The 111,419-nt window shown below is 71.7% G+C and carries 114 protein-coding genes (1 of these 114 running past the window's edge); 42 read left to right on the plus strand and 72 right to left on the minus strand.

Annotated features, from left to right (window positions below):
* The first annotated feature begins 288 nt into the window (after positions 1–288).
* From DEJ12_RS00005 to DEJ12_RS17875, 6 genes are all read left to right on the plus strand, one after another.
* Positions 289–2,745, plus strand: a complete 2,457-nt coding sequence (locus tag DEJ12_RS00005) for a phosphoketolase (protein ID WP_111028609.1) — start codon at positions 289–291, stop codon at positions 2,743–2,745.
* A 93-nt stretch (positions 2,746–2,838) separates the two neighbouring features.
* A complete protein-coding gene (locus tag DEJ12_RS17750) occupies positions 2,839–3,150 on the plus strand; it encodes a hypothetical protein (protein WP_146245618.1) in 312 nt (103 codons plus the stop codon).
* A complete protein-coding gene (locus DEJ12_RS00010; RefSeq protein WP_110893998.1) occupies positions 3,147–3,362 on the plus strand; it encodes a hypothetical protein in 216 nt (71 codons plus the stop codon). Before DEJ12_RS17750 ends, DEJ12_RS00010 begins: the two co-directional genes overlap by 4 nt.
* Positions 3,363–3,395: 33 nt before the next feature.
* Positions 3,396–4,079: a fumarylacetoacetate hydrolase family protein gene (locus tag DEJ12_RS00015; RefSeq protein WP_111028610.1), complete on the plus strand. Its 684-nt coding sequence runs from the start codon at positions 3,396–3,398 to the stop codon at positions 4,077–4,079.
* Between the two features lie 153 nt (positions 4,080–4,232).
* Positions 4,233–5,207 carry a sugar phosphate isomerase/epimerase gene (locus tag DEJ12_RS00020; protein WP_146248751.1) on the plus strand — a complete coding sequence of 325 codons (975 nt, stop codon included), beginning with the start codon at positions 4,233–4,235 and terminating at the stop codon, positions 5,205–5,207.
* A gap of 10 nt (positions 5,208–5,217) precedes the next feature.
* Positions 5,218–5,394: a hypothetical protein gene (locus DEJ12_RS17875; RefSeq protein WP_155896953.1), complete on the plus strand. Its 177-nt coding sequence runs from the start codon at positions 5,218–5,220 to the stop codon at positions 5,392–5,394.
* A 289-nt stretch (positions 5,395–5,683) separates the two neighbouring features.
* On the opposite strand, the gene DEJ12_RS17880 is transcribed toward DEJ12_RS17875, so the two are convergent.
* The 3 genes from DEJ12_RS17880 to DEJ12_RS00030 all read right to left on the minus strand — a co-directional run bounded on the left by DEJ12_RS17880 (position 5,684) and on the right by DEJ12_RS00030 (position 9,418).
* The gene (locus DEJ12_RS17880) at positions 5,684–5,839 is read right to left on the minus strand and encodes a hypothetical protein (RefSeq protein ID WP_163343166.1); all 156 of its coding nucleotides are present in this window, start codon (positions 5,837–5,839) and stop codon (positions 5,684–5,686) included.
* 157 nt (positions 5,840–5,996) lie between these two features.
* Positions 5,997–8,531, minus strand: a complete 2,535-nt coding sequence (locus tag DEJ12_RS00025; RefSeq protein WP_111028612.1) for an ATP-dependent DNA ligase — start codon at positions 8,529–8,531, stop codon at positions 5,997–5,999.
* Complete coding sequence (locus DEJ12_RS00030; RefSeq protein WP_111028613.1) at positions 8,528–9,418, minus strand: SDR family oxidoreductase; 891 nt, start codon at positions 9,416–9,418, stop codon at positions 8,528–8,530. The genes DEJ12_RS00025 and DEJ12_RS00030 overlap by 4 nt, the downstream gene beginning before the upstream one ends.
* Before the next feature lie 135 nt (positions 9,419–9,553).
* Between DEJ12_RS00030 and DEJ12_RS00035 the strand changes: the two genes are divergently transcribed.
* Entirely contained in the window at positions 9,554–10,579 is a 1,026-nt protein-coding gene (locus tag DEJ12_RS00035; RefSeq protein ID WP_111028614.1) for a Ku protein, read from the plus strand.
* Positions 10,580–10,583: 4 nt separating this feature from the next.
* On the opposite strand, the gene DEJ12_RS00040 is transcribed toward DEJ12_RS00035, so the two are convergent.
* Positions 10,584–11,393, minus strand: a complete 810-nt coding sequence (locus tag DEJ12_RS00040; protein WP_181433185.1) for a cupin domain-containing protein — start codon at positions 11,391–11,393, stop codon at positions 10,584–10,586.
* Positions 11,394–11,535: 142 nt separating this feature from the next.
* Here DEJ12_RS00040 and DEJ12_RS00045 point away from each other — a divergent pair, with 142 nt between their 5' ends.
* Positions 11,536–12,147, plus strand: a complete 612-nt coding sequence (locus tag DEJ12_RS00045; RefSeq protein WP_111028615.1) for an antibiotic biosynthesis monooxygenase — start codon at positions 11,536–11,538, stop codon at positions 12,145–12,147.
* On the opposite strand, the gene DEJ12_RS00050 is transcribed toward DEJ12_RS00045, so the two are convergent.
* The 6 genes from DEJ12_RS00050 to DEJ12_RS00075 are packed head-to-tail and all read right to left on the minus strand — an operon-like array spanning position 12,065 to position 17,805.
* The gene (locus DEJ12_RS00050) at positions 12,065–12,778 is read right to left on the minus strand and encodes a TetR/AcrR family transcriptional regulator (RefSeq protein ID WP_181433186.1); all 714 of its coding nucleotides are present in this window, start codon (positions 12,776–12,778) and stop codon (positions 12,065–12,067) included. The two genes, DEJ12_RS00045 and DEJ12_RS00050, sit on opposite strands and share 83 nt — an antisense overlap.
* Positions 12,775–13,485 (minus strand): DUF998 domain-containing protein, encoded by a 711-nt coding sequence (locus DEJ12_RS00055; protein ID WP_111028617.1) that lies wholly within the window; start codon positions 13,483–13,485, stop codon positions 12,775–12,777. The genes DEJ12_RS00050 and DEJ12_RS00055 overlap by 4 nt, the downstream gene beginning before the upstream one ends.
* Before the next feature lie 19 nt (positions 13,486–13,504).
* Positions 13,505–14,449, minus strand: coding sequence for a Ppx/GppA phosphatase family protein (locus tag DEJ12_RS00060; RefSeq protein WP_071404863.1), 945 nt, complete (start codon positions 14,447–14,449; stop codon positions 13,505–13,507).
* A gap of 31 nt (positions 14,450–14,480) precedes the next feature.
* Complete coding sequence (locus tag DEJ12_RS00065) at positions 14,481–15,341, minus strand: ribokinase (RefSeq protein ID WP_111028618.1); 861 nt, start codon at positions 15,339–15,341, stop codon at positions 14,481–14,483.
* Entirely contained in the window at positions 15,338–16,768 is a 1,431-nt protein-coding gene (locus DEJ12_RS00070) for an MFS transporter (RefSeq protein ID WP_111028619.1), read from the minus strand. The genes DEJ12_RS00065 and DEJ12_RS00070 overlap by 4 nt, the downstream gene beginning before the upstream one ends.
* A gap of 5 nt (positions 16,769–16,773) precedes the next feature.
* On the minus strand, positions 16,774–17,805 hold the full coding sequence (locus tag DEJ12_RS00075; protein ID WP_111028620.1) for a nucleoside hydrolase: 1,032 nt from the start codon (positions 17,803–17,805) through the stop codon (positions 16,774–16,776).
* Positions 17,806–17,967: 162 nt separating this feature from the next.
* Here DEJ12_RS00075 and DEJ12_RS00080 point away from each other — a divergent pair, with 162 nt between their 5' ends.
* Positions 17,968–18,966 (plus strand): LacI family DNA-binding transcriptional regulator, encoded by a 999-nt coding sequence (locus DEJ12_RS00080; RefSeq protein WP_258370648.1) that lies wholly within the window; start codon positions 17,968–17,970, stop codon positions 18,964–18,966.
* Positions 18,967–19,288: 322 nt separating this feature from the next.
* Here DEJ12_RS00080 and DEJ12_RS00085 read toward each other — a convergent pair whose 3' ends face one another.
* The 9 genes from DEJ12_RS00085 to DEJ12_RS17755 form a co-directional block, all read right to left on the minus strand.
* Positions 19,289–20,962 (minus strand): MDR family MFS transporter, encoded by a 1,674-nt coding sequence (locus DEJ12_RS00085; protein ID WP_111028621.1) that lies wholly within the window; start codon positions 20,960–20,962, stop codon positions 19,289–19,291.
* The gene (locus DEJ12_RS00090) at positions 20,959–21,579 is read right to left on the minus strand and encodes a TetR/AcrR family transcriptional regulator (protein ID WP_258367298.1); all 621 of its coding nucleotides are present in this window, start codon (positions 21,577–21,579) and stop codon (positions 20,959–20,961) included. Before DEJ12_RS00090 ends, DEJ12_RS00085 begins: the two co-directional genes overlap by 4 nt.
* 51 nt (positions 21,580–21,630) lie before the next feature.
* Positions 21,631–22,113, minus strand: coding sequence for a GNAT family N-acetyltransferase (locus DEJ12_RS00095; RefSeq protein ID WP_258367297.1), 483 nt, complete (start codon positions 22,111–22,113; stop codon positions 21,631–21,633).
* A gap of 120 nt (positions 22,114–22,233) precedes the next feature.
* Positions 22,234–22,923, minus strand: a complete 690-nt coding sequence (locus DEJ12_RS00100; RefSeq protein WP_071404856.1) for an HAD family hydrolase — start codon at positions 22,921–22,923, stop codon at positions 22,234–22,236.
* Positions 22,924–22,977: 54 nt separating this feature from the next.
* Entirely contained in the window at positions 22,978–23,619 is a 642-nt protein-coding gene (locus tag DEJ12_RS00105) for an MBL fold metallo-hydrolase (RefSeq protein WP_110865612.1), read from the minus strand.
* A gap of 58 nt (positions 23,620–23,677) precedes the next feature.
* The gene (locus DEJ12_RS00110) at positions 23,678–24,103 is read right to left on the minus strand and encodes a MarR family winged helix-turn-helix transcriptional regulator (RefSeq protein ID WP_071245883.1); all 426 of its coding nucleotides are present in this window, start codon (positions 24,101–24,103) and stop codon (positions 23,678–23,680) included.
* Positions 24,104–24,183: 80 nt separating this feature from the next.
* The gene (locus tag DEJ12_RS00115; protein ID WP_027467152.1) at positions 24,184–24,756 is read right to left on the minus strand and encodes a DUF3618 domain-containing protein; all 573 of its coding nucleotides are present in this window, start codon (positions 24,754–24,756) and stop codon (positions 24,184–24,186) included.
* Positions 24,753–25,196, minus strand: a complete 444-nt coding sequence (locus DEJ12_RS00120; protein WP_051597109.1) for a phage holin family protein — start codon at positions 25,194–25,196, stop codon at positions 24,753–24,755. The genes DEJ12_RS00115 and DEJ12_RS00120 overlap by 4 nt, the downstream gene beginning before the upstream one ends.
* Positions 25,193–26,014 (minus strand): hypothetical protein, encoded by an 822-nt coding sequence (locus DEJ12_RS17755; RefSeq protein ID WP_220034817.1) that lies wholly within the window; start codon positions 26,012–26,014, stop codon positions 25,193–25,195. Before DEJ12_RS17755 ends, DEJ12_RS00120 begins: the two co-directional genes overlap by 4 nt.
* Positions 26,015–26,160: 146 nt before the next feature.
* Between DEJ12_RS17755 and DEJ12_RS00130 the strand changes: the two genes are divergently transcribed.
* Both DEJ12_RS00130 and DEJ12_RS00135 read left to right on the plus strand, forming a co-directional pair.
* On the plus strand, positions 26,161–26,916 hold the full coding sequence (locus tag DEJ12_RS00130) for a glycosyltransferase family 2 protein (protein WP_220034818.1): 756 nt from the start codon (positions 26,161–26,163) through the stop codon (positions 26,914–26,916).
* A gap of 111 nt (positions 26,917–27,027) precedes the next feature.
* Complete coding sequence (locus tag DEJ12_RS00135) at positions 27,028–27,672, plus strand: hypothetical protein (RefSeq protein ID WP_111028624.1); 645 nt, start codon at positions 27,028–27,030, stop codon at positions 27,670–27,672.
* Between the two features lie 9 nt (positions 27,673–27,681).
* Here the strand turns inward: DEJ12_RS00135 and DEJ12_RS00140 are convergent, their stop codons facing one another.
* Positions 27,682–28,299, minus strand: coding sequence for a helix-turn-helix domain-containing protein (locus DEJ12_RS00140; RefSeq protein WP_111028625.1), 618 nt, complete (start codon positions 28,297–28,299; stop codon positions 27,682–27,684).
* 58 nt (positions 28,300–28,357) lie between these two features.
* On the opposite strand from DEJ12_RS00140, the gene DEJ12_RS00145 reads away from it, so the two are divergent.
* Positions 28,358–29,365: an NAD(P)/FAD-dependent oxidoreductase gene (locus DEJ12_RS00145; RefSeq protein ID WP_111028626.1), complete on the plus strand. Its 1,008-nt coding sequence runs from the start codon at positions 28,358–28,360 to the stop codon at positions 29,363–29,365.
* 60 nt (positions 29,366–29,425) lie between these two features.
* Here DEJ12_RS00145 and DEJ12_RS00150 read toward each other — a convergent pair whose 3' ends face one another.
* From DEJ12_RS00150 to DEJ12_RS18285, 13 genes are all read right to left on the minus strand, one after another.
* The gene (locus DEJ12_RS00150) at positions 29,426–30,091 is read right to left on the minus strand and encodes a pentapeptide repeat-containing protein (RefSeq protein ID WP_111028627.1); all 666 of its coding nucleotides are present in this window, start codon (positions 30,089–30,091) and stop codon (positions 29,426–29,428) included.
* Between the two features lie 34 nt (positions 30,092–30,125).
* Positions 30,126–30,536, minus strand: a complete 411-nt coding sequence (locus DEJ12_RS00155; protein ID WP_111028628.1) for a DUF6314 family protein — start codon at positions 30,534–30,536, stop codon at positions 30,126–30,128.
* Positions 30,537–30,545: 9 nt separating this feature from the next.
* Positions 30,546–30,782, minus strand: coding sequence for a hypothetical protein (locus tag DEJ12_RS00160; RefSeq protein ID WP_146237773.1), 237 nt, complete (start codon positions 30,780–30,782; stop codon positions 30,546–30,548).
* Positions 30,783–30,796: 14 nt separating this feature from the next.
* Entirely contained in the window at positions 30,797–31,153 is a 357-nt protein-coding gene (locus DEJ12_RS00165) for an SHOCT domain-containing protein (protein ID WP_111028629.1), read from the minus strand.
* 232 nt (positions 31,154–31,385) lie between these two features.
* Entirely contained in the window at positions 31,386–32,498 is a 1,113-nt protein-coding gene (locus DEJ12_RS00170; RefSeq protein ID WP_111028630.1) for an NAD-dependent epimerase/dehydratase family protein, read from the minus strand.
* A complete protein-coding gene (locus DEJ12_RS00175; RefSeq protein ID WP_111028631.1) occupies positions 32,498–33,691 on the minus strand; it encodes a zinc-dependent alcohol dehydrogenase in 1,194 nt (397 codons plus the stop codon). Before DEJ12_RS00175 ends, DEJ12_RS00170 begins: the two co-directional genes overlap by 1 nt.
* 145 nt (positions 33,692–33,836) lie before the next feature.
* A complete protein-coding gene (locus tag DEJ12_RS00180) occupies positions 33,837–34,748 on the minus strand; it encodes an aminoglycoside phosphotransferase family protein (protein ID WP_111028632.1) in 912 nt (303 codons plus the stop codon).
* A 98-nt stretch (positions 34,749–34,846) separates the two neighbouring features.
* Entirely contained in the window at positions 34,847–35,434 is a 588-nt protein-coding gene (locus DEJ12_RS00185) for a TetR/AcrR family transcriptional regulator (RefSeq protein ID WP_051597141.1), read from the minus strand.
* Positions 35,424–36,944: an MFS transporter gene (locus tag DEJ12_RS00190; RefSeq protein WP_111029077.1), complete on the minus strand. Its 1,521-nt coding sequence runs from the start codon at positions 36,942–36,944 to the stop codon at positions 35,424–35,426. The genes DEJ12_RS00185 and DEJ12_RS00190 overlap by 11 nt, the downstream gene beginning before the upstream one ends.
* Before the next feature lie 72 nt (positions 36,945–37,016).
* Positions 37,017–37,652 (minus strand): DNA alkylation repair protein, encoded by a 636-nt coding sequence (locus tag DEJ12_RS00195; protein WP_181433198.1) that lies wholly within the window; start codon positions 37,650–37,652, stop codon positions 37,017–37,019.
* A complete protein-coding gene (locus DEJ12_RS00200) occupies positions 37,649–38,452 on the minus strand; it encodes a sulfite exporter TauE/SafE family protein (protein ID WP_111028634.1) in 804 nt (267 codons plus the stop codon). The genes DEJ12_RS00195 and DEJ12_RS00200 overlap by 4 nt, the downstream gene beginning before the upstream one ends.
* Before the next feature lie 26 nt (positions 38,453–38,478).
* Entirely contained in the window at positions 38,479–38,718 is a 240-nt protein-coding gene (locus DEJ12_RS00205; protein WP_111028635.1) for a hypothetical protein, read from the minus strand.
* Positions 38,719–39,157: 439 nt separating this feature from the next.
* The gene (locus DEJ12_RS18285; protein ID WP_111028636.1) at positions 39,158–40,354 is read right to left on the minus strand and encodes a peptidoglycan DD-metalloendopeptidase family protein; all 1,197 of its coding nucleotides are present in this window, start codon (positions 40,352–40,354) and stop codon (positions 39,158–39,160) included.
* A gap of 159 nt (positions 40,355–40,513) precedes the next feature.
* Between DEJ12_RS18285 and DEJ12_RS00215 the strand changes: the two genes are divergently transcribed.
* The gene (locus DEJ12_RS00215; protein ID WP_111028637.1) at positions 40,514–42,394 is read left to right on the plus strand and encodes a gamma-glutamyltransferase family protein; all 1,881 of its coding nucleotides are present in this window, start codon (positions 40,514–40,516) and stop codon (positions 42,392–42,394) included.
* 143 nt (positions 42,395–42,537) lie between these two features.
* Here DEJ12_RS00215 and DEJ12_RS00220 read toward each other — a convergent pair whose 3' ends face one another.
* Complete coding sequence (locus DEJ12_RS00220) at positions 42,538–43,581, minus strand: NAD(P)-dependent alcohol dehydrogenase (protein ID WP_111024593.1); 1,044 nt, start codon at positions 43,579–43,581, stop codon at positions 42,538–42,540.
* A gap of 193 nt (positions 43,582–43,774) precedes the next feature.
* A complete protein-coding gene (locus tag DEJ12_RS00225; RefSeq protein ID WP_111028638.1) occupies positions 43,775–44,218 on the minus strand; it encodes a DUF805 domain-containing protein in 444 nt (147 codons plus the stop codon).
* Between the two features lie 123 nt (positions 44,219–44,341).
* Here DEJ12_RS00225 and DEJ12_RS00230 point away from each other — a divergent pair, with 123 nt between their 5' ends.
* From DEJ12_RS00230 to DEJ12_RS00240, 3 genes are all read left to right on the plus strand, one after another.
* Complete coding sequence (locus DEJ12_RS00230) at positions 44,342–44,782, plus strand: OsmC family peroxiredoxin (RefSeq protein WP_027467170.1); 441 nt, start codon at positions 44,342–44,344, stop codon at positions 44,780–44,782.
* A 113-nt stretch (positions 44,783–44,895) separates the two neighbouring features.
* The gene (locus DEJ12_RS00235; RefSeq protein ID WP_111028639.1) at positions 44,896–45,150 is read left to right on the plus strand and encodes a hypothetical protein; all 255 of its coding nucleotides are present in this window, start codon (positions 44,896–44,898) and stop codon (positions 45,148–45,150) included.
* Positions 45,151–45,208: 58 nt separating this feature from the next.
* Positions 45,209–46,726, plus strand: a complete 1,518-nt coding sequence (locus DEJ12_RS00240) for a threonine/serine exporter ThrE family protein (protein ID WP_111028640.1) — start codon at positions 45,209–45,211, stop codon at positions 46,724–46,726.
* A gap of 100 nt (positions 46,727–46,826) precedes the next feature.
* On the opposite strand, the gene DEJ12_RS00245 is transcribed toward DEJ12_RS00240, so the two are convergent.
* On the minus strand, positions 46,827–47,021 hold the full coding sequence (locus DEJ12_RS00245) for a DUF2795 domain-containing protein (RefSeq protein ID WP_111028641.1): 195 nt from the start codon (positions 47,019–47,021) through the stop codon (positions 46,827–46,829).
* A 91-nt stretch (positions 47,022–47,112) separates the two neighbouring features.
* Positions 47,113–47,796, minus strand: coding sequence for a TetR/AcrR family transcriptional regulator (locus tag DEJ12_RS00250; protein WP_027467173.1), 684 nt, complete (start codon positions 47,794–47,796; stop codon positions 47,113–47,115).
* Between the two features lie 169 nt (positions 47,797–47,965).
* Between DEJ12_RS00250 and DEJ12_RS00255 the strand changes: the two genes are divergently transcribed.
* Positions 47,966–48,283, plus strand: a complete 318-nt coding sequence (locus DEJ12_RS00255; protein ID WP_111024588.1) for a hypothetical protein — start codon at positions 47,966–47,968, stop codon at positions 48,281–48,283.
* 98 nt (positions 48,284–48,381) lie between these two features.
* Here the strand turns inward: DEJ12_RS00255 and DEJ12_RS00260 are convergent, their stop codons facing one another.
* Complete coding sequence (locus DEJ12_RS00260; RefSeq protein ID WP_110858602.1) at positions 48,382–49,308, minus strand: SDR family oxidoreductase; 927 nt, start codon at positions 49,306–49,308, stop codon at positions 48,382–48,384.
* Positions 49,309–49,506: 198 nt separating this feature from the next.
* On the opposite strand from DEJ12_RS00260, the gene DEJ12_RS00265 reads away from it, so the two are divergent.
* Complete coding sequence (locus DEJ12_RS00265; RefSeq protein WP_111028642.1) at positions 49,507–50,247, plus strand: hypothetical protein; 741 nt, start codon at positions 49,507–49,509, stop codon at positions 50,245–50,247.
* Positions 50,248–50,253: 6 nt separating this feature from the next.
* Here the strand turns inward: DEJ12_RS00265 and DEJ12_RS00270 are convergent, their stop codons facing one another.
* The 4 genes from DEJ12_RS00270 to DEJ12_RS00285 all read right to left on the minus strand — a co-directional run bounded on the left by DEJ12_RS00270 (position 50,254) and on the right by DEJ12_RS00285 (position 55,501).
* Positions 50,254–51,036, minus strand: coding sequence for an endonuclease/exonuclease/phosphatase family protein (locus DEJ12_RS00270; RefSeq protein ID WP_111028643.1), 783 nt, complete (start codon positions 51,034–51,036; stop codon positions 50,254–50,256).
* A gap of 38 nt (positions 51,037–51,074) precedes the next feature.
* Positions 51,075–52,577: an LCP family protein gene (locus DEJ12_RS00275; RefSeq protein ID WP_111028644.1), complete on the minus strand. Its 1,503-nt coding sequence runs from the start codon at positions 52,575–52,577 to the stop codon at positions 51,075–51,077.
* Between the two features lie 146 nt (positions 52,578–52,723).
* Positions 52,724–53,374: a GntR family transcriptional regulator gene (locus DEJ12_RS00280; RefSeq protein WP_111028645.1), complete on the minus strand. Its 651-nt coding sequence runs from the start codon at positions 53,372–53,374 to the stop codon at positions 52,724–52,726.
* Between the two features lie 12 nt (positions 53,375–53,386).
* Positions 53,387–55,501, minus strand: a complete 2,115-nt coding sequence (locus tag DEJ12_RS00285; RefSeq protein WP_111028646.1) for an efflux RND transporter permease subunit — start codon at positions 55,499–55,501, stop codon at positions 53,387–53,389.
* Positions 55,502–55,578: 77 nt separating this feature from the next.
* Between DEJ12_RS00285 and DEJ12_RS00290 the strand changes: the two genes are divergently transcribed.
* Together DEJ12_RS00290 and DEJ12_RS00295 are read left to right on the plus strand one after the other, a co-directional pair.
* On the plus strand, positions 55,579–55,986 hold the full coding sequence (locus DEJ12_RS00290) for a MarR family winged helix-turn-helix transcriptional regulator (protein ID WP_071404826.1): 408 nt from the start codon (positions 55,579–55,581) through the stop codon (positions 55,984–55,986).
* 75 nt (positions 55,987–56,061) lie between these two features.
* Entirely contained in the window at positions 56,062–57,099 is a 1,038-nt protein-coding gene (locus DEJ12_RS00295) for an LCP family protein (protein WP_111028647.1), read from the plus strand.
* Between the two features lie 74 nt (positions 57,100–57,173).
* Here the strand turns inward: DEJ12_RS00295 and DEJ12_RS18290 are convergent, their stop codons facing one another.
* From DEJ12_RS18290 to DEJ12_RS00325, 6 genes are all read right to left on the minus strand, one after another.
* Complete coding sequence (locus DEJ12_RS18290) at positions 57,174–57,878, minus strand: transglycosylase family protein (RefSeq protein WP_071404824.1); 705 nt, start codon at positions 57,876–57,878, stop codon at positions 57,174–57,176.
* A 302-nt stretch (positions 57,879–58,180) separates the two neighbouring features.
* Positions 58,181–59,332, minus strand: a complete 1,152-nt coding sequence (gene rlmC / locus DEJ12_RS00305) for a 23S rRNA (uracil(747)-C(5))-methyltransferase RlmC (RefSeq protein WP_111028648.1) — start codon at positions 59,330–59,332, stop codon at positions 58,181–58,183.
* Positions 59,333–59,339: 7 nt separating this feature from the next.
* Entirely contained in the window at positions 59,340–60,206 is an 867-nt protein-coding gene (locus DEJ12_RS00310; protein ID WP_375334585.1) for an SMP-30/gluconolactonase/LRE family protein, read from the minus strand.
* Positions 60,207–60,246: 40 nt separating this feature from the next.
* Positions 60,247–60,867, minus strand: coding sequence for a DedA family protein (locus tag DEJ12_RS00315; RefSeq protein WP_071404822.1), 621 nt, complete (start codon positions 60,865–60,867; stop codon positions 60,247–60,249).
* A 67-nt stretch (positions 60,868–60,934) separates the two neighbouring features.
* The gene (locus tag DEJ12_RS00320) at positions 60,935–61,594 is read right to left on the minus strand and encodes a FadR/GntR family transcriptional regulator (RefSeq protein ID WP_111028649.1); all 660 of its coding nucleotides are present in this window, start codon (positions 61,592–61,594) and stop codon (positions 60,935–60,937) included.
* Entirely contained in the window at positions 61,591–62,313 is a 723-nt protein-coding gene (locus DEJ12_RS00325; RefSeq protein ID WP_111028650.1) for an SDR family oxidoreductase, read from the minus strand. The genes DEJ12_RS00320 and DEJ12_RS00325 overlap by 4 nt, the downstream gene beginning before the upstream one ends.
* A gap of 45 nt (positions 62,314–62,358) precedes the next feature.
* Here DEJ12_RS00325 and DEJ12_RS00330 point away from each other — a divergent pair, with 45 nt between their 5' ends.
* The 7 genes from DEJ12_RS00330 (at position 62,359) to mnhG (ending at position 69,486) form a co-directional block, all read left to right on the plus strand.
* On the plus strand, positions 62,359–63,111 hold the full coding sequence (locus DEJ12_RS00330) for an SDR family NAD(P)-dependent oxidoreductase (RefSeq protein WP_111028651.1): 753 nt from the start codon (positions 62,359–62,361) through the stop codon (positions 63,109–63,111).
* Positions 63,112–63,212: 101 nt separating this feature from the next.
* Positions 63,213–66,125 carry a Na+/H+ antiporter subunit A gene (locus DEJ12_RS00335; RefSeq protein WP_111028652.1) on the plus strand — a complete coding sequence of 971 codons (2,913 nt, stop codon included), beginning with the start codon at positions 63,213–63,215 and terminating at the stop codon, positions 66,123–66,125.
* Complete coding sequence (locus DEJ12_RS00340) at positions 66,122–66,532, plus strand: Na(+)/H(+) antiporter subunit C (RefSeq protein ID WP_110865552.1); 411 nt, start codon at positions 66,122–66,124, stop codon at positions 66,530–66,532. Before DEJ12_RS00335 ends, DEJ12_RS00340 begins: the two co-directional genes overlap by 4 nt.
* Positions 66,529–68,220, plus strand: a complete 1,692-nt coding sequence (locus tag DEJ12_RS00345; protein ID WP_111028653.1) for a Na+/H+ antiporter subunit D — start codon at positions 66,529–66,531, stop codon at positions 68,218–68,220. The genes DEJ12_RS00340 and DEJ12_RS00345 overlap by 4 nt, the downstream gene beginning before the upstream one ends.
* Positions 68,217–68,798 (plus strand): Na+/H+ antiporter subunit E, encoded by a 582-nt coding sequence (locus DEJ12_RS00350; RefSeq protein WP_111028654.1) that lies wholly within the window; start codon positions 68,217–68,219, stop codon positions 68,796–68,798. Before DEJ12_RS00345 ends, DEJ12_RS00350 begins: the two co-directional genes overlap by 4 nt.
* A complete protein-coding gene (locus tag DEJ12_RS00355) occupies positions 68,795–69,133 on the plus strand; it encodes a hypothetical protein (RefSeq protein ID WP_051597118.1) in 339 nt (112 codons plus the stop codon). Before DEJ12_RS00350 ends, DEJ12_RS00355 begins: the two co-directional genes overlap by 4 nt.
* On the plus strand, positions 69,130–69,486 hold the full coding sequence (gene mnhG / locus DEJ12_RS00360) for a monovalent cation/H(+) antiporter subunit G (protein WP_071245814.1): 357 nt from the start codon (positions 69,130–69,132) through the stop codon (positions 69,484–69,486). Before DEJ12_RS00355 ends, mnhG begins: the two co-directional genes overlap by 4 nt.
* Before the next feature lie 77 nt (positions 69,487–69,563).
* Here the strand turns inward: mnhG and DEJ12_RS00365 are convergent, their stop codons facing one another.
* Together DEJ12_RS00365 and mgrA are read right to left on the minus strand one after the other, a co-directional pair.
* Positions 69,564–70,805 carry an MFS transporter gene (locus DEJ12_RS00365; RefSeq protein WP_111028655.1) on the minus strand — a complete coding sequence of 414 codons (1,242 nt, stop codon included), beginning with the start codon at positions 70,803–70,805 and terminating at the stop codon, positions 69,564–69,566.
* 560 nt (positions 70,806–71,365) lie between these two features.
* A complete protein-coding gene (gene mgrA, locus DEJ12_RS00370; RefSeq protein WP_111028656.1) occupies positions 71,366–72,409 on the minus strand; it encodes an L-glyceraldehyde 3-phosphate reductase in 1,044 nt (347 codons plus the stop codon).
* A 90-nt stretch (positions 72,410–72,499) separates the two neighbouring features.
* Between mgrA and DEJ12_RS00375 the strand changes: the two genes are divergently transcribed.
* The 3 genes from DEJ12_RS00375 to soxR all read left to right on the plus strand — a co-directional run bounded on the left by DEJ12_RS00375 (position 72,500) and on the right by soxR (position 74,635).
* Positions 72,500–72,955 (plus strand): iron chaperone, encoded by a 456-nt coding sequence (locus DEJ12_RS00375; RefSeq protein WP_196783353.1) that lies wholly within the window; start codon positions 72,500–72,502, stop codon positions 72,953–72,955.
* Between the two features lie 2 nt (positions 72,956–72,957).
* Complete coding sequence (locus tag DEJ12_RS00380; RefSeq protein WP_258370544.1) at positions 72,958–74,004, plus strand: YdcF family protein; 1,047 nt, start codon at positions 72,958–72,960, stop codon at positions 74,002–74,004.
* 79 nt (positions 74,005–74,083) lie between these two features.
* The gene (soxR, locus tag DEJ12_RS00385; protein WP_111028657.1) at positions 74,084–74,635 is read left to right on the plus strand and encodes a redox-sensitive transcriptional activator SoxR; all 552 of its coding nucleotides are present in this window, start codon (positions 74,084–74,086) and stop codon (positions 74,633–74,635) included.
* On the opposite strand, the gene DEJ12_RS00390 is transcribed toward soxR, so the two are convergent.
* Complete coding sequence (locus DEJ12_RS00390; RefSeq protein WP_216852147.1) at positions 74,632–75,072, minus strand: MarR family winged helix-turn-helix transcriptional regulator; 441 nt, start codon at positions 75,070–75,072, stop codon at positions 74,632–74,634. The two genes, soxR and DEJ12_RS00390, sit on opposite strands and share 4 nt — an antisense overlap.
* Positions 75,073–75,118: 46 nt before the next feature.
* On the opposite strand from DEJ12_RS00390, the gene DEJ12_RS00395 reads away from it, so the two are divergent.
* Positions 75,119–76,372, plus strand: coding sequence for a multidrug effflux MFS transporter (locus DEJ12_RS00395; protein WP_111028658.1), 1,254 nt, complete (start codon positions 75,119–75,121; stop codon positions 76,370–76,372).
* A 115-nt stretch (positions 76,373–76,487) separates the two neighbouring features.
* On the opposite strand, the gene DEJ12_RS00400 is transcribed toward DEJ12_RS00395, so the two are convergent.
* Positions 76,488–77,195 carry a phosphatase PAP2 family protein gene (locus DEJ12_RS00400; protein ID WP_181433079.1) on the minus strand — a complete coding sequence of 236 codons (708 nt, stop codon included), beginning with the start codon at positions 77,193–77,195 and terminating at the stop codon, positions 76,488–76,490.
* A gap of 98 nt (positions 77,196–77,293) precedes the next feature.
* Between DEJ12_RS00400 and poxB the strand changes: the two genes are divergently transcribed.
* A complete protein-coding gene (gene poxB, locus DEJ12_RS00405) occupies positions 77,294–79,018 on the plus strand; it encodes a ubiquinone-dependent pyruvate dehydrogenase (RefSeq protein WP_111028660.1) in 1,725 nt (574 codons plus the stop codon).
* Between the two features lie 66 nt (positions 79,019–79,084).
* Here the strand turns inward: poxB and DEJ12_RS00410 are convergent, their stop codons facing one another.
* Positions 79,085–79,768, minus strand: coding sequence for an SDR family NAD(P)-dependent oxidoreductase (locus DEJ12_RS00410; protein ID WP_111028661.1), 684 nt, complete (start codon positions 79,766–79,768; stop codon positions 79,085–79,087).
* A 101-nt stretch (positions 79,769–79,869) separates the two neighbouring features.
* Between DEJ12_RS00410 and DEJ12_RS00415 the strand changes: the two genes are divergently transcribed.
* Positions 79,870–80,712 (plus strand): helix-turn-helix transcriptional regulator, encoded by an 843-nt coding sequence (locus DEJ12_RS00415; RefSeq protein WP_111028662.1) that lies wholly within the window; start codon positions 79,870–79,872, stop codon positions 80,710–80,712.
* A gap of 43 nt (positions 80,713–80,755) precedes the next feature.
* Here DEJ12_RS00415 and DEJ12_RS00420 read toward each other — a convergent pair whose 3' ends face one another.
* The gene (locus tag DEJ12_RS00420) at positions 80,756–81,703 is read right to left on the minus strand and encodes a hypothetical protein (protein WP_111028663.1); all 948 of its coding nucleotides are present in this window, start codon (positions 81,701–81,703) and stop codon (positions 80,756–80,758) included.
* Positions 81,700–82,050, minus strand: a complete 351-nt coding sequence (locus tag DEJ12_RS00425; protein ID WP_111028664.1) for a PadR family transcriptional regulator — start codon at positions 82,048–82,050, stop codon at positions 81,700–81,702. The genes DEJ12_RS00420 and DEJ12_RS00425 overlap by 4 nt, the downstream gene beginning before the upstream one ends.
* Positions 82,051–82,261: 211 nt before the next feature.
* Here DEJ12_RS00425 and DEJ12_RS00430 point away from each other — a divergent pair, with 211 nt between their 5' ends.
* The 3 genes from DEJ12_RS00430 (at position 82,262) to DEJ12_RS00440 (ending at position 85,291) form a co-directional block, all read left to right on the plus strand.
* Positions 82,262–83,785: a putative Ig domain-containing protein gene (locus DEJ12_RS00430; RefSeq protein WP_181433078.1), complete on the plus strand. Its 1,524-nt coding sequence runs from the start codon at positions 82,262–82,264 to the stop codon at positions 83,783–83,785.
* Between the two features lie 187 nt (positions 83,786–83,972).
* Positions 83,973–84,770 (plus strand): L-threonylcarbamoyladenylate synthase, encoded by a 798-nt coding sequence (locus DEJ12_RS00435; protein WP_111028666.1) that lies wholly within the window; start codon positions 83,973–83,975, stop codon positions 84,768–84,770.
* A gap of 20 nt (positions 84,771–84,790) precedes the next feature.
* Positions 84,791–85,291 carry a hypothetical protein gene (locus DEJ12_RS00440; RefSeq protein WP_241660384.1) on the plus strand — a complete coding sequence of 167 codons (501 nt, stop codon included), beginning with the start codon at positions 84,791–84,793 and terminating at the stop codon, positions 85,289–85,291.
* Between the two features lie 51 nt (positions 85,292–85,342).
* Here DEJ12_RS00440 and DEJ12_RS00445 read toward each other — a convergent pair whose 3' ends face one another.
* The 6 genes from DEJ12_RS00445 to DEJ12_RS00470 all read right to left on the minus strand — a co-directional run bounded on the left by DEJ12_RS00445 (position 85,343) and on the right by DEJ12_RS00470 (position 88,990).
* Positions 85,343–85,762: a RidA family protein gene (locus DEJ12_RS00445; protein ID WP_111028667.1), complete on the minus strand. Its 420-nt coding sequence runs from the start codon at positions 85,760–85,762 to the stop codon at positions 85,343–85,345.
* Between the two features lie 42 nt (positions 85,763–85,804).
* A complete protein-coding gene (locus DEJ12_RS00450; protein ID WP_111028668.1) occupies positions 85,805–86,479 on the minus strand; it encodes a hypothetical protein in 675 nt (224 codons plus the stop codon).
* The gene (locus tag DEJ12_RS00455) at positions 86,476–86,670 is read right to left on the minus strand and encodes a hypothetical protein (RefSeq protein ID WP_111028669.1); all 195 of its coding nucleotides are present in this window, start codon (positions 86,668–86,670) and stop codon (positions 86,476–86,478) included. Before DEJ12_RS00455 ends, DEJ12_RS00450 begins: the two co-directional genes overlap by 4 nt.
* A 207-nt stretch (positions 86,671–86,877) precedes the next feature.
* On the minus strand, positions 86,878–87,177 hold the full coding sequence (locus tag DEJ12_RS00460) for a Dabb family protein (RefSeq protein ID WP_181433077.1): 300 nt from the start codon (positions 87,175–87,177) through the stop codon (positions 86,878–86,880).
* 49 nt (positions 87,178–87,226) lie between these two features.
* Positions 87,227–88,114, minus strand: a complete 888-nt coding sequence (locus tag DEJ12_RS00465) for an SDR family oxidoreductase (protein WP_110858568.1) — start codon at positions 88,112–88,114, stop codon at positions 87,227–87,229.
* A gap of 144 nt (positions 88,115–88,258) precedes the next feature.
* Complete coding sequence (locus tag DEJ12_RS00470; protein WP_111028671.1) at positions 88,259–88,990, minus strand: trypsin-like serine protease; 732 nt, start codon at positions 88,988–88,990, stop codon at positions 88,259–88,261.
* A 188-nt stretch (positions 88,991–89,178) separates the two neighbouring features.
* Here DEJ12_RS00470 and DEJ12_RS00475 point away from each other — a divergent pair, with 188 nt between their 5' ends.
* A complete protein-coding gene (locus DEJ12_RS00475) occupies positions 89,179–89,892 on the plus strand; it encodes a GAF and ANTAR domain-containing protein (RefSeq protein WP_111028672.1) in 714 nt (237 codons plus the stop codon).
* Here the strand turns inward: DEJ12_RS00475 and DEJ12_RS00480 are convergent.
* Together DEJ12_RS00480 and DEJ12_RS00485 are read right to left on the minus strand one after the other, a co-directional pair.
* Positions 89,889–90,893, minus strand: a complete 1,005-nt coding sequence (locus tag DEJ12_RS00480; protein ID WP_111028673.1) for a diacylglycerol kinase family protein — start codon at positions 90,891–90,893, stop codon at positions 89,889–89,891. The two genes, DEJ12_RS00475 and DEJ12_RS00480, sit on opposite strands and share 4 nt — an antisense overlap.
* Positions 90,894–90,903: 10 nt before the next feature.
* Positions 90,904–92,055: an acyl-CoA desaturase gene (locus DEJ12_RS00485; RefSeq protein WP_111028674.1), complete on the minus strand. Its 1,152-nt coding sequence runs from the start codon at positions 92,053–92,055 to the stop codon at positions 90,904–90,906.
* Between the two features lie 166 nt (positions 92,056–92,221).
* Between DEJ12_RS00485 and DEJ12_RS00490 the strand changes: the two genes are divergently transcribed.
* Complete coding sequence (locus DEJ12_RS00490; RefSeq protein WP_111028675.1) at positions 92,222–92,959, plus strand: GAF and ANTAR domain-containing protein; 738 nt, start codon at positions 92,222–92,224, stop codon at positions 92,957–92,959.
* A 33-nt stretch (positions 92,960–92,992) separates the two neighbouring features.
* Here DEJ12_RS00490 and DEJ12_RS00495 read toward each other — a convergent pair whose 3' ends face one another.
* The 4 genes from DEJ12_RS00495 to DEJ12_RS00510 all read right to left on the minus strand — a co-directional run bounded on the left by DEJ12_RS00495 (position 92,993) and on the right by DEJ12_RS00510 (position 101,149).
* Complete coding sequence (locus DEJ12_RS00495) at positions 92,993–95,794, minus strand: hypothetical protein (RefSeq protein WP_111028676.1); 2,802 nt, start codon at positions 95,792–95,794, stop codon at positions 92,993–92,995.
* Between the two features lie 206 nt (positions 95,795–96,000).
* On the minus strand, positions 96,001–97,215 hold the full coding sequence (locus tag DEJ12_RS00500; RefSeq protein ID WP_181433076.1) for an ice-binding family protein: 1,215 nt from the start codon (positions 97,213–97,215) through the stop codon (positions 96,001–96,003).
* 376 nt (positions 97,216–97,591) lie between these two features.
* Complete coding sequence (locus tag DEJ12_RS00505; RefSeq protein WP_111028678.1) at positions 97,592–99,724, minus strand: Ig-like domain repeat protein; 2,133 nt, start codon at positions 99,722–99,724, stop codon at positions 97,592–97,594.
* A 138-nt stretch (positions 99,725–99,862) separates the two neighbouring features.
* Entirely contained in the window at positions 99,863–101,149 is a 1,287-nt protein-coding gene (locus tag DEJ12_RS00510) for a HupE/UreJ family protein (protein ID WP_220034795.1), read from the minus strand.
* A gap of 122 nt (positions 101,150–101,271) precedes the next feature.
* Between DEJ12_RS00510 and DEJ12_RS00515 the strand changes: the two genes are divergently transcribed.
* Positions 101,272–101,994 (plus strand): hypothetical protein, encoded by a 723-nt coding sequence (locus DEJ12_RS00515; RefSeq protein ID WP_111028679.1) that lies wholly within the window; start codon positions 101,272–101,274, stop codon positions 101,992–101,994.
* Positions 101,995–102,009: 15 nt separating this feature from the next.
* Here the strand turns inward: DEJ12_RS00515 and DEJ12_RS00520 are convergent, their stop codons facing one another.
* From DEJ12_RS00520 to DEJ12_RS00540, 5 genes are all read right to left on the minus strand, one after another.
* Positions 102,010–102,933, minus strand: a complete 924-nt coding sequence (locus DEJ12_RS00520) for an ROK family protein (RefSeq protein WP_111028680.1) — start codon at positions 102,931–102,933, stop codon at positions 102,010–102,012.
* Positions 102,930–104,615: an ABC transporter ATP-binding protein gene (locus tag DEJ12_RS00525; protein WP_111028681.1), complete on the minus strand. Its 1,686-nt coding sequence runs from the start codon at positions 104,613–104,615 to the stop codon at positions 102,930–102,932. The genes DEJ12_RS00520 and DEJ12_RS00525 overlap by 4 nt, the downstream gene beginning before the upstream one ends.
* Complete coding sequence (locus DEJ12_RS00530) at positions 104,615–105,508, minus strand: ABC transporter permease (protein ID WP_111024068.1); 894 nt, start codon at positions 105,506–105,508, stop codon at positions 104,615–104,617. Before DEJ12_RS00530 ends, DEJ12_RS00525 begins: the two co-directional genes overlap by 1 nt.
* Positions 105,505–106,464: an ABC transporter permease gene (locus DEJ12_RS00535; protein ID WP_027467218.1), complete on the minus strand. Its 960-nt coding sequence runs from the start codon at positions 106,462–106,464 to the stop codon at positions 105,505–105,507. The genes DEJ12_RS00530 and DEJ12_RS00535 overlap by 4 nt, the downstream gene beginning before the upstream one ends.
* A gap of 88 nt (positions 106,465–106,552) precedes the next feature.
* Positions 106,553–108,346: a peptide ABC transporter substrate-binding protein gene (locus DEJ12_RS00540; protein ID WP_111028682.1), complete on the minus strand. Its 1,794-nt coding sequence runs from the start codon at positions 108,344–108,346 to the stop codon at positions 106,553–106,555.
* A 227-nt stretch (positions 108,347–108,573) separates the two neighbouring features.
* Between DEJ12_RS00540 and DEJ12_RS00545 the strand changes: the two genes are divergently transcribed.
* The 3 genes in view from DEJ12_RS00545 to DEJ12_RS00555 are tightly spaced (each overlapping or abutting the next) and all read left to right on the plus strand, a layout consistent with a single transcriptional unit that may run on beyond the window.
* Positions 108,574–109,758: an ROK family protein gene (locus DEJ12_RS00545; RefSeq protein ID WP_111028683.1), complete on the plus strand. Its 1,185-nt coding sequence runs from the start codon at positions 108,574–108,576 to the stop codon at positions 109,756–109,758.
* Complete coding sequence (locus DEJ12_RS00550) at positions 109,751–111,307, plus strand: M81 family metallopeptidase (RefSeq protein ID WP_111028684.1); 1,557 nt, start codon at positions 109,751–109,753, stop codon at positions 111,305–111,307. The genes DEJ12_RS00545 and DEJ12_RS00550 overlap by 8 nt, the downstream gene beginning before the upstream one ends.
* Positions 111,304–111,419, plus strand: the 5' portion of a protein-coding gene (locus DEJ12_RS00555) for a copper homeostasis protein CutC (protein WP_071245156.1). The gene runs 622 nt beyond the window's last position; only the first 116 of its 738 coding nucleotides appear in the window; it begins with the start codon at positions 111,304–111,306; its stop codon lies beyond the right edge, outside the window. The genes DEJ12_RS00550 and DEJ12_RS00555 overlap by 4 nt, the downstream gene beginning before the upstream one ends.

Raw genomic sequence — 111,419 nt, forward strand, 5'->3', positions numbered from 1 at the left:
GGCCTGGGCGGAGGAGATCCCGAACGCGGCACCGCCGAGGACGAGGGCGCCGGTCGTGGCGAGGGTGATGGAGGTCTTGAGGCTCTTACGCATCGTGATCAGTCCTTTGCTCTGGAGGCGCTCCGGCCGGTGGCCGAATGTGCACTGTGCACACACTGAGTACCGGCCAACTGTGACCGGAGAGCGCCCTGGGCTTTTGCCCTGTGCAAGTCATTCGGCGCCCCCGCCCGAACGGTTTGGGACGAGTTTCCTGAGGTGCCGCAACCCGGTGTTTCGTACCGTGTACCCATGGCTCCAGCACACATCTCCACCACCGACCGGCTCCGGGCGGTCGACGCCTGGTGGCGCGCCGCGAACTACCTGACGGTCGGGCAGATCTACCTGCTGGACAACCCGCTGCTCAGTCGGCCGATCGAACCCGACGACGTCAAGCCGCGGCTGCTCGGCCACTGGGGCACCTCCCCCGCACTGAACCTCGTGTACGCGCACTGCAACGCGCTGATCACGGAGACCGGGCGCGAGTTCCTGTACATCTGCGGCCCGGGGCACGGCGGTCCGGCGATGAACGCGAACGCCTGGCTGGACGGCACGTGGAACGAGCTGTACCAGGACGTCGACCTGCAGCGGTTCTTCCGCCAGTTCTCGTTCCCCGGCGGCATCCCCTCGCACGCCGCCCCGGAGACCCCCGGCTCCATCAACGAGGGCGGTGAACTCGGCTACTCGCTGTCGCACGCCTACGGTGCGGCGCTCGACAACCCGGACCTCGTCGTCGCGTGCGTGGTCGGTGACGGTGAGGCCGAGACCGGTCCGCTCGCCGGTTCGTGGCAGGCGCACACGTTCCTCGACCCGGTCTCCGACGGCGCCGTGCTGCCGATCCTCAACCTCAACGGCTGGAAGATCGCGAACCCGACCGTCCTTGCCCGCATCCCCGACGAGGACCTCACCGCGTACTTCCGCGGGCTCGGCTACGACCCGATCGTGGTCGACTCCCGCCGCGTCGACGACGACCCGTACGCGGTCCACGCCCTGTTCGACGGTGCCCTGCGACGCGCCCTCGCCGGCATCGACGACATCCAGGCCGCTGCCCGCGCCCAGGCCGCCCGTGCCGCCGCGGGGCAGCCCGCCGGTGCCGCGGACCTGCGTCCGCGCTGGCCGATGATCGTGCTGCGCACCCCGAAGGGCTGGACCGGCCCGAAGGAGGTCGACGGCGAGCAGGTCGAGGGGACCTTCCGCGCGCACCAGGTGCCGCTGCCCGCGGTGCGCGAGGACGACGGCCACCGTGCGCAGCTCGAGGAGTGGATGCGCTCGTACCGCCCCGAGGAGCTCTTCGACGAGGACGGCCACCCCGTCGGCATCATGACCACGATCCGTCCGACCGGTGACGAGCGGATGAGTGCCACCCCGCACGGCAACGGCGGTCGGCTGCGGACCGCGCTCGACCGGCCGCCGCTCGAGCCGTACGCGGTTGAGGCCGGTTCCACGGCATCGGCCACGGGCACGCTCGGCCCCTGGCTCGCCGCACTCATCGAGAAGAACGCCTCGACCTTCCGGCTGTTCGGACCGGACGAGACGATCTCGAACAAGCTCGACGCCGTCTTCGACGTGACCTCGCGCGTCTGGCGGGCCCAGCGCGCCGCCGGCGACGAGCACCTCGCCGCACGCGGGCGGGTCACCGAGGTCCTGTCCGAGCACCTGCTGGAGGGGATGCTCGAGGGCTACGTGCTGTCCGGTCGGCACGGGATGCTCAACACCTACGAGGCGTTCGCCCACATCATCGACTCGATGGTCGGGCAGTACGCCAAGTGGCTGGAGTCCTCGACCGACATCGACTGGCGCGTGCCGGTGTCCAACCTGTCGCTCCTGCTCTCGTCGCACGTCTGGCGGCAGGACCACAACGGGTTCTCCCACCAGGACCCCGGGTTCCTGGACGTCGTCGCGTCGAAGCAGCAGGACCTCGTCCGGATCAAGCTGCCGGCCGACGCCAACACGCTGCTCGCCGTCGCCGCGCACGCGATGGAGACCACGGACCGCATCGAGGTGATCGTCGCGGGCAAGCACCCGGAGCCGGTCTTCCTGTCCCTCGACGACGCGGTCGCGCACGCGCAGGCCGGACTCGGCGTGTGGGACTTCGCCGGCACCGAGCAGGCCGTCGGGAGGGTCGACGTCGTGCTCGCCTGCGCCGGTGACGTCCCCACGGTCGAGGCGATCGCCGCCACCGACATCATCCGGAAGCACGCTCCCGGCGTCGGGGTCCGCGTGCTCAACGTCGTCGACCTGCTGGCGCTCGGCGACCCGCGCAAGCACGAGCACCCGATCCCGGACGAGCAGTACGACGCGCTCTTCCTGCCCGGCACGCCCACGGTCTTCGCGTTCCACGGGTACCCGACCCTCGTGCACCAGCTGACGTACCGCCGGAACGGGCACGACGACCTGCACGTGCACGGGTTCCTCGAGCAGGGCACGACGACCTCGCCGTTCGACATGCTCATGCGCAACGAGATGGACCGCTTCGCCCTGGCCCACGACGCCCTGACGCGGGTGGACGCCGAGGCGCACGCCGACCTGCTCACGAAGCTGTCCGAGGCGCGTGACGCCGCGCGGACGTTCGCGTACACGAAGGGCGAGGACCACCCCTCCCTCGCGGGGTGGGAGTTCGCGGGCTGGCCGCAGGACGAGCCCGCCAGCGGCGGGACCGGCGGCGACCCGGGTGCGGGCGAGACCGAGGCGGCCGCGCCCGGCAACTGACGCACTCCTCCACATGCCTGGAGGCCCGGATCGCCCTCCACAGGACCGGTCACGCCCGCCGCGTGGCCGGTTCCGTGCTGTCAGGGTTCCGGCATGGACATCGGCTGGATCAGCGCGCTCGTGTCGGTCACGAGCGCGACCGTCGCGCTGGGTGCGCTCGTCGCCTCGGTGCTCGACGGGCGCGCAGGACGGCGAAATGCAGAGTTCTCGGTGCACCGCGACCTGTGGTGGCAGCGTTGGTCGTGGGTCGCCGACCGGGCGACCTCGGACGACGAAGGACAGCGCGGCCGCCGGTGTGATGTCGGCTGCGCTGGTGACCCGCAGTTGGACGACCGCGGACGACCGCTGGGTCGGCCAGGCACTCGACGACCTGACCACAGCGACGATCGAAGGAGCGAACGATGATCTCGAAGCTGAGTGACAAGGACTTCAAGCGCTGGCTCGACGGACGTGAACTGACGACGCCCGCGCTGCTGGCGGACCCGCACTACGGGCCCATGATGCGGGCGAAGGGCGCCGAGGAAGAGCTCCGTCAGGCGCGCATCGAATGGCGCGAACGCCAGGAGCGCGCACGGGCGCGGAAGCTCAAGGACGAGGCGTCCTTCGGTGAGAGCTGAACCGATGCCCTGCGAGCCTGCCACGCTGGGACCGTGACCGAACTCGTCATCCCGGCCCCGAGCCTCCCGACCGTGCCCACGACGACGGGCGCGCGTTTCCCCGTCCGCCGTGTGTTCTGCGTCGGACGGAACTACGCCGCGCACGCCCGCGAGATGGGCCACGACCCGGACCGCGAGCCGCCGTTCTTCTTCACCAAGCCGGCAGACGCGGTCGTGGTCGACGGGGCCGACACCCCGTACCCGCCGCTGACGCAGCAACTGGAGCACGAGGTCGAGCTCGTCGTCGCGATCGGCACCGGCGGCACGGACATCGCCGTCGCCGACGCCCTCGCACACGTCTGGGGCTACGCCGTCGGGATCGACCTCACCCGTCGCGACCTGCAGGCCGAGGCGAAACGACTCGGGCGACCGTGGGACACGGCCAAGGGCTTCGACGCCTCGGCACCGATCGGGGCGATCACCCCGGCGGCCGAGGTCGACCCGACCAGCGGCGCGATCGAGCTGACGGTGGACGGGGAACTCCGGCAGTCGGGCGACCTGACCGACCAGATCTGGTCGGTCGCCGAGACGATCGCGGCGCTGTCACGGTCCGTGGCGCTCGCGCCCGGCGACCTCGTGATGACCGGCACTCCGGACGGTGTCGGCGTGCTCGAACGCGGCGCCGTGCTCGTCGGCACGATCGCCGGCGTCGGCGAGGTCCGGACCCGGATCGTCTGAAGCACGTGTCGGCGATGTGTCGACGGGCTGGGAGCGTTCGCAGGCAGCACGGGTAAGTCTTGGGCATCGTCGCGGGTGGGGCCCGCGGCGGACACGGGGCGGCGCATCGCGACGGGGCGACGCGGACACCTCGGGACTGCCGGAGGTACCACCGTGCTGGAACACGACCTGCTCGCCACGTCCTGGACGTGGGCGGGCGACGAGAGCATCCGCGACCGCGTGCACGCCGTCGGCGCCGCCGGGTTCGCCGGCCTGTCGCTGTCCCTCGACGACCTGCACGAGGTCCGCGCGACGACGGGCTTCGCCGAACTGCGCCGCATGCTCGACGCCGCCGGCATCGTCTGGGTCCAGCTCGGACCACTCGACCGGTGGTGGACGTGCACGAGCCGCACCCAGGACGAGGACGCCGACCGCGGGGTCGTGCTCGAGGCCGCGGCGACGCTGAGCGCCTGGCAGGTGGTGGCGCGCGCCGACACCTCGTTGCCCGGAGCTTCCCCCGCGACGATGGCCGACGACTGGGTCGTGCTCGCCGACCAGGCCGAGGCGGTCGGAGCGCAGCTCGTGCTCGAACCGGAACCGTGGTCGAACCTGCCCACGATCGAACGGGCCTCCCGCTTCGTCGCCGCTGCCGGGCACCCCAACGGCGGCCTGCTCATCGACGCCATGCACGCGCTCCGCGGCGGCTCCACGCTCGCGTCGATCCGGCAGGGCGTCGCACCGGGGGTCCTCGCAGCCGTCGAGCTGAGCGACGGACTGCTGCACACCCCGAGCGGGATGACCCTCGCCGAGGAGTCCCGGACGGCACGGTACCTGCCCGGTGCCGGGGCGTGGGACCTGCCCGGCTTCGTGCGGACCGTGCGCGAACTCGGGTTCGACGAGCCGTGGGGCGTCGAGGTCCGGACCCCCGCGCACCGGGCGATGCCCGTCCGCGATGCACTCCGGACGGCCGTGGCCGCCACCCGCGCGGTGCTCGACGCCGCCGACGCGTTCGGTTCCCCGGCCGCCCCGGCGATGCCCTCGACGCCCGCACCGACGTCCGCGGTGGACTTCGAGCCACCGCACACCGGCCGGCACGACCCGACGCACGGAGCCCGCCGTCGGGACGCCGACACAGGGACGCCCGCGTAGGTTGCTGGGCATGACCGATCAGGCAGCACACGACGACGACCTGCTCCGCCGTTCCCAGGAGTCCATCGACGAGGCCAAGGCCGCCGCGGCCGAGGTGGTCGAACCGGAAGAGGACGAACTCATCGAAGAGGACGCACCCGTGGCCGACCACGCGGTGCCCACCGACGGCCCCGCACCCGCGGCCTGACCCCGTCCTGATCCGACAGGATCCCCCCGCGCCGACGCGATCGCCGGGCGACCATCGAGGTCGCCCGGCGATTCTTCTTGCCGCTCGTGTGACGATCCGGTCGCTCGGCACGTCTCACCAGTGGACCCACCGGTCGCGCTTCGGCGAGCCTGGTGCGGGGCCTCGTGGTCGGTCTCCCTGAACCGACTGGTCACGTGCCCCGGCGACGGTCCGTGCGCTCCCTGATCCAGCGTGCGGGCCGTCGGGTCTGTCCCGCCCGCCGGGCGGTCAGCCGCTCAGACCGCCCCGGTCAGTCGTCGTCCTCGTCAGCGAGGAAGTCCGCGTACCGGACCTCGGTCTCCGTGGCGCCGCTGCCCGGTTCGACGGTCCGCTGCGACAGGTCGTCCCCCGCGATCGCGACGCGCTCTGCAGCCGTGTAGGGCGGCAGGTACTTGCTCGAGTTCATCTTCGAAGCCCCCTTCGTCCCGGCGAACGTAACAGCCCGTGACCGATCGTGGCCAGCGGTGCCGATACTGTCCCCCACGCAGGCTCGGGGCGGGGGACGGATGTTCGCCACGGGCGGACCCCATGCGCACGCATGTGGCAACAGCGAGCGGAGTGCCTCAGGACTCCCGCACGACGTCGTCCGGGTCCTTGTCCACCCGCCACCCGCGCCACGACGGCTGCCGGAGCCGTCCGTCGCCGGTCCACTCGGCGAACTCGACCTCGCCGACGCGCTTCGGCGTGACCCAGTGCGCATCTCGCGCGTCGGGTCGTGGGACGTCGACGAACGGCGGGGTCTTCCGTTCCAGCGGTGCGAGGACACCGGCGATCTCGTCGAGGTCGCGGTCACGGAACCCGGTGCCGACCTTGCCGACGTACTCCAGCCCGTCGGGGCCGGGCACCCCGAGCAACAGCGACCCGATCCCGCCGGCACGTCGACCGCTGCCCGGTTTCCAGCCGCCGACGACGACTTCCTGCGTGGCGTGGTGCTTGAGCTTCAGCCAGGCCTCGGACCGCCGACCCTCGGCGTACTTCGACGACCGCTTCTTCGCGACGACGCCCTCGAGTCCCTGCTCGCGCGATGCCGCAAGCACCGCGTCGAGGTCGCCCTGCACCGCCGACGGCACGTCGATCGCGCCGCCGGGGTCCACGACCGTCTCGAGTGCCTGCCGCCGGGCGTCGTAGCCGAGCCGCGTCAGATCGTGCCCGTCCGCCTCGAGCACGTCGAACAGCAGGAACCGCACGGGCGTCGTCTCCTGCGCGCTCCGGACCTCGCGCGCCTTCGTCAGGCCCATGCGGTTCTGGAGCAGCTGGAACGAGGGTCGGCCACGATCGTCGACGGCCACGATCTCACCGTCGAACACGCCGTCCACGCCGGCCCGCTCGCCCAGTTCCTGCAGCTCGGGGTACTGGGCCGTCAGGTCGTTGTCGTTGCGACTGCGCAGGGTCACCGACCCGTCACGGACCGTCGCCAGCGCGCGCACCCCGTCCCACTTCATCTCGAAGGCCCAGTCGGCCGGGTCCAGCCGGGGCTCCCCCTTGGCCAGGGTCGCCTGCATCGTCCGGCGCTCCGACGGCGGGGTCTCAGCGTCCGCGGCCCCGCTGATCCGTCGCTGCCCGGTGCGCTTCGCATCGCCGTGCCCGTCCGACGGCCGGTCCGACCGTCGCGCCACCGTCGGCCCGGCAGAGCCGCTGTCGTCCGCCAGCCGTTCGGGTTGCTCCTTCGTGCGGTGGATCAGCCAGTTCTTCTCGTCCCCGCCGCCACGGCCGCGGGTGTGCAACAGCGCGAGACGGCGAGCGCCGCCGGCCCGACCGTGCAGGGTGACGATGACCTCCTGCCCCTCGCGCCACTTCTCGAGCTCGTAGGTGCCGTCGTCCCAGATCGTGACCGTGCCGCCGCCGTACTCGTCCTTCGGGATCGTGCCCTCGAACGACCCGTACTCGAGCGGGTGGTCCTCGGTCTGCACGGCCAGGTGGTTCTTGCCCGGGTCGGTCGGCTCGCCCTTCGGCAGGGCCCAGCTCACCAGCACCCCGTCGTGCTCGAGCCGGAAGTCGTAGTGGTCGCGGGTGGCGTGGTGCTCCTGGATGACGAAGGTCGGTGTGCCGTCCTTCCGCACGGTGGGCGCTCCCTCGGGCACGGGCTCCGGCGTCTTCGAGGCGTCCCGCTTCGCCCGGTAGGCGGCGAGCCGGTCACGTGCGGGCTGTTCGGCGTCGTTCGCGCGCTCGGTCCGGTCGCTGTCCCAGTGACCGTGGTCGTCGCGCCCGACGGCCAGCGAGGCGGAGGCGACCGGGTGCAGGAAGTCCCCACGGGCCTCCAGGCGTTCGAGGACCTCGTCCAACGTGAGCTGCGCAAGCCCGCGTTCCTCGAGTTCCTTCCAGGTGCGGGGCGCCGCGACCGTCGGCCGCTCGCGGCCGCGCAGCGAGTACGGGGCGATGGTCGTCTTGTTGCCGTTGTTCTGCGACCAGTCGACGAAGACCTTGCCCTTCCGCTCGGCACGGCTCATCGACGACAGCACCAGGTCCGGCAGGTCCGTCTCGAGGGCCTTGGCCAACTCGTGGGCGACGTCGGAGACCTGCGCGGTCGTCGCCTTGCCGTCGAGCGCCGCGTACAGGTGGATGCCCTTGGAACCGGACGTCACCGGGTACGGGTCGAGCCCCATGCCGTGCAGGATCTCGCGCGCGGCCACGGCGACCTCGACGCACTCGGGCAGCCCCACGCCCTCGCCCGGGTCGAGGTCGAGGACGAGCCGGTCCGGGTTCTGCTGCGCGCCGCGGGGGCCGAACCGCCACTGCGGGACGTGCAGTTCGAGCGCGGCCTGCTGCGCCATCCACACCAGGGTCGGCAGGTCGTCGACGATCGGGTACTCGTTGTCGTGTTCCGAGTGGTGGATGGTGTGGTGCCGCACCCAGTCGGGGGCCGAGTCGGGCAGGTTCTTCTCGAAGAAGACCTTGCCCTCGACACCGTTGGCCCAGCGCTTCCGGGTCACCGGGCGGTCCTTGACGTGCGGGATCATCCACGGCGCGACCCGCTCGTAGTACTCGATCACCCGACCCTTGGTGGTGCCGGTCTCGGGGTAGAGCACCTTGTCGGTGTTCGTGAGCGCGAGCCGACGGTCCCCGACCAGGACGACGGTCTTGCGCGAGGCGGGACTCACAACGCCACCCCGGTCGCTCCCGCCACCGTCAGGGTCGTGCCGGACGTGTACGACGACTCGGGCCCGGCCAGGTAGACGTAGGCGCTGCCGAGCTCGACGGGCTGGGCGGGACGACCGAACGGGGTGTCCTGGCCGTACGCCGCGATCTCGTCGCCCGGGTAGCTGATCGGCTGCAGGGGCGTCCACACCGGCCCGGGCACCACCGTGTTGGCCCGGATACCCTTGGTCGCGAGCTGCCGCGCGAGCCCGTTCGTGTAGGTGATGATCGCGGCCTTCGTCGCGGCGTAGTCGATCATGCGGTCCTGCGGCTGGTACGCGGACACCGAGCTGGTCGTGACGATCGAGCTGCCCGGCGCCATGTGCGGGACGGCAGCGCGGACGAGCCAGAACAGCGAGTACAGGTTGACCTTCATCGTGCGGTCGAAGTCCTCGGTGCTCTGCACGGTGACGTCCTCGTGCACCTGCTGGTGGCCCGCGACCAGCACGAGCGCGTCCAGGCCGCCGAGCTCGCTGACGGCGTCCTGCACCAGGACGTCGCAGAATGCCTCGTCCGTCAGGTCGCCGGGCAACAGCACGGCCTTGCGCCCGAGGTCACCGATGACGTCGCGGACCTGTTCGAGGTCCTCGCGCTCCTCGGGCAGGGCGTTCAGGGCCACGTCGGCCCCTTCCTTCGCCATCGCGATCGCCGCAGCGCGCCCGATGCCGGAGTCCGCGCCCGTGACGAGCACCCGGTACCCGCGCATCCGCCCGGTGCCCAGGTAGCTCGTCTCGCCGTGGTCGGGGGCGGGGTCCATCGCACTCGCCAGCCCGGACCCCTGCTGGGTCTGCGCGGGGAACGGCGGACGGGGGAACTGGTCGCGCGGGTCCTGCTTGTCGAGCTGGCTCATGGGCCCATCGTGCTCGCGCCGGCCTCGCGGCGGTCCAGCGAACCGGACATCCGTGGAACGATCCCCCGGACGACGGACCTGTGGAGGAACCGTCGGCTCCGGGCACGCACGCGTGCGGGCGGGCATCATGTGCGCATGAGGTCGATCTGGAAGGGCTCCATCGCGTTCGGGCTCGTCAACGTGCCCATCAAGGTCTACGCGGCCACCGAGACGCACGACGTGTCCCTGCACCAGGTCCACGACGACGACAAGGGCCGCATCCGGTACAAGCGGGTGTGCGAGTTCGGCCACGAGGTCGAGTACGCCGACATCCAGCGCGCCTACGACGACGGCGACAAGACCGTGGTGCTCACCGCGGACGACTTCAAGCAGCTTCCCGAGGAGCAGTCGCACGAGGTCGAGGTGCTCGAGTTCGTGCCCGTCGAGCAGGTCGACCCGATGATGTTCGAGAAGACCTACTACCTGGAGCCCGACTCGCGCTCGCCGAAGGCGTACGTGCTGCTGCGCGAGACCCTGGCGAAGACCGACCGTCTGGCGATCGTGCAGTTCACCCTGCGGCAGAAGACGCGGCTCGGGGTGCTCCGGGTGCACGACGAGGTCATCCTGCTGCAGGGGCTGCTCTGGGGCGACGAGGTCCGCGCTGCCGACTTCAAGACCCTCGACACGACGGTGAAGGTCAGCGCCAACGAGCTGAAGATGTCGTCCTCGCTCGTCGAGAGCATGTCCACCGACTTCGACCCCGACCGCTACACCGACTCCTACCAGGAGGAACTGCAGCAGCTGATCGACGCCAAGCTCGAGGCGGGCGACGACATCGACACCGAGAAGACCTTCGGCGCGCAGGACGACGAGGACGACGACGACGAGGGCGGTGACGTGCTCGACCTGATGGCCGCCCTGCGTGCGTCCGTCGACAAGAAGCGGACAGGAGGCTCGGGGTCGCGTTCGTCGTCGACGTCACGGTCGTCGTCCGGTTCCGGCTCGGGCACGTCCGGCTCCGGCACGTCCGGCTCCGGCAGGAAGGCGCCGGCGAAGAAGGCGCCCGCCAAGAAGGCCGCGGAGAGCACGACGGAGAAGGCCACCGCGAAGTCGGCGCCGAAGAAGGCACCGGCGAAGAAGGCCCCGGCCAAGAAGCCCGCCGCCAAGAAGCAGGCGAGCTGACGGCTCAGGCCGCGGTCGACCCGCCGCCCGCCAGGCGCTCGAGCGTGGTGAACACCTCGGCGTGCTGCTGGCGGAGCGCTGCCCACCCGGCGCCGGTGTCGATCGACTCCGGGTCCTCGACGGGCACCGCGTACCCGTACTGCGCCCGCGGGACCGGGTCACCCGGCAACCGGAGTTCCTGGGTGAACGCGCCGCTCGCGGCCTCGAAGGTCAGGGTGTGCGATGCGATGTTCCGGCCCCAGTCCGCGGACGGCCACGACATGAACGCGACGTGCCGCATCCCCTCGGCGGGATCGGTCGCCGAGACGTAGCAGCCGTGGTGGTCCTCACCCGGGGACAGGATCGTGTACGTGCCGTTGTCCCGGTAGACGAGCAGGGCCTCGGCGAAGGGCTTCGGCGCGTACATCGCGGTGTAGCGCAGGGCGTGGACGAACTGCGGCCGCCCCAGCGGAACCGTCACGAGCGCGCTGCGGACCGGCCCCTCGCTGGCTGGTGGCTCGCCCGGGGTCGACGCCGCTGCACCTGCCGGCAGGTGGGCGACGTAGAGCAGCTCGGCGTCCTCCGTGCCGGTGCTGCGGCCGTCGTGCACGAGGCGCGGCTCCTCGACCAGGGCCTGCCCCGGCCCGACGACCCGAGTGGCCTCTTCGGTGACGTGCGTCAGCGCCCCGCGCACCACGAGACCCGTCTGGCGTGCGTCGTGCTGGTGCCAGCCGGTCGACGCACCAACCGGGAGCGTCAGCCGCCGCACCTCGTACGTGCCGCCGTCGGGCCCGTCGACGGTGGCGATGAGGGTGGTGGTGGGCTCGGGGTGCATCTGGGTCCTCTCGGTGGTGCGTTCGCCAGATGATCGTCTTGCACCCGCCTGGGACGGTGGTCGAAGGACGACGCGGATCCGTTCAGCCGGCGCGCGAGGCACGTGTCACGAGCCGGAAACACGGGTCCGCGACACTGGTCGGATGACTCCACAAGAGCCTGGGAGCCTGCAGTCGTCATCCGAGACCGCAGGCCCGCCCGTCACCGTCTCCGTCACCCGCCTGGTCGAACCCGATCGCATCCCCGAGGTCACCCGCTGGGTGCAGTCCGGGGTGAACCTGGCGAACCGCTACCCCGGCTTCCTCGGCTCGGGGTGGGTGCGTTCCACCGCGCAGTCCCGCGAGTGGCACATGCTCTACCGGTTCGCCGACCACGACTCCCTGGCGACGTGGGAGAACTCCGACGACCGGCTGCGCTGGCTCGACCTGGGCCGTGACCTGGTGGTGGAGTCCCGCGTCGAGAAGCGCACTGGCATCGAGGGGTGGTTCGACGTCCCGCAGGACGCCCCGGCCTCGAGCGCTCCCCCGCGGTGGAAGCAGTCCGTGAGCATCTGGCTCGGCTTCTTCCCGGTCAACCTCGCGTTCACGTACCTGATGGCCTGGCTCGTCCCCGCGTTCGCGCACGTCGCGATCCTGCCCCGGGTGCTCATCACGACCGTCGTGCTCACGCCGATCATGACGTTCTGGGTGCTGCCGTTCGTGACGAAGCTGATCCGTCCGTGGCTGCTCGCTCCGCCGAGGTCCGAGCGGGCCTAGCCGACGACCCCGAGCGGGCCTGGCCGACGGCCCCGAGCGGCACGGGCCCGTCGTGGCCGAGGGCGTCCCATCCGATCTGCAGCACGTGCGGCCGGGCCTCCGCCGCGGAAGCCTCGGTCTCGTACGTCAGCGCGAGCATCACGATCGCACCGAACGCCCCGGAGACCCGTGCCCGCCGGTCGAGCGGGGTGGCCGTGGCGTCCGCCATGTCGATGCCGAACACGTCGAGGAGCGTCGCTGCGACCGGTTCGAGCCGGACGCCGACGTCGTCCCCGCGTCGCAGGGTGAACGCCGCGAGCGCGAGTTCAGCCCACCCCGGCCGGACGAGAGCGAGGTCGGCGATGCCTGCGAGCGCCGCGGCGTCGCGGGTCTCCCCCACGGGGGCGGCGGTGGCAGCTGCCCGGATCGCCTCGGTCTGCGCGGTGCACTGCGCGAGCGCGGCTTCGACGAGCAGCTCCTTGCTCGTGAACCGGGCGAGGATGCCCGCCTTCGAGTAGCCGGCCTGGTCGGCGACGGCCTGCACGGCGGTGTCCTTGATGCCGCGTCGGGCGATGAGTCCGGCGGTGATGTCCAGGACGCCCCCGTTGATCTCCTCGGCGGAGGGCCGAGCACGGCGCGCAGGGCGGGTCACGCGCCGACCGCCGAAGCCCGCGCCGTCCGCAGGCGCCGCGACCCTGCGACCAGCAGGGCGATCCCGGTCAGGAGCTCCCACGCGACGATCGTGTACACGGACGCACGCTCCCACACGCCGTCGGGGAGCACCTCGATCACCGTCGACGACGAGTCCACGACGAGCATCACGAGGGAGACGAGGCCGACGATCCCGAGCACGACGCTCGCGATCCGGTAGGCCGCCGGTGCCCGCAGCGCCCCGGACCCGATGCCGGCGGTGATGGCCACGAGGTTGCCGGTCGTGATCGCTGCCGCGGCGCCGAGCACGTGGAACACGATGGTGCCGCCGTCGGTGCTCGTCTGGCTGCCGTGGAACGAGCCGACCAGGACCATCCCGACCAGGTGGACCACGGCGAGGACCGCGGTCGCCACCCGGGCACGGCGGGACGCGGCGCGGAACACCACGGCGGCGAGCACCGCTGCGATCCCGAACAGGACGCCCTGTCCGATGAACGTCGTGTTCATGAGCACGTGCAGCGGTGAGTCGATCGACCGCCCCTGGAACGTGCCGACGCCGGGGACCCCGAGGTCGGAGATGTAGTTCGTCGCGTAGCTGTAGCCGGGGAACGCCGACGCCGAGACGGCTTCGCCGACGAGCCATCCGACTCCCGCGACCGTCCAGAGTGCGCCGGGGACGAGCACGCGAGGAGTGTCCGATCTGGTCATGTACTGACCATAACGGTCACTACTGGGAGTTGCCCAGCACCGACAGCTGGTCGAGCCGCTCGAGGATCACGCCCTCGCGGAGCGCCCACGGGCAGATCTCGAGGGCCGGCAGGTCGAAGATGTCCAGGCACGCCTCGGCGACGAGCGCGCCGGGCACCACCTGGTGCGCCCGGCTCGGTGAGACACCGGGAAGCGCCGCGAGCTCGTCGACCGACATCGTGAGCAGTTCCGGCAGCCGCTGCCGCAGCACCGCGCCGTCGAGCGCGCGCGGCACCAGGGGCCCGGCGGCCGACGGGGCGGCACCGCAGATGCGGGCGATCGACCGGAACGTCTTCGACGTCGCCACGGCCCGGTCCGGGCGGCCCGACCGGAGCAGCCGTCCGGCGTCCCGGGCGATCTCCACACGGATCTCGTGCCGGATGCGGCGGACGTCGTCCTCGGTCGGGGTGCCGGCCGCGAAGTAGGAGCGCGCCAGCCGTGCGGCGCCGATCGGCATCGACCACGCGACGTCGGGTGCCTCATCGGCACCGCCGGCGATCTCGAGCGAGCCACCGCCGATGTCGAAGACCGCCAGGCGACCAGCGGACCAGCCGAACCAGCGGCGCACGGCCAGGAACGTCAACCGGGCCTCGTCGGAGCCGGACAGGACGGCCAGCTCGACCCCGGTGGAGGCCTCGACGTGGGCGAGCACGGCCTCGGAGTTGCCGGCGTCGCGCACCGCCGACGTGGCGAACGCGAGCATGTCCTCGCAACCGCGTTCCTCGGCGACACGGACGGCGTCGGCGACGAAGGTGGTCAGGGCGTCGATCCCCTGCTGGGTCACCGCGCCCGAGTCGTCCAGGTGCTCGGCCAGCCGCAGCGGCTGCTTGAACGAGGACGCCGGCAGCGGCGCGGCGCCGCCGTGGGCGTCCACCACGAGCAGGTGGCCGGTGTTGGACCCGATGTCGAGGACTCCCACGCGCATGGGGACAACGCTAACGGCCTGGAGGCCCGCCCTACGCCCGCAGGAACGCCTCCAGCTCGGCGGCGGTCGGGTACGAGGCCTGTGCGCCCGGCTTGGTCGCGGCGTACGCCCCGACCCCCACCGCGAACCGAGCGGCGTCGACGAGAGTGTCGCCCGCGGCCAGACGCAGCGCCACCGCACCCATGAAGGCGTCACCGCAGCCCGTGGTGTCCACCGGCTCGACCCGCACGGCGTCGATCGGCACCGGCTCGGCGTCCCCGTCGTGCACGACGCAGCCGGCACCACCGCGGGTGACGATCGACCGCGCGACGCCGTGGTCCCCGAGCGCCGCGGCCTCGTGCTCGTTCACCAGCAGGACGTCGGTCAGCTCGAGGAGCTCGGCCGGCACGGTGCCGAACGGCGACAGGTTCGTGAGCACCGCGACCCCGGCGGCGTGCGCGGCCCGAGCGGCGGCGAGGACGACGTCGATCGACACCTCGAGGCAGAGCCCCAGCACCGCGGCGTCGGCGAAGGCGTCGGCCGGCACGTCGTGCGGCGTCAGCGTGCCGTTCGCACCGGCGGAGATCACGATGGTGTTCTCGCCTGCGGCGTCGACCGTGATGACGGCGGTGCCGGTCGCGACGCCCTCCCGGATCGCGACGTGCGTCGTGTCGACCCCCGCAGCCGCGACGGAGTCGCGGAGCAGCGCACCGTTCCCGTCGTCGCCGACCGCACCGATCATGCGCACCGTGCCCCCGAGCCTCCCGGCAGCCACCGCCTGGTTGGCGGACTTGCCCCCGGGCAGGATCGCGAGGTCGGAGCCCTGCAGGGTCTCACCGGGCTGGGGGAAGCGCGCGGTGCGGACCACCAGGTCCGCGTTGAGCGACCCGACGACGACGATGCTCTCGGTCAACGGACGGTCTCCTTCTGCGGGGCGACGGACGTGGTCTCGGCGCCCTCCGGACGGGGGATGAGGAACGAGATCGCGAGTGCGACGGTCGTGATCGCGGCCCCGAGCAGCATGCCACCGGAGTACCCGGCGGTGCCCGCGGAACCGCCGACGCCGAGCGCGATCTGCAGCGCGGGCAGGACCGCGAAGCTGACCCCGGCGCCGAGGTTGAACGCACCGGCGTTCAGCCCGGGCAGGAACCCGGGGTTCGACTCCGGCGACAGCACGATGCCGAGGCCGTTCAGGATGATGTTCGCGATGCCGGCGTAGGTGATGCCGATCAGCACCGTCGCGGTGACCAGCACCGGCAGCGAATGCACGCCGACGAGCGCCATCAGGACCGTCGAGACGATGCTGCCGATGAGTCCGAAGCGCAGGACCGCGCGGTACCCGATGGTCGGGGCGAGGCGCCCGGCGAAGGGTCCGACGATCCAGCCGACCAGCGCGTACGGGGTGAGGAACACGAGCGAGGCCAGGTCGGCCTCCATCCCGAAGTCGGCGTCCCCGTTCTGCGCGAGCGACGTGACCAGACCGTTGACGACGGCGAAGACGCCGGTCATGGTGAGGAACGTCGTGGCGAGGAGCGCCCAGGTCGCGCGGCGCTTCAGGAACCGGGTCTCGACCAGGGGCTCCCGCACCCGCGACTCGACGGCCCAGAACACCGCGAAGGCGACGAGCGCGACCACGACGCCACCGACCACGAGCACGGGGTTCGCCGCGCCGAGCTTGCCGGCCTCGTTGAACGCCGTGAGCAGCGCACCGACGCTCACCACGAGGGGGACGACGCCGATCCAGTCCATCCGGGTGCCGGCCGAGGGCTTCGACTCGACACCCCAGACGGCGACCAGGAACAGGGCGAGGACGGTGACGACGGCGATGACCCAGAAGATCCCGCGGAACCCGAAGTTCGTCGCGATCCAGCCGCCGGCCAGGGCGTCGACACCCGCGATGCCGCCGTTCACCGCGGTGAGCAGGCCGAGCGCGGCGCCGTAGCGCTTCGGGTCGCTGATCTCGTTGCGCAGGACGAGCAGGCAGATCGGGACGACCGGACCGGTGACGCCCTGGATGATGCGACCGGCGAACAGCATCGGCACGTTCACCGCGAGCGCGGCGACGATGCTGCCGACGAGCATCACGGCGAGCATGCCGATCAGCACCCGCTTGCGGCCGACGATGTCGGACAGCCGCGGCAGGAACAGCGAGAACAGCGCCGCGAGCGTGAAGTACAGGGTCTGCGACAGTCCGATCGTGGCGTCGTCGGTGTTCAGCTCGCGCGCCATCGTGACGAGGGCGGGGCTGAGCATGCTCGCGTTCAGCTGGAACGCGATGCACGCGGCGAGGAGCGCGGCGGTGAGGGCGCCGATCGACTTCTTCGTCGAGGTGGTGGTCATGGGGTTCAGTGCTCCGGGGTCGTGGTGATGCCGGCTTCGACGGCGTCGGCGGCGGCACGTGGGGTCCACCCGGTGTCGGCCGTCTCGCCGATGCGCTCGAGGGCGTCGACGACGAGGTCCCAGAACCGGCCGTGGTCGAGCTCCATCGCGGCGCTCGTGCGGCAGTCCTCGGGCGCGGGGGCGCGGAAGTCGGCGACGGTCATGCCGAGGGTCAGCGCGCCCTGGGTCTCGACGTGGATCGGGACCTTCACGGCGCGGACGATCGTGGGGTCGATCACGTACGCGACGGCGCAGGGATCGTGGACCGGCGGGGCGTCGAAGCCCTGGGCGTCCTTGTAGGTCTGGCCGAAGAAGTCGAGCAGCTCGCCGACGAACGCGGCGGGGGCGGTGCCGACGCCGGCGATGCGCGCGGCGACCTCGGGGGTGGCCAGGGCTTGATGCGTCAGGTCGAGGCCGACCATCACGACGTCCCAGCCGGCCTCGAACACGATGGCCGCGGCCTCGGGGTCGATGACGATGTTGAACTCGGCGACCGGGCTCCAGTTGCCGACGTGCACGCCGCCACCCATGAGCACGACCTGCTTGACGCGCTCGACGATGCGGGGCTCCTTGCGGGCCGCGAGGGCGATGTTCGTCAGACCCCCGGTCGGCACGAGGGTGACCGTGCCGGGCTCGTGGGCCATCACGGTGTCGATGATCAGGTCGACGGCGTGGCGCTCGTCGAGCTCGAACGACGGCTCGGGGAGCATCGGGCCGTCCAGGCCGCTCTCGCCGTGGATGTCCGGTGCGACCTCGATCTGGCGCAGCAGCGGGCGGGCGGCTCCGGCGGCGAACGGTACCCCGGTGATGCCGGCGATGCGGGCGACGGCCAGGGCGTTGCGGGTGACCTTCGGCAGGGTCTGGTTGCCGACGACGGTGGTCACGGCGAGCAGGTCGATGGCTGGGCTGCCGTGGGCGAGCAGGAGCGCCACGGCGTCGTCGTGGCCGGGGTCGCAGTCGAGGATGATCTTCGCGGCGGGCTGGGTCGCATCGGGCACGCTGGGCGCTCCACTTCTTCGGGGAATCGAGGTGAGTGCTCGACGTGGTGGGGATCCACGAGCCGGCAGAGCGCTGGCGACGTGGCGCGTCAAGCGTTTGACATCGAAACACGTCAAACGCTTGACGTCAAGTTCGACCACCGCGCTCGCTAGCATCGACGGGTGCCCTCCCCCGCCGTTCCGAGCCGTCGTGTGACCGCTGCGATGGTGGCCGAGCGTGCGGGCACGAGCATCGCCACGGTCTCCCTCGTCGTGAACGGCAAGGACCGCGGGCGGGTCTCCGCACCCATCGCCGCACGGGTCCGCGACGCCGTGGACGACCTCGGCTACGTCGTCGACCACGCGGCGAGCTCACTGGCGCGCGGCAGCGGCGACCTCGTCGTGTTCATCGCCCCCGACCTGTCGAACCCGTTCTTCGCCGAGGTCATCCGTGGCGTCCGCGACACCCTGGGCGACCGGTTCCAGCTCGTGCTCTCCGTCACCGAGCGGGGTGCACAGCCGGTCGCGGCCGACGTCCGGCGCTTCGAACGGCTCCGGCCAGCCGGCATCCTGGTCGACGCCCCCGCTGCCGACGAGCCGATGTCGGCGAGCGTCCCCGTGGTGCTGCTCGACGCCCCCGGCGGCCCCGAGGCCGTCAACTACGACCTCTCCACGGGCGTGCACGACCTCGTCGCCCACCTGCACGACCGGGGGCACCGGCACGTGGGCTACCTCGACGGCACCTCGCGAGCGGCGACGTTCGGCGTGCGCCGCGAACTGTTCGAGCAGGCCTGCGCGGACGCCGGCATCACGGTCTCCGAGGTCACCGCGCGCGCCGACCTCACCGTGGAGGCCGCGGCCTCGGCCACCGAGCACGTCATCGAGGCCTGGCAGGACGACGACGTCACCGCCGTCGTCACGGCCGCGGACACCCTGGCCTACGGAGTCCTGCGGGTCGCCGGTGCGCTCGGCATCGCCGTCCCCGGCGCACTCGCGGTCGCGGGCTTCGACGACCTGCCGTCGTCGTCGGTCACCGCGCCGGCCCTGACGAGCGTGGCGCTGCCCGGCGCCGACCTCGGTCGCGCGGCGGCACTGCGGCTCCTCGCGACGCTCGACGGCACGGCCGCCGAGCCCGCGGCCCTGCCGACGCGGCTCGTGCCGCGCGCGAGCACCGGCGCGTAGCGGCACGCGTCGCCCGAGCCGGGGCCCGCGAAAGCGACACATCTCGCACGTCCGAGGCGGCAGGTCCGCGAAAGCGACAGTTCGACGCGGATGTTCCGCGGAGAACTGTCGCTTTCGCGAAGGAGGCGGGCTGGCCACGCGCCGTGGGCGCGGACGCGCCGGACGGGAGGCCCGGTGCCAGCCCGCACCGCGCCTCCAGGGAGCGACGGACGCGACCACCCCGCCATGGCGACAGATCTCGCCGCCCACCGACCGGCAGGACCGCGAAAGCGACAGATGTCCGGGGACGTTCCGCGCAGATCTGTCGCTTTCGCGAGGCGGGCTACTGCTGCGTGCGGTCCGTCGGCTCCGCCGCCGCGTGCTCCGCGCGCGCAGCACGCTGCGCGCGCTCGAGCTCGTCGGCCTCGTCGCCGCCGACGGCCTCGCCACGGGCGACCATGCCGGCCGTGTCGGAGAGCGTGATCTGCGGCAGGAAGAGCGCGAGCAGGAACGCCACCGCGATGAACGGCAGCAGGTACCAGAACACCGGTGCGAGCGAGTCGGCGTAGGCGTTCACGACACCTTCCTGCACCGCAGGAGGCAAGCCCGCGACGGTCGACGGGTCGATGCTGCCCGCCGACGACGCCGCATCGGTCGCCGACCCACCGGCACCGCGGAACACGTCGGTCAGCGACGTCGTGAGCCGCGCGGTGAAGAGCGCGCCGAAGACGGCGGTGCCGAGGGAGGCGCCGACCTCGCGGAAGTAGTTGTTCGTCGACGTGGCGGTCCCGACCTGCTCGGCGGGCACGGCGTTCTGCGCGACGAGGACGACCACCTGCATGATCAGGCCGAGCCCCGCACCGAAGACGAACAGGTACGCGCAGATGAGCCAGATCGGGGTGTCCGCCGCCAGCTGGGTCATCGCGAGCATCGCGATGGCCACCAGGACCGTGCCGACGATCGGGAACATCCGGTAGCGCCCGGTCTTGGTGATCAGGACACCCGAGGCGATCGAGGTGCCGATCAGGCCGGCCATCATCGGCAGCATCAGCAGGCCGGAGACCGCAGCCGAGGTGCCGGAGGCCATCTGCAGGAACGTCGGGACGAAGCCGATCGCGGCGAACATGCCGATGCCGAGCACGAGGCCGATGCCGGTCGCCAGCAGGAAGGTGCGGTTGCGGAAGAACGACAGCGGGAGCACGGGGTCCTGCGCACGGGACTCGACGAACACCAGGAGCGCTGCCGAGACGACGAGACCGGCGAACCAGGCCCAGGTCTCGGGGGCGTCCCAGCCGTGGTCCTTGCTGCCGCCGAACTCCGAGAAGAACACCAGGCACGTGGTCGCGGCGGACATGAAGAGCACGCCGAGGACGTCGATGCGCTTCGTCGCCTTCTTGTTCGGCAGGGTCAGCGCGAACCACGCCACGAAGAACGCCGCGATGCCGACCGGGATGTTGATGTAGAACGCCCAGTTCCAGGTGAGGTGGTCCACGAAGAAGCCACCGAGCAGCGGCCCACCGATGGCGGACAGGCCGAAGATCGCACCGAGCGGGCCGAGGTACTTGCCGCGCTGCGAGGCCGGGACGATGTCCGCGATGATCGCCTGCGACAGGATCATCAGGCCACCGCCGCCGAGCCCCTGCATGGCGCGGAACGCCACGAGCTGCGTGAAGTCCGTGGCGAACGCGCACCCGGCCGACGCGATGGTGAACAGCGCGATCGCGATGAGGAACAGGTTGCGTCGGCCGAGGACGTCGCCGAACTTGCCGTAGACGGGCATCACGATGGTGGAGGCGAGCAGGTACCCCGTCGTCAGCCAGGCCTGGTGCGCGACGCCGCCGAGCTCGCCGACGATGGTCGGCATCGCGGTGGAGACGATGGTCTGGTCGAGGCTGGAGAGCAGCATCCCCGCGATCAGGGCGGAGAAGATGATCCAGATGCGACGCTGCGTCAGGAGCAGCGGGCCGTCGGAGCCTGGGCGGGCACGCTTGGTGGTGCCCGGCGCGGTGGCGCTCATGTGGTGTGTTCCCGTTCGGTCGTGGTGACCGCCCTGAGCAGGCGGAGGTTCTCGGTGAGCAGCTCGTCGAACGTCGGCCCGGTGGCCTCGTCGAACGCGTCGTCGAAGTACTCGGTCGCGGTGGCCTTCATCAAGGCTGCCGCGGCCTCGGTGACCAGGCGCGGTCGGCGGTCGGCGGGGTCGTCCCACCCGAACCGTCGCCGCAGGGCCACGGTGATCCGGGCGAGCTGCACGTCGGTCGCCGACAGGAACCGTGCGACGAGTGCCGGCTCCCGCTCGAACACCCGGCGGACCAGGGCTTCGTCGGCGCGGGCGATGCCGACCCGGTGGAACTGGTCGATCGCCAGCGCCACGATCGAGCCGAGGGGGTCCAGCTCGCCGGGGACGATCCCGCCCGCGGCGTAGGCGTCGATCGCCTCGACGTCGGCGTTGAGCTCGATGCCGAGCACGGCGTCGTCCTTCGACCCGAAGTGGTTGAAGAACGTGCGGCGCGACACCCCGACGGTCTCGCAGAGCTGCTCGATCGTGAACCCGTGCAGCCCGTGTTCGACCGTCGCCCGACGTGCCTCGACGATCATGCGTCGGCGCAGCGCGCGGGTGCGTTCGGTGGTGCTCACCGAGCAAGAATTGCACTCTCGTGTTGAAAGTGCAATCTGGATCGGGTCGAGTTAGAGCGTCTTCTCGAAGCAGAACGACCACGGCATGGTCGCGGCGTAGGGCTCGTAGACGTCGATCTGGTCCCAGCCGGTCTTGCGGTAGAGCGCGACGGCGTCGGGCTGCTTGTCGCCCGTCTGCAGGATGAGCCGCGGGGCGCCGAGTTCGCGGCCGACGCGCTCGCACTCGTCGAGCAGTGCGGTGGCCGCACCCTTGCCACGCGCGGAGGCCAGCACGATGAGGCGCTTCAGTTCGACCTCGTCACCCAGGCGCCGGACGGCGATGTGCCCGACCGGTTCGCCGGACTCGTCGACGGCCAGGATCGACGTGACGACTGTCGACGGGTCGACGCTCAGCGCACGACCCCGCTCGGCGGTGACCGCCGGGTCCTCGCCGGCGTTCGCCGACCCGTAGCGCTCGTGCATCTCGTCGTCCATGCGGGCGCGGAGCACCACGCTGCGGGGGTCGTCCCAGGACACGCGTTCGATCGTGATCACGAACGTCGATCCTGGCACGGGCGACCGACGACGCGGAAACCGAGGCGCCCATCGGGCGCGACCGGCGCCGCCCGTCGGGCGCGACCGGCGCCGCCCGTCGGGCGCGACCGGCGCCGCTCGTCAGTCGCGCTGGCCGAGTGCCGCGATCGGGCCCTCGCCGGCGCGGAACGCCGCGAGCACGGCCGCCGCGTCGTCGTACACCTCTGCCGCCCCGGCACCGCGGAGCTCGTCACCGCCGATGCCGCCGGTCATCACGCCGACGCACGGTACCCCCACCTTGCCGGCGGACTCGACGTCCCACATGGCATCCCCGACCATCACGGCGTCGTCGGCGGAGACCCCGGCCTTGTCGAGCGCGACCCGGATGATGCCGGGGTCCGGCTTCGCCTGCTCGACGTCCTCCGAGCTGGTCTCGGCGGTGACCCACTCGCCCGCGTCGAGCAGGTCACGCAGGCGGGCGAGTTCGTGCTCGGGCGCACTGGTCGCCAGGACCACGGCGTGCCCGGCCTCGGCGACGGCCTGCAGGAGTTCGCGCGCACCCGGCAGCAGCCGGAGCCGCGGCATCTGCTCGGCGTAGTAGGCGGTGTGGAACTGCTTCGCGGTGTCGCGGGTCTCCTGGGACGCGTCCGGCAGCAGCGTCTCGAGCAGCTTCGCCGAGTCCATCCCGATCGCGCGGTGGATCCGCCAGGCGTCGACGGACTCCCCCGCCGCCAGGAACGCCCGCCACCACGCGTCGATGTGCGCGTAGTTCGAGTCGGCGAGGGTGCCGTCGATGTCGAAGAGGACTGCTGTCGTGGGTGCGTCGGCCATCCGTCCATGCTGCTCGGGAGGCCCGGATCGCCTCCCAGGGGCCGCCCGCGTCCGTCAGACGGTGATCGTCTCCCCCGCCGGCAGGATCAGGACGGGCACCGGCCCGAGACCGTCCGGGCCGAGGAAGCGCGCGGCGGACTGCTGGCCGAGCTCGCTCAGCATCGCCTCGTGGATCTGCACGGCCCGCTCCGGCGCCACGGCGCGCACGTAGTCGACGGCCTGGGCGGTGTTCGTCCACGGCCCGCTCGTCGGCAGCAGCAGGGTCGGCACCGGGACACCGGGCTCGAGGTACGCGTCGCCCGGGTGGAACACCGCGTCGTCCACCAGGTAGCCGACGTTCGCGGTGGACGGGATGTCGGGGTGGATGACCGCGTGCTGCTCGCCGAAGACCCGGACGGAGAACGGTCCGACGGTGATCGTGTCGCCGGCGTGCACCGCTGCGACCCGGCCGTGGTGTTCGCCGAGCTGCTCGACGACGGTCTCCGGACCGCGGACGACGAGGTCCGGGTTCGCGGCGAGTCCCGCGCGCAGGGCGTCGATGTCGAAGTGGTCGGGGTGGTCGTGCGTGACGAGGACGCCCGCTGCTCCGCGGACGAGGTCGACGGCCTCGGGCGTGAACACCCCGGGGTCGATGACGAGGGTGACGCCGTCCTGCTCGAGGACGACGGTGGCGTGGTTGTACTTCGTCAACTCCATGCGCACAACTGTACAGCCGTGTTGTACTTCTGCGGTCGCCCAGGAGGTGAGGAGTCGTTCAGTCGGCCCGACGCGCGACCCGCTCGAACAGCTCGGGCAGACGGCGCAGCAGCGCGCGCTCCTCGGCGTCGGTCTCCTCGCGGATCGCGTCGGCCAGCCAGTCCGTGCGGGCGTCCATGTCGCGCTGCAGTGCGGCCCGGCCGGCGTCCGTGATCCGGATGACCGACGCTCGGCGGTCGGTGTCCGACGCCGTCCGGTCGACGTAGCCGAGCTCGGCCAGTTCGCCGACCGTGCGGGACTGCCCCTGGTGCTTCACCCCGCGGCGGCGCGCGAGTTCCGCGATCGTCATCGGGCCCTCGCGGTGCAGGAACCCGAGGGTGGTGGTGTGCGTGGCCGGCAGCGCGTCCGCCTCGCGTCGTGCGGCACGCACGACCCGGCCGATGGACTGTCGGAGCTCCGCAGCGAGCTCGTCGATCGGGTCCATGCCCGGAACGCTACCGCTTCACGGACAGGAGGCGCGGAGTCAGCTGGCACCGCGCCTCCTGTCCGTCGTGGGGTTTCCGCTCAGCTGCTGCGGACGTCGTCCGCCGCACCCTGCGCGTTGTCCTTGACGTCGGACGCGGCCCCCTGCGCCTCGCCCTTGACCGCCTGCGCGGCGTCCTGCGCGGTCCCCTTGAGGTCCTGCGCGTGCTCCTTCGCCACGTCGCCGAGCTGCGAGCCGACGTCCTTCGCCTGCTCCTTGACCTCGTCGACGAGCGGTGCAGCCTTGTCCTTCAGCTCACCGGCGAGCTCTTCTTCCTTCTCGGTGGTCGGCAGGAGCGACGACACCAGCCAACCGGCACCGAACGCGATGAGGCCGACGGCCAGGGGGTTGCCCTTGGCCTTCTCGACGCCCTTCTGCGCGACGTCCTTCGCCTGGCCGGTCGCGCCCGAGGCGGAACCGGAGGCGCTCGAGCGGGCCGACTGGGCCGCGCCCATCACGGACTCACGGACGTCCTGGAACCGGCCCTTCACCTTCTCGCTCTGGCGGTGGGCGATGGACGACGGGCTGACCTTGTCGGCGAGGGCGTCGACGTCGGAGCCGAGTTCGCCGCGGGTGCGCTCGATGTCGGCGCGGATCTCGTCTGGGGTGCTCATGGCTTCCTCCCGGTGTTGGGCTTGAGTGTCTCGGGGACTTCCTTGGCGGTCTCGACCGTCTGCGGGGCGCCCTTGATCTCCTTGATCTCCTTGCGCCCGCGGACGGCCAGGATCGCGGCGACGATCGCGTACACGACCGCGATGATCAGGGCAGACCAGGCGTTGCCGATCAGGTAACCGAGGCCCCACCACGCGGCGATCGACAGGAACAGCAGGGCGAACACGGCGGTGAGTCCGGCGCCGCCGAACATCCCGCCCGCCTTGCCGGCCTTCTTCGCGGAGTCGGTCAGCTCGGCCTTCGCGAGGGCGACCTCCTGCCGGAACAGGCTGGAGAGGTCACGCGACACGTCGGACAGCAGCTCACCGAGCGGTGTGGTCGCGGCGCGCTCCTCGGGCGTCGGTTCACCCAGGGGTGTCGCGCCGGGGACGGACTGGCTCATACGCCACTCCCCGATCCGGTGGTGCCGTCGCCGGCCTCCTTCTCGTGCTTGACCTCGGTCGCGAGCGCCTTGGTCAGGCGGCCGGCGAGCAGGCCAGCACCGGCGGCGATCGCGATGAAGGTGCCGGGGCGCTTCGCGGCGAAGGTCTTCACCTCGTCGAGCAGCGAGCCCGGGTCGCGGTTCTCGAGGAACCCGGCGGCCGAGGTCGCGCGGCCCGACAGGTCGCGGACGACCTTCGAGGCGACGCCCTGCTCGTCGTCGTTCTCGGCCATGCGACCGAGCTGCTCGCCGAGGGAGCGGAGTCCGCCGGCAGCGCGCTGCTGCTGTTCGCCGGCCTGCTGCTTGAGGTTCTCGGACGCCTGGCCGTAGAGCTGCTTGGCGTGGTCGGTCGCCTCGGAGGCAACCTTCGACGCCTGCTCCTTGGCGGTGCCCGCGACGTTCGCGGCCTTCTCCTTGGCGTCGCCGGCGACGTCCTGCGCGGCACCCTTGGCCGCGTCGGCCTTGCCGGAGCCGGAGCCGCTGCCGGTGCCGGTGCTGCCGGAGCCACCAACGCTGCCGGCGGATGCCGCGGACGGGACGGCGGGGAGCTGCTCGTCGGCCGGGACGGCGTCGAGGGGTGCGTCGAACGGCACCTCGGCGGCGCTGTCGCCGTACGGGTCGTAGGTCTGGGGCGCACCGGGGTCGGTGGGTCGCGCGGCGGGGGTACCGCTGGCGTACGACGGCACGGTCACGCCGGGGGCGACCTCGTGCCCCTCGGAGGCTGCGGTGCGGTCGTGGATGGGCGTCCCGGAGTCGTTCCCGGGTGGGTTCGTGGTCATGGTCGGCCTTCCGGTTGTCGTCGTCCCCGGCGTGCACCGGGGGCGTTTCGCAACGAACTTGCGCCGCGCCCTCTTGGTCCGGTCCCAGGATCACCGGGAAACGCGGTCCGGCAATCCGCACAGGTGGAAGCCGGTTGGATCGACGGGTGCTCCGTGTCTCGGTCGTGATCCCCGTGCGGGACGACGCCGTGCACCTGCGCCGGTGCCTCGCCGCCCTCGCGGCCCAGACCCGGCCGGCCGACGAGGTCGTCGTGGTCGACAACGGCAGCACCGACGACAGCGCGGCGATCGCCCGGGACGCCGGCGCGGTCGTGCTCACGGAGCCGGTGCGCGGGATCGCCCGGGCCTCGGCGCGCGGCTACGACCGTGCGTCCGGCGACGTCGTCGTGCGGCTCGACGCCGACTCCGTCCCACCGCCGTCGTGGATCGCCGACGCGGTCCGGTTGTTGGCCGACCCCGAGGTCGTCGCGGTCACCGGGCCGGGCCGGCCCCGGAACGGTGGCGCCGTGGTGCGCCGACTGTGGAACGCCGTGTACATGGGCCCGTACTTCGTCCTGATGTGGAGCGCGCTCGGGCGTCCGCCGCTGTTCGGGTCCGCCATGGCGATGCGCCGGTCGACCTGGGCCGCGGTCGGTGGGCGAGCGCACCGCGACGACGCCGAGGTGCACGACGACGTCGACCTGAGCATGCAGCTCGACCCGGCCTGGCGGGTGGTTGCCGACCCCGTGCTCACCGTGCAGGTGTCCGCGCGACCGTTGGCGGGCCTCCCGTCCGTCTGGGTGCGGACGCGACGCGCCTTCCACACGTTCCGCGTGAACGGCCGGCGGGCGAACCCGGTGCGCCGGTGGGCGCGACGGCTGCGATCGCAGTCGCGGTCGCGGCGGTGGTGGCGCAGCCGCTGACCGACGGGGTCGGGGGACAACGAATCGGTGACGGTCCCAGCCACCGCGGCCCTCGGTCGGTACGTTCGTGAGCGACGGTCACGACCTGACGCGACCGGACGAAGGGGAACCATGCGCCACACGATCACGCTCGCTGCCCTGCTGGCGGCGGGCCTCGCCCTGACCGGCTGCGCCCAGGCCGGACCGGCCGGACCCTCGAGCGACACCGCGACCACCGCAGCCGACCCGACGACGGCACCGAGCCCGACCGACACCACGACCGCTCCGAGCCCCACCGGCACGGGGGCCCCGAGCGACGAGACCGCCGCCGTCCCGGCCAGCTGCACCGACCTGATCACCGCTGGCAAGTGGGACAAGGCGTTCGCATCGGCACCGCTCAACGACCCGTCGGTCGTCGGGGACCCGATCGCGATCCCGAAGAGCTCGTTCACCCCGGCGCTGCAGGGCGACGGCAAGCGCCTGTACTGCGTGTGGCGGGAGCCGCAGGCCGACATCTCGTACCTGTCCATCGCGGTCGACGCCGTCGACCCGGCCGCAGCCCGCGACGCGCTCGAGCAGCTCAGCGCGAAGGGCTACGACTGCGGCGACGAGTCCGACGGGTACCTGTGCCAGAAGGTCTCGAAGAACTCGCAGTACCCGGTCACGGACGGCGACACGTACTACACGCGGGGTGACCTCGGCATCCACATCCAGCAGTCGAACATCGAGACGACCGATCTGCTCGACGACGTCGTGGCGAACGTCTTCACGGACTGACGCAGCGGGTCACCGGGCGGGTCGAGACCGCACGTGCGCCCGCTCACCCTGCGGCCCGTACAGGCACAGCACCTCGGTGACGGAGTCGGTCACGTTGCCCATCCAGTGCGGAGTGTGGGTGTCGAACTCGGCGACCTCACCGGGTCCGAGGTCGAGGTCGTGCTCCCCCAGCACCAGTCGGAGCCGTCCGGACAGCACGTAGAGCCACTCGTAGCCCTCGTGCGTCTTGAGCGACGGCTCCCCACCCGGGGTGTTCGGCGGGAACAGCTGCTTGAAGGAGCGCACCCCGCCGGTCCGCTTCGTCAGCGGCACGACGACGCGGCCGCCGTGCACCTCGGGCTTCATGTGCACGCGCGGGTCGCCGGTCTGCGGCGCGCCGACCAGGTCGTCGAGGGGCACCTGGTACGCCCGGGCGAGGGGCAGCAGCAGTTCCAGCGTCGGCTTCCGTTGCCCAGACTCGAGCCGCGACAGCGTGCTCACCGAGACCCCGGTCTGCTCGGACAGCGCGGCGAGCGTGACGTCGCGGTGGGCACGCAGCGCGCGCAGGCGGGGGCCGACCCCGTCGACGACCTCGGCGGTCGTGCGCGGGGCGGTCGCGTCCTGGCTGCCGTGTCCCATGGCGGACATGTTGCCACAGCGGCAAACTTCGTTGCTGTTCTCGCTCGATCCGCCGCATGATCAGCGCATGCCTGAACACTTCGACGTCATCGTCATCGGCGGCTCGGCCGCCGGCCTCTCCGCCGCCCTCATCCTCGGCCGTTCGCGGCGCTCGGTGCTCGTCGTCGACTCCGGCGAGCCCCGCAACGCCCCGGCGGCCGGCGCGCACAACTACCTCGGCCACGAGGGCGTCGCGCCCGCCGAGCTGCTCCGCATCGGTCGCGACGAGGTCGCCGCCTACGGCGTCCAGGTCACGGCCGGGAGGATCGTGGCCACGTCCGCCACGACCGGTGACGGTCACGACCCGGTCGGCTTCTCGGTCACGCTGGACTCGGGCGAGGTCGTCACGGCGCGCAGGCTGGTCGTCGCCTCCGGCGCCGTGGACGTCCTGCCGGAGATCCCGGGCCTGGCCGAGCAGTGGGGGCGCGGGGTCGTGCACTGCCCGTTCTGCCACGGGTGGGAGATCCGCGACCAGCGGATCGGGGTCCTCGTCACGACGCCGAACGGCGCACACCACGCGCTCATGTTCCGGGCGCTGAGCGATCGGGTGATCGTGTTCCTGACCGAGCCGGCCCTGATGGACGACACCGCCCTGGCCGGTTTGGCGGCCCGTGGCGTCTCGGTCATCGAGGGCCCCGTCGCCGCCGTGGTCTCCGAGGGTGACCGGCTGACCGGGGTCCGGCTCGGCGACGGGTCGTTCGTCGAGCTCGATGCCCTGGCCACGGCGAGCCGGCCCGAGGCGCGGGTGGGGTTCCTGTCCGGGCTCGGCCTCGACGCCACCGACCAGTTCATGGGCGACCACCGGTTCGCGACGGCGCTGACCGTGGACGCCGCCGGGCAGACCGCCGTGCGCGGGGTCTACGCGGCCGGCAACGTGACGTCCCCGATGGCGACGGTCATCGCGTCGGCGGCGGCCGGCACCCAGACGGGTGCGGCGGTGCACGGCGACCTGGTGCAGGCCGACCTGGCGGCGGCACTGGCCGGGGTGGGCGCGGGCGTCGGTGCGGCCGTCGGTGCGGCCGATGTTTCGCGCTGAGCGACAGTTCGCGGGGCCGGGCGGGCGTGGAGTGTCGGTGAGCGCGAAACCTGGGCTCGGTCAGTCGACGCGGTAGCCGGCCTGCGCGGCCAGCAGCGGTGCGAGCGTGTAGAGCTGGTCGGCACCGATCGTGGCCCCGCGGAACCCCTCGAGCCGCTCGACCCGATCGAGGTCCGCTGCGCGAAGGTCCACGTGGTCGATGCGGGTGTTCGACCCCTCGGCGGCGCGGATGCTGCTGCCGTCGAACGACACCCGCAACAGCTTCGCGTCGGCGATGTCGAGCTCGTCGATGACGCAGTCGCGGAACACCACGTCGGTGATCGTCGAGCCGCGCAGGTTCACGAACCCGAACTTCATGCCGACGAACTCCACGCCGTTCAGCCCAGAGTCGTACAGCTCCGCCGAGCCGACGCGCCCGCCGGAGACCCGGACCTCGCGCCACGTGCTGCTCGACGCCCGCAGGATCGGGGCGTCGAGCGAGTCGATGATCGAGTCACGGACCCGGAGCCCACGGAAGTCCGCGTCGTCGCCCCGGAACGTGTCGATGACGCACTCCTCGATCTCCAGGTCGGGCAGTCGCTCGCCGGCCAGGTCGAGGACGTCGATGCGCTTGCCCTCGATGCGGTCACCCGTCAGGACGTCACCGGGTGCTGGCACCCAGTCCTCGAGGTTCGTCGGTTCGGTCAGGGTGATGCGCGGGGCGTCGGTGCCGGAGGAGCGTGCCATGCCCCCAGTCTGGCGGTGACCGCCGACCCGCGGGTCACGACCGGGGTCGGGTGAGGACGCTGTCCAGCCGGTAGTCCTTCGCCGGGCCGCGCGCTTCCCACCGCACCGTCCAGCGGTCTTCGTCGCCGTCGAAGGCGCCCGTGTAGTCGTCCGGGGTGCAGGCGTGGGCGACGCTCGTGCCCCAGACCCAGTCGTGGAACACTCGACCGTCGGAGAAGTGCACGGTCCAGCCGCCGGTACTCGTCCGCCGCAGGACGAGGGTCCGGGACACGGGCGTCGTCCGACCGTCGAAGGTCATCACGCCCGACTCGTCCCAGCGCACCTCGTCGTCTCCGACCCGGGTCAGGGTGGTGGTCCCGGTGACGGTCCCCGTGGCACCGGCACGGTGGTCGTGCACGGTGCGGTGCAGGTCCCACACCCCGAGCAGGTCCGTCGGCAGAAGCACCCGACCAGGCTAACCGCGCAGGGCCTCGGCCCGCGCGGCTCGGCGCTCGTCGTCGGTGATGACCCCGCGGGCGTGCAGCTCGTCGAGTTCGAGGAGCCGCTGCTCCGGCGAGCTCCGACGGGCACCGTGCGGGCGCCGGCTGCGGACGACCGCGATGCACACGGCGACGATGACCGCGATGACGACGAGCGCCATGAGCAGGGTCCAGACGAGGTCGTAGACCGGCGGGATCAGGGGGTTGTGCACTTCTTCGGAGGCGATCATCGTCCGCGCAGCGCTTCGGCTCGGGCGCTGCGGTGCTCCTCGTCGGAGATCACGCCGCGGGCGTGCAGGTCGTCGAGTTCGGCGAGCCGCTGTTCGAGCGGCTTGTCCGGTGCGAACGTGCGGCTCTGCATCGCCTGGTACGCGATGTCCTCCTGCATGGTGAGCGGGTTCTGACCACGGTCGGCCATCCGCTTGCCCCGGTAGAGCGCCAGGATGATGATCGTCAGGGTCGTGAGGATCGCCAACGCCGCGACGACCCCGAACGCGATGCCGAACCAGCCGTCGAACAGGTCGGGCATCCCCGACTCCCCCGGGCCTTCGAGCTCACTGAACGCGGACCAACTGAGCACCATCGCGCTCCCCCTTCTCACAACGACGAGCGAAGCGTAGCGCGAGACGGCGAACACGAGCGGGCGTTCCTTCCCAGAACGCCCGCGATGGAATGTGGAAACGGGCGTACCTGGTCAGAAGTTCCGACCCGGTACGCCCGAAATCACCCGGTACGCCCGATTCGACCAGGCAACGCGAGCCCCAGCCAGCGCAACTCCCACCACCCAGCCCGCCCCCCGGCCAGCCCCAGCCCGCTCAGCCGCGCAGCGGCCCCGACCCCGGAACGTTCACACCGTCCGCGAAGCCGGCCACGAGTGCACGCAACGCTTCTTCGGAGGTGTGTCGGGCCTCCCATCCGAGCACCGACCGGGCACGGTCGGTCCGCATGATCGGTACGCCGGCAGCGATGTCGATCCACCCGGCGTCCGTCGGCTGCAACCGCAGCCGCCACGTCACCGTCACGATCCCGCGCAGCAGCCGCAGCGGGATCCGGACGGCACCGAGCATGCCGAAGGCCCGAGCCAGTCGCGGCGGGTTGAGCACGGGCGAGGCCGCGATGTTGAACGCCCCCGCTGCCCGTCGGTCGACCGCGCGCCAGTAGGCGTCGGCGACGTCGTCGGCGTGCACGGCCTGGAACACGAACGGGTACGGCAGCGGCAGCACGAGCCAGCGGATCCACCGGACGATCGACATCGGCACGAGGTGTCCGAGGAACAGCCCCCGGATCTCGGCGGCGGCGTCCCGCTGGAAGATCAGCCCCGGGCGGAGCCGGGTGACGGTCACGGAAGGGTGGTCGGCCTCGAACGCGTCCATCGCCGCTTCGTTCGCGGCCTTGTGGATCGAGTACGTCGCCGTCGGGATGCCGTCGGCGGGCCAGCTCTCGTCCACGGGGGTGCGCTTGCCGTCGACGTCCACCCCGCTGTAGGCACCGACCGACGACGCGACGACGACCTGGGGTACCTCGGCGCGCGCGACGGCCGCCAGGACGTTCGCCGTCCCGGTCACGTTCGTGCGGTGCTGCGCGGGGATGTCGTGCGTCGGTTGCAGCGCCCACGCCAGGTGGATGACGGCGTCGGCGCCCTGGAACACGGCGGCGAGCTGGTCCACGGCGTCCGCGGCACCGACGTCGACGGCGTGCCAGACGGCGGCGGCGTACGGCTCCGCGCGCAGGTCCGGCAGGCGCCGGGCGACACCGACGATCTGGACGCCGACGCCGTCACCGGCGGCGTCACCGGCGGCGTGACGGCCGGTGTCACCGCTGGCGCCGTCACGGCCGGTGGCCCCGTCGCCGTCGGCGCGCACGGCCGCGAGCCGACGGAGCACCGCCGTCCCCACGTTGCCGGTCGCGCCGACGACGACGATGCGCATCAGGCCGCGGCCATCGCGGGGTCGAGCACGACCTTGACGCAGTCGTCCTGCTTCTTCTGGAAGACCTCGTACATGTGCGGGGCATCCTCGAGCGAGACGCGGTGGGTGGTCAGGTCGAGCGTGCCGAGCGGGTCCGACGAGTCGGAGACGAGCGGCATGATGTCGTCGATCCAGCGCTTCACGTTGCACTGGCCCTCGCGGATGGTGATCTGCTTGTCGAACAGCGTCATCATCGGCATCGGGTCGGCCATGCCGCCGTAGACACCACTCAGCGAGACGGTGCCCCCGCGGCGCACCAGGTCGATCGCCGCGTGCACGGCGGCCAGCCGGTCGACGCCGGCGGTCTCGATCGCCTTCTGCGCGAGCTTGTCGGGCAGCAGGCCGGCGGCGCGCTGGGCGAAGCCCGCCATCGGGTTGCCGTGGGCCTCCATGCCGACGGCGTCGACGACCCCGTCGGGGCCGCGGCCGTCGGTCAGGTCGACGAGCTCGGGCACCAGGTCCTTCGTCAGGTCGAACACCTCGGCACCGTGCTTCGCCCCGAGGTCACGGCGGACCTTCTCGGGGTCGACGGCGAGCACGCGGTAGCCGAGGTGCTTGCCGATGCGGGCGGCGAACTGACCGACCGGGCCGAGGCCGAGCACGGCGAGCGTGCCGCCCTCGGGCACCTGGGCGTACTGCACGGCCTGCCACGCGGTCGGCAGGATGTCGCTCAGGAACAGCCAGCGGTCGTCGGGGGTGCCGTCGTCCGGCACGACGATGGGGCCGTAGTCGGCGTGCGGCACGCGCAGGTACTCCGCCTGGCCACCCGGGACCTGGCCGTACATCTTCGTGTAGCCGAACAGCGAGGCACCGGTGCCGTACTCGGTCACCTGGGTGGTCTCGCACTGCGACTGCAGGCCGTGCTGGCACATCCAGCAGTGGCCGCAGGAGATGTTGAAGGGGATGACGACCCGGTCGCCGACCTTCAGGTTCGTGACGCCGGATCCGACCTCTTCCACGATGCCCATCGGCTCGTGGCCGAGGACGTCGCCGCGGTCGATGTACGGGCCGAGCACGCGGTACAGGTGCAGGTCGGAGCCGCAGATCGCCGTGGAGGTGATCCGCACGATCGCGTCGGTCGGCTCCTGGATGGTCGGGTCGGGGACGGTCTCGACGGACACCTTCTCGGTGCCCTGGTAGGTCAGTGCGCGCACGTTGCGTTCCTCTCGTGGTCGCTTCGAGCCTGCCTGGAGGCACGACTCGCGTTCCCCTCCTCGGTACGCGCCCGCCCCGTGGACGCTCCCAGCCCCGCGTCCCCCTCGCGGACGTCGGCGCGGGTGGGCAGCGGTGGTCGCGACCTCAGGCGAGGACGGCTGCGAGGACCCGCTCGTGCTCGTCGCGACCACCCGGTCCGGCACTGCCGCCGAGCATGATGAGCGCCTTCCACAGCGCCCATCCCCGTGCACGCGCCCACGTGTCGTCGTCCAGGTCGACGGCCCGCCGGAACACCCGTCGCGCCGGCCCGTCCAGCATCGTCCACGCGAGCACGAGGTCGCACGCCGGGTCCCCCACGCCGCACGTGCCGAAGTCGATCACCGCGCACAGCCGCCCGGTGTCGTCGACGAGCAGGTTGCCCGGGGCGACGTCGCCGTGGAACCAGACCGCCGGCCCGTCCCACCGGCTGGCGAGGGCCTCGGCCCAGACCGCTTCGCACGCGCCGCGGTCGACGACGGTACCGCCGGTCCTGCCGCCGCCGCCGCCGCCGCCGCCGCCGAGCGTGTCGAGCGCCGTCCGCACCTCGGCGTCGTACACGGACGGGTGCTCGCCGCGGTGGAACGAGTGCGCGCCGGCGGTGGGGCCGCCCGTCGCCGGGACGCTCCGGAGCTGCCGGAGCACGGCACCGACCTCGGCAGCGAAGCGCTCGTGGTCGAGGTCGTCGACCTGCACGGCGGGCACCCCGTCGAGCCACCGCCGCACCGACCACGGGAACGGGTACCCCTGGCCCGGTTCCCCGAGCGCCACGGGCTCCGGGACGGCGACGTCCAGCCGCCGGGCGAGGTACGGCAGGACGTCCTGCTCCTTCTCGACCGCGGGCACGTAGCCGGCCGCGCTCGGCAGTCGCACCGACAGGGCGTCCCCGAGCCGGTAGGTGCGGTTGTCCCAGCCCTGGTGGTCGACCTCGCGCACGGGCAGGTCGGCCCAGTCGGGGAACTGCTCCGCGACGAGTCGTTCGACGAGTCCGGCGTCGATCCGGGGCACCTCGGTGTGCATGCCCGCAGCCTAGGCGTCGGACCGGGCCAGCGGTGGGGCCGGTGCGCGCGGGCGGCCAGCGGCGGGGCGGACTCGCACCGGGCCTCCCGGCCGTCGCCTCAGGCGGGTTCTGCCAGGGCGAGCAAGGCGTCGCGCGCGACCGCGAGCTCCCGCTCGTCCAGGTAGGGCGGCATGCCGACCGCGGCCGCGAGGCCCTCGGCCGCGTGCCGGACCACCAGTGCGCGGTCCTCGGGCAGGCCGTCGCGTGCGAACAGCGTCCGCCAGTGCTCGGCGTCGGCGGCGACGGCCGCGGCGATCCCCGGGACGGCCATCAGACCGGGCCAGTGCGACGACGGTGCGAACAGGTCCATCGCCTGCTCGCTGCCGCCGCAGAGCGTCCGGACGTAGGCGCGCAGGACCTTGCCCGGTCGGTTCTCGGCGAGGTCCACGTGCTGCATGACCTCGTCCGTGAACGCGGCCAACCCGTGCTCGACGACCGCGAGCAGGAGTTCGTCCTTCGACGGGAAGTGGTGCAGCAGCCCGCTCTTCGAGACGCCGGCTTCGGTCGCGATCTCGGCGACGCTCACCCGCGTACCGCGTTCGGCGAGCAATCGGCGTGCGGACTCGAGCACGGCCTGCCGCGTGCGCTCGCGGTCGCGGGAGCCGTCGGTGCCGGTGCCGGGGCCCGTGCTGCGGTCAGTGGTCATGCGGTCCATCCTGCCGGTTCGGGATGACCCGGAGCGCGACCACGGCGGCGACCGCGAGCAGCACCGCGGCGCAGACGGAGGCGAGTTGCATGCCACCGGTGAACGCCTCACGGGCGTGCTCGAGCACCGGCGACCCCGGTTGCAGTACCTGGCTCGCCGACGCCAGCGACTCCCGTACCCGGTCCGCGACCCCCGAACCCAGGCTGTCGCCCGTGAGGTCGAGGTTCGACCGGTAGAACGCGGTCTGCAGCGACCCGAGCACCGCGATGCCGAGCGCGACGCCGAGCTCGTACCCGGTCTCCGAGATCGCCGAGGCGGCGCCCGCACGCTCCCGCGGAGCCGCGGCGACGACCGCGTCCGTCGCCAGCGTCATCGACACCCCGACGCCGAGGCCGACCACGGCGAGCGCGATGGCGATCCCCCAGTACGTCGGCAGCCCCTCGGCGAAGGCGAGTCCGGCCATGCCGACCGCGGCGACCGCCAGCCCGAGGCCGATGGAGCGACCGGGGCCGACGCGACGGGAGAGCAGGCCGATCACGGCGATGACCGCGATGGACGCCAGGGTGGCCGGCAGCTCCGCGGCTCCGGCGAGCAGCGGGGTGAACCCGCGCACCAGCTGCAGGTACTGCGAGAAGAAGAACAGCAGACCGCTCAGCGCGAAGACGGACAGCGAGTTCGCGACCACCGCACCGGAGAACGCCGGGATCCGGAACAGCTGCAGGTCGATGAGCGGCGTGGTCAGGCGTTCCTGCCGCCGGACGAACCACCAGCCCGACGCGAGCCCGAGCAACGCGGTCGCCGGCACCGTCCAGTCGAACCCGTGCCCGGCGACGTGCTTCACGGCGTAGACCAGCGGCACGATCGCGAGCACCGAGAGCACCGCGGAGAGCAGGTCGATCGGGGTCCGGGCGCCGCCGCGGGACTCCGGCAGCAGGAACGCCCCGGCGACGACGATCACCGCGATGACGGGGATGTTGATGAGGAACACCGATCCCCACCAGAAGTGTTCCAGCAGCGCCCCGCCGACGAGTGGTCCGGCCGCGGCACCACCGGTCGCGCCCGCGGACCACACCGCGATGGCGGTGGTGCGCTGCCGCGGGTCGCGGAAGATCGTGCGCACCAGCGACAGCGTCGAGGGCATCAGGGTGGCGCCGGCGACGCCGAGGAGTGCCCGTGCGGCGATGAGCAGCTCCGGGCTCGAGGCGAAGGCCGCAGCGGCCGATGCCAGTCCGAACGCGACGGAGCCGAGGAGCAGCAGGCGCTTCCGACCGATCCGATCGGCGACGTTGCCCATCGTGACGAGCAACCCGGCGAGTGCGAACGAGTAGACGTCGCCGATCCAGAGCACCTGGGTCGCGGTCGGGTCGAGGTCGGCGGTCAGGGACGGCACCGCCAGGGCCAGCACGGTGCCGTCGATCGCCAGGAGCACCACGGCCAGGGTGAGGACGCCGAGGGACGCCCACTCACGGACGGAGGCGCGGTGGGTCGGGGTGGTGCTGGTCGTGGTCATCGGTCGACCGTAACCGACCATTTGGTCGGTTGGGCAGACTGCACAGTCGGTTCACAGCACAGCGCCGCTCGGTCAGCCCCGCAGCCGGTCACGCTCCCCTGGCGGCAGGTGCTCGGTGGCCGTCCGGCGGGCGGCCGGGCTGAGGAACCGGCCGCTCTGCTCGAGGAATGCCACGAGTGCCGGCTCGGACGCCCGCTTCCCCGTCTCGCGCAGGACGAGACCGAGCGCCGACTGCACCGTCTCGCTGCGCTCCCGAACCAGGCGCCCGGCGATCCCGAGCGGCACCTCGGCGTCGCCCTGCTTCGCGAACGCCAGGGTCGCCACGACCGCGATCCGGCGGACCATCGCGACGTCGGACTTCGCCAGCGCGAACAGCGGACCGGTCGAGGCGCCCACCAACGGGGCGCCGACGAGTTCCTCGGCGGCCAGGTCGACGAGCACCGGGTCTTCGAACCGCTCGGCCTTCGCCGCGGACAGGTACTCGTCGGTGAGCTCCGGATCCGCCTGCGCCCGCATCGCCTGCACGAGCAGCAGGACGGCGACGAGCTTCGCGCCGTCGTCCTCGCTCCAGAGCAGCGCCGAGCGCTCCCCCTCGTCGAGGTCGTGGAACTGCCGCGCGACCCTCCGGGCCGCAGCGACGTCACCGGTGGTGCGGGCGAACGCCGCCAGCACGGCCTCAGCGTCGCGCCCCGCCTGGAGGCTCGTCACGCGACCTCCCCCTCGCTCGCGTCGTTCTGTGGTGCCTTTCGACGCCCGCGGCTGAGCACGATGACCGCGACGACCACCAGGAACGCCGCGAACATCCAGGTGCCCACCTGCGGATCCACCAGGCGCGCCAGCACGGCACCACCCGGCGAGCACACGGCAGCGGTGATGCCGACCGTCAGCCCGACCCGCAGGTCGACCGCACGACGCCGCAGGTTCGCGACCGTCCCGGACACCGACGTCGGCACCATCGTGAGGAGTGACGTGCCCTTCGCCAGCAGGTCGCCGGCGCCGAGCACGACCTCGAGCCCCGGCACGATGACGACCCCGCCGCCGACCCCGACGAGCCCGGACAGCACCCCCGACAGCAGCCCGAGCAGCAGCAGGACGACCGCCTCGACGACCCCGAAGTGCACCTCGCCACCGCGGGTCGGCACCGTGGTGAACAGCGACACGAGCACGACGGCGATGAACCCGACGAAGATCCACGGCAGCGCGCGGAGTGGCAGGGCACGGAGCAGCCGGGCACCGATCGGGGCGCCGATGACGCTGCCGACCGCCAAGGTCAGGGCCGCGAGCCAGTGCACCTCGCCCTGCACCGCGTACGTGACCGCACCGACGACGGCCGCGGGGGCGATCGCCACGAGCGAGGTGGCCGAGGCCCGACGCTGGTCCATCTGTGCGAAGGCCATGAGCGCCGGCACCACGATGACCCCACCGCCGACGCCGAACAGCCCGGACAGCACGCCCGCCAGGGCCCCGATCGCCACCAACACGAGCACCGTTCCGCCGCGCTTCCTCATCCCGCCCAGGCTATCCGCGCCGCGGGCTACGACGCAGCGAGCGCCGCCGGCTCGCCTTCGTGCACGAGCTGGTGCACCCGCTGGTACGAGACGCGGAGGACGACCGCGATGTCCCGCAGGGTGAGACCGTCGTCCTTCAGCGAGACAGCGATCGCCCTGCGGAGCGAGAGCGCGCGGGCCTCCTTCACCTCGGCCTCGGCGCGCAGCGCGGTGGCCTCTTCGAGCGAGCGCGCCAGGGCTGGCTCGAGCTCGGCACGGATGACCACGGTGACGTCGTCCTGATCGACCTCGGCGACGAAGGCGATCGCTTCACGCTGGGCATCGGCAGCGAGGTCGAGCCGACGGACCTGCGAGATCGCGCCGGGGAACTGGTCGTTCTGCTCGAACTGCTTGAAGAACGCCCGAGCGGTGCCGTCGGCGATCTCGGAGTGCCGTCCGACGGTGCTCCGAGTCGACCCGACGACGATCCCGGTGTTGCACTGTCTACTGCCCTTGATTCCTCAACGCAAGCGACAGAGACGAAGCGGGATGTCGCCACCCTCGCACCGAGCGGGGGCGGCCAACGAGTGAGCAGAAAAGGTCGAGTGACCTCGAGCCACCCGACCTTTTCTGCTCACCCGATGAGCGGGGCGGGGTCGCGCGCGACACACGCGACGTGCGACGAACCCCGCGCCCCGCGCCCGCCCCGCCCCGCCCCGCCCCGCCTCAGCGGAAGTGCATGTTCTTCAGCGGGTCGACGAGGGTGCCGTTCCGCCGCGTCTCGACGTGCACGTGCGGCCCCGTCGACTGCCCGGTGTTGCCGGACTTCGCGATCTCGGTGCCGAGCTTCACGATCTGCCCCTGCTTCACCTCGATCTTGCTGAGGTGCGCGACCAGCACCGCCGTCATGCCGTACGTGACGACGATGTAGTTGCCGTAGGCCGCGTCGTTCGCGATGGTCTTGGTGACCGTCCCCGTCCCGGAGCCGTACACGGCCGTCCCCACCGGCACAGGGGCGTCTGTGCCCTGGTGGTAGCGCGGGACGTGCCCGGCGCCGCGGTCGTCGCCGTACCGGCCGGTGATCTTCGTGCCGTTGACGGGCCAGGCCAGGCCGGTGACCGGTCGGCTCGACCAGACCCGGGTGTCCTTCGCGCCGTAGAGCACGACGTTGCCGTCGACCTGCACGAGCAGGTTGCCCGACCCGGCGGTGCTGGTGCGCGAGCTCCAGAGCGCGACCTTCTTGCGTGAGGCGTCACGGGTCCAGATGACGAAGTTGCCCTTGGCCTGCAGCTCGGCCCAGGCGCCCGGGTGTCCGCCGGTGCGCGACTGCCAGACCACGCGGCCGCTGACCTTCTGCACCAGGTTGCCGTCGGTGCGCATGTTGAGGATGCGCGTGTTCGAGGTGTCGGATCGCAGCACGGTGCCGCCCAGGATGGTGTTCCCCGACGGGACGCGGTCCTGGTAGCCGTTCCAGCTCACGACCACGGTCTTGCCGGCGAGCAGCGCCATCGTGCCGTCGGCGCGCACCTTCAGCGCGGTCGAGTTCACGGTGCCGGCCGAGGCCCAGCGGGCCACACGCTTGCCGTTCTTCGTGATGTCGAGGGCGCGGTTCTTGCCGACCACGGCGATCGCGCCGGAGTTGCCGGCGGTGTTCGACGCCCACAGCACACGGTTGCCGATGCCGTACTCGACCAGGTTGCCGTCGCCCTGCATGATGAGCTTGAACTGGCCGTTCGGCGACGTGACCTGGTCGCCGGGCAGGATCTTGGTGCCGGCCGGGGCCGAGCCGACCCAGACCGCAGAGGCCGCTGCCGGTTCGGCTGTCGCCACGAGCGCCCCCGCCGCCAGGGCCAGTGCCGTCACGGCGCCGGCGATGCGTGGGAGTCGGCGCGCACGTGCGACGGTCGACGGAGTGGTGGTCATGGATCCCCTGCCCTGGAACCGACCGTGCGAGCGCGCGGTCGTTCGGCGCTCGCCCTGCACGAGTCGCCGAACGATGTTCGCTTTTCTGCGCGGGGTGCACAACCCCTTGGACGGGGGGTGTACAGCACGGGAGTATTCGCCGCGGGACAGGATGGGACCATGTCGACGCCGAACCCCGCCTTCGTCCCTCCCGCTGCGCAGACCACCCGTCCGGACCTGCGGGGCACGTTCGGGATGGCGGCCTCGACGCACTGGATCGCGACGGCGACCGCCCAGTCGGTGCTCGAGCGCGGCGGCAACGCCTTCGACGCGGCCGTCGCCGGGGCCTTCGTCCTGCAGGTCGTGGAGCCCCACCTGAACGGCCCCGGGGGCGACCTGACGGCGGTCTTCGCGACGGCGGTCAACCCCGTGCCGACGGTGCTGGTCGGTCAGGGTCCCGCGCCCGAGGGCGCGACCCCGGAGCACTACCGCGCCGAGGGCCTCGACCTGGTCCCCGGCTCCGGCGCGCTGGCCGCGACCGTCCCCGGCGCGGTCGACGCCTGGCTGCTCCTGCTCCGCGACCACGGCACGTGGGAACTGGCCGACGTCCTCGCCCCCGCGATCGGGTACGCCCGCGACGGCCACCCGGTCGCACCTGCGGTGGTCCGGACGATCACCGCCGTGCGCGGCCTGTTCGAGCAGCACTGGCCCACCTCCGCCACACAGTGGATGCCGGGAGGCACGGTGCCGGTCCCCGGGGACCTGGTGCGCAACGAGGCACTCGCTGCAGTGCTCGACCGGCTGGTCGAGGCCGGCGCCGGTGCCGGCAGCCGGACGGGCCGCATCGATGCGGCCCGGTCCGAGTGGGCGGAGGGACACGTCGCCGAGGCGATCGACCGGTTCGTCCGCGAACCGCACCGGCACGCGTCGGGCACCGACCACGCCGGGGTCATCCGGGCCTCCGACCTGGCGGCGTTCCGGGCGTCGTACGAACCCGCGACGACCGCCGAGTTCCGCGGCTGCACGATCGCCAAGACCGGACCGTGGGGCCAGGGTCCGGCGCTGCTCCAGACACTGCGGCTGCTCGAACCGCTCGACGACGCCCTGCTCGACCCGTCGACCGAGCTCGGCGCGCACACGATCGTCGAGGCGCAGAAGCTCGCCCTCGCCGACCGCGAGGCGTTCTACGGCGACGGCGAGGTCCCGATGGACGTCCTGCTCTCCGACGCCTACGCCGACGAGCGCCGTGCGCTGATCGGCGAGCGGGCCTCGGCAGAGCTCCGGCCCGGCACGATCGCCGGGGTCGAGCACGCACTGCCGCCGGTCCGGACCTCGTACGACTCCGCCGGTTCGGTCGGGGTGGGCGAACCGACCGTGCAGGTCGCCCGTGACACCGAAGCCGGCACCGAGGTCCCGCCGGCCGCTCCGCCCGAGGACCGCGGCGAGCCGTTCGTGACCCCCGACGGCGAGACCCGCGGCGACACGTGCCACATCGACGTCGTGGACCGCTGGGGCAACATCGTCAGTGCGACCCCGTCCGGTGGCTGGCTGCAGTCGTCACCGACGATCCCCGAGCTCGGGTTCTGCCTCGGCACCCGCCTGCAGATGACGTGGCTCGAACCGGGCACGGCCTCGACACTGCGGCCCGGCGAGCGCCCCCGCACCACGCTGACCCCGACCCTGGTGCTCCGCGACGGGCAGCCGGTCGCCGCGCTCGGTTCCCCCGGCGGTGACCAGCAGGACCAGTGGCAGCTGCTGTTCCTGCTGCGCTGGATCGTCGGCGGCTACTCCCCGCAGCAGGCCATCGACGCACCGGCGCTGCACACCACGTCGTTCCCGGGGTCGTTCTGGCCGCGCACGTGGGAGCCCGCCGGACTGGTCGTCGAGGACCGCCTGGGTGAGGAGGTCATCGAGGCGCTCGAGGCCCGCGGACACGTCGTGACCCGCGGCGGTGACTGGAGCCTGGGCCGGCTGTCGTGCGTCACCCGTGACCCGGACACCGGGATCCTCGGCGCCGCCGCGAACCCCCGCGGCGCGCAGGGCTACGCCGCGGGACGCTGACCGACGCCCGTTCCTTCCCAGAACACCCGCACTGGAAAGTGGAATCGGGCGTACCTGGTCAGAACTTCCGACCAGGTACGCCCGATTCGACCAGGTACGCCCGATTCCACCAGGTACGCCCGATTCGACCGGGCACGCCCGGTTCAGAGCGTCGGGACGACCACTGCGCGACCCGAGAGCTCCCCGGCCTCGAGCTTCCGGTACGCCTCGAGTGCGTCGGACAGCGCGTAGCGCTCGACGTCGGGGACGATCTGCCCGGCGCGGTACATCGCGACGACCTCGTGCAGGTCCTCGATGGTGCCCCAGTAGGTGTTCGTGATCGTCGACTCGTACGGCGTCGCGAAGAAGTTCCACTCGGTGGTGCCGCCGGCGATCCCGACGACGGTGAACCGCCCGCCGACCGCCATCGAGGCCTGCGCGACCTTGATCGTGGGGGTGGCACCGACGAAGTCGAAGGCCGCGTCGACGCCGCGTCCGCCGGTGATCTCGCGGATGCGCTCGGCCTGGTCCGGGCCGCCGGGGACGGTGATCGCGCCACGGGCGGCGGCGCGGTCCATCGCGTCCTGCTTCATGTCGGTCGCGATGACCGTGGCACCGGTGAGCGCCGTGAGGATCTGCACGGCGATCTGCCCGAGGCCGCCCAGGCCGACGACGAGCGCGAAGCGACCGCCACCAGCCAGGTTCGGCAGGGAGTTCTTGATCGCGTGGTACGGCGTGAGGGCGGCGTCGCTCAGCGGTGCGGCGGCGACCGGGTCGGCGTCGCCGAGCGGCACGAGGTTCCGCGCCGGGACGCTCACGTACTCCGCCATGCCGCCGTCGCGCCCGAGGCCGATCCCCATGTAGGGGTTCGTCGCGGCGTTCTCGCAGTAGGTGTCCTGCCCCTTCGAGCAGTACGAGCAGTGCCCGCAGCCGACCGGCCCGTAGACCAGGTAGGCGTCGCCCTCGGCGAAGCCGGTGACCCCGTCACCGACGGCCTCGACCCAGCCGGAGTTCTCGTGGCCGAGCACGAACGCGGGCGCCTGGGCTCCCGGCTGCCCCTGCTGGAACTCGCGGTACACGGCGACGTCCGAGTGGCAGGCACCAGCGCCGGCGACCTTGAGCAGGACTTCACCCGGCCCGGGTGCGGGCTTCGGGACCTCGGTCAGGGACGGGAAGGTCTGGTACTGCTCGAACACGACGGCGCGCATGGGGTTCTCCTTTGATCGCCCTTCACGCTACACCTGTCGTCGAGGACGACATGTGTCGCCCAGTTGCCTCGGGACCCCACCCTCCCGCGAACAGTCCGCGGTCGAACCGTGCCCCACCAGGGCGCGACGACCGCGCCACCATGACACCCAGCACGACCGCACCGAGTGGTCCGGTGAACACGAGGAGCAGGATCTACAGCCCGGCGTGGTCCCGGTCGTGCAGTCGCCGCACGAGCAGCGACCACCGGGGCACGATGGTCAGGATCGTCGGAACGAGGATCGCCAGGTCCCACGCGTCCGGCCAGACGTCCCGCTCGCCGCCGCCCCAGCCGAACCACGCCCCCTGCCCGCGGTCGATCAGGTGGAACGAGACCCGCGGTGACGGGACGACCCCGAACGGGTCGATGTACATCTCCCACCGCCCTCCGGTCCCGTGCACGCCGACGACCCAGAGCGCGACCCCGACCAGCGCGAGCTCGAGCGCGATCACCCACCAGAACTCCGAGCGACTCGCCCGCCCGTGGAACCGCCACCCCTGCGTCCAGAACCGGAGCCAGGCGACCACCGGGTTCGTCACGTCGGCCGGACCCTGCTCGAGCACGGACTCGCGGAAGCCTCTCATGTCGCTGTCCCCCATGTGCCAGATCGTAGGGCAGACCTGCGTCTTCGCCGTGAGCCCGTTGCGAGAACGCTCGTTCTCCGATTGACTCAGGAGCGGTGGTCCCGATCGGGGCCGCTCCCCCACACGAAAGGAGCGGGCATGCCCACTCGCACCGCACGCACCGCCTGGAACGGCGGCCTCGAGGACGGTTCCGGCCAGGTCGAACTCTCGAGCTCGAAGGTCGGCACGTACGACGTCTCGTTCCCGAAGCGCACCGCCGAGGACGCCGGGGGCACCACGAGCCCCGAGGAGCTCATCGCCGCCGCACACTCGGCCTGCTACGCCATGCAGTTCTCCGCGGTCCTCGGCGAGGCCGGCGGCACGGTCGAGGCCCTCGACGTCAAGGCCGACGTCTCGCTCGGCCCGGACCCGGCCGGCGGCTTCCGCCTCACCGGCATCGTCCTGACCGTCAGCGGCGAGGTCTCCGGCATCGACGAGGCCGCCTTCCTCAAGGCAGCCGAGGACGCCAAGGCGACCTGCCCCGTCAGCAAGGCGCTGACCGGCGTCGAGATCACGCTGCACGCGACCTTCGAGCAGTAGCGAACGCAGCGCAGTAGGCGCGCGAAGCAGGAACCGTCACCACGTGACGGACGGGAGGCCCGGTGCCAGCTGGCACCGGGCCTCCCGTCCGCCGTCCACCTACGCTGGGTGCCGTGCCCCGATTCTTCGCCACCCCGACCCTCGTCGCCCTCTGGCTCGGCCTGCTGGCCGTCGTGGTCGGGATCGTGTTCGTGCTGACGGCTCCGCCGTCGTCCTTCGGGTGGTTCGCGTACGCCCCGCTGTCCGACTACGCGTTCGTCGCCAATGGCCGACCGTGGCAGCTGACCGCCGGACCGGTCCTCGTGCTGGTGGGCGCGGTCGTCGCGGCGTTCGCCCTCGGTCGTCTGAGCACGCGCCGCCGGGGCTGATCCGAAGGCGTCCAGCGGACGTCCGGACTCGGCCGCCGTCGACTGGCACCATGGCGTGATGGCCGAGCAGCACCCCCCGGGCCCGCACAAGCCGGGCCGCCCACCCCGGCCACGACGCCGCAGCCTCGCGCAGCACGACCTGCGCGACGCACGAGCCCGCCTGCGCGGGACGATCTACGAGCACGTCGAGCCCGACGCCAAGGGGCGCGACCAGTACACGGCGACCCAGATCATCGACTTCTGCCTCGACCTGGCCGAGGTGATGCTCGCCTCGGGTGCAGACACCCGCAGCGTCGAGACGGCCGTCGTCGCGGTCTCGACGAAGTGGAACCTCGCACCGCTCGACCTCGACTTCTCCGGCAGCTCGGTGACCATCCAGTACGCCCCGGCCGACGTCCCGCCGCTCGTCAAGGTCCGCACCGTGCGGTCGGACGGCTCCGACCTCGACAAGCTCGCGCGGGCGAACCAGATCGTCGACGACCTGATCCACGACGACCGCGACATGACCTCGGCGGTGAGCGCCCTGGTCGCCGTCCTGCGACTCCCGCCGCGGTGGCCGATGTGGCTGTCCGATGTCGGCCTGTCGATCCTCGGCATCTCGATCGCCGTGCAGGCCGGCGGCGGATGGCGTGCGGGACTCGGGGCGTTCGTGCTGATGCTCGGGATCATCGTCTCCGGACGCTGGCTGACCGACCGCGGGTACCCGCAGTTCTTCGTGTCCGGGGCACAGGGCGCGGTGGCGTCGGCGATCGGCACGCTGGCCATCTGGGCCGGAGTGCTCAACGCGAACGGCGCCGCGACGATGGTGGCGGCGCTCGTGGTGCTCCTGCTGCCGCACCCGTCCCTGGTGACCTGGGCGCAGGACGCCATCTCGGGGTTCCGGGCGATGGCGGTCGCCCGGGCGTTCTACATCGGGCTGGTCATCGCGGCGATCGTGGTCGGGGTACCGGCCGGGATCGCGATGACGCACTGGCTGCGGATCGAGGTCGACCCGTCCGGCATCGTGACGCAGACCCTGCCGCTTTGGGCGTCGCTGTCGCTGACCGTGGTGTCGGCGGGCGCGAACTGCTTCGTGCAGCAGGCGAGCGCCCGCGTGATCCCGGTCGCCGTGGTGTTCTCGGTCGCCGCCGGTGCCGCGCTGTGGGCGCTGCGGCAGGCAGGGCTGCCGCTCCTCGGGGCGACGTTCCTGGCGGCGGTGCTGCTCGGGGTGCTCTCGACCTACGCGGCCGTCCGGATGCGCACGGCCGTTGCGGCGATCGCGGTGCCGGCGTTCTGCGGGGCGCTGCTGCCCGGTGTCGCCGTGTCGAGCGCCCTGCTGAACTTCATGTCCGGGTCGTCGAGCGCCGCGCTCGACTTCGTGGCGGCGGTGTCCGTGGCACTCGGGATCGGCGCGGGCCTGGTGCTCGGCGGGCTCTTCGCGACGCCCGGTGCCCGTCGAGCGCTCCGCCGGACGCGTCGGGTCGTCGTGCACTCGGTCCACAACGACACCACGGCGCTGCGCGTCATCCGTGACACCGGGTACGACCCCGGCGACGGTTCGGTGCCGCGCGGGTCCCGCTCGGCCGGCGCTCCGTGAGCTGCGAGGCCGGCGCTTCGTAAGGCGCTTCGTGAGCAGAAGAGGTCGAGTGCGACGCACGCACCCGACCTCTTCTGCTCACCGAGTGGGTCCGCCGCGCTCAGCCGGCGTCGGACACCGCGCTCGACACCGCGGTCGGGGCGTCGTAGTCGCCGTCCGGGATCGCACGGAGCGCCTCGAGGACGTCGTCCGGGGCGCCCTCCTGCTCGGCCGTCGAGACCACGTCGTCCTTCGACGCCGGGTAGTCGATGCCGCTCAGGTACTTCTGGACCTGGATGGGGTTCGGTGCTGCCATGTCGGTTCCTTCCGTCAGGTTGCGACTCCCGGAGTACCCGCGGGGCGCTGCACGACGGCGCGGGGATCGCGCTCCGCGGACGAACCGCCGGTCAGATCTCCCAGCTGCCCGAGTCGTCGTCGTCCCACATCGCCAGACGGCGGGCGGCCTGCGGCTCGTACCGCTCCATCCAGCCGCGCTCAAGCCGGGCGACCGCGCGGTCGAACGCCGCCACCAGGTCGAGCTCGGCGCGCAGCAGGGCCTGCAGCTGCAGCCCCTCGTACAGGGCGATGAGCTGCTCGGCACCGCGGCGCGGGTCCATCGTGTGCGGGGCACGGCCGATCGCGACGTCGTGCTCCAGGCCGCGCTTGATCTGCGCGAAGAAGAGCTGGTACCGCGACCGCAGGTAGGTCGCCATCGGGTGCGCCGGGTTGCCCGCGACGGACAGCAGGGCGACGAGCAGGCGCATCAGGGCCGGGTCCTCGGCGTTCGAGGCGACGATGGCGCGGAGCAGGTCCACGGTCGAGCCGTCACCGACCTCGTGCGTGACCTCGTCCATCCGGGCACCGTTCCAGCGGTCCAGCGCGGCGAGGACCAGGCCGTCCCACGACGGGAAGTGCTGCTCCAGCTCGGCGACGCTGATGCCCATCCGCTCGGCGACCTGCACGGGCCGGGCTTCGTGGAAGGGGACGTCCCGGAGCAGGTCGACGGTGGCACCCACGATCGTGATCCGCAGGTGCAGCGTGGCCGCCGCGGCCGCAGCGGCCTGCGTGTCGGCGCTGGTGTGTTCGAGCATCGTGCCCTCCGTCGTCCCCGGACGTCCTGTCCGTGTCACCCCGGATCCGGGGTACCTCCATCCAAACGCAGAACGGGGGACACCAGAATCCCCGGTACGGGTGTCGGCACAAGGGGGGACAGACCCTGACGTCGAGCCGGTTCGCGGCCGTCCGTGCGACCATGCGGGCATGACCCCGAACGACCCCACTGCCCAGGGACTCGCGACCATGGCCTCGACCGGCTTCGAGTTCGGCGGCGACCCCGAGCAGGTGGCGCACGACGTCCGGGCCATGTGGGAGCAGCTCGGACGGCCCGCCGGTGCGTTCGAGGCCGCGGCCCGGGCCATCGCCGTGCTGCCCCAGCGCCCCGAGGTGCCGATCGCCGACCAGGCCCGCCGTCGCGCGTTCGAGCAGGCGATCGGCATCAACCCCGTCGAGGTCGAGCTGGCCGCCGCGATGTCGGCGCGCGAGCTCCTCGAGCGGATGGCGCGCTCCGTCAGCTGCTGACGCGACCAGGCGCCGTGGACCGGACCACACGGACGACGGGAGGCGCGGTGCCCACCGGCACCGCGCCTCCCGTCAGAGCCCCGTCAGGAGCAGGCGCCCTACGGCGTCGGCATCCCACCGTCGACGTGCAGCGTCTCGCCCACGACGTACGACGACTCACCGCTCGCCAGGAACACGTAGGCCGGCGCGAGCTCGGCAGGCTGGCCCCAGCGGCCCAGGTAGGTCTGCTCGCCCGCGCTCGGCAGCGCCTCCGGCGGCTGACCGCCGGCCGGCTGCAGCGGCGTCCAGATCGGGCCAGGAGCGACCGCGTTGACGCGGATCCCCTTCGGCGCGAGCTGCGCGGCCAGGCCCTTCGCCATGTTGTTCACGGTCGCCTTCGTGGCCGCGTAGTGCACCAGGTGCGGCGACGGGGCGTACGCCTGGATCGACGTCGTGTTGATGATCGTGGAGCCGGGCTGCAGGTGCGGCACGGCGGCCTTCGTGATCCGGAACGTCGCGTAGGCGTTCGTCTTGAAGGTCTCGTCGAACTCCTCGTCGGAGATCTTCGTGATGTCGTCGACGTTCTGCTGCTTGCCGGCGTTGTTCACCAGGATGTCGAGGCCACCGAGCTGCTCGACCGCGTCGGCGACGAGCTGCTCGCAGACCTCGAGCGAGGTGATGTCGCCCGGCAGTGCGACGGCCTTGCGTCCGGCGGCCTCGATGAGCCCGACGATGCGGTCGGCGTCCTCCTGCTCCTCGGGCAGGTACGAGATCGCGACGTCCGCACCCTCGCGGGCGTAGGCGATGGCGACGGCGGCACCGATGCCGGAGTCGCCACCGGTGACGAGCGCCTTGCGGCCGGTCAGACGACCCGAGCCGCGGTAGGTGTCCTCACCGTGGTCGGCGGGGACGTTCTGCGCCATCTCCGCGTCGGTGCCGGCACCCTCGAGGTACTGCTCGTCGGGCTTCTTGTCGGCGTACATCTTCGTGGGGTCCTGCATCACGTACTGGTCAGGCCCGGTCTGGTCGTTCTGCTGGTCCGTCATGCCGCCGACGGTACGCAGGGGGTCGCTGCGGGCCGTCCAGGAGGCTGTCCCCCGTTGCGCGGAGCGGCCTGCGCACGTCGACCGCGCCGTTCCAGGGCCGCAGGTGCGTGATCCTCGTTTGTCACGGTCCGGTGACGGGCAGGCTCCGATTCGGTAACACCTGTCGTTCTGTTCCGATCGAGGCCCTACCGTCGAACGGTGACTCCTCGGACCCTGCTGGCGCTCGGCGCCGCCGTGCTGGCCTTCTCGGCCGGTGCGCTCGCGTTCGACGGCACCGCCGGGCTCGGGGCAGACGTGGCCGTGGCCGCCGAGACCTCGCACGACGCCGCTCCGGTGCACGTGACGAAGGCGGAACTCCGACGGGTCGACTCGATCGAGCTCGACGCCGAGGCCCTGGTGCTCCGGGACGGCGACGACACCGTGGTCGAGTCCTCGATGCGCGACTCCGGTCTGACCGTGAGCGTCCTGAACCGTCTGCTCGGCACACCGTCCCGCACGCAGACCGCCGAGGGCGACGGCGGGGCGTGCTTCCCCGCGGGCACCACCTACACCTGGGGCGGCGCCATCCGCGTCGCAGCCCTGACGACCGACGCGGCGGCCGGCAACGCCGTCGAGATCCGGGTGCTGCGCGACTCGGTCCGCAGCGTGCTCGGCCGGCAGATCGAGCTGACCGGCCCGGGCGGTGTCCGGGTGGGCGACGACATCGCGGACGAGATCGCCGACGCTCCCCGCTCGGAGCGGGTGTCCTACGGCTCGGACGACTCGCGCGCCTGGCAGCTCCTGCTCCGCGAGGGCTGGGCCGACCGGCACGACGACGACGACGAGTCGAGCGAGCACTCCGACGACGCCGGCACCAACGGGGTCTCCGCCCTGACGAACGAGACGACCGTCACGGTGCTCGGTTCACCGATGCCCGTCCACGCGCAGCGCAGCTGCTGAAGCGACTCAGACCCGCAGTGTCGCGATCACCGGGAAGTGGTCGCTGGCGAACCAGGTCTCGGGGCCGTCGTGGTCGATCACGATGCGGTCCACGGCGCTCACGTCGCGGGTGAGCACCCAGTCGATCCGCTCGCCCGAGTCGACAGGCGGCTGCCAGTCGTTGAACGTGGCGGTGCGGTCGGCGAGGTCCCCCGCGGCGAGCCAGGCGTCGGCGAACCCGGCCTCGGCGAACACCCGCGAGGCCGTCCCGCTCCCCGCGGGTTCGTTGCAGTCCCCCGCGAACACGACCGGGCCGGTGGTGCCCGCCAGTCGTTCGGCGATGAGCGCGGCACTCCGGCCCCGGACCTCGTCACCGTGCGGGCCGGGCTCGTGGTCCAGGTGCGTGGTGAGCAGCGTGAACGCGGGTCCCTCGGCGTCGAGGAACCGGGCGTGGTTCGCGATCCGCGGGTACAGGCTGCCCCAGGTGTTCGAAACGGGCTCGTCCGGGGTGTCCGACAGCCAGAACGACCCCTCGTCGGACGGCCGGAACCGGTCGCGGCGGTAGAAGACGGACGCGTGTTCGCCGGCGTCACCGCCCTCGCGCCCCTGTCCGACGTCGGCGTGGTCCGGCAGGCCGGCACGCAGGTCGTCCATCTGGTGCGCGAAGGCCTCCTGCACGCACAGCAGGTCGGGGTCGTGCCGGCGGATCAGGTCGAGCACGACCGGCAGGCGGGCCGGCCAGTCGTGCGCGGGGTCCGGGTTCTTGATGTTGTAGGTCATCAGGACGATCGGGCGTGCGGCGCTGGTCACACCGTGAACCTACCGATCGGTTGCCCGGCGGGTTCCCATCAGTTGATGCAGGTGCCCTCGGTGCCGTAGTTGTGCACGTCGGTCGACTTGGGCGTCGGCTCCTTCGCGGGCTTCTTCGTCGGCTTCGAGCCGGTGCTCGAACCGCCGGTCGACGGCGTCGAGGCCCCGGCGCTCGGCTCGGTCGCGATCGGCTTCGCGGTCTTGCCGTCGGTGCCGAGCACGAGCGTGACACCGGTGACCGCACTGGTGCGGACGGCGACGGCGCCGGGCACCACGGACGCGATGGCCTTCGCCTGCGACTCCTGACCGGCGGGGTACTGCACCTGGGTGGTCTTCGTCGTCGCGGACGAGCCGGCCGGGGCGACCTGGAAGCCGCGGGCGGTCAGGACCTGCCCCGCAGCCGTCGCTGCGCCCTCGACCCCGCTGCCGTTCAGCACCGTGACCGAGGTGTTCGCCGGCTGTGCGCGGCCGGCCTTCGTGTACGCCTCGGGTTCGCCGACCAGGCCCTGCACGAACGCGGGCAGGCCGACGGTGTCGACCTCGACGATCGACAGGGCGGAGCCGTTCACGTAGATGGTCGGCGTGCCGAGCGTCGGGATCGTGGCGGACTGGATGTTGCCGGGCCGCAGGTTGCGCATCTGTGACGCCAGGTCGATGAGGTCGGTGTCGGTCTGGATCGATCCGCCGACGGCCTTGAGGATGTTCCCCATCTTCACCGGGTTGAGCAGCGTCCCCGCCGACGTGACCTTCCGGGCCTCCTGCGACAGGAAGTACTGCTGGCGGACGTTGCGGTCGAGGTCGCCGTTCGGCAGGCCGTGGCGCTGTCGCACGAAGGACAGCGCCTCCTTCGCGTTGAGCGAGGACTTGCCCGCCGGCAGGTCGACGCCGGAGTACGGGTCGCTGGTCGCCTGGTTGAGGCAGACCTGCACCGGGCCGAGTTCCTTGACGACCTGGTAGAAGCCGAGCAGCGAGACGCGGACGTAGTGGTCGATCTGCAGGCCGCTCAGGTTCTCGATCGTCTTGATGAGCATCTTCGCACCGCCGGTGTCGCCACCGCCGTTGAGCGTGCCGTAGTAGAAGGCGCTGTTGAGCTTGCCCTTGCCGACGTCCGGGATGTCGACGTACGAGTCACGGGGGAACGAGATCATCGTCGCCTGGCTGCCGTCGGCGTTGATGTGCAGCACGATCATCGTGTCGGTGTTCGTCGCACCACCGTCCGACGTCGTGCTGAGTTCCGCCATCTGCTCGGGGGTGGCGTTCTCCGGCCGGTGGTCGTCGCCGACGAGCAGGATGTTCTGCGCCTTGCCGTCGACGTCGTCCTTCGTGTCCTTCTTGCCGGTGATCGCGTTGACGATCGTGACGCCGTCGGACAGCTGGTTGTACGCGTACCCCGCGTAGCCGACGCCCAGCAGGAGGGCCATCGTGAGCACCCCCGCGACCGCCGGGAACACGACGCCTGCGCGTCGCTTCTGGCGCCCGTGGCGCGGCGTCGCAGCACCGCGGTGTGCGGGCTCGGTCGTCTGCTCGGGTTCGTTGCTCACCGGGAAACCATAACCGCCGCGCGGGGAACGGACATGGGATGCGCCTGGAAGGTCACCCCGTACTCGCCGTCACCCCGTGACGGGCTGGAGGCCCGTGGCGGCGTCCCCACGGGCCTCCAGTCCGTCTCCTGGTCGCGCTCGGCGCGCTAGTCGCGCGACGGGAGCAGGTGGATCGCCTCCATGGCGAGTTCGGCAGCGATGGGGTCCTTCGCGACGACGGCGTCCTTGAGCTTCGTCAGCTCGGGCAGGATCACGTCGGCCGGCAGGAGCTCGGCGAGCTCCGGCACGCGGAGCTTGAAGGACAGCCCGTCCGTCGTCGAGTTGCAGAGCTGCACGAGCGACGGGTTGCCGCACGCATCCGCCCACATCGAGTAGATGCCGGCTCCGTCGCGCGCCACCTGGTCCTGCTCGTCGGCGCTCACCCGCGCGTGCACGTCGTCGAGCATCTTCACGATCTTCTTGCGCTGCGCGTCCGTGAACCGGGGCACCGCGAGCCGCACGACGCCGCCGTAGATCACGCCGAGGGTGCGGTACGCGTCGAGGAGCTCACCCTTCGTCGGCGCCGCGACTCGGGTGTAGCGGTTCGGCGCCATCTCGATGAGGCCAGCCCGGGCGAGCTCGGCGAGGGCCTCGCGGATCGGGGTGCGGGAGACCCCGAGCCAGGCGATCAGGTCGTCGTCGTTGAGCCGTTCCCCGGGCTCGAGCGTGCCGTCCATGATGGCGTCGCGGATCTTGTCCTGCACCGTGTCACGGAGGAGCTTGCGCTCGGCAGCGGGCTGCGTCGAGGGAACTGGCATGGGTCCAGCGTGTCACATGTCAGGGTTCGTGCGCGAGAGGCGCGACGGCCACCAGGCGCGGTGCCCGAGGTCGTAGGCCAGCGCCGGCACGAGCAGCGAACGAACCACGATCGTGTCGAGCAGGACGCCGAACGCGACGACGAACGCGATCTGCACGAGGAACAGGATCGGGATCACGCCGAGGGCGGCGAACGTGGCGGCGAGCACGACGCCCGCCGACGTGATCACTCCGCCGGTCACGCCGAGTCCGCGCAGGACACCCTCGCGTGGACCGTGCCGCAGCGCCTCCTCACGCACTCGCGTCATGAGGAAGATGTTGTAGTCGACGCCGAGTGCCACCAGGAACACGAACGAGTACAGCGGCACGCTCGGGTCCGCGCCCGGGAAGTGGAACACGTGGTCGAAGACGAGCGCTCCGACACCCAGGGCCGCCGCGAAGGACACGATCACGCTGCCGATCAGCACGAGCGGCGCGACGATGCTGCGGAGCAGGAGCATCAGGATCAGCAGGATCACGACGAGCACCACGGGGATGATCAGGGTGCGGTCACGGATGCCGGTGTCGTTCGTGTCGACCGCCGTCGCGGTGACCCCACCGACGATCGCTCCCGGGTCGACCCGTTCGACGGCGGTGCGGAGGTCGCGGACGGTCTGCTCGGCGGCGTCCGAGTCGGCGGCATCGGACAGCGTCGCCTCGAGCAGGACGTCACCGCGGGAGACGGTCGGCGTGCTGCTGCCGGCGGCGCCCCCGGTCACCGGGACGGTCCCGGCGGGGCTGTCCTTCGCCGCGGCGACCACACCGTCGACCCCGTCCACCGCGGTGATCGCGTCGACGAGCTGGTCGAGGTCGCGCTCCGCTCCGATGACCTGCGCGGGGCTCCCCGAGCCGCCCGGGAAGTGGCCGGCCAGCACGTCCTGGCCATCACGGGCCTGCGACGACCCGATGATCAGGTCGCTCTGCGGCACCCCGTCCGCCTTGAGTCCGAACAGGCCGGCACCCATCGCGAGCAGGCCGACCGTGCAGACGATCCACACCACCCGCGACCGCCGGGCGACGAGCCGGCCGACGCGCGCCCAGATGCCGCGGGCGTCCGGACCGGTGAGCACGGGGTGGGCGCTGCCGAACGCGGGACGCAGCGGCCAGAACGCCGCGCGGCGGAACGCGAGCAGCAGCGCGGGCAGGAGCGTCAGGGCGGCGAGCAGGCTGAACGCGATGCCGATGGCCGCGACGGGGCCGAGCGCCTTGTTCGAGTTGAGGTCGGAGAGCAGCAGGCAGAGCACCCCGACGATCACCGTGCCGCCCGACGCCAGGATCGGCTCGAGGCTCCCCCGCAGGGCGGCCTTCGTCGCGTCCCAGCCGGTGCGGTGGTCGCGCAGCGCCTCCCGGAAGCGCGAGGTGTACAGGAGCGCGTAGTCCGTCGCCGCGCCGATCACCAGGATCGACAGGATGCCCTGGACCTGCCCGTTGACCGTCACGATGTCGGCCTTGGCGAGCCACCAGACCACGAGGATCGAGGCGCACAGGGCGAACGTGGCGGTCCCGAGCACGAGGACGGGCAGCAGGGGTGATCGGTAGACGATGATCAGGATCACGAACACCGCGGCGAGCGCCACCCCGAGCAGCAGCCCGTCGATGCCGGCGAAGGCCTCGGTCAGGTCCGCGGTGAACCCGGCGGGGCCGGTGACGTAGCCGCTCACACCGGACGGCAGTGCGTCGTCGACGTCGGCCCGGATGGCCTCGACCGCATCTCCGGTCTCGGCGTCCTGCGTGAGTGTGGCGACGATCTCGACCGCGTCGCCGTCCTCGCTCGGGATCACGGGGCTGACGGCATCGACGTCGGCGCGGTCGGACAGCGTCGTGGCGAGTGTCTTCGCGTCGGCGAGGTCGGTCGACGTCAGTCCGCCGTCGCGCTCGAGGACGATGATCGCGGGCGCTCCGGACTCGTCACGGAACTCGGAGGACCGCTCCTGCACCTTCGTGGCGTCGGCCGAGGCGGGCAGGAACGAGGTCTGGTCGTTGGTGGAGACCTCGGAGATCTTGCCGAAGAAGGGGCCGCCGACCGAGGCGATGCCGAGCCAGACCACGATGACGAGCGCGGGGAGGACGATGCGGAGGAAGCGGGACACGTCGGTGAGCGTACACCGATCGTCAGCATGCTGATCATTTGACGGTCGAGCGCTCCTGACGACCATAGAATCACGGCATGCAGGACACGAGCGAGCAGTGGCCCCTCGGGCGCCTGCTGTCCGCGGCTGCACGGTCCGTCGAACGGGACTGGGACGAACGACTCCGCGCCATCGGACTCTCGCACGCCGCGGTCGTCGCGATCGACATCCTCATCCGGACCGGTCCGACCGGCGCGGACACCATCGCCCGCACGGCCCGGGTCCAGCCGCAGACGATGTCCCGCACGCTCGAGCGGATGGAGCGGGACGGCCTGGTCGAGCGCACCCCGCATCCCGCCGATCGCCGGCGCCGCGTGGTGAGCGTGACGTCCGCTGGCCGGTCCGCCTGGGAGACCGCGCGGCACATCGAGCGCGAGGTCCTGCCGGAGGACCCCGCACTCCGGACGGCACTGGGCGAACTGCTCGCCAAGCCGCAGTCCGAGTGACACACTGTTCATGAAATACCACATGCGATAAGATCCTGTGGTCGGTGCGTGCCGACCTGACCACAGGAGCCCCGCATGTCCGAACGCCGAGCCGCCCGCGCGGCCGCTGCACACACTCGCCACGCCGCCAGCAGCAGACGGCGGCGGCCGTTCCTCGTCGCGCTGATCACGACGCTCGGCTCGCTCGTCGGCGTCGCCCTGGTCGTCGCCGTCGTCGCGAGTGCGTTCGTCGGCGGTCTCGCTCGGAGCTTCGACGCCGGACGCGAGACCATCACGAACCCGTTCCCGAGCGGCACCCGACCGACGCCGACGTCAGGTGAGAACGTCCTGCTCATCGGTTCCGACTCCCGGGCGCAGGGCAACCCCGATGGTGGCCCTTCGACGTCCGGCGGGCGTTCGGACACCCTGATGCTGGCGCACGTGCCCGCCGATCGTCAGCACGTCTACCTGATGTCGATCATGCGGGACTCGTGGGTCGAGGTCCCCGGGCACGGGCGCGCCAAGATGAACGCCGCGTACGCCTGGGGCGGGGTACCCCTGACCGTGCAGACCGTCGAGCAGCTCCTGGACGTCCGGGTCGACCACGTCGCCGAGATCGACTTCGCCGGGTTCGCGGACATGACCGATGCCCTCGGCGGCGTGACCGTGTCCTCCCCGCAGGCCTTCTCGACCGCCCACCACGACTTCGTGGCGGGGACGAACCGCCTCGACGGCGCCGACGCACTCGCCTTCGTGCGGGAGCGCCACGCCTTCGCCGACGCCGACCACACCCGGGTCCGCAACCAGCAGGCGTTCATGCGCGGCGTCGTGGACGGGCTGCTGTCCAGCGGCACGGTCACCAACCCGGGGCGCATCCAGGACTTCGTCGCCGCGACCAGTGAGCACCTGTCGGTCGACGCGGGGTTCACCTTCGCTCGGATGGCGGAACTCGGGTGGTCGCTCCGCGCGGTCCGGGCCGACGACCTCGTGACCTTCACGGTGCCGACGGCGGGCTCCGGGACGTCACCGGACGGACAGTCGATCGTGACGCTGAACCAGCTTTCGGTCGGGTCCCTGTCCCAGGCGCTCCGGTCCGACGACGTCGCCGGCTGGCTCGCCGACAACCCGCAGTAGCCCGGCACCGCACGCACGACGACGCCCCACGACTCGAGGTCGTGGGGCGTCGTCGTGTTCGGTCTGCGGAGAGATCAGGCGGGGAGCTGGAGCTCCTGGCCGGCGTAGATCAGGTTCGCGTCGTCGATGGTCGACGTGTTCGCGGCCCAGAGCTGCTTCCAGCCGCCGTCGATCCCGAGCTTCGTCGAGATCGTGTCGAGCGTGTCACCCGAGGCGATCGTGTACGTCTTGCCGCTCGTCTTGACCGGGGCGGGCTTGCTCGGCGTCGTCGCTGCCGGGGCGGGCGTCGACTCGGTCGTGCTCGGCGCGGCCGGCTGCGGGGCAGCCTGCTCGGCGGGAGCCGGTGCCGGAGCAGCGGGCTGCGGGGCGGCCTGCTGTGCGGGCGCCGGAGCCGGTGCGGGGGCCGGAGCCGCCGCGGCGGGGGCTGCACCGCTGGTGCCGCTCAGCCCGAGCTGGGCGGAGCAAGCGGGCCATGCACCCCAGCCCTGCGAGGCGAGGACACGCTCGGCGACGGCGATCTGGGCCTCGCGGCTGGCGGAGGCGGGGTTGCCCGCGCCACCGTTCGCCTGCCAGGTACCGAGGTTGAACTGCAGGCCGCCGTAGTAGCCGTTGCCGGTGTTGATGGCCCAGTTGCCGCCGGACTCGCACTGCGCGAGCTGGTCCCAGGTCGAACCGGACGCTGCGTTCGCGGGGGCTGCCGCGAGGCCGACACCGGTCGCGGCGATGCCGGCGAACGCCAGGCCACCGACGATGGTGCGGGTACGGGAAAGCTTCTTCATGTGATTGCTCCACCGGGGTCACGAGCCGCATCTGTTGCGGGATCCACTGCCCACCCCGACCGATCGCGGTCAGTTGTGGGGGTGCGCCACCGGGGGCAGTGGTCATCGGGCCGGCGGCACCTCGGTCGGCAACCATAGGAAACTCTTGACCGTTATCAAACCGAGACAAACGGTTCTACCCGTGCATGCTATGTACCCCGCCCCAGAACCTGAACGGCTCGATGCCCATGGCCATGGTGATCGAGCCGTACCCGGGTACGTGTCCTTGGCAATTCCCTGGCAATGCCGATCGGCGGTCGGGATCAGGCGCGCGTGAGCAGGGTCACGGCCTCGAGGTGACCGGTCTGCGGGAACATGTCGAGCACCCTGGCCCGACGCAGCCGGAACGACGGCATGCGTGCCAGGTCCTTCGCCAGGGTCACCGGGTTGCAGCTCGAGTAGACGACGTGCTGGACGTCCGACTCCTCGAGCCAGGTCGACAACCGCTCCCCGATCCCGCGACGCGGAGGGTTCACGACGACGAGCTCGGGCACCGCGTCCGGACGAGCCCGGAGGGCGTGCTCGGTCGCGTCGTCGGCGGCGAACCGGAGGCCTTCGAGGCCGGCCTCACGAGCGGACTGCTTCGCGGAGCGGATCGCCTCGGCGCTCGTCTCGATGCCGGTCACCACGCGGCCGGGACGGGCAGCGTGCAGCGCGAACCCGCCGACGCCGCAGTACAGGTCCCACATCGACGCCGGGTCGAGCTCGTCGATCCAGGCCGTCGCCTGCGCGTACAGCTCCGTCGCGACGCCGGTGTTCGTCTGGAAGAAGCTCTGCGGCCGCAGGTGCATCGTGATCCCGCCGAGCCGCATCGGCAGGGTCTCCTGCTCGGTCAGCACGATCTCGCGGTCGCCCTCGGTGACGGCCTTGTGCTCGGGCAGCAGGTTGGCGGTCACCACGACCGCGTCCGGCAGTGCGGCACGCAGGGCGTCGAGGTGCTGGCGGAGCCGCGGGAGCTGCCCCTCGGAACGCAGCACGAACCGGATCATCAGCTCGCCGTCGGGCGACTCGGTGACCAGGACGTACTTGAGCTCACCCCGGCGCGCGGCGACGTCGTACGGGATCAGCCCGGCGGTCGAGACGAACTCGGCCAGCACGGGCAACGCGTGCCGGATGCCGGGCGTGCAGATCCCGCAGTGCCGCAGGTCCACCCCGCGCTGCCGGTGGTCGAGGATGCCGACGGTGGGGTGCTGGACGGTCCCGCCCACGACCATCTTCGCCTTGTTCCGGTACCCCGACTCCGGGCTCGTGATCGCGGGCGACCAGGAGACCGCTCCGGGGCCCCCGGCGGCCTCGACCGCGGCGTGCAGGAGCTCGCGCGTGCGGAGTTCCTTGTCGAGGACCTGGTCGGCGTAGGGCTGGCCCATGAGCGTGCACGACCGGCACACCCCGCGGTCGAAGTAGTCGCACTGCATGGCCGAGTCAGGATACGGCAGCGTCCCGCGTCGTCGTGGCGATCCGGTACACCGACGTGGTCGCGGTCAGGAAGAGCGTCGTGCCGTCGTCGCCGCCAAAGCACAGGTTCGACGTGACCTCCGGCACGGCGACCGCACCGATCCGGGCACCCGTCGGGTCGAACACGACGACGCCGCGGTGCGAGGACGACCAGACGTTGCCGTGCACGTCGACCCGGATGCCGTCCGGCGCACCCTCTCCGGGCTCGAGCCGCGCGAACACCCGGCCGTTCTTCAGCAGGTCGCCTCGGCGGTCGTAGGCGCGGATGACCGGCTCGTCGCCCGACGAACTCGCGATGTACAGCACCCGCTCGTCCGGGTCGAAGGCCAGGCCGTTCGGCTCGTCCAGGTCGGTCGCCACTGGTCGCAGGTCCTCGCCCGCCGGGCCGCACCGGAACACCCAGTGGTCGCCGTACTCACGCACGCCCGGGTGTCCCTCGCGCGGCTGGGTGATGCCGTAGGCGGGGTCGGTGAACCAGACGCCGCCGTCCCGCGCGACCACGACGTCGTTCGGGGAGTTGAACCGACCGCCGTCCCACACGTCGACGATCGGCGTGACGACGCCGTCGCGGTCCCGCTCGACCCGACGCAGCCCGTGCGAGCACTGCACGACGCTGCCATCCCGGTCGAGCGTGCGGCCGTTGGTGAACTCGACACCGTCCGCGTACACCGAGGTCTCCCCCGAGTCCGCGTGCCACTGCAGGATCCGGTCACCCGGGATGTCGGACCACCGCAGCGTGCGCGTCGACGGGAGCCAGCAGGGCCCCTCGGCCCAGGTGCTGCCGGTGGCGATGCGCTCGAGCGCGTCGGGGTCCGGTACGAGGTCGTCGAGCAGCACGGGTTCTCCTTCGAACGGGGTGCTCAGCCTACGTTCGTCAGGCCGCGGCCGCAGCCTCGCTCCGGCGTCGCACGGCCTTCTCGATCGCGGAGATCGCGAGGCCGAGCAGGATCGACGCCACGACCGCGAGGGTCGTGACGAGGAAGGGCTGCTCGCGGCTCCAGCGCCCGGTGGCCGAGGCGATGCCGACGCAGTACGCGGCCCACACGACGTCGGCGAGCACACAGCTGAGCAGGAACCGCCGGAGGTCGAGCCCGCTGTCCGCGCCGACCAGGTTCGTCGTCAACCGGCCCATCGGGATGAAGCGTCCGAGCACCGCGATGCGCCCGGGAGCGGCACGGTAGCGGCCGTCGATGGCGTCCCGGGCCGCGCGGACCTTCGGACGCGCGAACCACGACCTCGAGCCGAGGTCGACCGACCGCGCCAGGTGGTAGAGCCCGAGGTCGCCGAGGACCATCCCGATCGACGCCGCGACGACGAGGAAGAGGACCGGCAGGAGACCACCGTCACCGCCCACCAGGAGCGTGCCGATCGCGACGACGAGTGCCTGGCTGGGCAGGAAGACCGCGACGCTGCCCACGGCGAGCACGAGGCCGACCACGAAGAACGCCCATGGGGTGCCGACGAGCTGGACGACCAGGTCCTGTGCTGCGTCCACGACTCACCCTCCACGGGCACCGGAGGGGCGCGCCGGGGTCCATCCTCGCAGGTCCGGCGCGCCCCGCTCACGTGCGGTCGACGATCGCCCGCATCGTCGCGGCCGCGTCGTCCGGCCGGCCGTCGAGGACGGCGTCGGCGAGTGCCAGGTGGAGGCCGACGTCGTGCCGGTCCGGGCGGATGCCCCCGCGTTCGCGCAGCACCTGGCCGACGACCTGGTGCAGTCGTCGGTACAGCGCGTTGCCGGACAGGTCGAGCACGAGCGCGTGGAACCGCACGTCCGCGGCCACGAAGTCGGGGCGGTCGTCGCGGGTCGCGGCGGCGGCGAGTTCGTCCGCGGTGGTGCGGAGGGCCTCCCGTCGGTCCGCGCACGCGTCGAGCGCCGCTCGCCGGGCCGCTGCGGCAGCGGCGGCGGGTTCGACCGCCGCCCGCAGCTCGCGGAGCTCGGCCGCCACGCGCTCGCCGTCGGGGCCCCGCAGGCGCCACCGCACCACACGCGGGTCCAGGACGTCCCACTCCCGCAGGTCGAGGACGGTCACGCCGACCCGGCGCCGCGCGGTGAGCAGGCCGAGGGCGACGAGGACGCGGACGGCCTCGCGGACGATGCTGCGACTGGCGCCCGTCCAGGTCACCAGGTCGTCGACGCTCCGGCGGCTGCCCACGGCGACCGCACCGGAGACGACAGCGGCACCGACCTGGTCGAGGACCCGTTCGAAGGTGCTCGTCACCGCTGCGAGACCGGCGACAGCACGAGCTCGTCGATGCGCACGTGCGCCGGCGACCCGAGCACGAAGGCGACCGTCCGCCCGATGTCCTCCGGTTGGAGCATGCGCTGCCGCGCGGCCGCGTCGGGGACCTCCGGCCGCTGGTCGAGGAAGTCCGTCGCGACGTCACCCGGGCACAGGTGGGTGGCACGCACGCCGTGCTCGGCCTCCTGCTGGTTGAGCGTCCGGACGACCGACGCGAGCGCCGACTTGCTCGCCGAGTACGCGACACCCGCCCCGGGCTGGAAGGACCACCCGGCGTACGACGAGACGACGACGACCACGCCGCCGGCCGCGCGGAGTGCCGGCAGCGCGGCGTCCACCAGCGAGACGACGGCGGTGAGGTTCGTGTCCACGATCGCGCGGAAGTCGGTCAGCGACTGGTCGTCCCACCGGCGCCTCGGGGCGTTGAGCCCGGCCGCCAGCACGAGCCCGTCGAGCCGCCCGTACCGGTCGAGCACGGTGTCCCGCGCGGCGGTGACGGCGTCGGGCTCGTTCGCGTCGAGGGGCAGGACGTCCGCGGTTCCCCCGGCGTCGCGGATCGTGCGTGCGACCTGCTCGAGCCGCTCGGCACGGCGCCCGCTGAGGACCACGGTCCAGCCGTCCCGCGCCGCCGCCTCGGCGCTCGCGGCCCCCATGCCGCTGCCCCCACCCGTGACCCAGAGCACACGCTGATCCGTCATGCTCGAATAGTATGCCTATTCAAGGCACCGACGACGGGAGCAACGATGCACCTCGACCTGACCGACCGCGTGGTGGTCGTGACCGGCGCAGCGCGCGGGATCGGCCGCACGCTCGCCGACCGCTTCGTCAGCGAGGGGAGCCGCGTCGTCGCGCTCGACCTGGCCTTCGAGCCGGGCTTCCCGCTCGACCACGTCGTGTGCAACGTCGCCGACCCGCAGTCGGTTCGCGACGCCGTGGACGAGGTCGTCCGGCGGCACGGCACGATCGACGTGCTGGTGAACAACGCCGGCATCAACGTCACGGGCACGGTCGCCGAACTGGAGTGGGACGCCTGGCGCCGCTGCATGGACGTCAACCTCGGCGGCACGTTCCTGATGAGCCAGGCCGTGGCTCCGGTGATGCAGGCCGCCGGGCGCGGGCGGATCATCAACGCCGCATCGTTCGCGGCGATCGTGCCCAGCGTCGGGAGCGCTGCCTACGCGGCGTCGAAGGCAGCCGTCGTCTCGTTCACCCGGGTCCTGGCGTCGGAGCTCGGCCCGTGGGGGATCACCGTGAACGCCTACGCACCGGGCATGGTGCCGACGGCGATGAACGGCTTCGCGACGATGCCGGCCGAGGCGCAGGACCGCCTGCTCGACACGCTGTCGCTCCGCCGGTGGGAGACCGCGGACGACGTCGCCGACCTGCTCGTCTTCGTGGCGAGCGACGCTTCCGGGTACATCACCGGCACCCTGCTCGACGTCTCCGGCGGCAAGCTCGCGACCCAGATCCCCGCTCGCGCGCACGGCCGGACCTGAGCGGACTGCTGTCCGGCCGCACAGGTTCTCCACATGGCCTCCTCCGTAGGCTGTGAAAGCCCAGTGAGCCGGACTGCAGCCCGACCCCGAGGAGGTGCCCGATGGTCCTCGTCCTCGTCGCGTTCGCGATCGTCGCCCTGATCGTCCCCGCCCTGACCCCCGTCCTCGGCCGCCGCGTCTTCTACGTGGCGGCCCTCGCCCCCGCCGCGGCGGCGGTGCTGACGATCGCGCAGACCGACGCCGCCCTGCACGGCAGCGTCGTCGAACGGCACCAGTGGGTCCCCCAGCTCGACCTCGACGTCACGCTGCGGATGGACGCCCTGTCGTGGGTGCTCGCCCTCGTGGTGTCGATCGTCGGCGCGTTGGTGCTGGTCTACTGCGCCTCGTACTTCGAGCGGGACGAACCCGGGCTCGGTCGGTTCGCCGGGGTCCTGACCGCCTTCGCCGGCTCGATGTACGGCCTCGTGATCGCCGACGACGTCATCGTCCTGTTCGTCCTGTGGGAGGCCACGACGGTCTTCTCCTACCTGCTCATCGGGCACGACGCCGCGAAGCGTGCCAGTCGTGCCGCCGCCATGCAGGCGCTCGTGGTCACCACCGCGGGTGGTCTGGCGATGCTCGCGGGCCTCGTGATGCTCTCGGTCTCGGCGGGCACGACCTCGCTGTCCGCGATCGTCGCCGATCCCCCGAGCGGCACGGTCGTCTCGGTGTCGGTGGTCCTCGTGCTGCTCGGGGCGCTCACGAAGTCGGCGATCGTGCCCTTCCACTTCTGGCTCCCCGCCGCGATGGCCGCACCCACACCGGTCAGCGCGTACCTGCACGCCGCGGCGATGGTGAAGGCCGGCATCTACCTGGTGGCCCGGCTCGCCCCCGCGTTCGCGCTGCTCGACGGCTGGCGCGAGACGATCACGCTGCTCGGCGTCGCCGGGATGCTCGTCGGCGGGTACCGCGCCCTGCGGCAGACCGACCTCAAGCTCCTGCTCGCCTACGGCACCGTGGCCCAGCTCGGGTTCCTCGTGCTCGCCGCCGGCTGGGGTGCCCCCGCGGTCGCCCTCGGCGGGGTCGTGCTCCTCGTGGCCCACGCCGCCTTCAAGTCGACGCTCTTCCTGGTCGTCGGCGCGATCGACCACGTCACCGGCACGCGTGACCTCGGTCGACTCAGCGGGCTCGGCCGCGCCCGCCCGTGGCTGGCGGTCGTCGCGGTGCTCGCGCTGCTGTCGATGGCCGGGATCCCGCCGACGATCGGGTTCGTCGCGAAGGAAGCCGTGCTGACCGGGTTCACCGAGTCCCTGCACGGCCCCGACGCCGGCTGGGCCTGGTTCGCCCTGATCGGTGTGACCGTCGGATCGGTGCTCACCGTGGCCTACTCGCTGCGGTTCCTGTGGGGCGCCTTCGCCCGCAAGCCCGGCATCGCGACCACCGAGCCGCACGCCCTGCACGGCCTCGCCGTCGTGCCCTCGGTGCTCGCGCTGGCCGGCCTTGCCCTCGGCCTGCTCACCCCGGTGGTCGCGCACGGCATCGAGCCCGCTGCCACGACCGCCGCACTCGGTGGCGAGGACGTCCCGCACCTCGCGCTCTGGCACGGCCTCGAACCCGCGCTCGGCCTGTCCGCGATCACCCTGGTCGGCGGCCTCGCACTGTTCGCCCTGCGTCGTCCGGTCGAAGCGCTCCAGCACCGGCTCGCGGGGTTCCCGAGCGCTGCGGGCACGTACCGGCACGGCATGCGACTGCTCGACCGCGGGGCGACCGGACTCACCGCGAGCCTGCAGCGCGGCTCGCTCCCCTACTACCTGACCGTGATCCTGTCGGTCTTCGTCGCCGGGGCGCTCGCCAACCTGGTGCTCGGCGGGCCGTGGGAGTTCCACGTCCGGTTCGCCGACTCGTGGGGCCAGATCCCGGTGATGATCGTGATGTCGATCGCGGGCATCGCGGTGCTCACGGCGAAGACCCGGTTCGCCGCCGCGGTCCTGGTCGGCGTCACCGGCTACGGCCTCTCGGTGCTGTTCGTCCTGCACGGCGCCGTCGACCTCGCCCTGACGCAGCTCGTGGTCGAGACGGTCACCCTGATCGCCTTCGTCCTGGTGCTCCGACGGCTGCCCCCGCGCATCGCCACGACCAACCCGTCGCGGTTCCGGGTCGTGCGGGCGCTCTTCGCCGGGCTGGCGGGGCTGACGCTGGCGATCGTCGTCGTCGTCGCTGCCTCGGCCCGAACGGCACGCCCCCTCTGGCCCGACCTGCCCGCACTGACGAGCTCGTTCGGGCACGGTCTGAACGTCGTGAACGTCGCCCTCGTCGACCTGCGCGGCTGGGACACCCTCGGTGAGCTCACCGTCGTGGTCGCCGCGGCCACCGGCGTCGCGAGCCTGATCTTCGTGAACTCGCGCGAGGACACCCTGCCCCGGCTGCGCGACCTGCCCGAGACCCTGACCGCGAACGGCGAGCGCACCGACGGCGAGCCCCGCGCCTGGCTGCCGACGAGCGCCGCGATCCCGACCGGCCGTTCGGCACTGCTCGACGTGGTCGTCCGCCTGCTGTTCCACGGCCTGATCGTGCTGTCGGTGTACCTGCTGTTCGCCGGGCACAACTCGGCCGGTGGTGGGTTCGCCGGTGGCCTGGTCGCCGGCATCGCGCTCGCGGCCCGCTACCTGGCCGGCGGCCCGGCCGAACTCGGTGCAGCGGCTCCGGTGCGTGCCGGTCGTCTGCTCGGCCTGGGGGTCGCGACGGCAGCCATCACCGCGATCGTGCCGCTGTTCTTCGGTCGCGAAGCCCTGTACTCCGAGTTCTTCGAGGCCACGGTCCCGATCCTCGGGCACGTCGAGTTCGTCACCGCCACGTTCTTCGACATCGGCGTGTACTTGGTCGTCGTCGGCCTGGTGCTCGACGTCCTCCGCAGTCTCGGTGCCGAGGTCGACCGGCAGCGCCTCGAGGACGCCTCGACCCCGACCCGCGACACCACCGAGGGGTCCGTCAGCGACGCCCTCGATGCCCCCACCCCGGAAGGGAGCGCCACGTGACCGTCACCCTCGTCCTCGTGATCGCCATGGCGGTGCTCTTCTCGTGCGGCGTCTACCTGCTGCTCGAACGCTCCCTGACCCGGATGCTCCTCGGCTTCCTGCTGCTCGGCAACTCGCTCAACCTGCTGCTGCTGGTGATGTCCGGCGCCGCGGGCGACCCGCCGATCGGCAAGAGCGCCGAGGGCATCACCGACCCGCTCCCCCAGGCGTTCGCCCTGACCGCGATCGTGATCACCTTCGCCGTCAGCGCGTTCCTGCTGGCCCTGATCCACCGGTCGTGGCAGCTGTCCCGCGCCGACGAGGTCGAGGTCGACGAAGCCGACGCCGCCATCGGCCGCGACCGCGACGAGGCGGCCGACGAAGACCCGGAGACCACCACCGACGCAGAACAGGAGGCGACCCGATGACCTGGCTCGTCCCGCTCCTCGTCCTCGTCCCGCTGCTCGGTGCCGCGGTCGCGCTCGGACTCCTCCGCCACCAGAAGCTCCAGCGTGCGATCACCGTCGTGGTGCTCGTCGTGGCCCTGGCCGTCGCCGCCACGCTCATGGTCCTGGTCGACCGGCACGGCACGATCGTGGTGCAGGTCGGCGGGTGGGACGCCCCCTACGGCATCTCGCTCGTCGTCGACCGGCTCAGCGCGCTGCTGCTCACCGTCAGCGCGAGCGTCCTGCTGCTCGTCCTGCTCTTCTCGATCGGACAGGGCCTGGCCGCCGACGACGAGGACGCCCCGGTCACGATCTTCTACCCGACGTACCTCGTGCTCGCGGCCGGTGTGCTCGACTCGTTCATCGCCGGTGACCTGTTCAACCTGTACGTCGCGTTCGAGATGCTGCTGGTGGCGAGCTACGTGCTCATCACGCTGGGCGGCAGCGAACAGCGCGTCCGGGCCGGCACGACGTACATCGTCACGAGCCTGATCGCGTCGGCGATCTTCCTCGCCGCCATCGGGCTGGTCTACGGCGCCACCGGCACGGTGAACATCGCCCAGATCAGCGAGCGCGTCGCCGACCTGCCGGAACACGTCCAGTTGCTCCTGCACACGATGCTGCTGATCGGGTTCGGCATCAAGGCGGCCGTGTTCCCGCTGGCGTTCTGGCTGCCGGACTCGTACCCGACGGCCCCGGCACCGGTCACCGCGGTCTTCGCGGGCCTGCTGACCAAGGTCGGCATCTACGCGATCATCCGGCTCGAGACGGTGATCTTCCCACGACCACAGCTCAACGAGGTGCTGCTCGTCGTCGCCGCACTGACGATGGTGGTCGGGGTGCTCGGCGCGGTGTCGCAGACCGACGTGAAACGGCTGCTGTCCTTCACGCTGATCAGCCACATCGGCTTCATGGTGATGGGCGTCGGACTCGGCACCGTCGCGGGGACGGCGGCAGCGGTGTTCTACACGGTGCACCACATCGTCGTGCAGACCACGCTGTTCCTGGTGTCCGGTCTGATGGAGCGCGTCGGCGGGACGACCTCGACCCGGTCGCTCGGCGGACTGCTGAAGGCCGCACCGCTGCTGGCCGCCCTGTACCTGATCCCCGCGTTCAACCTGGGCGGGATCCCGCCGTTCTCCGGCTTCATCGGCAAGCTCGGCCTGTTCCGAGCCGCCGCCGAGGACGGCTCCCCGATGGCGTACGTCACCATCGGCGCCGGCGTCGTCACCTCCCTGCTCACCCTGTACGCGCTCATGCGGGTCTGGGACGCCGCCTTCTGGCGGCCGAAGCCGGCGGCCGAGGCCGCCGCCCCGCACGCGACGAGTGCCGAACCGCACGCCCACCTGCGGTCGCCGGAACCGGCGCCGCTCACCGTCTCCGAGGAGACGGGCGAGGCGTACCACCCGGGAGGCTCGGTGACGGTCACCGACGCACCGCACGCGGCCCGTGCCTCCAGTCCGACCACCGGCGCGACCGAGGCGGTCGGCGAGGCTCCCGAGAAGGTGCGCCTGCCGCGCATGCTCGTCGGCGTGACGACCGTCGCGGTGCTCGGGTCCGTTGCCCTGACGGTCGTCGCCGGCCCGCTCTACGGCTACGCGACCCGCGCAGCGGAGTCGCTGGAGTCGCCCGACCGCTACGTGCAGGCCGTGCTCGGAGGTGAGCGATGACCGACGTCCGCCGCATCTCGAACGCCAGGCGGATCGCGCTGGCGTGGCGCTACGACGTGCCCCTGGTCGCGGGGCTCACCGTGCTCTGGGCGCTGCTCTGGGGGTCGTGGACCCCGCTGACGCTGCTGTGCGGCATCGTCGTGGCGCTCATCGTCACCCAGGCGCTGCCGCTCCCGCCGGTCCCCCTGTCCGCACGGTTCTCGATCGTGCACGTGCTGCGGTTCCTGGCGGTCTGGTCCGGGCTCGTCGTCGTGGCGTCCTTCCGGGTCGCCTGGGTCGCGTTCCGTCCCCGGGGTGTACGGCGGAGCTCGATCACGCTCGTGCAGCTGCACTCGACCTCCGAGATGACCTTCACCCTGGCCACGCTCGCGATCTCGCTCGTGCCCGGCTCGTACGTCGCCGACGTGGACCTGCGGCGCCGTCGCCTGCTGCTCCACGTGCTCGACACCGAGCGCCTCGAGCAGGTCGAGGACGAACGCCGCGTCGCACTCCGGATCGAGGCCATGGTCATCCGCGCACTGGGATCCAAGCAGGACGTCTCCGAGCTGTCCGAGCCCCTGCCGGAGGTGACCCGATGAGCCCCGCCGTCGTCGTGATGGGCATCGCCGTCGCGCTCGTGCTCGCGCTCCTCGGGGCGACGTTCGCCCTCGCGGTGTTCCGCATCGTGCGCGGCCCGACGATCCTCGACCGCATGATCGGCTCCGACATGGTGCTGACCACCGTGCTCGTGGTGATCGCCGCCGCGATGGTCATCCGCCAGGACCTGACCGGCATCCCCGTGCTCGTGGTGATCTCGGCGACGAGCGTCTTCGCCACGGTCGCCGTCGCCCGGGCCGTCACGCCCTCGGCCGACCCGTCCGACGAGGGACTGACCGTCACCACCCCCGAGCGCGCCGAGGAGGACCAGTCGTGATCGAGATCATCGAGTCGTTCGTCGACGACGCCGGCATCCGCGCCTGGATCGCCATCGGGCTGCTGCTCGTCGGGTCGCTGCTGTCGCTCGGCGCCGGGGTCGGCATCGTCCGGTTCCCGGACCCGCTCGTCCGTCTGCACGCCATGGCGAAGCCGCAGGTGCTCGGGCTCGCACTCGCTCTGGCCGCCATCGTGGTCGCGGTGTGGACGTGGACGGCGTTCTGGGTCGTGCTGCCGATCATGGTGTTCCAGCTGTTCCTGGTGCCGGTGTCGACGCACATGATCGCGCGCGCCGGCCTGCGTGCCGACGACTACCGGCACGAGGACCTGCTCGTCGACGACACGGAGTCCTGACGCACCGACTTGACGGACCGGAGGCCCGTGGCGGCGTCGCCACGGGCCTCCAGTCCGTCAGGTGGTCACGTTCGCGGTCAGGCGGTCGCGACCCGGCGCGGGAGCAGCAGGTTGCCGACCGCCGCGACCACGACGATCGCGGCGGAGACCGCCGGCAGCAGCATCGCGGCCGCGGTGCCGTGGTGCTCGGCGACGTCCCCGGTGATCGCGGAGGCGATGGACTGGCCGACGATGACGGCGGACCCGAGGATCGTCATGGTGGTGGCGGACCGGCCGACCGGTGAGCGGTCGGAGCCGAGGCTGTACTGGGCGACCAGGGTCGGCCCGATCCCGATGCCCATGATCGCGAGGACGACGCCCGCGGCGACGACGGAGTCGGCGCTGGCGAACGCGATCGCACCGCCGAGGAGCACGACGCCGAACACGAGCCAGCGCCAACCGAGGCCGAAGGCCCGGGGGAACGCCGCCGACCCGAGTGCCAACCCGGCGGATCCGATGCCCATCAGGCCGTAGAGCAGGCCTGCCTGCGAGGCCTCGCCGTGGGTCTCCATGAACGCCGTCAGCGAGGTGAGCGTCGAGCCGAAGAACAGGCCGATGCCGAGGATGCCGACGACCACGACGACGAGCCGCGGACGCAGGAGCTGCCGCGCGGGTGCCTGCGTCGACTCCGCGTGCTGGCCGACCACGAGCTTGCCGGTCGGGTGCAGCGCGAACGCCGTCACGAACACGAACGTCAGGACCGAGGCGCCGGCGACGGCCACCCACGGGGCGATCGCGCTGGCGAGGATGCCGACCAGGAACGGGCCGATGATGAACACGGTCTCGTCGGCGGCGGACTCGTAGGCCATCGTGCCGCTGAGGGTCTTCTCGCGCCGCGCCGGGGCCATCCGCTGCCGGATGATCGCGACGAGCCGGGTGCGGGACATCGGGGCGACCTGCGGGGCCGAGGCACCGATGCAGAACGCGACCGCGAGGACGGCGAGGTCGGGCGCGGTGCCGCTGACGACGAACGGGAAGAACCCGAGCAGCGCCGCGTTCACCAGGCCGACGGGGACGAGCACCGCCCGCTGGCCGTAGCGATCGGCCGCGGCGCCGACCATCGGGCCGAAGATCGCGGAGCCGATGCCGACGGCGGCGGAGTTGATGCCGCCGAGGGCGACGGAGTCACGGGCGGCGACGACGAGGGTCAGGACGCCGACCACCATCATCGCGAACGGGAGCCGGGCGATGAACGCCACGGGGAAGTACCAGCGGCCGGCGAGGGAGACGAGTGAGCGGTCCGGAGCGGGCGGGGCGTCGGTTGAGCGGGTCTGGAGCATCGGGGTTGTGCCTTCTCGGCCCGCCCGGTTCGGTGGCGGCGGACCCATCGGGTGCCGCCGTTGTCCGCCGGGATGCCGGCGGCCGGTAGATACACACTGCGTGTTGTCGAACGCTGTCGATGGTACCAACCGGCCGCCGCGCACCGGAGGAGTTCGCTCCTGGCGCCGTCCCGGCGGTCAGCCGTGTTGCGGTCGCAGACCGTCGCCTGCGGCGCCGTCAGCCGACAGGTCGCGACCGGTCGGCGGGCGACCCGCGACGTGTCGTGACCAGTCGGCGCGGGCCGACCACGCGACGCGACGCGACCGGACGACGGACGGGAGGCGCGTGGCGGCGTGCCCCGCGCCTCCCGGCCGCCGCGCCGCGCGCCCAGGGCCCCGCAGCGGTCACGACACCCCGTCGGCCGTGCGCGGCACGGTCGCAGACCGTCGCCTGCGGCGCCGCCAGCCGACGGTTCGTGACCGGTCGGCAGGAAACCCGCGACGTGTCGCGACCAGCCGGCGGGACCCGCCGAACAACCAGATGCGACCGTCCGAGGGACTGCTGCGGCGCGGCGCTCGGGTCAGGAGACCTCGCCCGCGCGGGCTCCCGCCCACAGGTCGACGTCCGTGATGCCGACCGAGTGCTCGTCGATGACGCGGAGCTCCTCGTCGGTGAACGACGTGTTCGACAGCGCGGCGACGTTGTCCTCGAGCTGCGACACCCGCGAGGCGCCGATCACGAGCGAGGTCACCCGCTCGTCACGGAGCGCCCAGGCGAGGGCGAGCTGCGCGAGGGACTGTCCGCGCGCGGCCGCGACGTCGTTCAGGGCGCGGAGGTGCTCGACGACCTCGGGCGTGATGCTCGACGCGTCGAGGGACTTGCCCGCTGCCGCGCGGGAGTCCTCGGGCACACCGTTCAGGTACTTGCCGGTCAGGAGCCCCTGCGCCAGCGCGGTGAAGCCGATGACGCCGAAGCCGAGCTCGCCGGCGGCGTCGAGCAGCCCCTCGGTCTCGATCCAGCGGTTGAGCATCGAGTACGAGGGCTGGTGGATCAGGAGCGGGGTGCCGAGGTCGCGGAGGATCTCGGCTGCCTTCCGGCTGCGCTCGGCGTCGTACGACGAGATGCCGACGTACAGCGCCTTGCCCTGCTGGACCGCGGTGTGCAGGGCGCCCATCGTCTCCTCGAGCGGGGTCGAGGCGTCGAGGCGGTGCGAGTAGAAGACGTCGACGTAGTCCAGGCCCGTGCGCTGCAGCGACTGGTCGAGCGAGGCGAGCACGTACTTGCGCGAGCCACCGCCCTGCCCGTACGGCCCCGGCCACATGTCCCAGCCGGCCTTCGTCGAGACGACCATCTCGTCGCGGTAGGGCCGGAAGTCCTCGCGCATCAGGCGGCCGAAGTTCACCTCGGCGGCACCGTACGGCGGGCCGTAGTTGTTCGCGAGGTCGTGGTGGGTGATCCCGAGGTCGAACGCCCGGCGGCTGATGGCGCGCTGGTTCTCGAAGGGCATGTCGTCCCCGAAGTTGTGCCAGTACCCCAGGGAGAGCAGCGGCAGGTCGAGGCCCGAGCGGCCGGTCCGGCGGTACGTCATCGAGTCGTAGCGGTCGTCACTGGCGATGTAGGTCATGGGACGAGCCTGGCACTCGTTCGAGCCATGGCCTCGCATGCTTCGCTTCGCGGACCCATGATGGGTGCACGAGACCACGAGGAGACGACGATGGCACGGACGACGAAGACCGAGACCACCTTCACCGACGAGGAGCGCGCGGCGATGCAGGAGCACGCCGCGGAGGTCAAGCGCGCCCGCGGCACGAAGGGCACCAAGGCCGAGAAGGCAGCGGCCGACGCCGCTGCGGTCGAGGCGAAGATCGCCGAGATGCCCCAGCCGGACCGCGGTCTGGCGGAGCGCATCCACCGCATCGCGCTCGAGGTCGCGCCTGAGCTCGCGCCGAAGCTCTGGTACGGCATGCCCGCCTACGCGCGGGACGGCAAGGCGGTGTTCTTCTTCCAGGACGCCGCCAAGTTCAAGGCCCGCTACGCGACACTCGGGTTCCAGGACTCGGCCGCGCTCGACGACGGCACGTTCTGGCCCACGTCGTGGGCGATCAGCCCCGAGTTCTCCGAGGCCGACGAGGCACGGGTGGCCGACCTGATCCGTCGCGCGGTCGGCTGACGGTGGTCGGGCTGGGCGCCGCTCCCGTCTTCGCCCTGCTGTTCCTGGTGCTGTACGTCCTGGGGCGGCGACGGGACCCGCGGATGCTCCGCAACGGGGTGTTCCTGACGGCGGCCGTGCTGTTCGGGCTCGCGACGGTCGTGGCCGTGCTCACCAGGGTGGTCCCCGGGTTCAGCCTGCTCGTCGCCGTGGTGCTGCTGCTCGTGCCGCTCGCCGTGGTGGTGCTCGGCGTCGCCCTGGTCGCGAACGGCCTGCAGATGCTCCGGGCCGAGGGACGCAGCGTCGGCAACCTGCTGTCGCTCGCCGCCGGGGTGGCGGTGTTCGTGCTGCCGGCGATCGCCATCGCCCTGCTCGTCTCGGGCAGCGGCGAGGGTTTCACGCTCTGGGACGGCACGAAGATCGCGGTCGCCGTCCTGATGGTGTTCGTCTGCGGGTACTTCGCCCTGTCGCTGGTCGCCTTCGCCCTGTACTCGGTGGTCTACGGGCGGACGCGGCACGGCATCGTCCCCGACACGATCGTGGTCCTTGGCTCCGGTCTCGTGCACGGCGAGGTCCCGCCCCTGCTGCAGAGCCGGCTCGACCGCGCGCTCGGCGTCTACCGGGCCGAACGAGCCGCCGGACGCCATCCGCTCCTCGTGCCGTCCGGCGGACAGGGCGACGACGAACCCCGCCCCGAGGGCACCGCGATGGCCGAGTACCTGGTGGCGCACGGTGCCGATGCGGACGACGTCGTGGCGGAGACCGCGTCGCGGAACACCCGCGAGAACCTCCGGTTCTCGCGGGACGTGCAGACGGCCGCCGGCCGGGACGGCCAGATGGTCGTGGTCACGAACAACTACCACGTGCTGCGGGCCGCGACCCTGGCCCGTCGCCTCGATCTGCCGGCCCAGGTCGTCGGCGCGCGCACGGCGGCGTACTACGTCCCGAGTGCGTTCCTGCGGGAGTTCGCCGCGGTGATCGTCGAGCACCGCTGGCTCAACGTGGTCGCCTGCACGCCGTTCGTGCTGTTCACCGGGTTCCTGCTCTGGGAGTCGTTCCAGCAGCGGTAGACGCGACCCACGGGCGGACTGGAGGCCCGTGGCGGGCCCGCCACGGGCCTCCAGTCCGAGCCGCCGTAAGATCTCGACCATGGTCGAGATCCAGCCGCCACGTCCCACCGACCTGCTGCCCATCGGCGAGATCGTGCGCCGCACGGGCGTCGCCGCCTCGGCCCTGCACTTCTACGAGCGCAAGGGGCTGATCCACCCGGAGCGCACCGACGGTGGCACGCGGATGTACCCGCGGCACGTCGAACGGCGGATCGCGATCATCCAGGTGGCCAAGCGCCTCGGCATCCCGCTCAGCGAGGTCGCCGAGCAGTTCGAGGCCCTGCCCGCCGACCGGATGCCCTCGCTGCGCGACTGGAACCGGTTGAACGAGCGGTGGCGCGCACGACTGCGGGCCCGCCAGCTCGAGCTCGAGCGCCTGCAGCAGGAGATGACGCAGTGCATCGGCTGCGGGTGCGTCTCGCTCGGGGCCTGCTCGGTCGTGAACCCCGGTGATGCCCTGGGCGACGAGGGGCACGGTGCGCGTCGCCTGCTGCCGATCCAGGACGAGGCGGCCGACGATGCCGACACCGCTGCCGACGACGCCGCTGCCGCTGCCGCTGCCGCTGCCGCTGCCGAGGACGCTGTCGCCTAGCCCGCGCGCAGTCCGTCGTCGATCCGCTGCAGCAGCTCCAGCGCCTCGACCGCACCCCGTTCGTCGCCGCCGAGGGCCGTCCGGAGCTTGCCGGACCAGTGCCGGTAGAGCCGGTCGACGCTCTCCTGGGCCAGGGCGGTCGAGTGCAGCTGCACGGTCCGGGCGTCCGCCGGGTCCTGGCGCCGCTCGACCATGCCCTTCGCCACGAGCGACCGGAGCGCGACGCTGAGGTTGCTGCGCTGCAGGGCGGTCGCCTCGGCGGTGGCACTGGGCGAGGTGCCGGGGTTGCGGTTGATCCAGCGCATCACGAGCGCCTCGGTGCCGGTCAGCGGCACGATGTCGAGGGTCTCCGAGCCGTGCGGGTCGATGTCGCGCGCGATCCGGAGCAGGACGTCCGCGAACTCGGCGAGGACGTGGTCGGACACGGCGGAGTGCATGACCGTACTGTACCGATCTCGGGCGATGAGTTATGCTTTCATAACAATGACCACGGACACCGGAACCATCCGCGCGACGATCGCGACACCCACGACCAAGCAGCAGGGCATCACGACCGCGCTGCTCCTGGTGCTCGGCCTGCTCAGTGCCGTCGCCCCCTTCGCCACCGACCTGTACCTGCCGGCGTTCCCGCAGATGACCACCGAGCTCGGGGCGAGCGCCACCGCCGTCCAGCTCACCCTGACCGCGTTCCTGGTGGGCGTGACCGCGGGCCAGCTCGTGTTCGGTCCGCTGTCCGACCGGTTCGGCCGCGTGCCGCCGCTCATCGCCGGTGCCGCGGTGTGCGTGCTCGCGAGCATCGCCGCGGTGCTCGCGCCGAACATCGGCGTGCTCATCGCTGCCCGCCTGCTGCAGGGCCTCGGCGGTGCAGCCGGCATGGTGATCAGCCGTGCGGTCATCTCCGACCTGGCGACCGGCAAGTCCGCCGCCCGTGCGTTCTCGCTCATGATGATCGTCGGCGGGGTCGCCCCGGTCGTCGCACCGCTGCTCGGCGGCCTGCTCACCGGTCCGATCGGCTGGCGTGGCCTGCTCTCGATCGTGCTCGGCCTGTCGGTCGTCATGCTCATCGCGGTCCTCGCCGTGATCCGCGAGACCCACCTGAAGGAACACCGCGACGCCCTGCGCGAGGAACGCCGCGGCTCGGGCTCGGCGCTCCGTGCCCTGCGCTCCCGCACGTTCCTCGGCTACACCGCCGTGTTCGGCTTCGCGTTCGCCGTGATGATGGCCTACATCTCCGCGTCGCCGTTCCTGTACCAGGACATGATCGGCTTCGGCACGGTCGGCTACGGCCTGGCCTTCGGGCTGAACGCCCTGGCGCTGATGGGCGTCAGCATCCTGTCCGCCAAGCTCACCGCGACCCGTTCGGTCACGGGCGTGCTGTCGCTCGGCATCGTGCTGGTGCTCGCGTCGACCGTGGCGTTCGCGCTGCTCGTCGTCTCCGGGGCGCCGTTCATCTGGCTCGCCGTGCCGCTGTTCACCGCGGTCGGCTCGCTCGGCCTGGTGCTCGGCAACGCCACGGCACTCGCCCTCGGTGCCGTGCCCTCGGCCGCCGGCAGCGCCTCGGCCGTGCTCGGTGCCCTGCAGTTCGGGCTCGCGGCGCTCGTGTCCCCGCTCGTCAGCATCGGCGGCTCGGACACCGCGGCGCCGCTGGCGATCGTGATGCTCGCCGCCGCCGTGGTGGCCGTCGTGGCGCTGCTCGCGGCGCGGGGCCGGACCAGCCGGACCAGCGCGCTCAGCTGAGCCGGAACGACACCCGCCGCTGACGTGGAACGACACTGTCGACGTCGCCCGACATCGACAGTGTCGTTCCGCGTCGACCAGACCGCCCCCGCACCCGGCCCCAACCAGCCCGGCGTCAGCCCCGCGCCGGCCGCAGGAACGGCACCCGCGGCATGAGCCAGTCGACCCACACCACCCGCACCCCCGGCGCCACGGCCAGTGCCCACAGGATCGAGGCAGCGGCGTCGGTCGGGTAGTGGACCGCGTCGATCGACACCGCGAAGAACACGATCACGATGGCCACGACCCCGAGCGTCAGGGCGAGCCGGTGCCACCGGGTCTCGCGGAGCAGCCAGATCAGGGCGATGACGAACGCCGTGATGTAGACCGTGTGCCCGCTCGGGTACCCGGGGTCGGGCTGCACGGGGAACGGGTGCGGCAGCACGGCGACGTCGGGCCGGGCGCGGTGCACGATCTCCTTCACGATCGCGGACGGCACCCACGTGATCGCGATGGTGCCGCCGAACGCCAGGGCCGGGCGCAGGTCGCGCGTGCGCCACCAGATCACGGCGACGACGACGACCGTGATCCCGATCGCCGGTGCCGGACTGATCACGTGGTAGACCGCCGTGCTGAACGCCCCGATGAACCCGGTGTGCAGCGCGTTGAGGGCTTTGGACAGCCCGAGGTCCACGGTGCCGAGGGTGAACCCGACGATGGTGATGACCACGACCGCGATGACGGCGATCGCCACCGAGACGAGCGGGTACGGCGAGCGCTCGAGGATCCCGTCCGCGGCGGGCTCCCGTCGGCGGGGACGGAGGAGCGGCGCGTCGTCGGTCATCCCGCCATCGTCGCAGTCCGACCCCGGCATCCCAGGGCGAGTGAGCCTCACAAAACTCCGAAAGCGTTCAGCGCAGCGGTCGCGAGTAGACAGGGCACATGCCAACCGTTGCCGAGAACATCGTCGCCACCCTCCGCGCCAACGACATCCACCGGGTCTACGGCCTGCCCGGGGACTCCCTGAACGGCTTCACCGACGCCCTGCGCAAGGACGGCACGATGCGGTGGGAGCACGTCCGTCACGAGGAGGCGGCCGCGTTCGCCGCCTCTGCCGAGGCCGCCCTGACCGGTGACCTGACCGTCTGCGCCGGCAGCTGCGGGCCCGGCAACCTGCACCTGATCAACGGCCTGTACGACGCGAACCGTTCGCGGGTACCGGTGCTGGCGATCGCCGCCCACATCCCCACGGCCGAGATCGGCTCCGGTTACTTCCAGGAGACCCACCCGCAGGAGCTGTTCCGCGAGTGCTCCGTCTACGTCGAGTACGTCGCCGACCCCGTCCAGATGCCCCGCCTGCTCGAGATCGCCATGCGTGAGGCGATCGAGAAGCGCGGCGTCGCCGTGCTCGTGATCCCGGGCGACGTGCTGCTCGCCGAGGCGAAGGACGACCGCGCCACCCGCATCGAGCGGGCCACCCCGCGCATCGTGCCGAGCGAGGCCGAGCTGCAGCGCACCGCCGACCTGCTGAACGGTGCCGACCGGATCACCATCCTGGCCGGAGCCGGCGTCGTGGACGCCCACGACGAGGTCGTCGCCCTGGCCGAGCGGCTGCAGGCCCCGATCGTGCACGCGCTGCGTGGCAAGGAGTACATCGAGTACGACAACCCGTACGACGTCGGCATGACGGGGCTGCTCGGCTTCGCCTCGGGGTACCGCGCGATGGAGGACGCCGACGTCGTGCTCATGCTCGGCACGGACTTCCCGTACCAGCAGTTCTTCCCGGCCAAGGCGAAGCACGTGCAGGTCGACATCCGCGGCTCGCAGCTCGGCCGCCGGCACCCCGTCGACATCGGGCTGGTCGGCACCGTCAAGGACACCGCCCTCGCGCTCATCCCGCTGCTGACCGGCTCGCACCCGACGAAGCACCTCGAGGACTCGCTCAAGCACTACCGGAAGACCCGCGAGAAGCTCGACGACCTGGCGGTCCCCGCCGGGAAGAAGAAGCCGCTGCACCCGCAGTACGTCGCCCGGGTGCTCGACCGGCTCGCCGCCGAGGACGCCGTCTTCATCCCCGACGTCGGCTCCCCCGTCGTCTGGGCCTCGCGCTATCTCACCATGAACGGCAAGCGCCGGCTGATCGGCTCGTTCGTGCACGGCACGATGGCGAACGCCGTCCCGCAGGCGATCGGTGCGCAGACCGCGTTCCCGGACCGGCAGGTGATCGCCCTGGCCGGTGACGGCGGGCTGACGATGCTCCTCGGTGAGCTCATCACGATCGTGCAGAACAAGCTGCCGGTGAAGATCGTCGTGTTCGACAACTCGTCGCTCAACTTCGTCGAGCTCGAGATGAAGGCCGCCGGCTTCGTGAACTACGGCACCGAGCTGCAGAACCCGGACTTCGCCGCCGTCGCCGAGGCGATCGGCATCAAGGGCTTCCACGTCGACGTGTCCGACGACTTCGAGGACGCGATGGCCGCCGCGCTCGCGCACGACGGTCCCGCGCTCGTGTCGGTCCGCGCGAACCGCCAGGAACTCTCCATGCCCCCGGCGGTGACGCTCGAGCAGGCGAAGGGCTTCACGCTCTACGCCATCCGCACGGTGCTGTCGGGTCGCGGTGACGAGCTGCTGGACCTCGCGTCCACCAACGCGCGCCAGCTGCTGTAGACGGCAGCGGATGACGGCCTGGAGGCGCGGTGCCAGCTGGCACCGCGCCTCCAGGCCGCCTTCCCGTCACCACCCGAGCGTCTGGCCGTCCTCCAGGAACACGCCGGTGGGGCCCTCCGGGCCCGCGCTCGCGGCGGCCGCGATCGTCGCCGCGCTGACCTCGACGGGGCGACCGTGCGGGTTCGGCATGCCACCGAACTCGGTGGCCGTGTAGCCGGGCTCGATCGCGACGAAGTGCACCTCGGGCACGACGCGTGCGTACTGCACGGTCAGCATCGAGACGGCGGCCTTGGACGCGCCGTAGACCACCGCCGGCACGGTGAACGCGGGCTTCGACGGGTCGTGGGTGGCGGTGAAGGAGCCGAGCGCACTCGAGAGGTTCACGACGATCGGGTTCGCGGAGCGACGCAGGAGCGGCAGCGCGGCCTCGGTCGCGCGGATCGTGCCGACGGCGTTCGTGTCGAAGACGGCGAGCGCCTCGGGCCCGCTCTGCCCCCAGACGGCGATGCCGGCGTTGTTGACCAGCACGTCGAGTCCGCCGTTCGCGTCGACGTGGGCGAAGGCCGCGGCGACCGAGTCGTCGTCACGGACGTCGAGCTGGACGGAGCGGGCGCCGATCTCGGCGGCGACCGCGGCGCCCTGGTCGGCGTCACGGGCCCCGATCCAGACGGTGTGGCCCGCCTCGACGAGCTGGCGGGCGGTTTCCTTGCCGAGGCCGCGGGTGGCCCCGGTGATGAGTGTCGTTGTCATGGGTCCAGCGTCACGCTCGGCGACGACCGCAGGGAGTCGCCCGGTTGTCGTAGGACCGGCAGGGCCAGGACCCGGTCGACCGTCGCGCGCAGACTGGGGACATGGCGGACACGGACTTCGGGCACACCCTGCGGCGACTGCGCGACCACGTCTCCCCCGAGGCGGCGGGCGTGGTCGTCGGGCCGCGTCGGCGTGCGTCCGGTCTGCGGCGCGAGGAGCTGGCCGGGCTGGCGGGGATCTCCGCCGACTACCTGACCCGGCTCGAGCAGGGGCGGGCGACCTCGCCGTCCGCCCAGGTCGTCGAGGCGCTCGCGCGAGCGCTGCGGGTCGCTGATGCCGACCGCGAGCTGCTCTACCGGCTCGCCGGGCACGCGGTCCCCGGCGCCGACGTGGTGCCGTCGAGGATCCCACCGAGCGTGCAGCGACTGCTCGACCGCCTGGCGGACACCCCGGTCGCGGTGCTCGACGCCGCGGGGAACCTGCTCGTCGCCAACGCCCCGTACGACGCCCTGATGGGGCCGATCGGGGCGCTGCGCGGGAACGACCGGAACACCGCGTGGCGGCACCTGGTGGGGTCCGGCAGCCGCGCCGTGCACACGCCCGAGGAGCAGGCGGCGTTCGAGGCGAACCTGGTGGCGGGGCTCCGGATGACCGCGGCCCGCTACCCGCTCGACCGCCAGCTGCAGCAGCTCGTGCGGGAACTGCGGTCGGCGAGCCCGCGGTTCGTCGAGCTGTGGGACTCGGGCGCGACCGCGCTCAGCGAGACCGCCCGCCGGAAGGTGATCGACCACCCGGACGTCGGGCTGATCACGCTCGACTGCGACACCCTGGTCGTCGGGCCGGAGGACCTGCGGATCCTGGCGTACACGGCCGAGCCCGGTTCAGTGGACGCGGAGCGTCTGGCGCTGGCGATCGTGGTGGGGACGCAGTCGTTGGTGGAGTGAGGCGGGTTCGATCTCTGTGTGCCCCGACTCCGACGCGGCCGGACTAGCGAGCGGGCCGCACAGGTCTCCGCGGTGGGAGCGCAAGGGAACCACGACTGTGGAGGACGAGCAGGACCAGCCCGAGGGCCACCGGGAGTGCCACCAACTCGACGGACCCGCTCCCGACGTCCATCGCGCGGACTTCGTTCACCGCGAGCGCCCCGACGTACGGGACGAGACTCAGGACGATCGTGAACGCTGTCCGCCACCACCGCATGATCGCGAGAACGACGGCGCTGATCTCGAGCACTGCCGTCCCGTACCAGGCGTAGAGGTTCCCGTCCCACAGGGACCGGCTGTACTGCCACTGTCCGGGATCGCTGACGCTGCAGTAGCTGAGGGCGCCGAGCAGGAACCATCCGACGGCTGCTGCCGCGGTGTGCTGGGAGCGGTGCGGGCGCCCGAGGACCGCGACGACCGCACACGCGCTGAGCAGGAGCAAGGTCGCCCGGTCGACACTCCAGACGCCCGGGTACCGGTTCAGGAGGTACGGCGACACGGTCCCGAGCAGCACGGACACCAGGAGGACGACGCGCCCGACGTTCCACCGGCCGGAGAGCGCAGCGACGAGGGCGATCACCCAGAGCGCCGCGAACACGAAGCCCGTGTCGCGGAAGGGTCCGACCTGCACCATCGATCCCGGAGCCGGGTTGCCGGTGATCCACGGCGCCCAACTCGAGAACAGGAACTCGGCGAGAGCAAGCCCGGAGCCCAGGGTCAGGGCCACCGTGCTCACGGGGTTCCGCACATCGGCCACCACGAGCCTGTCGAGCCGCAGGCCCACGCCGTGCTCAGCGATGGCCCGACGTTCCTGGCGGGTCGGACGCTCTCGGCCATCGCCCTCGGCGACGTCGAGGAGTGTCCCGACGAGCGCGTCGGCGTTCGCGGACCGCCACGCAGCCGGGTACCAGGCGAGCAGTCGCCGGTACCGAGCTTCGAGTTCGGCGCTCATGCTCCGGCCACCTTTCCGGAGATGCTCGACGCGCGCGGCAGACGGGCACGCACCGCGCGCAGCCTGACCTCGAGTCGCTCGGTCTCCAGCGCGAGCCGCTGTTCGCCCTGGGTGGTGAGGGCGAAGTAGCGCCGGAGACGCCCCCCAACGACTTCGTCTCCGGCGCCGGTCACCAGTCCGTCCTGTTCGAGACGTTCCAGTGTCTTGTACAGCGTCGTCACCGGCAGGCTGACGTCGCCCTCCGTGAGCTCGGTGACGGCCTGGATGATGCCGTACCCGTGGAGCCGTCCCCGGGCGAGGGTGGTCATGACCCAGAACGCCGGCTCTCGCAACTCTGCTGTTCGCATGGTGAGACCATATGCCCGAAATGGGAATATTTCCACCTCTCCAGATGAGCGCTGCGACGACTGCGGCGCGATGCCGCTCCCCCACTTCGCGGGTGATGCCCGCCCTCGGGCTCAAGGACGCCTCACAGGTTGGCTACGATCCGAGGGCGCCGGCTTCCGGCGATCGCACTCGTCCGGCCGTTGTCGGACGGCACACCCGAGGGGACAACCCGTGCCACACAGCACCGCAACACTCCGACGCGCATGCGCGATCGGCGCGACGATCGCCGTCATCGGCCTGAGCACCGGCTTCGGGGCGCTGTCTGCCTCGGCGGCAGAACTGCCGGACGCAGCACCGGCGAGCGCGTCGGCAAGTTCGACCGCGGCCCCCACCGAGGACACCGCGCCCGGAACCGGCACGGACCCCGACACCGGCACCGGCGCCGGCGCCGATGAGGAGACCGCAGCAGCGTCGCCCGACGCGACGACTCCTGTCGCCCCGGTTCCGGATGCCGCCGAGGACACGGAGGTGCCCGCGGACGAGACCACCGCGCCCAGCAGCGCTCCGGCCGCCCCGGCGACGTCTGCTCCCGCCGTCGCCGACCCCACCGCGACCATCGCCGGGGATGCGACCGTGGGCAGCACCCTCACCGCGACGGGGACGGGCTTCACCGGCACGCTCTCCTACGTGTGGACGGGTGACGGCACCACGCTCCCCGTCACGACCGAGTCCTACCTCGTCCTCCCTTCGGACGCCGGCAAGGTCATCGCCGTCACGATCACGGGCGATGACGACCAGACAGCAACGGCGTCGACCGCTGCGGTGACACAGGCCGCCTCGTTCCCCGAGGCGACCACCGAAGACGAGCCGGTCATGCTGTCCACGACGGCCGGGGAACGGTTCACCCACACGTTCGCCGCGGACGGGTTCCCGAAGCCGACGTACTCGGTGGAGTACTTCTCGCTCGACGACCCGTACGCCGACGAAACCGATCAAGACGAATCTGGTTACCTTCCCTACGGGCTGTCGCTCGACCACTCCACCGGGGTGCTGTCCGGCACCTCTGACTACTCGGGCACGTACGCCTTCCGCATCGTCGCGACCAGCGGCACGACGACCGCATCGCAGTACGTGAACCTCACGACGGACGCCTCGACACCGCTCGGCGTGCGGGTGACGGCCGAGGACAAGGACACGTTCCTCACCGCTCATTCCACGAGCTGGGTCATCGAACGCGACGGCACCGTCTGGACCTTCCAGAACGAGACCACGCCCGAGCCCGACGGCGGTTACAGCACCTTGGGCGTGGGCTTCGAGGGTGGGCAGCCGACCATCGACCAGGGCGGCACGCTCCTGGTCGGCGGGAGCCTCGTCGACCGTTTCGGCAACGAGGTCGACGGCGCCGACGGCTACCCGGCACCGTTCACGGTGACGTCCGACCACACCTCAGACGTCATCGTCCCGAACACCGACCCGTGGGCAGGTGCCGAAGTGACGTTCCCGCACGCGTCGACCCACGCCCTGACCGTGGCGTCGAGCAGCTTCGCGACGGCGTTCACGGTGGACGTCCGTCCGACCGCTTCGACGGTGGCGACCCCTGTCGCTCCGACGAGCGCGGTCTCCGCCGCCGTCCCGACCGGCCAGCTGGCCTACACCGGGAGCGACGCGATGCACCTGCTGCCGTGGGCTGCGGGACTCGCGCTGACCGGCGTCGGCGTGATCGCGCTGCAGGCCCGTCGTCGGAAGCGATCCTGACCCACCACCGATGAACGACCGAGGGGCCCAGCGCGTGCTGGGCCCCTCGGCCGTTCACTGCGAGCCCGCCTGAACCCTTCGGAGAAGGCCCACAGGTCGGGTCCTTCGCCCTTGTCCGGCTCGGACACCGTCCATAGGCTCCCGCTGTCAGACGATCGTCTGATTCCAGAACGGGACGAGGACGGGCATGAACGACGACACGCAGGTCAGCATGAACCGGGTGCACTGGGACGGTGGCGTGCCGCGCAGTGCGGTGGACGCCCTGCTGCACGACGGTGGGCTGGCGGTGGTCCCGACCAAGGTCGGCTACATCCTGATGACCTCGGACCGCGCGGGTCTGGAGCGCAAGTTCGACGCGAAGGAACGCAACCGCAACAAGCCGGGCGTCGTGCTCGTGAGCTCGCTCGAGATGCTCCGGAGCATCGCGCAGCTCACCCCCGAGATCGACGCCCTGTACCAGCGGTGCTGGGACGAGGACATCCTGCTCGGGTGCATCCTGCCCTGGAGTGACGAGGGCCGAGCGGCGTTGCCGGCGGACGGCCCCGACGAACTCATGATGGACACCCGCGGGACGTCCTGCTTCGTCATCAAGTTCGGCGTCCCCGGTGAGCTCGCCGCCCGCGAACTCTGGACCGAGCACGGCAAGTTCGCCTTCGCGAGCTCGGCCAACCCGTCGGGCACCGGCAACCGTGGCGTGGTCGACGGCATCGGCGAGCGCATCGCCGAGCGCGCCGACGTGATCGTCGAGGCGGACGACTACGTCGCGTCCATCCAGCCGGAGCAGAGTGCCGAGACCCGCTACGAGCAGGGCGTCATGGTGTCGATGGTCGACAGCGCCGGAGCCCTGATCCCGCTGCAGGACGGACGCCGATCGGTCGTCCCCGCACCGACGCTGATCCGCAAGGGGCTCGACGTCGACCGGATCATGGGGCTGCTCGCGGACACGTTCACGAGCTGGGACTACCGGCAGGGTGAGTACTACTGAGCCCGCACGAGAGGACTTCCGTGGGCCGGAGCCGCCTGTCGCGTGAGGACGCCTCGAGCCGCATCACCGCGTTCGTGTACGGCAACATCGTGATCCTCGGCACGATCGCACCCATGCTCCCGGACACCGCCGAGAGCGGTCGGGGGCTCTGGTACGTCCTCGCCACCGCGTTCTCGACCTTCCTCGCACACACCTTCGCCGAATCGGTCGGACGACGTGCGCGGAGCGACCACCGCCTCACCGGGGAGACCGTCCGCGCCGAGCTGCGAGATTCGCTGCCCATCCTCACCTCCGGTCTCCTGCCGGCTGCCGTCCTCGCATACGCCTGGCTGACCGGCACATCCGGGCTCGCGGCCGAGATCATCGCGATCGCGTACCTCGTGGTCCGGCTCGCGCTCCTCGGGCCCGTCGTGGCCAGACTCCGCGGGGAGAACCCGTCCCCGCGGACGTTCGTGGCCGGCCTCGTCCTCGCGCTCGTCGGTGTCGGCATCGCCCTGGTCAAAGCAGGTCCGGGCTTCTGAGGCGAGCGTGCGCGAGGCGCGCGAGCGCGGGAACCTCGACACCTCGCGTCGTCACGTGGGCTGACCGTCGGCGACGGCCGCGACGGCTTCGATCTCGACCAGCTGGTCGTCGTAGCCGAGCACCGTGACCCCGAGCAGGGTGCTCGGCACGTCGTGCGTCCCGAAGGCATCGCGCACCACCTGCCATGCGGTGACGAGGTCGGCCTGCCGCGAGGACGCCACGAGCACCCGGGTGCTCACGACGTCCTCGATGGACGCACCTGCGGCACGCAGCGCCTCCTGCATCGTCTCGATGCACCGGGCAGCCTGGCCCGCGTAGTCGCCGACCGCGACGGTGGACCCGTCCGCGGCGAGCGGGCAGGCCCCGGCGAGGAACACGAGCCGCGTCCCGGCCGGCACGGTGGACGCGTACGCGTACTGCGCCGCGTCGCTCAGGACGTCGGACCGGATGAGACGGACAGCGCTGGCCATACCGGTCATCCTGCCAGCAGCGACGTTCGACCCTCGGCGGCGTCAGGCGCAGTACTCGTACGGCAACATCGCGACCGACCCCACCCAGATAGCACCCACGGTGGTGCCGTCCGTCCCCAGCTGGAACGTCATGTAGCGCCCGTCGGCCTGCACGCTCCACATCGAGTACGGCCCCTGGTCCTCACCGTAGGTGCCGGTGTACTGCAGGTCCGGGTACGCGGAGCGCACCTCGGTCAGGGGCGCTCCGATGCCGATCCCGGCGTCGGTCTCGGGCGAGTTCGTCGTCACCGGGTCCGACCCCACCCCACCGATGGTCACTCCGGCGACCTTGCCGTCGCGGGGGATGACGATGAGCCCGGGGGCGTCGGATCGCTCCCAGAACGTCGTCTCCGGGCTGGCCGGGCACGCATCCGTACTCCGGGTGTAGGCGGCTGCCAGGTCGTCGATCTCGCCCTGCACCGGACCACCGAGGGCGATCGGTCCGACCTCCTCGGTCGAGATGGTCCACGTCGCGGGGTCCGACAGGCTGAAGGCCGTGTCCGTCGCGGTCGGGGTCGCAGTTGGGGTCGCAGTGTCGGGGTCAGCCGGCGCCTCCGGGGTCGCAGTCGCAGTCACGGTCCGGGTCGGCGTCGCAGCCGGTGAGCCGGAACAGGCGGTCAGCGCCATCGCTGCGATGAGCCCGAGGGTCACCCCCGCGGTCCGGGCGGTGCCGTTCACGCGGCCCCCGCCGCACTGCGCCGCTGCCTGTCAGGCGGGAGCTGGGGGCCGGGTTGCTGCACGGTCCTCCAGCTGCCGATCCGCGGGTCGAGCCGGACGGCGTCACCGCACTCGTCGCAGTGCGCCGTTCCCGCCTCGCCGAGCAGGATCTTCGCGCCGTCGTGGACGAACGGGTTCGGGTTGCCGGGCATCGTCTGTTTCCCTCCGTCGGCGGATGTCGAAGGGTCCCCGCCCGCAGGCGGGGACCCGACCGGCGCGCGCTCCGGAGAGCCACAGCGCCAGCCGATGACCCCCGCGCCGTTGCGATGGCCGATCCACCGTACGTCGAGCCTCCACGAGGAACGGAACCCCTCGTCCCCCATCGCAACCAGAGCGTTACACAGCTTCCGGCGCAGCGATCAGGCGGCGTCCTCGACGTCGAACACGACGACCCGCGCACTCGCCGCACCGATGAACTCGGCCACCGGCCGGTGCTCCGGGTGCGGCAGGTACCCGGAGAGCGCTGCCCGATCGCGGAACCGGACGACGAGCATCCAGTGGAACCCGCCCTCCAACCCCTCGGTGCTCACGCTCGTGCCGGCCTGCACCGACTCGACCCCCTCGACCCGTGGCAGGTGGTCGCGCGACAAGGCCGTGGCCTCGGACGACCGGTCCTCCCCGTCCCACTCGACCAGCACGGTGTGCGTCACTCCGGACACGTGGTCCCCTTCCTCGAACGCAAGAACGCCAAAAGCCCAGAACGGCAGATCAGAACGCCGGCGTCCCGCCCGCGATCGTGATCGTCGACCCGGACTGGTAGCTCGACTCCGGGCTGACCAGGTGCACGTAGGCGGCACCGAGCTCGGCGGGCTGACCGGGACGGCCGAACGGCGAGCTCTCACCGAAGTGCGACACCGTCTCGGCGTCGTCGGAACCCGGCTGCAGCGGCGTCCACACCGGCCCCGGTGCGACGGAGTTCACACGGATGCCCTTCGGCGCGAGCTGCTGCGCGACGGCCTCGGTGAAGAGCTTGATCGCGCCCTTCGACACGGCGTAGTCGATCTTGTCCGGCGAGGGCGTGGACGCCTGGATCGAGCCGGTCGTCACGATGGTCGACCCGGGCTCGAGGTGCGGCACGGCGGCCTTGGTCAGCCAGAACAGCGAGTAGATGTTGGTCTTGAAGGTGGAGTCGAACATCGAGGTGTCGAGCGTGAGGATGTCCTCGTTGCTCTCCATGCGCCCCGCGACCATGACCAGGGTGTCGAGGCCGCCGAACTCGTCTACGCCCTTCTGCACCAGGTCCGTGCAGTACTGCTCGTCGGAGATGTCGCCGGGGAACAGCACGGCGCGACGACCCTCGGACTCGAGCAGGTCTCGGACCTGTTCCGCGTCCTCCTGCTCGTCCGGCAGGTACGAGAGCACCAGGTCCGCACCTTCGCGCGACAGGGCGATGGCGGCGGCACGGCCGATGCCGGAATCGGCACCGGTGACGATGCCGCGGTACCCCTTCAGCCGTCCGAGCCCGACGTAGCTCTCCTCGCCGTGGTCGGGCTTCGGGTCCATCTTCCACGCGGCGCCCGGCAGCGACTGCTCCTGCTTCGGGTACGGCGGTGCCGGGTAGAGGGTGTTCGGATCGCGCTTCTCGTACTGGCTCATGGCCCCACTGTCGTCGCGGCGCCCGCACGGGCGCTCAGCTGGTGGGTGACGGACGCCGAACAGGCGAGCAACGCCCTGGAGACGGGTGGGACGGACTGGAGGCGCGGTGCCAGCTGGCACCGCGCCTCCAGTCCGTCAGGTGGTTCAGACGCCGGCCGTGGTCCGGATCCAGGACGAGGCCTGCGACAGCAGGGCGTAGTTCGAGCCGGCCTTGGTGTTCGCGCCGGGGTCGGCGCTGTCGCCGGTGGAGCAGACGGCGACGACCTTGCCGTTGACGAGCAGCGGGCCGCCCGAGTCGCCGTGGTTCGATGCGCCGGTCACGCCGGTGAGGTGCTGGGCACGACCGTTGAAGGCGTCGGTGCTCGCGCCGGTGAGCGAGACGGTGGCCTGGTACAGGCCGTCGGACTGGGTCGCGTTCGCACGCAGGCCGTAGCCCTGGATGGTGCCGGTGCCGCTCGACTTGGCCGTCGCGGTGAGGTCGAGGGGTGCGTAGGTGGAGAGCGAGTAGGCGGTCCGCAGGTGCACGAGCGCGATGTCACCCGCCGGCGAGGCGCTGACGCGGTCGACGGCGACGGCCGTGCCGCGGTTGACGGTGGAGTTCGAGTGGTACACGTTCATCGCGCCGATGCCGTCGATGCAGTGCCGGGCGGTGAGGATCCACGAGGCGTTGAGCTGCTCGCCGGTGCAGTTGCTGACGTAGCCGGAGGGGATGGAGCCGCCGGAGGCTTCGAGCTGCACCGCCCACGAGGTGGTGGGGGCTTTCTCGCCGCCGACGACCTTCGTGCTGACGGGCAGCGCGGACGCGGGCGAAGCGGCGAACACGCCGGCGGTGATGACGGCGACCGCGGCGAACGCGGCTGCGATGGACTTCTTCATGACGACTCCTCTGTCGGTGAAGCACCTGCCAGTTGCTCTGTGCAACTGATGCGTCATCCTGTCCCCCTGTCCAGGGGTCGCACCAGTCCGCACTTCGACGGACGCGGCTGCTTGCGGACCCGAACGCCGTGATCCGGTACGCGAACTGGCTGAGCCGTGCGCCATCGGTCTGGTCGTAGCGTCGAAGCATGACGACCAGTGACGCGATCAACCTGCCGGATCGGTTGAATCCGGCCCTGGACCCTGACCTCGAGGTGCTCGACGCCATGGACCGGGTCATCGCGGCGTGCGTGGAGGGGACCTCGGCGACGGAGGCGGGGGTCGTGCTCGCGGACCGGTCCGGTGCGTTGCAGGTCATCGCCTCGACGAGCGAGCGCAGCAGTGAGGCCGAGGAAGCGCAGCTCGGGACGAACGAGGGCTCGTGTCTCGACTGCTACCGGACCGGCGAGACGATCGACGTGCCCGACGTGTCGACGCACGAGTCGGAGTGGCCGACGTTCGCGGCGACGATGCGCGAACGCGGGCTGCACGGCACGTTCGCCGAGCCGATCCGTCTGCGGGACCGGACCATCGGTTCGCTGTGCGTCTTCGCCGACCACACCCGCGGGCACAGTGACCAGGACGTCGTGCTGATGCAGCTGCTCGCCGACGCGGCTTCAGCTGCCCTGGTCCGACAGCGCGACCGCGGGGTGTCGACCACGATCGAGGAACAGGTCGAGGACGCGCTCGAGGCCCGGGAACTCCTCGAACAGGCCAAGGGTGCACTCGCGTACCGACGGGGCATCCGGATGGACGAGGCGTTCCAGATCCTGCGACGTGCTGCTGCCGGTGCGGGCCGCGGGATCCGGGCCATGGCGGAGGACGTCGTGCACCGGGGCGCCGACCTCGGCAGCACCGGCTAGGCCCGTCGGGTCCGCGGCCCGTCCGGCTCCGTCCGCAGCACCAGGCCGTGGTGGTCGGTGGTGAGCGTCACCGCGACCACCTCGCCGAACGCGTCGCCGTCGAGCTGCACACGCTCCGGGGTGTCGACGGTCAGCCGGAGCGTCCTCGCCCGGGTGTACCGGAGCGCGCGCGAGGTCGGCAGCACCCGCGCCAGGAGTCGCCCGAACCGGGTGCGCGCGAAGAAGCGGTTGAGCGTCAGGGCGTAGCCGACCTTGGTCCACCCGAACCAGCCGGCGGGCCGGAACGCCACGGCGTCGAGGATGCCGTCGTCCGGTCGGGCCGCGGGGAGCAGCAGGATGCCCGCGGTCAGGGTGCCGCAGTTCCCGACGATGATCGTGTGGGCGCTCATGCTGCGGAGTGGGCCGTCGTCGATCCCGTAGTGCACCGGGATCTGCCGGTTGCCGATCACGGACCGGGCGATGGGATCCGAGTAGGCGACCCATCCGAACCGCTTCTTCACCCACGCGTTCGTGTCCGCGGCCATGCTCGCATCGAGCCCGATGCCGGTCATCACCAGGAACGCGTGCGACGTCGTGGTGCCCGCCGGGTCGGTCAGGTCGGCCAGCCCGACGTCGATCGGGCGGTCCGTCCCGCTGAAGCCCGCTCGGACCGAGCGCACCAGGTCGCCGAGGGGCAGACCGAGGTTCCGCGCGAACAGGTTGCCGGTGCCGCTGGGGAGGAGCGCCACCGGGATCCCGGTGCCGCGGAGTTCCGCGGCGACGACCCGGAGCGTGCCGTCACCACCGGCGACGAGGACGACGCTCGGGTGGGCGTCGCGCGCGGCCCGGGCAGCAGCACGCCCGTCGTCTTGAGCGCTCGTCTCGAACCAGAGCGACTCGTCCCATCCGTGTGCGCGCTCCTCGGCGCCGAGCACCGCTCGGAGGCGGGCCTGGTCGATCTTGGTCGGGTTCACGACCACCGCCGCTCGGAGCTGCTGCGGTTCGTTCGGGAGGTTCGGCACGGGGCGGCGGTCAGTGGATCCGGAGCTCGGACAGCATCGGGCAGACGAAGGGGTCGCGGGCGCCGAGGCCGACGCGGTTGAGGTACCGGACGACGATCCCGTACGAGCGCAGCAGCGTCGTCTCGGTGTACGGCACGTCGAGGGTGTCGCAGTGGTCACGGACGAGCAGGCGGGCCTGCTTCAGCGCCGGACGCGGCATCGACGGGAACAGGTGGTGCTCGACCTGGTAGTTCAGGCCGCCCATCAGGAACGACACCCACCAGCCGCCACGGATGTTGCGCGAGGTGCGCACCTGGCGGGAGAAGAAGTCGACCTTCGCGTCGTGGGCGATCGTCGGCATGCCCTTGTGGTTCGGGGCGAACGAAGCGCCCATCATCACGCCGAACACGGCCAGCTGCACCCCGAGGAACGCACACGCCATCCCGAACGGCAGGAACCAGAACACCACCGTCAGGTAGATCGCAAAACGGGCAACGAGCAGGACGCCCTCGAGGACCCGCCCCCGGACGTCACTGCGCCCACCCGTCCCGCGGAGCACCGACATGACGGCAGCCCGGTGCAGGTTGATGCCCTCGAGCGTGAGCAACGGGAAGAACAACCAGCCCTGGTACTGCACGAACACCCGGAGCGGCCCGTTCTTGACGGCGGCGGCGTCCTCGGGCAGGAACCGGATCACGTCCGGCGCGATGTCCGGGTCCTTGCCGACGGTGTTCGGGTTGCCGTGGTGACGCGTGTGCTTGTTCATCCACCACGAGTAGCTGAGGCCCACCAGGAACGTCCCGACCCAGCGGCCAGCACGGTCGTTCCACTTCTGGGACGCGAACACCTGACGGTGCGCGGCCTCGTGCGACAGGAACGCGAACTGCGTGAACAGCACACCCAGCGCCCCGGCCACGATCAGCTGGAACCACGAGTCACCCAGGAACGCGAACGCGACCCAGCAGGCGGCCGTCGCCACGACGAGCGCGGAGAACAGCGCCCAGTAGAACCCCCGACGGCGCTCGAGCAGCCCCGCTTCCTTCACCTGCGCCAGCAGTGCGGAGTACGACGAGGTGCCGCCGGTCCGCGGCCCGGCCGGGGAGCCGGTCTTCCGGTAGCCGCCGGTGAGGGGTTTCGAGCTGGTCTCCCGCTGCGGGCTGGTACCGGCGTGCTGCGTGGTCATGGATTCCCTGGTCGTCATCGGAATGGAGGATCGTTCCGGCGGCCGGGGTCTGGGGCTGCTGGTCCAACGCTAGAGCCGCCGCGCTCCTCGGTGCAAGCCACAGGTCCGCGTGTCCGCTGCTCGGCTACGGTTGTCCAGCCTGCTCGACGGAAGGACCGTTCCCCACATGACCGAGGTACGCGAAGCACGACTGGTCGAGACGTTCGTGACCCTCACCGACAGCCTGATGGCGGACTACGACGTGGTCGACGTCCTGCAGACGCTGGTCGACCGGGCCGTCGAGCTGTTCGACGCCGCCGCGGGTGCCATCCACCTGCTCGACAAGCACGACGAGCTGCGGGTCGTCGCCTCGACGAGCGAGCGCAGCAGCTTCATCGGTCTGCTCCAGCTCAACGCCGGCGAGGGGCCCTGCATCACCGCCGTGACCACCGGCCGGCTGGTGACCTCGGAGAACGCCGACGACCTGCGGCAGCACTGGCCGCGGTTCGCCGAGGCCTCCAGGGCGCGCGGGTACGCGGGCGTCCACGCCATCCCGCTCCGGCTGCGGGACACCACCGTCGGGTCGCTGAACCTGTTCCGCGAGACCGAGGGGGCGCTGAACGGAGCCGATGCCCGAGCCGCGCAGGCCCTCGCCGACGTCGCGACGATCAGCCTGTTGCAGCAACGGACCCTCGAGCACGCGACCCTCACCGCGGAGCAGCTCCAGCGTGCGCTCGACAGCCGGGTCACCATCGAGCAGGCCAAGGGGTACCTCGCCCGTGCGGCGGGGGTCGACGTCGAGCAGGCGTTCGGCATGATCCGTCGCTACGCCCGCGCCCACGGGCGCTCGCTGAGCCAGGTCGCCGCCGCCGTGGCGCGCGACGACGTCCCGCTCGCCGACCTGATCGGGGCCGGAGCGTCCTGAGGGTTCGCTCGGGACGCTCCGGACCGCGCACGACTACTTCGTCGTCGTGAAGGTGCCCCGGGCCCGCTGGTCCGAGCCGTAGCCACGGGCGTGCACCACGTGCGTGCCCGGCGCCAGCGCCGCCACGGCCTTCGTGATCTTCAGGCGGACCTTGCCGTCGGCGTTGGCGGTCGTGCGGGTGGCCCGACCGCCGTCGATGCTGACGGTGACCGACTCCCCGGCACGGAACCCCGTCGCCGAGATCGCGACCTTGGCACCCTTCCGGCTGCTCGTCGGCGTCACGGCGATGGCCGTGCTGGTCGCCTGTGCCTCGGCACACGCGTCACCCGGGGTCCCGACCGCCGGAGCGGACGCGGTCGGCCGTCCGTTCACGCTGCGCACGCCGTCGTCCTCGCGGATGCGCATCGTGCCGACCGAGTCACCGATCACCGATCCGCCTTGGGTGTTGCTGAGGGTCATCGCGTAGTCCGACGTCCGCGAGAACGACGGCGTGCGGTCACCGTTCACCGAGACCGCGACCGTGCGGCAGACCTCGCCGGGCTGGAACGTGACGGGCTGCACCGCCGGGCGGATGCGCCCGTCGTACGCCTGGTCGAGGTCGAAGGACACCGTCGTGGCCTGCTCGGCCGGTCGGGAGAGCACGACCGCTGCCCGGACCACCGTGCGGGTGCGGCCCTCGTCGACGAACCGGTCCGCGATGCGTGCGGCGGGACGCTTCGTGACCACCGGGGTGCCGAGGGTCGCGGCGGGCACGAGCGACAGGTCGCTCAGCAGGACCCCGCTGTTCTTCTGCGGGACGTCGATGGTCACCTCGCGCACCGACGTCAGGTCGATGCCGGTGAACGTGTCGAGGGGGATGCGCGCCTGCTGCAGGATCGTCTTGCGCGGGGCCATCCGGGTACCGGGGAGCAGCTGTCCGGCACGGCTGGTGTCGGACAGGCGTCGGGTCGCCACGGCACCGGTCGCATCGCGGAGGGTGATCGAGACGTTCGCGTTCGTCGTCGCGGTGTCGTCCGGGGTGAGGCGGAGCGACAGCGCCTGGAACCCCGTGAAGTCACCGGCCGCCGGAGCCACCGGGACGTGCACCTGGCCGCCGGTCGCCGCCTTGGTGGGCGAGACGTGCAGGGCGGGGGTGGCCGGCACCGAGGACGCCAGGTACGCCGGGGTGTAGTCCGGAGCGTTGGACGAGATCGAGACGCACGCCGGCAGGATCTGCTTCGCGGGCAGGTTGTCGGTGCTCGCGCAGGTCTTCGCCGTCAGGGCCCCGGTCGTGGTGATCGCCGGGTTCGCGGTGTCGAACAGGGCGAGGTCACGCCGGCTCGCGCCGGGCTGGGAGGCGCTCACCCGGATGTCGGCCGTGCCCAGGGCTGCGGGCTGGCGGTTGGTGCCGTCGAACATCGGCAGGAACTGCTGCTCACCGTCGAGCGTCAGGCGGAAGAAGCCACTGATCAGGCTCGTGCCGACGGCGTACTGCTGGTCGGACGACAGCCGCGTGGTGTGCTTCGCCTTCGCCCCGCAGACCGCGTCGGACTCGTCGTACCAGTCGTCCGACGACGCCTTCGCGTACTTGCCGGGCGTCCACGTCGTGTTGAAGAAGTTGTGGTTCGCACCCATCACCAGCACCGAGGAGCGCAGCACGTCGTCCCCGAAGGCGGTGCGGGAGTCGTCGTAGAAGTGCTGTCCCTGCAGGTCGGACACGTCGCCGTCGCAGTACGGCAGGACGACCGCCGTGTTCGTGTCCGGCAGGGTCATGCGCCCGAAGTCGGTCGGCGCCAGGGGCAGGACGGCACGGATGCCGAAGGGGTTCGTGCGCTGCGTGTTGAGCAGGGCCGCGCGGACCACGCCGTCACCGCCGCGCGAGTGGCCCATGAGGCCGACGTCCTGCAGGTCGAGCTTGCCGGTGAGCAGCGGCGAGAGCCGGGGCTCCTGTCCGGCGTCCGCCCGCTGCAGCAGGCTGAGGTGGTCGAGGACGAGCTGCCCGCGGGCCACCGCTCCGCCGTCGTCCGAGTAGCTGCCGTCGAGGGCGTTGATCGCGTTCGCGGAGATCGACACGACGACGTTGCCGTGGCTCGCCAGCGCGGTCGCCGCTGCGTTGTAGCCGAGGTAGCTCGGGATGTCGGTCTGTCCCTTCCCGCACGGCCACGCCTTCGGGTTGTACGTGCCGCCGGAGCACGCCTCGTGGCGGCCGTGCAGGAACACCACGACCGGGCGCTTGCCCGGGGCGTCCTTCGGCACGAAGACGGCGGCACGCATCTCGCCCTTGCGCCCGAAGCCCTTGATCGTCTCGGCTTCGTTGCCCAGGTCGTAGTCGGCCCGGGTGACCGCGTACTGGCCTGCGGACGCCGGGTCGTCGGTCAGGGGTGCCGGGGCTTCGCTCGGCGCGACCGTCTGCGGCGCGGTGGCGGCCTGCCGGTTGCCCTGCAGGTCGGTCTCGCCCGTCCACCCGAGTTCGACGCTGCGGGCATCGGCGACCGCGGGGTCGGTCGTGGTGACCGTCAGCTGACGCTGGTCGAGGCTCGTCTGCGCGACGCCGATGTCGGCACCGTCCACGAGCAGGACGGGGGCCGCCGCACGGAGCGGCAGCGGGTCGGCGAGGGTCAGGACGACGGTGTACCCGCCGTCGGTCGGCGTGACCGTCCAGTCGTCACCCTGCGCGACGGGCGTGCCCGGGGTCGTGATCGTGGTCGTCCCCGTCGCGGCGGTGGACCCGCCGCCCGGCGCGGCCGTGGCCGGCAACGCCGCGATCGTGCCGGAGACGGCGAGCGCCCCGGCGATGAGTGTCGAACACGCGATCTGCAGCGCGATGGTGGAACGGCGTCTCGGCGAACGGTTCACGTCGGATCTCCCCTGGTGCGACGGGCATGCGCCACCGCACGCTCCGTCGCCAACAGTAGGGAGCGCGCTGCTCGCCGCGGATCGTCCTGGAGGATGACGTGGCGGCTCAGTCCCTGAGGGTCCTCACGGGTGCGACCACCGGGTGCCCGACGGCACGCAGACGGCCCCGCGACCAGGGTCGCGGGGCCGTCGATCGTGCGGGTGGATCAGATGCGGCCGACGGTACGGCGACGACGACGCAGCAGGACCATGAGCGTGGCACCCGCGGCGAGCAGTGCCGCGGCGATGCTCAGCGGGACGGTCGGGTCCGAGCCGGTGAACGCGAGCTCACCGGTGGGCTGGTCGGTTCCGCCGCCACCGCCGCCGCCGGCGCCTGCGGGGCCGCTCGGGGTGGCGGTGGGCACCACTGCGGGTGCCGTCGGGGTGGGTGTCGCGGTGGGCACCGGTGCCGGGGCGCGGACCGTGATGGTGACCGTCTGGGTGTCGTCCGGGCTGGTGCCGTTCGACGCCGTGATCGTCACGGTCGAGGTACCCGGGGTGGTCGGGGTACCGGAGATGACGCCGGTGGTGCTGTCGATCGTCAGGCCGTCGGGCAGGCCCGTGGCGGTGAAGGTCGGGTTCGGGGTACCGGTCGCGGTGACGGTGGACGAGTAGGGGACGTCCACGGTGCCGTCGGACGGGGTGCCCGAGGTGATGGTCGGCGACTCGGACGGCGTGCCCGGTGCGGGGCAGCCGTTGGAGGCCGTGATCGTGTTCGTGTCGAGGGTCACGGCGCCGGTGCGGGCCAGCAGGCGGCCCTGCACGGTCGCGCCGGTGGTGGCGGTCACGGACTGCTGCGCCAGGACGGTGCCCTGGAACTGGGCGCCGGTGCCGACGGTGGCGGAGCTGCCGACCTGCCAGAACACGTTGCACGAGCTGGCGCCGCCGGTGATCACGATCTGGCTGGCGGACCCGATGGTCAGGGTCGACGCGGCCTGGAACACCCACACGGAGTTCGCGCTGCCGGCCAGGGTCAGCGCACCGTTGTTCGCCAGGGCGAGGGCGCCGCCGGAGTACACGCCGGGTGAGAGCGAGAGTCCGTTCAGCTCGGTCAGACCGGTCTGGGTCGGGGAGAGCGACGCGGCGACGTTGTACGCGGTGGTGGTGTCGCGCTGGGCCTGTGCGGCCGCGGCGTCGGTCTGGTGCGTGGTGCCGTTGACGACGCCGTTCGGTGCACCGCCGAAGCCGGTGATGGACGTGCCCGGCGACAACCCGAGGTCGCCGTTGATCACGGAGGGGCCGGTGTTCGTGACCGCGCTCGCGCCGAGGACGCCGTAGGTCGATGCGGTTCCGAGGTTGACCGGACCGTCGATGACCGTGGCGGCGGATGCTCCGCCACCGGTCCCGAGGGTGATCAGCGCGGCGATGGCAGCCGCCGACACGACCAGGAGGGAACTGCGTCTGAGATGGCGAGCCTGCACGGTCCGACCGCTTCCTGCAAGGAGAGGCGGGGTGACGTCGGCGACGAGCGCGCATTCTCGGTGGCTCGAAGTATGCGCTTCTCCACAGTGATTACCTAGGAATGTCTGAACATTCGCCCAAAGCCTGGCAGTTGGCCTGGCTGCCTAGGCGATCCCGGCCTGTGAGCGCATGCTCACCACAGGTTGACCGGCCGCTCTCACCAGCGGACGGGTAGGGAGTTCGGGTCTCCCGTCAGCCGGTGCGGCGCCGGTCCCGGGTAGGACCGGTCGCCCACCCCCGGACACACGGCGAAGGGCCCCGCGATCGGGATCGCGGGGCCCTTGCTGGTGCCGGGTGCTACTTGATGACGACCTTGATGGTCGGGCTGGTGCTCGTGCTGAGCTCCGAGGTCCCGGCGAAGACGGCGTGCAGGTTGTGCGTGCCCTTCTTCAGCGGGAGCTTCGACGTGACCACGCCGTTCTCCACCGTGACGGTGGCGAGGCGCTTCGAGCCCTGGTAGATCCGGGCGGTGCCGTCGACGCTGAAGCCGGTGGCCTTCACCTGGACGGTCGCCTTGCCGCCGCTGTACTTGATGGCGGTGCGGGACGGGGCCTTCTCGACGGTGACCGTCATGGCCTTCGCCGTCTTCGAGTTCGTTCCCGAGTACACCGGGTCCGCGTTGACGAACGAGGCCGTGACCGCGTGCTTGCCGATGGCGAGCGTCTTCGGCAGCGTCATGCTCGCCGCGCCGTCCTTGACCGGGGCCGTGCCGAGGACCTTGCTGCCGTCCTTGAACGTCACGGTGCCCTGCTGGGTACCGATGCCACCGGCGATGGTCGCGGTGACCGTGGCCGGCTTGGCGGTGCCGTAGGTCTGCTCGGCGGCCGACGCGGTGAGCGTGGTGGTCGTCGTCGGCAGCGTGGCGTGCAGGTTGAACTTGTCGACCGTCGAACCGATCGCAGCCGGGTCGGCCGTGGCCGTCGGCTGGAGGGTCACACCGCAGCTGTCCACCTTGCCGTGCTGCACCGCCGAGTTGAGCGTGGTGCAGTCGCTGGCGCGGATGTTCTCGACGGCGAGCTTGTCGTCGGTGACCGAGACCTTCACGAAGGTGCGGACGTGCTCCTGGTTCTCGACCGAGTTGGCGAAGTGACGCTCACCCTTGGGGTCGAGCGGGTCCGCGCCGTAGCCCTGGGTGGCGTCCGGGGTGGTGAGGTCGTAGTACTTCGAGCCGGAGGCCGAGTTCGCCGTCATGTAGATGACGCCGCCGGGGCCGGAGAAGACCTCGGGAGCAGCGGGCTGCTCGTTGACGTTGGCCTTCTTGCCGTTCTTGATCGCGTAGCTGCGCGAGTAGGAGTGGTCGTGGCCCTGCAGGACGAGGTCGACACCCATGTCCGAGAACGAACGCGTGAAGTCGAACCGACGCTGCTGGTTGTCACGGTCGTTCGCGTGGTCGGCCGGCGAGTAGATCGAGTGGTGGTAGACCAGCGTCGTCCACTTCGCGTCGTCGCCGTAGCGGTTGATGACGTCGCGCACGTAGTTCACGTGGGCAGCGTCCGAACCGGCCGCGTAGGCGTTCGAGTTGATGTCGATGAACAGGACGCCCTTGTACATGTACCAGTAGTCGCCACCCGAGTTCGCGGTCGTGTTGCCGCCCGGGTAGAAGTCCGGCACCTTGAGGGAGTTCGGCACCTGGTTGTGCTGCTCGTAGGCCTTGCCGCCCACGTCGTGGTTGCCGATGGTCGAGGCCCACGGGTAACGCTTCAGCACGTCGCTGCTGTCCGCGAACGCGCCCCACTCGTACTCGTTGTTGGCGTGCTCGACCTGGTCGCCACCGGAGACCAGGAGCTCGGCGTCCGGCTCGGTCGACGTGGCGTACTTGAGCGTGTCCGCCCAGCCGGCGCCGTCGTCGTCGGTGAAGCCGGACGAACCGATCTGCGGGTCACCGAAGAACAGGAAGTCGAAGTCGCCGGAGAAGCTCTTCGTGGTGAAGGTGTACGACGCGGACCAGGCCGAGCCGTCCGCCGCACCGACGTGGTACGTGTACGACGTGTTCGGCTCGAGGGCCGAGATCGTCGCGTGCGCGTTGATGTAGCCCGACTCGGCGGCGATGCCCGGGATGCTCTTGGTGTTCGAGTCGGTCGCGCTCGAGTCGGCTGCGGTGTTCGCGGCCTCCGAGGCGGCGACCGTCTGCTTGGCGTCCGTGAAGACGCCGTCCGTCATGGACGCGGTCTTCTGGATCTCGAGCGACTGCGCGACGTTCGTGGGGAAGTACCACGAGGCGATGCGCTGGCTCTCGGTCGCGCCGACGCCGAGCAGGATGTGGATCGGGCCACCGGTCGAGATGTTGGTGGTGGGGGTGTTCGTCGCAGCGGTGGCGGCGTTCGTGCCGACCATCGAGGCACCGGCGATGAGCGCGGCCCCGAGGACGGCTCCGCAGACGCGGAGGGTGGTGGTTCTGCGCCGGGTAGTGGCGCCGGACAGGAGACTCATGTTGGTCCGTTTCTCAGACGTGGGATGGTGCAGCACGGAAGACTCTGCATGCACTGCAAAACGTCTTGGTAAACGCTGAGTGACGGTTCGTCGCTGTTCAGGAACGAACGCGAGGTGCCAGCAGGTCCGTGGTGAGCGTCAGCCCGCCGCGAGCCGCTCGACGAACCAGATCATCCCCATCACGAACACGCCGGCGGTCACGGCACCCGTCACCCAGAGCGACACCCGGTGTGCCTTCCGCCGCAGCAGCGAGAGCGGCGGGAAGACGATGACGATGATCGCGAGCTGCACGGCCTCGATGCCGACGTTGAAGATGAGGAGCGAGACCAGCAGCTGCCACGAGAACGCCTCGTGGATACCGAGGGCCCCGGCGAACCCGAGCCCGTGGATGAGCCCGAAGGCGAAGACGACGGCCAGGCGGGTCCACCCGGCGCGGTCGAGCGAGAAGTGTCCGTGCTCACCGACCACCAGTTCGTCAGCCCGCGATCGACGACGCCAGAGCCGCCACAGGTACCAGCCGGCGACCGCGGCGATCGACAGGGCGATGAGCGGCTCGACGACGATCGCGGGCGGGCTGACCACACCGAGCGCGGCGAGGATGAACGTGATCGAGTGGGCGATCGTGAACGCGGACGCCGTGTAGACGACCTCGCGCAGGCGACGCGACCCGGCGATGAGCGCCACGAGGAACAGGATGTGGTCGATCCCGGTGAGCAGGTGCTCGGCGCCGAGCCGGAAGAACTCCCAGAAGCGCTCACCCGCCGACTGCTCGGTCGAGAACGTGCGCTGCGAGGCGTCGAGGGTGGCCGAACCCGTCCGGTCGTCGACGTCGTAGGTGACGATCGTCTTGGTGTCGCGCACGAAGGTCTCGTCGTCGGGGAAGAGCTCCGACGACACCACGTGCCCGGACTGCGTCTCCGACGGTTCCGGACAGGCGAAGTCCGCGGTCACGTGGGCGTACGGCACCTCGTCCTGCAGGTCGACGGTGACCGTGTCGTCGAGCGTGCCGGTGCAGGCCTGCCCGCCGGCTCCGGTCACCCGGAACCGGTCGAACACGTACTTCCCGATCGCGTCGGTGTGCGCCTCGGCAGCCGTCACCATCCTCGGGAAGTCCCCGTCGTCCCACGCCCGCTGCCCCTGCTCGTGCAGCGCGTCGTCGTGCTCGCTCGTGGCCACCGAGACGAGCATCAGGTCGTACTCGAGCCCGAGCTTCGCCTGCACCACCGTCGGCTTCGTGGACGTGACGTCGGCGTAGACCACCGAGCTGAAGCCGTGCGCCGACGCCGGTGCGGCTCCCCCGAGCACGCCGATCACGACCACCCCGAGCAGCACGAGCGCGGCGACGACCCGTGCGACGAGCGCGAACAGGGGGAGGGAGCGGGCAGGGCGGGCGCGCAGGAGCGCGGCGGTGGTTCCGGAGGGCACGCGCAGACGATCCGGCCCGCAGACGACCGGCAGGTGAACAACCGGTGACCAGCAACGGGACGGCGGTCGGACAGGTCCCCGGACCGGCCCGGAGCGGCCGTCGAGCGTGCTTGCATGGTGCCGTGATCCGCCCCGCCACCCGGACGACCTCCCTGTTGACCGCCGTCGCCCTCGCCGCGGCCGGCACCGCGCTGCTGGCCGGCTGCTCCGGGACGTCGGACGGCGCCACCGGCGGGACCGGCACCGGCCCGACGGCGACCGCGTCGGCGCACGCCTCGGCCGGGGTCCTGGGCACCGGGTTCTCCGACCCCGACCAGCCGCCGGCACCCGAGGCCACCATCCACCCCGAGCCCGGTTCGTGGTCCGGGGTGCACGCCCCCGCCGGCTACGACGTCGTGCTGCTCTCCGACGCGGGTGACGCCGCCGACGCTCCGACCCGGACCCTGCTCGACGCCGTCGAGTCGTGGGCCGCGGACGAGGACGTCACCGTCAACCCGGTCTCGGCGAAGGGCCCCGACGACCGGATCGCCGCGGTCCTGCGCGCCGTCGACGCCGAGCCCGACCTGGTCATCACCGTCGGCAACCACATGGTCGACCCGCTCGCGGCCGTCTCGCCGACCGCGCTCCACCAGCAGTTCCTGGTCGTCGGTGCCGAGATCGCGGAGCCGACGTCGAACGTCACGGCGGCGGACTGGACGGGCGGCGGGTTCCGCGGCGAGGGCCTCGGGCCGTCGAGCCACTACGACCCGGAGACCTTCACCGAGGACCGCGCGGCCCGCGGCCTGCGCGCCGGCCTCGCCGCCGTGCTCCACGACCTGCGCGGCATCGTCGTCTGGGTGCCCTGACCGGGCGCTCCCCCGCTACGCGGTCTCCGGCTCCAGCACGCGCGCCCGCACCTGCGCCGCTGCGCCGAGTGCCACGGCGTCGGACCCGAGCGTCGACTGCGCGAGCCGGATCGTCGCCCCGCTGACCGGCGGTTCCGCGGCGATCGCCGCCGAGATGGCCGGTTCGAGCAGGTCCCAGGACCGAGCGATCCCGCCGCCGATCAGGACGGTGGTGACGTCGAGGATCCCCGCGGTCAGCAGTGCGGCACGCGCCAGGCCCCACCCCGCGGTGGCGAAGACGGCGGCCGCGTCGGCGTCCCCGCCGCGTGCGGCGACGGCGACGTCCCGTGCCGAGAGCATCCGCCCGGAGCGTTCGGCGTAGCGGTCGGCGATGCCGCGCGCGCCCGCGATGGTCTCCAGGTGCCCGGCCTGCCCGCAGGTGCACCGGGCGTCGCCGAAGCCGGGGACGTGGCCGATCTCGCCGGCGGCTCCGCGCGGGCCGGCGAAGAGCCGTCCGTCGAGCACGAGCGCGCCGCCGACACCGGTGCCGAGGGTCATGCCGAGCACGTCGGACTCCCCCACGACCGCACCGGTGGCGATCTCGCCGAGCAGGAACGCGTTCACGTCGTTGTCCAGGGTCGCGGGGACGCCGAGGGCGTCCGTCACCGCCCGGGTCACGCCGTACCCGGCCCACCCGGTGAACGAGTTGCCGGTGACCAGGACGGTCCCCGTGGTCCGGTCGACGACGCCGGCCGCGCCCACCCCGACACCCGCCAAGGAGGCCCGGTGCGTCTCGAGCAGACCCGTCACGGCCCCGAGTGCGGCCGTCACGATCGCCGCCCCGCCCGCGTGGGCGGGCGTCGGCAGGTCGAGGCGGTCGATGACCTCGAGGTCGGGCGTGGTCAGGACGACCTTCGTGTTCGTGCCGCCGACGTCGACCCCGGCCAGGACCCGGGTCACGCGGTCACCGCCGCGAGCGAGGCGAGGCGCTCCGTCCGACGCTGCCGTTGCAGCACGGGGTCGGGCACCGGCACCGCGGCGAGCAGACGCCGGGTGTAGTCGGTGGTGGGGTGCAGCAGCGTCGTGCCGGTCGTGCCCTGCTCCTCGACGACGCCCTGGCGCATCACGACGACGCGCTCGGCGAAGTGCTGCACGACGGCCAGGTCGTGCGAGACGAACAGGCACGCGAACCCCAGGTCGTCCTGCAGCTCGCCGAGGACCTCGAGCACGGTCTCCTGCACGCTGACGTCGAGCGCCGAGGTGGGTTCGTCGGCGACGAGCAACCGCGGTTCGAGCACCAGCGCCCGGGCGAGCGAGACCCGCTGGCGCTGCCCGCCGGAGAGCTCGCGGGGGGCACGGGACGCCAGGGTCCGCGGCAGCCGCACCGCGTCGAGCACCTCGTCGATGCGACGACGACGATCGGCCGAGGACATCCCGCCACGGTGCACGGCGAGGGGCTCAGCGATGCACTCGGCCACCGACATCCGGGCGTCGAGGGACGCCACCGGGTCCTGCAGCACGACGCCGATGCCGGAGCGGAGAGCACGACGGTCACGCCCCTTCGCGGTCCGCAGGTCCTGCCCGAACAGCGACACCGTGCCGGACGTCGGCTTGATGAGCCCGAGCGCCACCCGGGCCGCAGTCGACTTGCCGGAGCCGGACTCGCCGACCAGGCCGACGGTCTCACCGGCGTGCACCGCGATGTCGATGCCCGCGAGCGCGTGGACGGCGCGCGCCCCGCGCCCGAACGTCACCGAGACGTCCCGCAGGTCGACCACCGGGGCCGCACCGGGCCTCCCGGCCGGCTCGGTCTCCGCGTCGGTGGCGGGAGCCGGCGGACGATCGCCCGCCACGTCGAGCCGCGGCACCGCGGCGAGCAGCCGCTTGGTGTACTCGTGCTCGGGGCGGAGGAGGACGTCCTCGACCCCGCCGGTCTCGACGATCTCGCCCTGGAGCATGACCGCGACCCGGTCGGCGAAGTCCGCGACGACCCCCATGTTGTGCGTGACGAGCAGCACGCCGGTACCGGTCTCGACGGCGAGCGCGCGGAGGAGCTCGAGGATCTCGGCCTGCACGGTCACGTCGAGGGCCGTGGTCGGCTCGTCCGCGATGAGCAGCTTCGGCGCGTTCGCGATCGCCATCGCGATGACCACGCGCTGGCGCTGCCCACCCGACAGCTGGAACGGGAACGACCGGGTGCGCGACTCGGGGTCGGGGATGCCGACGCGGCGCAGCAGGTCGACGGCCTCGGCCGCGGCGGCGGACGCGGAGACGTCACGGTGGTTCCGGATCACCTCGGCGATCTGGGCACCGACGCGGGTGAGCGGGTCGAGGGCGGTCGCGGGCTCCTGGAAGACCATCGAGACGGTCGAGCCGCGCAGGGCCCGGAGCGCGGGTTCGGGGGCGCCGACGACCTCGTGTCCGGCGACGACGGCACTGCCCGAGGCCGTCGCGTTGCCGGAGAGCAGGCCCATCGCGGCGAGGGCGACGGTGGACTTGCCGGAGCCGGACTCGCCGACCAGGGCGAGGGTCTCGCCGGGGACGACCGACAGGGACACCCCCCGCACGGCGTCGACGGTGCCCGACTCGGTGCTGAAGGAGACGCCGAGGTCGGTCGTCCGCAGGATCGGTTCGTTGGTCATCAGCGGCCCCGCACGTCGAAGGCGTCCCGCAGTCCGTCGCCCACCGCGTTGAACGCGCAGACGACCAGGATCACGGCCAGACCCGGCGGTACGATGAGCCACCAGCGTCCGGAGTAGGCGGCGGTGAGTCCCGCCGAGAGCATGCCGCCCCAGTCCGTCGCGGGCGGCTGCACGCCGAGCCCGAGGTACGAGACGTAGGCGACCAGCAGGATCGCGTCGGCGACCTGGAACGTCGCCGCGACGACGATCGTCGACACCGAGTTCGGCAGCAGGTGCTTGCCGATGGCGCGGGCGTGCGAGCCGCCGATCGCGCGCAGGGTCAGGACGTAGTCGCGGTTCTTGAGCGTCAGGGTCTCGGCGCGGATCAGGCGGGACGGGACGAGCCACGACACCAGGCCGAGGATGACGATGAGGCCGCCGACGCCCGGGTTCGTGATCGCCGAGATGACGAGCAGGATGAACAGGGCCGGGATCGCGATGCCGGCGTCGACGACGCGCATCATCAGGGCGTCGACCCAGCCGCCGACGTACCCGGCGACGGAACCCCACAGGGTGCCGACGACGGTGGCCAGGACCCCGGCGGCGATGCCCACCATCAGGGAGACCTTGCCGCCGTACATCAGGCGGCCGAGGACGTCGTGGCCGACGGCGTCGGTGCCGAGCCAGTGCGCGGCGCTCGGGCCCTGGTTGGCCTGCTCGAGCAGCGTGTGGGTCTGGTCGGTCGGGTACACGAACGGGCCGACGAAGCAGAACAGCACGATGACGACGATCAGGGCGAGGCCGATGACGGCGAGGGTGTTGCTCCGGAACCGGCGGGCGGCGAGCCGGAACCCGGTGGCCGCGACGGTGACGGGGGCGCCCGGGGCTTCGGGGGCCATCTGGACGGCGGTCATGCGCGGCTCGCCTTCACTCTGGGATCGATCAAGGACTGTGCGACGTCGGCGAGCAGGGTGCCGATGACGGTCGCGATGGAGATGACGAGCACGCAGCCGAGCAGCGTCGGGTAGTCGGACGACTGCGCGGCGTTCCAGAACAGCAGCCCCATGCCGGGGTAGTTGAACAGCTGCTCGGTCACCAGCGCGCCACCGAACAGCACCGGCAGGTAGTACCCGAGCATCGCGACGACGGGAGTCAGCGAGTTCCGGAACACGTGCCGCCGCAGGATCGTCGCGGTCGAGGCGCCGCCGGCACGGGCGGTGCGGACGTAGTCCTCCTGCAGGTTCTCGAGCGTCGAGGCGCGCATGTACCGACTGAACACCGCGATCATCGCGAGGGCTCCGGTCACCACGGGCAGCACGAGTCCGGCGGGGTCCTGGAACACCTCGGCCAGGGTGGTGCCGCTCGGCGCCTGGGACGGCAGCCACGGCAGCTGCTGGCTGAAGACGATGATCAGGACGAGGCCCAGGAAGAACGCGGGCGTCGAGTAGAAGACGAAGGCCAGGGCGGTGGCGGCGTAGTCGACCGCACCGTTGCGGCGGGCCGCCTGGAGCATCCCGACCGGGATCGCGACGACGAGTCCGAGCACCGCGGAGATGCCGGTGAGCACGAGGGTCTTCGGCAGGCGCTCGGCGATGAGCTGCGAGACCGGCTCGTTGAGGGTGTACGAGGTGCCGAGATCGCCGGTGAGCAGGCGACCGAGGAACCGCAGGTACTGCACGGGCAGCGGCTGGTCGAGCCCCTGCGCCTGGTTGAACTGGGCGATCTGCGTGGGGGTCGCGGAGACGCCGAGCACGCCGCGGGCGGGGCCGCCGGGCAGCGCGTGCAGCAGGCAGAACACCACGACGGTGACGATGAGGATCACCGCGAGCGCCTGCAGGACGCGCCTGGTGAGGTAGAGAGCTGTGGTCATGCGGCTTCCGATGGTCGGATTGGAGACGTGAGCCGGGGAGGAGGCGCGGTGCGCGTCGGTCGCGCACCGCGCCTCCAGGGTCGGTTTCCTACTTGGTCCACTTCCACTGGGCCGGGTGGAAGTTGGCGAGCGAGTCCTGGTCGAAGCCGGACAGGCCCTTCTTGACGACCGAGATCTGGTAGTCGGGGCTCGGCAGCCAGATCACCGGCAGGTCCTTCGCGACCGCTGCGCTGTAGTCCTGCACGGCGGTGGCGTCGGTCGAGGTGGTGGTCGCGTCGATGAGGGAGTCGACCTCCTTGTTCGAGTAGCTGCCGAAGTTCGCCGAACCGCCGGTCTGGAACAGCGACTCACCGGTCGGGTAGGCCGGGAAGTACCAGCTGCCCGCGGTGCCGAAGAACGACAGGTCCCAGTCGCAGCTGGCCTCGTCCGAGGTGCAGGTCGGGGTCTGCGACAGCACGCTCGACACCGGCGCGGTCTTGATGGTGAAGTCGATGCCGGTCTTCGCGAGCGAGGACTGGATCGCGCTCATCATGTTGTCGGTCACGGTCGAACCGGACTGCGACAGCACCTGCATCGAGAACTTCGTGCCCTCCTTGACGCCCTCGCCGCACTGGCTGGCGGACGTGCCCGGGTCGGTGCAGACCATCGTGCCGCCCTGCTCCTCCCAGCCGTGGCTGGTCAGCAGGTCCTTGGCCTTCGAGGTGCTGAACGGGTACGGGTTCGACTTCTGCACGTCGGAGACGTAGTCGGACTCCTGTGCCTGCGGGATCGGACCGTAGGTCGAGGTGGCGGTGCCGTTGAAGACGACCTTCGACAGCGACGTCTGGTCGATCGACATCTGGACGGCCTGACGGGCGTACAGCTGCTTGAAGACGGCGCCCATGTCGGGGTTGTTGAAGTTGTACGGCATGTACGTGATGGCCCAGCCGGTCCACGGCTCGACCTCGTAGCCCTTCCCGGTGAAGGACGCCTTCTGGTCCATGTCGGTGGCGTTGATGTAGCCGTAGTCGACCTCGCCCGAGCGGACGGCGTTCACCTCGGCGTCGGCCGTGGTGAAGGGGAGCAGGTTCACCGTCGTGATCGACGGCTTCTCGCCACCGTCGTACTTCTTGTTCGCCGTCAGGGTGACCTTGCCGGCCGTGGTGAAGGTCTTGACCCCGTACGGGCCGGAGATGGTCTTCCACAGGTCGTCGGTGGCGTAGTCGGAGATCTTGCCGGCGGCGGTGTTGAGGTACTTCCACACCTGCTTCGCACCGGCGGTGGTCTCGTCGGCGTCGGTCACCTTCGCGGTCGCGCTGGTCTTGTCCCAGGCGTGCTGGGGCAGCGGGATGATGTGGCTCAGCTGGTTGGCGAGCATCCAGTCCGAGTTGTAGGCCTTGTCGAACGTGATGGTGAAGTGCGTGTCGTCGACGGCCTTGAACGACGTCCAGTTGTCCGGCGCCTTGCCCTTGGAGTACGAGCCCCACTGGTCCTTGTTCGCCTTGATCAGGTTGAACCAGAACCCGACGTCGCGGCTCGTGATCGCCTCGCCGTCCGACCAGTGCCGGTCGCCGAGCGTCATGGTGACGCTCTTGCCGTCGTCGGCGAACTTCGCGTCGGTGGCGACGGAGCCGGCCTTGTTCCACGCGATCTTGCCGGTGGAGCCGTCGTAGGCGACGAGCGGCTCGTACAGCGACTGGGCGATGGAGCCGTTGTTCGTGTTGAGGTGCGCGGCGGTGCCGATCGGCAGGATCCAGTTCGGCGTGAAGTTGGCGGGGAGCGCGTAGTCGATCTCGTCGGTCGATCCCTGCGAGGCGTTGCCGCCTCCGGAACAGCCGGCGAGCAGCGCGCTCACGGCGATCGCAGCTCCGGTGAGGAGCGCCCAGCGACGGGGCTTGGACATGCGGTGTCTCCTTGTGCGAGGGACTTCGGGGAGGTGGAGCACTGGTGCCGAGCGGCACGAGGACAGTCAAGGACCAAAGCGATTGGAAAAACAAACATCTCGATGTAAAAACTGCGTTACTGCGGAACGGACGAAAGGGTGGACCGCTCGATCCGCCCCGTAGGCTCGCGGCAGAACGGACCATCGACCGGTGTTCCGTTCCCGTTCCGCCCGGATTGGAGAAAGTCGTGGCCGATCTCAGCGCCCGCGTCCTCGAGCTCGTCGCCTCGGGGCAGGCCGCCAGCCGGACCGAGATCGCGAAGGTGCTCGGAGCCGCCCCGTCGACCGTCTCGCACGTCGTCGGCCAGCTCCTGGAGCACGGGATCCTCGCCGAGGAGGGCACGGACGTCTCGACCGGCGGGCGCCCCCGCAAGGTGCTCCGCATCGGCGGCGTCGACGAGTACGCGGTCGCCGCGGACGTCGGTGGCGGCCACGCGCGCATCGGCGTGGTCCTGCCTGGAGGCGCGCTCGAGTCGGTCGCGAACGTCCCGTTCGCGCTCTCCGACGGTCCGACCGCCGGGCTCCAGCGCCTGGCCGCGCTGCTCGAGCGGCTCGCCGACGACCGTGGTCGCGAAGGACTGCGGGGCGTCGGACTCAGCCTGCCCGGGCCCGTCGACGTCGTCGCCGGGGTCGTGGACCTGCCGAGCCGGATGCCGGGGTGGAACGGGTTCCCCGTGGCCGCGTGGCTGAGCGACCGGTTCGGCCTGCCGGCGATCGTCGACAACGACGCGAACTGCATGGCGGCGGGTGAGCAGACCGTCCAGGATCCCGCTCGACGCCAGACCATCACGATCAAGGCCGGCTCGGCGATCGGCGCGGGCATCGTCATCGACGGTCGGCTCTACCGGGGGTCGACCGGTGCGGCCGGGGACATCACGCACGTGCGGATCGACGCCGCCGGGGACACCCCGTGCTCGTGCGGCAACACCGGATGCCTGGAGACGGTGGCGTCCGGCGCCGCCCTGGTCCGGATCCTGTCGAACGCCGGGGTCGACGTCGCCTCGACCGCCGACGTCGTCCGGCTCGCCTCGGACGCGCACCCCGAGGCCACCCGTGCCGTGCGGATGGCGGGCAAGTACCTGGGCGAGGTGCTCGCCGCCAACGTGAACTTCTTCAACCCGGACGCCGTCTACCTGGGCGGCATCCTGTCGACCCTCGACCCGTTCATCGCCGCCGTGCGGAGCCAGCTCTACGAGAGCTGCCACCCGCTGATGACCCAGCACCTGGCCATCGAGCCGGTGTCGCTCGGCGCCGACGCCGGGCTCGTCGGCGCCGGGCAGTTCGCGCTGCAGCGGGGCCTCGCCGCCTCGCTCGAGGATCTCTCCGCGCCCATCCCCCAGTCCACCACCAGGAACAGGAGCGTCCGTGTCTGAGACCGGTCCCGTCACTCCCGCCGCCCCCGCCAGCACCGCTGGTGCCCGTCGCCCGGTCATCGCCATCGCCGGGCTCGCCATCGAGACGTCGACGTTCACGCCGACCCGGACCCACGCCCCCGCGTTCCACCCGGACCGCGGCGACGAGGCCGTCGCCCGGTACCCGTTCCTGGCGACCATGGCCGACCGGGCGGACTTCCGCGGGGCGCTCATCGGGCACGCGCTGCCCGGCGGGATCGTCGACCGGGCGTCGTACGAAGCCCTGGCCGACGAGATCGTCGAGCGGCTGGGTGCGATGGGTCCGGTCGACGGGCTCTGGTACGACATCCACGGCGCGATGGTGGTCGAGGGGCTCGACGACGCCGAGACGGACCTGCTCGGCCGCATCCGCGCGGTCGTCGGCCCCGACGTCATCGTGTCCGCGTCGATGGACCTGCACGGCAACGTCACGCGCGAGCTCGCGCACCAGGTCGACCTCGTCACCTGCTACCGGATGGCCCCGCACGAGGACACCCTCGAGACGAAGGAGCGTGCCGTCCGGAACCTCGTCGACGTGCTCACCGAACGACCCGTCGGTGCGCAGCGACCCGTGAAGGCCTGGATCCCGATCCCCGTCCTGCTGCCCGGCGAGCAGACCTCGACCCGTCTCGAGCCGGCGAAGTCCCTGTACGCGCAGGTCCCGGTCGTCGAGCAGACCGAGGGCGTGCTCGACGCCGCGATCTGGGTCGGCTACGCGTGGGCCGACCAGCCCCGCGACCAGGCCGTCACCGTCGTCACCGGGTGGGACGAGGCAGCCGTCGCCGCCGGTGCCGAACGGCTCGCCCGCGCGTTCTGGGACGTCCGCGAGGACTTCGTCTTCGTCGCCCCCACCGGCACGTTCGAGGAGTGCCTCGACGCCGCGCTCGCCCCGGGCGCCGCGAAGCCGTACTTCGTCTCGGACTCGGGCGACAACCCCACGGCCGGCGGCTCCGGGGACATGACCTGGGGGCTGACGCAGGTGCTCGCCCGCCCCGAGTTCCAGGACCCGTCCGGCCCGACCGTCATCTACGCGAGCGTGCCCGGACCGGCCGCGGTCGCCGCGGCGGTGGACGCCGGCGTCGGTGCGACGATCACCGTGACCGCCGGTGCCGAGGTCGACCACGTGCATGCCGGCCCGATCACGATGACCGGCCGGGTGCACGCGATCAAGCACGGCGACCGGGACGCCGAGACCGAGGTCGTGCTGCAGGTCGGCAGCGTCTTCGCGATCCTGACGAAGCTGCGGAAGCCGTACCACCACGAGCACGACTTCACCGACCTCGACCTGGCACCGCGGCAGGCGGACGTCGTCATCGTGAAGATCGGGTACCTCGAACCGGAGCTGTTCGACATGTCCGCCGACTGGATGCTCGCGCTCACCCCGGGCGGTGTCGACCAGGATCTGCTGCGCCTCGGGCACCACAGGATCGAGCGGCCGATGTTCCCCTACGATCGAGTGTTCCCGACGGCACCGGACCTCCGCGCCCGCATCGTCCCCGCCTCCAACGAACCGCTCGGAGCCCCTGCATGAGCACCACCGCCGCACTCGAGATCGCCGTGACCTCTCCGGCGGGTGCGATCACCGCGCGGGACGGCGGCGCCGACCGCGTCGAACTCTGCGTCGGGCTCGAGCTCGGCGGGCT

The organism is Curtobacterium sp. MCLR17_059 (genome assembly GCF_003234665.1).
In the GTDB taxonomy this organism is placed as follows: Bacteria; Actinomycetota; Actinomycetes; order Actinomycetales; family Microbacteriaceae; genus Curtobacterium; species Curtobacterium flaccumfaciens.

Excerpts from the sequence above, each read along its gene's own strand:
- DEJ12_RS00005 (WP_111028609.1), top strand. The coding sequence starts at position 289 with ATGGCTCCAGCACACATCTCCACCACCGACCGGCTCCGGGCGGTCGAC.
- DEJ12_RS17750 (WP_146245618.1), top strand. The coding sequence starts at position 2,839 with ATGGACATCGGCTGGATCAGCGCGCTCGTGTCGGTCACGAGCGCGACC.
- DEJ12_RS00010 (WP_110893998.1), top strand. The coding sequence starts at position 3,147 with ATGATCTCGAAGCTGAGTGACAAGGACTTCAAGCGCTGGCTCGACGGA.
- DEJ12_RS17875 (WP_155896953.1), top strand. The coding sequence starts at position 5,218 with ATGACCGATCAGGCAGCACACGACGACGACCTGCTCCGCCGTTCCCAG.
- DEJ12_RS17880 (WP_163343166.1), bottom strand. The coding sequence starts at position 5,839 with ATGAACTCGAGCAAGTACCTGCCGCCCTACACGGCTGCAGAGCGCGTC.
- DEJ12_RS00030 (WP_111028613.1), bottom strand. The coding sequence starts at position 9,418 with ATGAGCCAGCTCGACAAGCAGGACCCGCGCGACCAGTTCCCCCGTCCG.
- DEJ12_RS00035 (WP_111028614.1), top strand. The coding sequence starts at position 9,554 with ATGAGGTCGATCTGGAAGGGCTCCATCGCGTTCGGGCTCGTCAACGTG.
- DEJ12_RS00040 (WP_181433185.1), bottom strand. The coding sequence starts at position 11,393 with ATGCACCCCGAGCCCACCACCACCCTCATCGCCACCGTCGACGGGCCC.
- DEJ12_RS00045 (WP_111028615.1), top strand. The coding sequence starts at position 11,536 with ATGACTCCACAAGAGCCTGGGAGCCTGCAGTCGTCATCCGAGACCGCA.
- DEJ12_RS00055 (WP_111028617.1), bottom strand. The coding sequence starts at position 13,485 with ATGACCAGATCGGACACTCCTCGCGTGCTCGTCCCCGGCGCACTCTGG.
- DEJ12_RS00060 (WP_071404863.1), bottom strand. The coding sequence starts at position 14,449 with ATGCGCGTGGGAGTCCTCGACATCGGGTCCAACACCGGCCACCTGCTC.
- DEJ12_RS00070 (WP_111028619.1), bottom strand. The coding sequence starts at position 16,768 with ATGACCACCACCTCGACGAAGAAGTCGATCGGCGCCCTCACCGCCGCG.
- DEJ12_RS00085 (WP_111028621.1), bottom strand. The coding sequence starts at position 20,962 with ATGAGCGCCACCGCGCCGGGCACCACCAAGCGTGCCCGCCCAGGCTCC.
- DEJ12_RS00100 (WP_071404856.1), bottom strand. The coding sequence starts at position 22,923 with ATGGCCGACGCACCCACGACAGCAGTCCTCTTCGACATCGACGGCACC.
- DEJ12_RS00105 (WP_110865612.1), bottom strand. The coding sequence starts at position 23,619 with ATGGAGTTGACGAAGTACAACCACGCCACCGTCGTCCTCGAGCAGGAC.
- DEJ12_RS00110 (WP_071245883.1), bottom strand. The coding sequence starts at position 24,103 with ATGGACCCGATCGACGAGCTCGCTGCGGAGCTCCGACAGTCCATCGGC.
- DEJ12_RS00115 (WP_027467152.1), bottom strand. The coding sequence starts at position 24,756 with ATGAGCACCCCAGACGAGATCCGCGCCGACATCGAGCGCACCCGCGGC.
- DEJ12_RS00120 (WP_051597109.1), bottom strand. The coding sequence starts at position 25,196 with ATGAGCCAGTCCGTCCCCGGCGCGACACCCCTGGGTGAACCGACGCCC.
- DEJ12_RS17755 (WP_220034817.1), bottom strand. The coding sequence starts at position 26,014 with ATGACCACGAACCCACCCGGGAACGACTCCGGGACGCCCATCCACGAC.
- DEJ12_RS00135 (WP_111028624.1), top strand. The coding sequence starts at position 27,028 with ATGCGCCACACGATCACGCTCGCTGCCCTGCTGGCGGCGGGCCTCGCC.
- DEJ12_RS00140 (WP_111028625.1), bottom strand. The coding sequence starts at position 28,299 with ATGTCCGCCATGGGACACGGCAGCCAGGACGCGACCGCCCCGCGCACG.
- DEJ12_RS00145 (WP_111028626.1), top strand. The coding sequence starts at position 28,358 with ATGCCTGAACACTTCGACGTCATCGTCATCGGCGGCTCGGCCGCCGGC.
- DEJ12_RS00150 (WP_111028627.1), bottom strand. The coding sequence starts at position 30,091 with ATGGCACGCTCCTCCGGCACCGACGCCCCGCGCATCACCCTGACCGAA.
- DEJ12_RS00165 (WP_111028629.1), bottom strand. The coding sequence starts at position 31,153 with ATGGTGCTCAGTTGGTCCGCGTTCAGTGAGCTCGAAGGCCCGGGGGAG.
- DEJ12_RS00170 (WP_111028630.1), bottom strand. The coding sequence starts at position 32,498 with ATGCGCATCGTCGTCGTCGGCGCGACCGGCAACGTGGGGACGGCGGTG.
- DEJ12_RS00180 (WP_111028632.1), bottom strand. The coding sequence starts at position 34,748 with ATGCACACCGAGGTGCCCCGGATCGACGCCGGACTCGTCGAACGACTC.
- DEJ12_RS00185 (WP_051597141.1), bottom strand. The coding sequence starts at position 35,434 with ATGACCACTGACCGCAGCACGGGCCCCGGCACCGGCACCGACGGCTCC.
- DEJ12_RS00190 (WP_111029077.1), bottom strand. The coding sequence starts at position 36,944 with ATGACCACGACCAGCACCACCCCGACCCACCGCGCCTCCGTCCGTGAG.
- DEJ12_RS00200 (WP_111028634.1), bottom strand. The coding sequence starts at position 38,452 with ATGAGGAAGCGCGGCGGAACGGTGCTCGTGTTGGTGGCGATCGGGGCC.
- DEJ12_RS18285 (WP_111028636.1), bottom strand. The coding sequence starts at position 40,354 with ATGACCACCACTCCGTCGACCGTCGCACGTGCGCGCCGACTCCCACGC.
- DEJ12_RS00215 (WP_111028637.1), top strand. The coding sequence starts at position 40,514 with ATGTCGACGCCGAACCCCGCCTTCGTCCCTCCCGCTGCGCAGACCACC.
- DEJ12_RS00220 (WP_111024593.1), bottom strand. The coding sequence starts at position 43,581 with ATGCGCGCCGTCGTGTTCGAGCAGTACCAGACCTTCCCGTCCCTGACC.
- DEJ12_RS00225 (WP_111028638.1), bottom strand. The coding sequence starts at position 44,218 with ATGGGGGACAGCGACATGAGAGGCTTCCGCGAGTCCGTGCTCGAGCAG.
- DEJ12_RS00230 (WP_027467170.1), top strand. The coding sequence starts at position 44,342 with ATGCCCACTCGCACCGCACGCACCGCCTGGAACGGCGGCCTCGAGGAC.
- DEJ12_RS00240 (WP_111028640.1), top strand. The coding sequence starts at position 45,209 with ATGGCCGAGCAGCACCCCCCGGGCCCGCACAAGCCGGGCCGCCCACCC.
- DEJ12_RS00245 (WP_111028641.1), bottom strand. The coding sequence starts at position 47,021 with ATGGCAGCACCGAACCCCATCCAGGTCCAGAAGTACCTGAGCGGCATC.
- DEJ12_RS00250 (WP_027467173.1), bottom strand. The coding sequence starts at position 47,796 with ATGCTCGAACACACCAGCGCCGACACGCAGGCCGCTGCGGCCGCGGCG.
- DEJ12_RS00255 (WP_111024588.1), top strand. The coding sequence starts at position 47,966 with ATGACCCCGAACGACCCCACTGCCCAGGGACTCGCGACCATGGCCTCG.
- DEJ12_RS00260 (WP_110858602.1), bottom strand. The coding sequence starts at position 49,308 with ATGACGGACCAGCAGAACGACCAGACCGGGCCTGACCAGTACGTGATG.
- DEJ12_RS00280 (WP_111028645.1), bottom strand. The coding sequence starts at position 53,374 with ATGCCAGTTCCCTCGACGCAGCCCGCTGCCGAGCGCAAGCTCCTCCGT.
- DEJ12_RS00290 (WP_071404826.1), top strand. The coding sequence starts at position 55,579 with ATGCAGGACACGAGCGAGCAGTGGCCCCTCGGGCGCCTGCTGTCCGCG.
- DEJ12_RS00295 (WP_111028647.1), top strand. The coding sequence starts at position 56,062 with ATGTCCGAACGCCGAGCCGCCCGCGCGGCCGCTGCACACACTCGCCAC.
- DEJ12_RS18290 (WP_071404824.1), bottom strand. The coding sequence starts at position 57,878 with ATGAAGAAGCTTTCCCGTACCCGCACCATCGTCGGTGGCCTGGCGTTC.
- rlmC (WP_111028648.1), bottom strand. The coding sequence starts at position 59,332 with ATGCAGTGCGACTACTTCGACCGCGGGGTGTGCCGGTCGTGCACGCTC.
- DEJ12_RS00325 (WP_111028650.1), bottom strand. The coding sequence starts at position 62,313 with ATGACGGATCAGCGTGTGCTCTGGGTCACGGGTGGGGGCAGCGGCATG.
- DEJ12_RS00330 (WP_111028651.1), top strand. The coding sequence starts at position 62,359 with ATGCACCTCGACCTGACCGACCGCGTGGTGGTCGTGACCGGCGCAGCG.
- DEJ12_RS00335 (WP_111028652.1), top strand. The coding sequence starts at position 63,213 with ATGGTCCTCGTCCTCGTCGCGTTCGCGATCGTCGCCCTGATCGTCCCC.
- DEJ12_RS00345 (WP_111028653.1), top strand. The coding sequence starts at position 66,529 with ATGACCTGGCTCGTCCCGCTCCTCGTCCTCGTCCCGCTGCTCGGTGCC.
- DEJ12_RS00350 (WP_111028654.1), top strand. The coding sequence starts at position 68,217 with ATGACCGACGTCCGCCGCATCTCGAACGCCAGGCGGATCGCGCTGGCG.
- DEJ12_RS00355 (WP_051597118.1), top strand. The coding sequence starts at position 68,795 with ATGAGCCCCGCCGTCGTCGTGATGGGCATCGCCGTCGCGCTCGTGCTC.
- DEJ12_RS00365 (WP_111028655.1), bottom strand. The coding sequence starts at position 70,805 with ATGCTCCAGACCCGCTCAACCGACGCCCCGCCCGCTCCGGACCGCTCA.
- mgrA (WP_111028656.1), bottom strand. The coding sequence starts at position 72,409 with ATGACCTACATCGCCAGTGACGACCGCTACGACTCGATGACGTACCGC.
- DEJ12_RS00375 (WP_196783353.1), top strand. The coding sequence starts at position 72,500 with ATGGCACGGACGACGAAGACCGAGACCACCTTCACCGACGAGGAGCGC.
- soxR (WP_111028657.1), top strand. The coding sequence starts at position 74,084 with ATGGTCGAGATCCAGCCGCCACGTCCCACCGACCTGCTGCCCATCGGC.
- DEJ12_RS00390 (WP_216852147.1), bottom strand. The coding sequence starts at position 75,072 with ATGCACTCCGCCGTGTCCGACCACGTCCTCGCCGAGTTCGCGGACGTC.
- DEJ12_RS00395 (WP_111028658.1), top strand. The coding sequence starts at position 75,119 with ATGACCACGGACACCGGAACCATCCGCGCGACGATCGCGACACCCACG.
- DEJ12_RS00400 (WP_181433079.1), bottom strand. The coding sequence starts at position 77,195 with ATGACCGACGACGCGCCGCTCCTCCGTCCCCGCCGACGGGAGCCCGCC.
- poxB (WP_111028660.1), top strand. The coding sequence starts at position 77,294 with ATGCCAACCGTTGCCGAGAACATCGTCGCCACCCTCCGCGCCAACGAC.
- DEJ12_RS00410 (WP_111028661.1), bottom strand. The coding sequence starts at position 79,768 with ATGACAACGACACTCATCACCGGGGCCACCCGCGGCCTCGGCAAGGAA.
- DEJ12_RS00415 (WP_111028662.1), top strand. The coding sequence starts at position 79,870 with ATGGCGGACACGGACTTCGGGCACACCCTGCGGCGACTGCGCGACCAC.
- DEJ12_RS00420 (WP_111028663.1), bottom strand. The coding sequence starts at position 81,703 with ATGAGCGCCGAACTCGAAGCTCGGTACCGGCGACTGCTCGCCTGGTAC.
- DEJ12_RS00425 (WP_111028664.1), bottom strand. The coding sequence starts at position 82,050 with ATGCGAACAGCAGAGTTGCGAGAGCCGGCGTTCTGGGTCATGACCACC.
- DEJ12_RS00435 (WP_111028666.1), top strand. The coding sequence starts at position 83,973 with ATGAACGACGACACGCAGGTCAGCATGAACCGGGTGCACTGGGACGGT.
- DEJ12_RS00445 (WP_111028667.1), bottom strand. The coding sequence starts at position 85,762 with ATGGCCAGCGCTGTCCGTCTCATCCGGTCCGACGTCCTGAGCGACGCG.
- DEJ12_RS00455 (WP_111028669.1), bottom strand. The coding sequence starts at position 86,670 with ATGCCCGGCAACCCGAACCCGTTCGTCCACGACGGCGCGAAGATCCTG.
- DEJ12_RS00465 (WP_110858568.1), bottom strand. The coding sequence starts at position 88,114 with ATGAGCCAGTACGAGAAGCGCGATCCGAACACCCTCTACCCGGCACCG.
- DEJ12_RS00470 (WP_111028671.1), bottom strand. The coding sequence starts at position 88,990 with ATGAAGAAGTCCATCGCAGCCGCGTTCGCCGCGGTCGCCGTCATCACC.
- DEJ12_RS00475 (WP_111028672.1), top strand. The coding sequence starts at position 89,179 with ATGACGACCAGTGACGCGATCAACCTGCCGGATCGGTTGAATCCGGCC.
- DEJ12_RS00485 (WP_111028674.1), bottom strand. The coding sequence starts at position 92,055 with ATGACCACGCAGCACGCCGGTACCAGCCCGCAGCGGGAGACCAGCTCG.
- DEJ12_RS00490 (WP_111028675.1), top strand. The coding sequence starts at position 92,222 with ATGACCGAGGTACGCGAAGCACGACTGGTCGAGACGTTCGTGACCCTC.
- DEJ12_RS00505 (WP_111028678.1), bottom strand. The coding sequence starts at position 99,724 with ATGAGTCTCCTGTCCGGCGCCACTACCCGGCGCAGAACCACCACCCTC.
- DEJ12_RS00525 (WP_111028681.1), bottom strand. The coding sequence starts at position 104,615 with ATGACCAACGAACCGATCCTGCGGACGACCGACCTCGGCGTCTCCTTC.
- DEJ12_RS00530 (WP_111024068.1), bottom strand. The coding sequence starts at position 105,508 with ATGACCGCCGTCCAGATGGCCCCCGAAGCCCCGGGCGCCCCCGTCACC.
- DEJ12_RS00535 (WP_027467218.1), bottom strand. The coding sequence starts at position 106,464 with ATGACCACAGCTCTCTACCTCACCAGGCGCGTCCTGCAGGCGCTCGCG.
- DEJ12_RS00540 (WP_111028682.1), bottom strand. The coding sequence starts at position 108,346 with ATGTCCAAGCCCCGTCGCTGGGCGCTCCTCACCGGAGCTGCGATCGCC.